This is a genomic window from Roseicyclus sp., from assembly GCF_018402035.1.
In the GTDB taxonomy this organism is placed as follows: Bacteria; Pseudomonadota; Alphaproteobacteria; order Rhodobacterales; family Rhodobacteraceae; genus Roseicyclus.
This window is the reverse complement of the sequence record NZ_JAGYJN010000004.1, coordinates 222314-319046: the sequence shown is the minus strand read 5'-3', so window position 1 is coordinate 319046 and position 96733 is coordinate 222314. Positions and strand designations below refer to the sequence as shown.

Here is a 96733-nt window from a genome sequence, read left to right as displayed (position 1 = left end):
TATCACCTTCCAGCTGGCCGAGGTGGCCGTTACCGGCCCGATGGTGCGCGCCATCCTTGCCGCAATCCGCCGTCTTCGGGCGCCACCGTCATGCGCATGACCGCCATCCAAGCCCAAACTGAACGAAAGCGGCAGGACAGGTCTGCCCGCCGCGCTGAAAAACACCACCGCCGAGCCAGAACACGGCGGTTTCGCGGTCTGATCCGCACAGTTTCCGCAGCCTGTGCGGCCATAGACGCCGCGCAGGGCGAAAAACGCTTGTCCGGCGGTCGGATTCAGGCGATCGTAATGACCGAAGGCAACCCACTTGGGGAATGTCGGCTTGGAGCGTTCCACCGCATCAGTTCACTAAATATTCACGTGGCTGGCGCTCTTACATCGGGTACCGTCATTTAGGTGAACAACGTTGGAGAATAGTCCATGATAATTTGGCGCGTAAGCACAGTTGGCTTCTTGGTCTTGATGGCGCTTTCTCATTCCGCTGCTTCGGACAGTCATTATGGGAACCCCATCACTGTCGATCAGGGTTGGAGCGATGCGGATCGCGCGTTTTTCTACTTTGCGCCGCAAGGATCCCCGATCTTGCCATTGGATTATTTCTTGGCTCTGGAACAGCCAGCATCAGAGGCGCTCTTCAGCGACAGGGCGTTTCTCAAAAGCCTTGGTATGATTTATTGGGATGACGCCGACGCCAATCCAGAGGGGCTTCCTGTGGGCCTGACGGTGGATCGCGGACGTCTCGGTACCGAGCCGCAACTCGGCATGAATTGCTCTGCATGTCACGTGACAGAAATCAGGGTAGGAGACGCAATTGTCCTGGTTGATGGTGGCGTGTCCCATTTTGATTTCTGGAGCTTTATGACAGCTCTGGATACGGCTCTTGTTGTAACCGCACAAGATGATGAACGCCTGCGAAGGTTTGTGGATCGTTTGGCCGAGCGCGATCACCTTGTAACCGAGGCGGACCAGATCACGGCCCGCTTGCAGCAGATAATTTCAGACCGCGAAGATTGGCGACGCCGCAACGACACCGACATCATCCCCGGCCCGGGTCGCGTTGATGCGCTGAATGTCATTCTTAACCAAGTCACGGCCGGCATGCTCGAACGTCCGGAGAACGCGCGCGTACCAGACGCGCCTGTGAGCTATCCTGCCTTGTGGGATGCCCCTTATCTTGAGGTCGTCCAGTACAACGGGGTGGTGCCGAATGCCGGAGCGGGTGCAATCGGGCGCAATGTCGGACAAGTCTTGGGCGTGTTCGGTCAGGTTGATCTCGCAGAAGGCACACTGCCGCTCGGATATAATTCTTCTGTGAATGTGACCCATTTGATGGCCCTGGAAGAGCGACTTGAAACGCTGACGTCACCTTCCTGGTCCGACCTTGTCGAGGCTGGTGCATTGCCAGCGCTTGATCCGCGCTTGGTCGAAGCCGGCCAAGTGATCTACCAGCGGCAATGTGCCAGCTGCCACGCCGTCATCGACAGAACAGATCGCGGGGAACTGGCTTCGATCGAGATCCAGACCTTCGATCTCGGTACGATTGGTACCGATCCGGCGGCGGCCCTCGGGTTCGCAGCGCGTGAGGTTGTCACCGGCCCCATCGCGGGACGCCAAGTCGGCGTGGTGACCGGCCCGGAGTTTTGCGAGGTAACGCATGGGAATGCGGTTCTTGCGCATGTCGTGGCCGGTGTCATGCTAAACCATTTTGGCGATGATCGGCGCGCAATCATTCAAGCGGCGGAAAGCGTTGCGGTATCCGGTATCCATCAACGCCTAGTGGGCTTGGGCAGTTCCATCAGGTCTGCCTTGGGATTGGACGTCGATGACAAGCCTGTTTCTCCCGATTATGGCACTATGATTGATGCGATGGCCGCAGAGGGATTGCCGCAAGATGAAATCGCCGAACGCCTGGCGGCGATGAGTGGCGACTCTTCTGCACTATTCAATGAGCTGGTGCGGGACCATTTCAAATACCATGGGGAAGATCAAACCTGTATGGAAGTGCTTCAGACGGCGCAATATCGCTCTCGTCCGCTGAATGGCATTTGGGCGACTGGCCCGTACCTGCACAATGGGTCAGTGTCCACTTTGGCCGACTTGCTACTACCGGCATCGCAACGACCGACGCAGTTCGCTGTCGCTAATTCACGGTTTGACCCAGTGAATGTCGGGTTTGTTTCCGAAGTCAGCGACGGCGCATTTGTGTTGGATACGTCTATTCCGGGCAACGCGAATAGCGGCCATGAGTATGGTGTCACTCTGTCGGTACAAGATCGTCTTGCGCTTCTAGAGTATCTAAAGAGCCTCTGAGGGATGAGACCGGTCAAGGCTTTGCTAGGATTAGTGCTCGCTTGTGCCACATGCTTTTCAGCAAGCGGCGCAGGCGCAACTGACCATATTGATGGGAGCTCGACTGTTAATTCGCCAACAATTGATCTGACGGATCTTTATGTATTCACCGCGGGTCCGGGACAAGAAAGCCTCGTCGTGATCCTGAACATCATCACGGCTGCCCAACCATGGGAATACCCGAACCCATCTGCAATTTTCGAGATCGTGTTCAGCGCATTCAAGCCGATAGAGCGCGAGTCACGTTTTGAGTTACTTGACGCGCCGCGCTATCGGCTAAGCTGTCGATGGGTGACGGATGGAGCAATCTGCGATGCGCCTGACGGTACCCAAGTCAACGCGCGTCTTGATGATGTTCCTCCGCCGGCACCAATTCGCATATTTGCCGGATCTCGCTCTGACCCTTTTGTTCTCAACGGTCTATGGGCGAGCAAGCTCGCTATAAGTAATGCGGTTCCTCAACCTTTTAATTTAAATATAATCAATGGTTTAAATGTTTTCAGTATTGTGGCAGAGATTAACATTGCGCAGCTGATGCCAGATCTTGCAGGGCAAGCGATTGCCATCGGTGCAGATGTGCGCGATGTTGCTAGCGGACGAATTCTGGATCGGGTTGGGCGCCCGGAAATCGCCAATATTGCATTGCAATCGAACGAAGGTGATGACCTTCGCAATGCAATGAACGTGTTTCCCGCGCTCAGCTTTCCGGAGCAGTTTCGCGTCAAGATCTTGGCGCGCTTGCGTCAGAACCTTGATCGCTATGATGCGATGGATCCGGCCCCGTACGAAGTAAACAAGGATGCGTTGGCCGAGATACTTGCAAATGACTTCTTGACCATCGATCCGACATTGCCTTGCGAAGGCGCTAGGTATTTCGATCTTGAGGCGGCGGCCTTGGAACGTACAAGCGCGACCCGTTGTGGCGGCAGGCCGCTCGCACAGGACATCATCGATTCAGTCTACGGGCTACTGATAAGGGGGAATGCACGCGACGGTATCGCTGATGGCGTTTCTCAACCGACGCGCGCTGCGTTGGCAGACTTTCCCTACCTCGCCGAACCCAATAGTGGATTTCATGGAGTGGTCCTGGCTCTGATCGGCCGCGCCATAGCAGATATTTCAGTGCCGGGTCCCGGCCGGACGCATATGCTGCTTGTCTTCGGAGGTATCGTCATCGCGCTGCTAGCCCTAATGGTCCTGTTTGCGCGTTGGATTTGGCGTCGTGGCATTAAAAGAACAAAGATCGGATAGGCGAAGCTTGTGGAACACACGCGCGGCCGCTGAAATGAATGATGAAAGAGCATCGAACGGCCGCGCGCTAGATGACATTGGTAAAAAGAGAAAGGCGTATCGAGTTATTTGAAGACTTATCGAAACACCACGCCTGCCTGCTCTTGCCACCGCAAGCCCGCGCACTCTGACAGCTGCATCACGGTCCCGGCAGATACCTCCCGCCGAAGCATCAGTCGTTTCAAGACCTCCGGCGCCAGATAGGCCAATCGTAGCTGTCGGCTAACATGGCGCTCGGCCAGACCGACGGCCTCGGCCAGTTCCTGAATGGTGGCGAACTCACCGGCATCCATCCGCCGCCGCCAACCCTCAGCCGTTGGCCTGATCAAGTTCCAAGGACCAAGAACCGCGGACCACGGTCCGCGAACCTTGGCCCTGAAGCCGTCTGATCATGGAACGGGGATCTTGTGCCGCGGACCGCGGTTCTTGCAACTCGGCCCTCGATTGCTGCCTCAAATATTGTTATATTATAACAGTTATATTGGGGGCAATCATGCGGTTCAAAAAAGGCAACGAAATCGGCTCAGCGACGCGGTTCGGCCCGGAGTGGGCGGGCGAACGCTGTGGCGCAGGAACCAAGGCTGGGACGCCTTGCCAGCGTCCTGCGGTGAAGCGGACGGGACGCTGCACGCGTCACGGTGGCAAGTCGACCGGACCTCGGACCGCGGAGGGCAGGGCGAGGATCGCGGCGGCGCAGACCAAGCACGGGCGGTTGACGCGTGCGGCTAGGGAAGCTGCTAAACGCCATGCTCAGATTGGGCGTGCGATCAGGAAGGAGCTGCGGAGCATTGAGCAGGCTCTAATTGCTGAAGGGTTGTTGCCCAAAGCGTGGCGCGATCAGTTCGATTAGCGCGAGAGAAGTGATGAAAGTGACAAAAAAGTTAACAACTTGGAGGGGGGGAGACGATGACCCCCCCTCCAGTGTCAAACTTTAGCGGGAAAACTCGTCACTCCCGTCACCAGCGTCCGCGGGAATACCATTTCACCCTTGTTGCGGCGGAGAATGTCCCAAATATACATCCTCACTAGAGCCCGACCATCTTCTAATAAAAATAATAGAGCCAATGCTCCAAGTGCAATTATCAATCCCCCAAAACCAATGGTATCATAGCCAGATTCGAAGTAACCGCCGTCCAAATATCTGTTCATTCAACACTTCCAGACCCGTCTTCCCCCACCATCTTTAGACCAATCTCTGAGTCGGGTCCAACCAAGGCTTCTAAGCGCCACACCGACGCTGCCCGCGCAGGGGCGGGAATTGTAACGGCCATTCAGCCGCGCCACGAGTTCTTCCATGGTCCACGCGCGGTTGCGCTGTGCGGGCGGCAGGGAGCGCATGAGAGTTTCAATCTGGTCGGTCAGGCGGGTGTCGCACTGGATGCGACTGTCGGGCTTGTGACGTGGCTCAGAGGGGCGCTGTGCGCCCTCCCTGATGGCCTTGAGCTCTTTTTTGTATGCTGACAGCATTGACGCCTCCTCGAGCATGTTTGGCGCGCTCAGTAGCGCTGTGGGATCATGACCATACGGGCATCGTCGACCTCGCCCGCTGCGATCATCTCGGTCCTGCGCTTCGCCTCGCTCACGTCGTCGAAGAACTCATCCGCAGCGATCCGGCTGACGCCGAACCCGTTCACGATGATCCGCCAGCGACTTCCCGCGCGGAAGACGGTTGCGCGATGGGTGTTGCCCTCCATCATGATGTGGTTGCCCTTGGCGTTGCGACGCCAACGATACTCGGGTGTAAACTCGACAGGCATGACTGAACCTCCTTTTCCTCTGGTGGTGGTCGACCTGTCGCTGTCGTGTATTGTTTGGGCGGTCTCGACGTGTCGCCCACCAAAGGCGAAAACGTCGTAAGACGTGGTGTTGTTGCGGCGAGCATAACACTCTGATTTTCCTTGTTTTTCAGTTCGCCGCCGGGCTGCTCGCCAGGCGAGCAGCGTTTGGCGAACACAAGCCACTGATTTAACGTAGAAAAACGCCGATTTTTGTTCATATTTCCTGCTCGCGGCGAGCAGGGTTTGGCGGGCAGCACGGCGAGCAAGGCGTCACTCCTTCACGATGTAAACTTCACGGACTTGAGGCATCAACCCGTAACGCTTTCTGTATTCTTTGGTCACGTCGATCTCCTTCAAGACGCCCATATCCGTGAGTTCCTGAACCGCATCACGCACCTGCTTGCGGCTTGCTTTCAGCGATCCAGACGGGCCGGCCAGCTTGTCGAGTGAACTCGCGGTTGTATTTGGGTGACGGCGGACGTGTTCGACGATGGCCCTCTGAAGCCGTTCGTCTTTCGTAAGTGCGGCCCCTGCGTTCACTACTGGCGGATCGAACGGGACCACGGTCACGGTGTGGAAGGCGGGCACGTAGTGCTTAGCCAGATAGGCAACCTCGCCGCCGGGGCCGTAGGAGTTCTTGGGCATCTCGAGGCGAATGTAGTTGGTGCGTACGGCTTCCAGACCGAACGCCTTTGCGTCTTTCTGGGGCATCGGGATCAGACCGACTACCTGCCGGGCGGCGTTCTCCATGGCAAGGGACCCTGTCGAGAACCCGTGGTTCACCTCCTCCGCGTTGATATTGCCCTTGCTGGTGTGGGCCGCGACCACGACCGCTGCGCCTGTGACCGTTGCAATCCTGTTGCACTCATGCGCCACGGCAACCATCGTGTCACTGTTGTTCAGGTCGCCGCTGACCATTCCCTGAAGGTGGTCCAAGATGATGAACTCCGCCTCGTGCTCTGTGGCGATCTTGATGATGCTTTCAGCAAGCCCCGTGGGCTCGATATTGCGGTTGACGGCGCGTGTAAGACGGGGGTCGCGCTCAGACATCGAGTACATGAGCAGCCCGTCCTGAGCCCTGCGCACATCCCCCTTAGGCCAGTCCACCACGGTCGCGCTGAACTTCCGCCAGAGTTCCTGCTGGGTCTCCTCGACAGAAAAGACGATCCCACGCCGCTGCTGCAGTGACCCGCCGCCCCACGGCCTGCCAGCGCTGATGTGGCCCGCCATAGCGATCAAACTGGAGGTCTTGCCGACGCTGCCGAGGGCAACGAGTAGAGATATTGCCCGCGCAGGGAAGAGCTGCGCCTTGCCGACCATGGGACCGACAAATACATTGGGGTCCATGCCATTAGGGAAGAACCCGGGCAGACCTTCGAGGCGGTCGAAGGGGAGTATCTCGACCCGAGCACTAACCCTGTCCATAGGCGGCGGGGCGTATCCATACTGCTTCGCATCATAGAGGATACTGCGCGCCCTGCGGGCGGGCTTGCCTGAAGTGCTGGCCTTGTTTTTCAGCCCCCAGTCGAACTGCCGATCAACCTCGGCTGCATCGTATTCATGCGCCATCACGCCCTCCATTCCAGAGCTCGCCACGGCTCCAACGATGTGCGAGGTCGCGACCGTCTTCTCCGTAATCATGAGCAAGGGCCAGAATGTTTCGTACCCATCTACCGCGGCGCACAAAAGGGTTCAGATATGTCAGCGCCTTCTCGACTTCTGCAATTGGTGGCGCATCAGTTTTGCCAGTCCCATTCCATTCCGACGACTGATGATCTTCGGCAGGTGGCGTGAGCTGGAGGTCTAATCCCGTGACAACTTCGTCCAGTTTGTAACGTGGCAACCCCGAATTCAACGCAACTATGCTCGACAGAAACGGTTCGTTCTTGTTGTGATAAAATCCCGGCATCCGCATCACCCGCGATAGGTCGTTAACGCTTTCGTCCGTCCCGAATTGTGTCGCGATAGCCAACTGCACTGGTTTGAACTGAGCCAAAGGGAAGTCTGCAACAAACCAATAGACATGATAGTTCCCCGGTGAGCTTTCTACGACCATGTGAGGCTTCAGCGCGTCTATTATGGGTTCTACCGGTGCACCGTCGGTATCTGCGAACACCGCCCTCACCTGAGTTATTTCGCTCTTTTTCTGCCCGCCTTCATTGACCACGACAAAGGCACCGCCACCTGCGCGGTTTGCCCGCTGTAACTGCGGCAATATCAACCCAAATTTTCCATTGAAGTTTTTCTCCCAGACGGGGCTAGCCTCGTTGTCAGGCAGCACACGGAAGCAGAAGCTATTTGCTTCAGGGTCGATCATCTTGAGAAACTCCCGAGCTTGCGCTTCAGGTGGAACTGTCTGGCTCATGCCGCCCCCCCTTTCAGGTAGGCACGGACATCCTCAACCCGCCAACGGCGCGCCTGTGGTCCGATAGCAATGGGCTGGGGCAACCGGCCAGCCAGGACATCGCGCCATAGCGATGCGCGGCTTCGCCCTGAGAGGATCGACAGTTCTTTTGCAGAAACCAGTGCCTCGGCAGGCATGCTGGAAAGTGATTCAAGTCTTTGCGGTATGGCCATGGTGCCCTCCAGTTGCGTTTGGATGACACCACTTGTGCACAGCCTTAGGGCGGGCACCGTGTGGCCCTAGAAACTTACTTCAGCATTCGCAGCCGCTTCATGTGCGCATAGACTGTTGATAGGCCGATCCCTTCAGCGGCAGCTATCTGCTTGGCACCTCCACGGACGTGCCAGAGTGCAGAGTACTTGCGCCGCAGTTCCTCCGCCGTTAGCTGCGCTGCCTCCTGCCGCTCGACGTTTGCCCCCAGATCACTGGGCATGGCGTTTCGAAAGGGCTCGCCGGTTGCCTTATCAAACCTAACCCCATTCCAAGCATGGGCCGTGCCTGCGTCAGACAGCGCGTCCCGCAATTCCGACGGCGAGCCCATCATGCCCAGTACGTGCTCAGGCATCTCAACGCTGAATTGCCGGTTCCATGCCGCCCGCTCAGCTGCAAGTTCACGCTCTCTGGCCTTCCGTTCTGCTTTTGTTTTGTACATGCTCAAGCCCTCCCAACCAACGCCACCACATCCTCTCCAGCTGCCGCCCCCGTAACATGCGCTGCCCATACCTCCATGACGCTGCGCCGTTGTTCCAGCAGGTCCGTCCGGTGATACGCCGCCTCAACCGCGTTGCGGATCGTGTGCGCAAGCGCGCGCTCAGCGACATCGCGCGCCACACCCGTTTCACTCGCCCAATCTCTGAACGACGACCGAAACCCATGGGCTGTGGCAACCCGCCCCGGCACATCACTCACCGCCTTGTGGGTCCGCAGGAATTTCGTCAGCGCCATATCGGTCAACACAGCCCCTCTCGGAGAGGGGAAAACCAACTTAGGATGTTTCGCCAGCGTACGCCGCTTTTCCAAGAGCTCAACCGCTCGACTGGACAGTGGGACGCGGTGTACCGCCTTGGCCTTCATCCGGTGCGCAGGCACAATCCACGTGGCAGTCGAGAGATCGACCTCGTTCCACACCATACCACGCGCCTCACCCGAGCGGGCCGCCGTCAGGATTGTAAACTCCAATAGGTGTCGGGTGACATCGTCACCGGCGCGCACGATCTCTTGCATGAACTGTGGTAAAATTCGCCATGGCATCGCTGGATGATGTATTGAAACCCGCGCCGAAGCGCTTTGCTTGGGCAAGAGCATATCCACCATATCGACCGGGTTGCCCTGCACATATTCCTTGCCCCAACACCACTTCATTACTGCATGACAACGTTGCTTCACACGCCGAGCGGTCTCAGCCCTCGAAGACCAGATAGGCCTAATGACATTCGCGAAGTCTGCGGGCTTGAGGGTGTCGACATTGCGCTGACCAATCATGGGGAAGGCATAGGTCGTCAGTGTGTTTATCCACTGGTCAACATGCTTACCATTCGACCAACTTGCTTTATGTTCCTCGAAGACCGACTTGGCAGCCTCTTCGAAGGTCGGAATTCGCACTGCGCACGCAGCCTCGTCCTGCTGTCGCTCGGCCTCTTCGATCGGGTCGATACCCGCGGCAATCTGTTTCCGAGCCTCTGAAGCCCGCTCACGCGCGGATAAGATGGATACGTCCGGATACACGCCAAAGCCCATATCGCGCCGCGCACCAGTCTCAGGGGAAGTGAACCGTAGCTGCCATTTACCTCGCCCGTTCATAGTGCCCGGCAGCAATCGAAGGCCCACGACCGTGCCATCAGCCAATGGCTTGTCGCTGGTCTTGATTCTTTTCGCGCGCGTCTCTGTCAGCATGCGAAGCTCCACCAGGCCCACACCCGGACCCACATCAGATGTGACCTTGAATGATATCCGTTGATACCCGCTGAAGCAAATTTGGCGAGAAAATGACCATACTACAAACACATAGAAACGCGTTTCCAGATGAAGGATAATGATCTCATGTGCTTGAAGAAGGTTTAATGGCGGACAGTGAGGGATTCGAACCCTCGAGACGGTTCCCCGCCTACACACTTTCCAGGCGTGCGCCTTCGACCACTCGGCCAACTGTCCGTGCGGCGCGGGATAGCCCAAGGCCATGCGCAAGCGCAAGGTAAAAGCGTGATGCCCGCGCCTATGTTAAGTCGTTTCACTTTTTTCGTGCTGCGCTCTTGCATTTCGCCACAGCCTGCCCATTTTTGTGAATGTGATTAACATTAACATCTTGAGCGAAAGGACCACCCGATGACATCGACACTGACCGCGCCCCCTCCCCGATCCGAGGGTGGGAACTGGTTCTCGCGCAGCGAGGCATGGCTCGACGACAAGGGCAAGGGCGCATGGATCGCCGTCATGGTACTTGCCTTCATCTTGTTCTGGCCTGCGGGCCTCGCGCTTCTTGCCTATATGATCTGGAGTAAACGCATGTTCAGCACATCTTGCACCAAACGCCGTGACGCCCGGTTTGGCCAAACCGTCAACCGCAGCACAGGCAATGCCGCCTTCGATGCCTACAAGGCCGATACGCTGCGCCGCCTGCAAGAGGAGCAAGACGCATTTGAGGCCTTCTTGCACCGTCTACGCGAAGCCAAGGACAAGGCGGAATTCGATCAATTCCTGCAAGACCGCGCCGATGCGCGTAAGGCGGCAACAGCGCCCGACACTGTCGCCACCTAAATCAACCACCATCCCGCGCGACCAAAAGCGCGCGTGGGATGGTGGTTTTTGCTTTCAAAACCGATGGAATCTCGCCATGTCCGTGACCATGCCCAACGCCCTGCCCGATCCCGATCATGACCATCTGTTCTATGATGGTGTCCCGGCCAAGCGCCTGATTGCTTGGCTTGTTGATGTCATCATCGTGACGGCGATCACATTCACGCTGGGCCTTTTGACGCTCAGCTTGCTGTGGTGGGTCTGGCCCTTGGTCTATATCGCGGTCGATCTGATCTATCGCAGCGCGACGATTGCCACGGGCTCGGCGACCTATGGCATGCGTTTGATGGCAATCGAGCTGCGTGGCCCGACCGCTGCGCGGCTGTCACGTGGCGAGGCCGTTTTGCATACGCTTTTGTTCATGGTTGCGATGGGCTTTATGGTGTTGCAGGTGATCTCGATCTTGATGATGGCCATCGGTGCGCGCCACCAAGGCTTGCATGATCTGCTGCTTGGCACGGTCGCAATGAACCGTCCGCGCTGAGTATTCACTACTTCACCCAAAAAAACCTGTTGCGACTGCCGCGGCCGCTGGTGCAATTTCAAGATCAGAGGTTTGGACCGGCCCCGGCCGCTTTTCGTTGATGCGCCACACACTGCCCATTGCGACACAATTCTATGTCACGGCACCGCAAAAGTGCCCGTATCTCGATGGGCGTCGGGAACGCAAGCTGTTTACCGCATTGCAAGGTGAACAGGCGGAAAAGCTTAACAATGCCTTGTCCAAGCAGGGCTTCCGCAGGTCGCAAAACGTGCTCTACCGGCCATCTTGCGCGGATTGTGCGGCATGCCTGTCGGCACGCATTCGCGTGGCCGATTTCACGCCACTGCGCCCGCACCGCCGCATCTTGCGCCGCAATGCAGGGCTTTCGCGCATCTCACGCTCAGCTTGGGCGACCGAGGCGCAATATGAGTTGTTTCGCCGCTATCTTGATGCCCGCCACGCCGATGGTGGCATGGCCGATATGGATGTCTTCGAATTTGCCGCGATGATCGAAGAAACACCCGTGCGTTCGCGCGTGATCGAGTATCGCGACCCCGATGAGACGCTGGTCGCCGTATGCTTGACCGATATTCTCGATGACGGACTTAGCCTCGTCTATTCCTTCTTCGATCCTGACCGGGGTGCCGATAGCCTTGGCACCCATGTGATCCTCGACCATGTGACCCTCGCGCGCGAGGCGGGGCTGCCTTATGTCTATCTGGGCTATTGGGTGCCCGGCTCGACCAAGATGGGCTACAAGGCCCGCTTTCCCGCGATCGAGGTCTATGCGGATAGCCAGTGGAAGCCTTTGGGCGATCCAACCAGCTATTCCAACCATGTCCACCCCTTGTCAGTGGAACCCATCGCGCAGCAGGTGGCCCAGATCACCCTGCCCGACATGCGCGCGGATGACTAGAGCGTGTCGCGTTCTATCGCATTCACCGCAACAGGCGAACGCGTTATGCCTTGCAAACGCTGCCTCGCCTGTTGCGGTGAATATCGCGGACTGATCAAACGCAACACGCCCTAATCGCGACCCCTGCATCTTCTTCGTTTCATAAATATCCTCGGGGGGTGAATGGCCGCGTCCCGCGGCCAGAGGGGGGCAGACAGCCCCCCTGCCTTGTGATGAGAAACACGCATCATCACCATGCAGGGAAATGAAAACGGGGGGCCATGGCCCCCCGTCGTCATCACAATATGGCTTGCTCCCCTACCCCAGCAAACGCGGCAGGATCGTGACAATCCCCGGGAACATGTAAAGCAAGACCAAGCACAAGACTTGGATCCCCACGAAGGGGATGACCCCACGATAGATATGGCCTGTCGTCACGCTGCTTGGCGCCACGCCACGCAGGTAGAACAGGGCAAATCCAAAGGGCGGCGTCAGGAACGAGGTCTGCAAGTTGATCGCGATCATGATCGTCACCCATGCCGGGTCAAGCGTACCGCCATAGATCACCGGCCCCACGATGGGGATCACGATGTAGATGATCTCGAGGAAATCGAGCACGAACCCCAAGATAAACAAGATCGCCATCACCACAAAGAACACGACCAGCTCGTTGTCGAAGCTGCGCAGGTATTGCTGAATGTGATGCTCGCCCCCAAAGGAGATCAACACAAGGTTCAGCAATTGCGAGCCGATCAGGATGGTGAACACCATCGATGTCACCTTGGCCGTCTCGCGCACCACGGGGCTGAGAATATTGGTGCGGAACAGCACCCAAGCGCTGAACAGAAGGCCGAAGAAGGCAAAGTGATAGGCGATCTGGGCGATGAAAAAGGCGATCCAATCTTCCACCGGCACGACTGCGCGCGTGACGCGCAGATCGAAATTCACGCCGAACAAGATCATGATCACCAGCGCAAAGCTGGCCCAGATGATGATCTTGGATTTGCCATTCTCTTCTTTCAGCTTGCGATATGCCGCCAGCATGATCGCACCCGCCGCGCCGAGGGCGGCAGCAGGCGTCGGATTGGTGATCCCGCCCAAGATCGAGCCCAGCACTGCCACGATCAGCACGAGCGGTGGGAAGACCACGCGCAACAACTCGTTTTGCGACAGGCGCATCACCGCCACGCGTGCCCCGTAAAGCGCGATGAAGAACGGGATGGCCAAGATCAGGAAGGTTGCGCCGTTGCCGGTCAACGGACCGATGAACATGATGTCGCAAATCAGCGCCAGCACCACACCCACACCGCCCGCAATCAGCGGCGCAGGGTTGGACGAGGGTGAGACACCACGCGCGAGGATCAACAAAAGCGCCAACATGGTAAAGATCGTCGCCACGCCACTGCCGATCGGCGCGGCATTAGCCAACGCGTTATCAAGCGCGGCTGCGCGCTCTTCGTCGGTCAAAAGCACAACTTCACCGGTATCCCCGGCTGCGGCCATTGCCGCGCGCTGCGCGACAGAGGCATCCCACCGCTCTTGACCATGCAGATCGATCATCGAGGCTTGGCACTGCTCCGAGACAGCGGTGCGCAGCATCGCTTCATTCTCGCGTTCGGCATAGTCCGAGACCGAGATCGCTTGGCTACCGATCACACCGCCGCCCGCACCCAGCACAACGGCCAAGATCAAGGCCACAGGTGCCGCGAGGTACCATGTCAGCGCCTCGTTGCGCGTCACAGGCTCGCCAGAGCTACCGCTGACCGCAACAGGCGGCGCGCTTGCCGGTTTCCAAAGTGCAAAGCCAAAGGCGTAGATCCCGTAGAGAAGCGCAAGGAACAGACCAGGCAACAGAGCCGCTTGGAAGAGCGTGCCGACCGACAAAACCGCGGGCTTGGCCAGATAGGTCAGCGCGTCGGTACAGCCCGCAAGCTGGGCGCGCGTCTCTTGGCCGGTAGCGTAAAGATCGCCCACCAGCGTGCCGAGCAAAACGATCACGATGGACGGCGGGATAATCTGGCCCAGCGTCCCCGAGGCCGCGATGACGCCGGTTGCCAGTTCTGGCGAATAGTTGTTGCGCAGCATGGTGGGCAGCGCAAGCAAGCCCATCGTTACCACGGTCGCGCCCACGATCCCGGTCGAGGCCGCCAAAAAGGCACCCACGATCACGATCGACACGGCCAAGCCGCCGGGCAGCGGGCCAAACACCCGCGCCATGGTGGTCAAAAGATCTTCGGCGATTTTCGAGCGCTCCAGCACGATGCCCATCATCACGAACATCAACACGGCCAGAAGCGTCTCGATGGATTGACCAGCGATCACGCGCTCGTTCATGCGGTTAACCATGAAGGACAGATTGCGCTCCATCGCCTGTTCCCAACCACCCGGAAACAGCGCCACCTCGACCGTTGGCAAATCGGGGTAGCGGAAGACCGAGATCGACTCCCTGATTACCCCTTCGGCCACAAGCGCTGCGTATTCCGCCGAACCGCTGTCGATGGCTTCGTGGATCAGCAACCCCGCACTATCGAGTGCCGCGATGATGGCAAATGAGATCATCCCGGCACCGCCGATGGCAAAGGCCACCGGAAAACCGGTCATGATCCCAGCGAAGAGCGTGAGGAAGACGATCACCAGACCGATCTCGACCCCATCCAATCCGAAAAGCATGCTCTCTCGTCCCCTTGGCTAAGCGCGCGCGCTTACGTGTCTTTGTCCCGAATTACCGGAGCTTTGTTAGTGGGCGGCGTGTGGCAAAGCCTCGCCTTCATCATCCAACTTGTCCCGGTCGAGGTATTTGCCGGCACTGTCTTCGCCCTCGCGCCACTCCAGATAAGAGCGCCAGAAGAAGGCAATCGCCTGCAAAAAGACCAAAACGCAGAACAGCACGATCAAGACTTTGAACAAGAAATAAGCGTTAAAGCCATTTGGGCTAAACCCGATGGTCTCGACGTTCCATTTGAAGATGCGCGACTGCATCAGCATGCGATCAATATCGCTGGTCGAAGTGACCGTTGGCGTCATCAGGTGGCGCCACATGAAGAACCAAGAATAAAGATATGTGATCGTGACCATCGGCAGCATGAAGAACAAGCAACCGAACATGTCGATCATCTTCTTGGTGCGGAATTTTACCGCCGAATACACAAGGTCAACGCGCACATGGCCGCCCTGCACAAAAGTGTAGGAGACGCAGAGGCAGACGACCAAGGCATTGTGGAATTTCAGGCTTTCAGCCCACCAGCTCAGGTCTTGCACAAATGCGGTGCCAAATGGCCCGAGCTGGATCTGGGCAACCCGGAAAATCCGCTGCAAGAACACGATAATCACTTGGACGAACACCATCAAAAGGCCCGCCCAAGCGGCGGTGCGGCCGACCGTGTTGGCCACACTCTCAAGAATGCGCACACCCCACCACAAGATCTCGCGGTTCCAGGCCATGCCCAGCGCGGTGATCAAGATAAAGATGGTGATAGCGACAAAAAACAGTTCAACCGAGGCGCCGTAATAGATGAAGCGCATCACCGATTGGGGATCGGCCCAATTCAGCCAACTGCCCGGGTTGGTGATGGCAAGGAACAGATTGTAAGGCGCCATTGCGATGTTTTGCAGCGCCCACAAGATGAAATCGATCATGCGGTGGTCCCCCGGCACGCAAGCCCACTTTGGGGCGCGTCAAGTCTCGGATCGCGAAAAGGTGCATCCTGCCCAGCACAATCTGTGCTGGGCAGGACACTGTTGGTCTTGGCTAGATCAGCCCGCGTTCACACGGTTGCGCTGGCGCATGAATTCGCCATCTGCAATCTCGTACCAGCCCGAGGATTCCGTAATGGACGCAAAGACGCTGTTGGCGATCTCGGCATAGATCGGGTCGCCCATGTTCTCATTCCGGACTTCCAGCGACGCACGGCCGAAGGCATCCCAGACGTCAGCGGGGAACTGGCGAACCTGCACGCCGACAGACTGCAAGCGGGCAAGCGCTGCACCATTTTCAGCAAGCGACAGAGCAGTGTTCTGTGCGTGTGCAGCCTCGCAGGCGACCTTACAAATGGTCTGCTGCGTCGGCGTCAGTGATTCCCAGATCTGCTGGTTGAAGACCAAGGACAGGGTCGAGCCCGGCTCGTGGAAACCAGCGGCGTAGTAGGTCTTGGTCACTTCCTGGAAGCCCATCCGCTCGTCTGCGTAGGGACCAATCCACTCCGCACCGTCGATTTGGTTCGAGGCAAGTGCCTGATAGATTTCACCACCGGGAATGTTTTGTACCGAAGCACCCAGACGACCCAAAACCTGACCGCCCTGACCCGGCATACGGAACCGCAGCCCCTGCAAATCATCAACAGAGTTGATTTCTTTGTTGAACCAGCCGCCGGGCTGCATCGCCGTTTGTCCGCACATCAGCGGCTTGAGGCCGAACAAGGACGACAGATTGTCGTGCAGTTCCTGACCGCCCCGGCGATAATACCAGTTTGCCATCTCCTGCGCCGTCATGCCGAAGGGCACTGCGGTGAAGAATGCAAAAGCGGGATGCTGATTGAGGAAATAGTATTCTGCCGAGTGATAAACGTCGGCCTGTCCGGACGAAACGGCGTCGAACACTTCGAACGCGCCCACCAAGCTGCCGGCGGGCATCTTGTTGAAGCTCAACTGCCCATCGGTCATGGCAGTGATGTAGGTGATTGCGAGCTGTGCCGCGTCGTCAAACACCGCAAACCCATCAGGCACCGAGGTGACAAGTGTCAGCGTGCGATTGCCCTGTGCATAAGCCGGTGCGGCCAGCGTGGCGGCAGCGGCGGCGGTGCCGCCAAGTGCGGACGTTCTCAGAAAAGAACGACGATCCATTCGGTATCCTCCCCGTAGTATGGAGTTGGCCACGACCCCCCTCGGATCGCGGCGACAGTGGCAAAGACCACAAGTCTTGCCACCCTAGCGAAGCAAAACCCATCAGCAAACAAGTTTTCGCACTCAACTTCCGATTTTTGTAAAAATCTCTTACCAAAATCGTCCCTAACGGGGAAAAACGCTTAACTGTTAAGCATCGCACGCAGAAAAGTTCGACTTGCGTCGCCTGCTACTGACCTCGTTCCCCTGACGCTGGGGGCCCATTTCATCCCATGGTTGCAAACCCTGTGGCCGAATGCCCGCGCAGTGATATTATTTCATTTCGTCAACAAGTTTCGATTCGTTGCGCAGCCGCGCGTTCTGGCGACATTTTCGTAATTTGGCTGTTGACGCCGCAACGCGGCGTTCCTAGTGTCATGCAACAATTTCACCGCGGGGGGCATGTCATGGACTGCTTCGTAGATATCGTAGGGCAAATGCGCATGGGTCGGTGACGACAACCTTATAGGTAGACCATGCGCCCTCGGAGAACCCGCCGGGGGCTTTTTTTTGCCAGTACTTTCACCACCGCGGCATGAACAAGAAACAACGCGTAAAACAGAAGGACGACGTCGATGACACGGCAGATGACCGGAGCGAAAATGGTGGTCGAGGCGCTGAAGGATCAGGGCGTTGATGTCGTATTCGGCTATCCCGGCGGCGCTGTCCTGCCGATTTATGACGAGATTTTCCAGCAAAACGGCATCCAGCACATCCTCGTGCGCCATGAACAAGGTGCCGTCCACGCCGCCGAAGGCTATGCACGTTCGACCGGCAAGCCCGGCGTTGTGCTTGTCACCTCTGGCCCCGGTGCGACCAATGCGGTCACGGGTCTGGTCGATGCCTTGATGGATTCGATCCCTTTGGTGGTGCTGACGGGTCAGGTGCCGACCTTCATGATCGGCTCGGACGCCTTTCAAGAGGCCGATACCGTCGGCATCACGCGGCCCTGCACCAAGATGAACTGGCTGGTCAAAGAGACCGACAAGCTGGCCGATACGATCCATCAGGCCTTTCACATCGCCACCCATGGCCGCCCCGGCCCCGTGCTGGTCGACATTCCCAAGGATGTGCAATTCGCAACCGGCACCTATGTCGAAAAACCGCAAGCGCGCACTGCGCATTACCAGCCACGCCTGATCGGCGATCCGGTAATGATCGAGGCTTTGGTCGAAGCGATGGAGAATGCCGAACGTCCGGTTTTCTACACTGGCGGCGGCGTGATCAATTCCGGCCCCCGCGCCAGCGAAATTCTGCGCGAATTGGTGGCGGCGACCGATTTCCCCATCACCTCCACCTTGATGGGCTTGGGCTGCTACCCGGCCTCGGGCAAGAACTGGCTGGGCATGCTGGGCATGCACGGGCTTTACGAGGCCAATCTTGCGATGCATGGCTGCGATCTGATGATCAACATCGGGGCGCGTTTCGATGACCGGATCACCGGGCGCATTGCCGATTTCAGCCCGGGCAGCCTTAAGGCGCATGTCGATATCGACCCTTCGTCGATTAACAAGGTGATCCACGCCGATTTCCCGATCATCGGCGATGTGACCCATGTTCTGGAGGAGGTGCTGCGCGTCTGGAAGGCACGCGGGGCCAAGACCAAGGCGGTCGCGGTCAAGAAATGGTGGGACCAGATCGAGGAATGGCGCGCGGTCAAATGCCTGCGCTACACCAATTCGACCACCACCATCAAACCGCAATACGCGCTTGAACGCCTCGAGGCGCTGACCCTTGGGCGCGACCGCTACATCTGCACTGAAGTGGGCCAACACCAGATGTGGGCTGCCCAATTCCTTGGGTTCGAAGACCCCAACCGCTGGATGACCTCAGGCGGGCTTGGCACGATGGGTTACGGCACCCCTGCCTCCATCGGGGTGCAGGTGGCCCATCCCGACGCGCTGGTGATCAATGTCGCGGGCGAGGCATCTTGGCTGATGAACATGCAAGAAATGGGCACAGCCATTCAATATCGCCTGCCCGTCAAGCAATTCATCCTCAACAATGAACGTCTAGGGATGGTGCGCCAGTGGCAAGAATTGCTGCATGGTGAGCGCTACAGCCATAGCTGGTCCGAGGCGCTGCCCGATTTCGTCAAGCTGGCCGAGGCCTTTGGTGCCAAGGGTATCTTGTGCAAAGATCCCAAGGATCTCGACGATGCGATCATGGAAATGCTCGACTATGACGGGCCGGTTATTTTCGATTGCTTGGTCGAAAAGCACGAGAACTGCTTTCCCATGATCCCATCGGGCAAGGCGCATAACGAAATGCTCTTGGGCGAGGCCGATACCAAGGGTGTGATCGACGCCAAGGGATCGGTTTTGGTGTAATTTTGGTGTGCGGGGCGCGCGGTCTGCGCCCCGCCGCTTTCCCGGGCGCTTGCGCCTTTCGCAATCATTCAGGATGTCTGTCTCATGTCCCCGCTCAATATCGAAAAAGGCTCCTCCAGCCATTCGGCCTATGACCTGCGCAGCCATATGTCGGACGTGATCGAAACCCATACACTTGCCGTTCTGGTCGAGAACGAACCGGGCGTTTTGGCGCGCGTGATCGGTCTTTTCGCGGGACGGGGCTATAATATCGAAAGCCTGACCGTGGCCGAGGTGGACCATAGCGGTCACCGCTCGCGTATCACCATCGTGACCTCGGGCACGCCGCAGGTGATCAACCAGATCAAGATGCAGCTTGAGCGCATGGTACCCGTCCATGAAGTACAGGATTTGACGGTCGAAGGCCCCTTTGTCAGCCGCGAGTTGGCGTTGATCAAGGTGATCGCCAAGGGCGAATCCCGGGTCGAGGCGCTGCGCATTGCCGAGATTTTCCGCGCCAATGTGGTCGATTCGACCCTGCAAAGCTTTGTCTTCGAGATCACCGGCACCCCGGAAAAGGTCGATGCATTTTGCGAATTGATGCGCCCCTTGGGCGAGGTGCGGCTGGCTCGCACGGGTGTGGCGGCCATCGCGCGCGGGGTCTGAGCGAAAATTCGTACGAATTTTCGCATGATGCGATCCTTCATACGAAGGATCGTGGCGCCACCCCCTAGCTATTCCCGAGAATGATCCGCAAGTAATCGCGCGTCTCGGCAAAGGGCGGGATGCCGCCATGTGTGCGCACCGCCTCTGGCCCGGCATTATAAGCCGCCAAGGCAAGATCCCAGCGGCGGAAATCGCGAAACTGCATCGCCAAATAGCGCGCGCCACCCTCGAGATTGGCGACGGGATCGCGCGGATCGACGCCAAGCAATTGCGCGGTCCCCGGCATGAGTTGCGCAAGCCCGATCGCGCCCTTGTGACTGACAGCCTCAGGGTTCCAGCCGGATTCTTGCTGCACCAGCCGCAAGAACAAATCCTCAGGGATACCATGACGTCGGGCGGCGGCGCGCGCCAGCTCGAGCCAAGGTCCAGAATAGCTCCCCGCGAATCGCGGGATGGCATCACCGCTTGCATCGAAATCCGGGCGCAGCCGGGCCGATCCGGCGTATTGGGTGGCAGCGCGCGCATCGATCACGCCCAGCGCGCGTCCGAAACGCGCCATTGCTTCGGCGCTGAGGGGGGCGGGTGCGGCCATCACACAAAAGACCACAAGGACCACAAGGGATAACAAGACAGGACGCATCGGTTCCACATCAATGGTGCTCATGTCTGGCCATAGGCCAAACGGTGAGAAATTTCCAGCCATGCGCGACCCGCGCAGTTGTCATGGCCGCGCAATTAATCTTTCCTTGACCAAGTTCGGGTGATCTAAGCGAGCGGGCGCGCGACCGGGATGACTCGGATACAGCAGGGCGCGCCGGGCGAGATCGTGAAACGAACTGGGGGAGAATGACATGGCTGGATCTGTCAACAAGGTCATCTTGATCGGTAATCTGGGCCGCGACCCCGAGGTGCGCAGCTTTCCGTCGGGTGGCAAGGTCTGCAATCTGAACATCGCGACAAGCGAAACATGGAAAGACCGCAACACGGGCGAGCGCAAGGAGCGCACGGAATGGCATCGCGTGGCGATCTATTCCGAGCCGCTGGTCCGCGTGGCCGAGCAATATCTCAAGAAAGGCTCGAAAATCTATCTTGAGGGCCAGCTTGAAACCCGCAAATGGCAAGACCAATCCGGCCAAGAGCGCTACACGACCGAGATCGCGCTGCGCCCCTATCGCAGCGAATTGACCATGCTTGATGGGCGTGGCGAAGGCGGCGGCGGCGGTGCGGGCGGTGGCTATGTCGGCGGTCAGGGCGGCGGCTACGGCGATGATCGCGGTGGCGGCTATCCTGATGACCGCGGCGGGCCATCGGGCCCGGGCTTTGGCGGCGGCGCCGATGTGGATGACGAAATTCCCTTTTGATCAAGGCGTATCGCGGGCATAGCGCGTCATAGCGCGGCCCGTGCCTCTGGCCGCTGGCGGTGGCCTCCGGCGGGGATATTTCAGAAACGAAGAAGCAGGGGACGCCGCGCATCAGGCGGCGCTGGGGCAGGCATGGAACCGATCAATCCGACCTATGTGAAAACCTTCGCCCCCCCGGTGATGGAGGCGCGGCGCTGGATCGCGGGGCAGCAATTCTCGGCTGCGCGCCCGCTGATCAACCTGAGCCAAGCCGCCCCAGTCGATCCCCCGCCCGAAGGTCTGGTGCGCGCCATGGCCGAGGCGATGATCAATGATCCCACAAGCCATCTTTACGGCCCGGTTCTGGGCATGGACGCATTGCGCGCCGAATTGGCCCAGCAATGGTCGGCTTGCTATGGTGGTGCGATAAGCCGCGACCAAGTGGCGATCACGGCGGGATGCAACCAAGCCTTTACGGCGGCGATGTCGACGCTGGCGGGTGCGGGTGATGAGGTGATCTTGCCCCTGCCCTTTTATTTCAACCACAAGATGTGGCTTGATATGGAGGGGGTGCGCGCCGTCTATTTGCCCACGGGCGATGATCTTTTGCCCGATCCAGAGCGCGCAGCAACCCTCATCACGCCGCGCACACGCGCCATCGTGCTGATCAGCCCCAATAACCCCGCAGGCGTCGAATACCCCGCGCCCCTTTTGCGCGCCTTTTTCGATCTGGCGCAGCGCCACAAGATCGCGCTGATCGTGGATGAGACTTACCGCGATTTTCATTCCGGCGCGGGCGCGCCGCATGATCTTTTTGCCGATCCCGATTGGGACCAGACGCTTATTCATCTTTATTCCTTTTCCAAGGCTTACCGGCTGACCGGCCACAGGGTGGGCGCGATCATGGCCGCCCCCGCGCGCTTGGCGGAGGTGGAGAAATTCCTCGATACCGTCGCGATTTGCCCGCCACAGATCGGCCAGATCGGCGCGCTTTGGGGGATGCGCAACCTTGGGCAATGGCTGGCCGGTGAACGGGCCGAAATCTTGGCGCGCCGCGATACGGTCACGCGCGAATTCGCGCGGCTGCCCGATTGGCGGCTTTTGGGCTGTGGGGCCTATTTCGCCTATGTGCAGCACCCATTTGCATTAGCCTCGGACGTACTGGCCCAACGCATTGTCGCGGATGCAGCTTTGCTGGTTTTGCCGGGCACTATGTTTGGGCCAAGCCGCGCGGCAGGGGGCACGGGACAGGCCGAGGCGACGCTGCGCATCGCCTTTGCCAATGCCGATCAAGCGGGGCTGGTGCAGGTGGTCGACCGTTTGGCAGGTCTCGATCCCTAAAGGCCGCCCCGCAGCCCTTGCCGCGCCGCGCCCAAGCGCGTAATCAACCCTGCGACCCGATGCGCCCGGACAAGGCGCAACCAGCCAGCGGAAGGACCAGTGCAACATGGCAAAAACGGCTATGAAGAAGGCCTCGAACCTTTTTGTCTGGATTATTCTGGGCTTGCTGTTCATCGCCTTGGCGGGGTTTGGCATCGGCTCTTTCTCGGGCGGGGCAAGCCGCGTTGGCGCGGTGGGCGATGTCGAGATCTCGGCCGAGGATTACGCACGCGCGCTCGATCAAGAAATCCGCGCCCGGATCGCGCAGACCGGCCAGCCCGTGACCTTGGCCACCTTGCGCGCCCAAGGCGTGGATCAGGCCGTGTTGCAATCGCTGGTGGCGCGCGCGGCACTGGTCAACGAGGCAGAGATGATGGGCCTGTCGGTTGGCGACACGGAGGTCGCGCGCCAGATCACACAGATTGCCGCTTTCCAAGGGCTTGATGGGGCGTTTGACCGCGAAAGCTATGAATTCACCTTGCGCCAAAACGGCCTTTCGCCTGCTGAGTTTGAGCAAGAGGTGCGCGAGGATACGGCGCGCGCGCTGTTACAGGCAGCAGTTATCGGCGGCATCGCGCCCGACCAGACCATTACCGAGGCGCTGGTCGCCTATCAGGCCGAAACCCGCGATGCGCGCTTGTTGATCGTGACCGAAGCCGATCTGCCCGAGGGTGTGCCGCTGCCCAATACTGCTGATCTGGAAGATCATTACGCCGCGAACCCTGCGCGTTTCACCCGGCCCGAGGCGCGCGCCATCACCTATGCTTGGGTCACGCCCGCGATGCTGATGGATACGGTCCCGGTCGATGAGGCGTCCTTGCGCGCGCTTTACGACGACCGCGCAGCACTTTACCGCCAGCCCGAGCGGCGCTTGTTGGAACAGCTGGTCTTTGCCGATACCGCGCAGGCGCAGCTAGCCCTTGACGCGATCATGGCCGGTGAGACGGGTTTTGATGCGATCTTGGAAGAGCGGGGCCTGAGTTTCGAGGATGTCGATCTGGGCGAGGTCACGCGCGACGACCTGCTGCCCGAGGCGGCGGCACTGATTTTCGCCGATCAAGACCGCGAGATTATCGGCCCGGCACCCACGCCACTTGGGCCAGCGCTGTTTCGGGTGAACGCGGTGCTCGACGCCTCGGAAATCACCTTTGAAGAGGCCGAGGAAGAACTGCGTGCAGAATTGGCCGCCGAGGCCGCGCGGCGCGCCATCGATGATCTGCGCGACCCGGTCGACGACCTCCTGGCCGAAGGGCTGACGCTTGAAGAACTGGCCGAGGCGACCGAGCTGGTTTTGGGCCGCATCGATTATTCCCCCACCTCTGAGGATGGGATCGCGGCCTATGATGCCTTCCGCGAAGCAGCCATGGCGGTGGATGAGAGCGATTTTCCTGAATTGCTCACGCTGTCGGATGGGGGGCTTTTCGCGATCAGGCTTGATGCGATTGTGCCGCCCACCCTGCCGCCGCTGGCAGAAGTGCGCGCGGATGTGCGCGCCGATTGGCGGGCGGACGCGATCCGCGCCGCCATCAACGCGCGCGCCGAAGCGCTGATGAGTCTGCTTGCCCAAGGCGCGACACTGGAAGAATTGGGCCAAGTCGCGATCGAGCGCGACATTCGCAGGCAGGGCTTTATCCCCGATGCGCCGCCCACGCTGGTGGCGCAGCTGTTTCAACTTGGCGCGCTGGGCGATGTCGTCTTGGTGCCGGGTGCTGATCGCGCGCTGGTCGCACAGCTTGACGCGATCAACCCCGCCGCGCGCGACGATCCCAACACGCAGATCTTGGTGCAAGTGCTTGGCCAAGCGATAGCCCAGACCCAAGCCCAAGATGTGTTCGAGGCCTATGGTCAAGCGCTTCAGGCCGAGGCGGGTATCCGCCTTGATCAAGCGGTGATCAACGCCGTGCATGCGCAGTTTCCCTGATGGCCCAGATTTCCGATTTCGCAGCCTTTGAGGCGGGTTGGGCCAAGGGCCAAAACCAGCTTGTGCATGCGCGGCTGACAGCCGATCTGGACACCCCCGTCTCGGTGATGATGAAACTCACCGATGCGGGGCGCGACAGCTTTATCCTTGAATCCGTGACCGGCGGCGAGGTGCGCGGGCGCTATTCAATCATCGGCTGCAAGCCCGATCTGATCTGGGAATGCCACGGCCAAACCAGCCGGTTGAACCGCACCGCGCGCTATGACCGCGAGGCGTTCTTGCCATGCGCGGACGCACCCTTGACGGCGCTGCGCGCGCTCTTGGCGGAATCGGCCATCGACATGCCCGATGATCTGCCTGCGGCGGCGGCGGGGCTGTTTGGCTATCTGGGCTATGACATGATCCGGCTGGTCGAGCATCTGCCCAATGTGAACCCCGATCCGCTGGACCTGCCGGATGCGGTGTTGATGCGCCCCTCGATCATCGCGGTGCTCGATGGGGTCAAGGGCGAGGTGACGGTGGTCTCGCCTGCATGGGTGTCCTCGGGGCTATCGGCGCGCGCGGCCTATGCGCAGGCGGCCGAGCGTGTGTCAGACGCGCTGCGCGATCTGGAACGCGCGCCTGCCAGCGCCGCCCGCGAAATGGGCGAGATGCGCCCCCTGCCCGAGCCTGTGTCGAATTTCGCCCATGCCGATTATCTGGCGGCTGTCGAACGCGCCAAGGATTACATCCGCGCGGGCGATATCTTTCAGGTCGTCCCCTCGCAGCGCTGGACGCAAGATTTCCCCGAACCGCCCTTTGCGCTTTATCGCGCGCTCAGGCGCACCAACCCCTCGCCCTTTATGTTCTTTTTCAATTTCGGCCCCTTCCAAGTGGTCGGTGCCTCGCCCGAGATCTTGGTGCGGGTCTTTGGCGGCGAGGTCACGATCCGCCCCATCGCAGGCACAAGGCCGCGTGGCGCCACCCCGGAAGAGGATCGCGCGCTTGAGGCCGATCTGTTGTCAGATCAAAAAGAACTGGCCGAGCATCTGATGCTTTTGGATTTGGGGCGCAACGATGTGGGGCGCGTCGCCAAGATCGGCACCGTGCGCCCGACCGAGGAATTCATCGTCGAGCGTTACTCTCATGTGATGCATATCGTCTCGAACGTGGTGGGCGAATTGCGCGAGGGCGAAGACGCGCTTTCGGCCCTTTTGGCGGGTCTGCCCGCTGGTACCGTTTCAGGCGCGCCCAAGGTCCGCGCGATGGAGATCATCGACGAGTTGGAGCCCGAAAAACGCGGCGTTTATGGCGGCGGCGTGGGCTATTTCAGCGCAGGCGGCGACATGGATATGTGTATCGCGCTGCGCACCGCCGTGCTGAAGGATGGCAAGCTTTACATCCAAGCCGGTGGCGGCGTGGTCTATGACAGCGACCCCGAGGCCGAGTTCCAAGAAACCGTCAATAAATCCCGCGCGATCCGCCGCGCGGCGGCAGATGCGGGGCTGTTTTCGGGGCGCACGAACCGTTAGGGCGGCGAAAAACTGCAGTTTTCTTACGCCTGCGCGTCAGCGCGACGCGCGCCTTAAGACCGCCGAGACAGGGGCAAGCATCACCCCTTCGGCCCGTCCGCCTAGCGCCCATGAAAACACAGCCGTGACGGTGTCAGGGCGGCTTTGCCCCACCACGATCACCGCGCCCTCTTGGCCAGCGGCAAAGGACGCGCGGTCAAGATAGCGTGTGATCACCGGGGCGCTTTGATCGGCATCATCGAGCAGCCGAAAGGCGGTGGCCGCTGGCACGCCGTCACGCCGCGCGCTTTGTTCAGCCGCATTAAGGTTGCGGGGGAATGCCACAAACCCATGGCCGCTATCGACCAAGCCCGCGATCACGGCCTCAAGCACCGGGCGGTCGGCCTGTATCCGGCTGTCTGGGCTGTCGATCATGGCGACGGCTTGCGGCATGACCTGCTGGGCTGCGGCCAGCGAGACGGCGACATCGCTGGGGCGCGCGCCCTCAGGGATCGCGGCGGCGGCCAGAATCAGCACCTCGAAACCAGCCTCGCGCAGTTGGTTTGCGCGCAGCTCTGCATCGGGTCGTTGCGGATCGATGGCAAAACTCATCGGAAAGGTGATTTGGGCCAGAACCTCTGCACTCAGGGGGCCATTAGGATCGTCGATCAAGATGATCGACATCAGCGGGCGGGCGGGATCGGCCTCAAAGGCCACAGCATTGCGATCCAAGGCACCTTTGACTGCGGTGTCTGATGCGGGCGGCGCAAGGTCTGTGCTGGGTGCGGGGGGCGGCAATTCGGGCGCTGCGGGCGGTGCCATGGGATCAGGCGTTGCCGCCATGGGCGGTGCGACTTGCGGCAAAACGCGCAGCGGCGCGGGATTGGGCAAGCCCCTTGGTGCTGCTTGCGCAATAGGCGCAGGTAGGGGTGCTAACTCGGGGACAGGGGCGATAGGCAGCGCATGATCGATGGCGGCGGGGCTGGCATCTTGGGTCTGCGTCATCAGCGCCTCTGGCACAGGGACCAAAAGGGCTTGTTCGCCCTGCATATCACGACTGGGCATGCTGGGCGCTTGCGCCGAAAGCTGCGGTTCGAGCGGCACGAGGAGGGCTGCGACCGTATCGGCAGGCGGGGTTGCCGAGAGCTGCGCTGGTTCAGGCACAACCTCGGGCATGATGGCAGGCGCAGGTGGTTCCGGCGTGATGTTCACAGGTGCGGCGGTGGCCTCGTCGGCCTTTGGCGGCGCGATCTGGGGCGCTTGAATTGCATCTGTGCTGCTTGCTTGCGGCGCGGGCGCATCGCTTGGGACGGGGGCAAGCTGCGGTTCTGGAACAGGATCACTGGCAGCGGTGGGTGCCGGTTGGCCGGTTTCTGCACGCTCGGGCAAGGGCAAGCTGAGCGAGACCGCCGCCAATATCACGCCCGATACGATCATGCCCCAGATCAAACCACCTACAATACCGCGACCCATATCACCCTCTTTCGCCCCGCGGGGCGCGTCGATTGCCCCTGATGCCCGTTTTGCCAACGATTGTCTTGCGCTTGACCGCCCCCGCTGGCTTTGAAACATGTATAGCCCGGAGGCGCGCCGCCTTCACCCCCTTTTCGCCCGCTTGCGAGGCTTAGCCATGCTGCTGCTCATCGACAACTACGACAGCTTCACCTGGAATCTCGTCCATTACCTGGGCGAGCTTGGGGCCGCGGCGCATGTCGTGCGCAACGACCAGATCACGGTGCAAGAAGCCATGGCGCTCAAGCCTTCGGCCATCGTGCTCTCGCCCGGACCTTGCGATCCGGCGCAGGCGGGGATTTGCCTTCCCCTGACACGCGCCGCCGCCGGTGCTGGCGTGCCGCTCTTGGGCGTGTGCCTTGGGCATCAAACGATTGGCGAGGCTTTCGGCGGACGCGTGCAGCGGCACACGGAAATTGTGCATGGCAAGATGGGCGAGATCCTCCATCAAGGCAAAGGCATGTTCAAAGGCCTGCCCTCGCCGCTTTTGGCTACGCGCTATCATTCGCTGGTTGTTGATCGCCCCAGCCTTCCGGCAGAGTTAGAGGTGACGGCGGAACTGGCCGATGGCACGATCATGGGGCTGCGCCATCGCAGCCTGCCCATCGAAGGGGTACAGTTTCACCCCGAAAGCATCCGCTCGCAGCACGGGCATGCGATGCTGAAGAATTTCCTCGATATGGCAAAAGGATTGGTCCCCGCATGAGCGACGCGATGAAGCCACTGATCTATGCCGCCGCCGAAGGGCCGTTGTCGCGCGCACAGGCCGAGGCGGCGTTTGAGGAATTATTCGCAGGCACCGCCACCCCAGCCCAGATCGGCGGGCTGTTGATGGCGATGCGCGCGCGCGGCGAATCTGTGGCCGAATATGCCGCCGCTGCCCAAGTGATGCGCGATAATTGCATCCCCGTGACCGCGCCCCCAGGGGCGATGGATATCGTGGGCACGGGTGGCGACGGGATGGGCACGCTCAATATCTCGACGGCCACGGCCTTTGTCGTGGCGGGTGCGGGCGTGCCGGTGGCCAAACATGGCAACCGCAATCTCAGCTCGAAATCCGGGGCGGCGGACGCGCTGGGAGAGTTGGGCATCAATGTGATGGTCACCCCCGCCGTGGTTGAGCGCGCCATTGCCGAGGCGGGGATCGGTTTCATGATGGCACCGATGCATCACCCGGCGATGAAACATGTCATGCCCGTGCGCCAAGAGCTTGGATCAAAGACGATCTTCAACATCTTGGGGCCGCTGACCAATCCCGCAGGCGTCAAACGGCAGTTGACCGGCGCTTTCGCCATCGACCTGATCTTTCCGATGGCCGAAACCCTGCAAGCGCTGGGGTCTGAGGCTGCGTGGCTTGTGCATGGGTCGGACGGAACGGATGAGATCTCGATCTCCGGCACCACATCGGTGGCGGTGCTGAAAGACGGCAAGATCAAACCGCGCGAGGTCCATCCAGAGGAGGCGGGCCTGCCCGTCCATCCGTTCCGCGATATTCTGGGCGGCACACCGGCTGAGAATGCGCAAGCCTTGCGCGCGCTTCTCGATGGCGCGCCGGGGGCTTACCGTGACGCGGTGCTGCTCAATGCGGCCGCCGCCTTGGTCGTGGCCGAGCGCGCGGATGATCTGAAAGCGGGCGTCGAGATTGCGCGCCAAAGCCTCGACAGCGGGGCCGCCAAACGCGCGGTCGAAAAGCTTGCCGCCATTACACAAGGGGCCTGAGGATCATGGCGACCATTCTGGACAAGATCAAAGCCTATAAGCTTGACGAGATCGCCGCCGCCAAAGCGGCCCGCCCATTGTCGCAGGTCGAAGAGGCCGCCCATGCCGCCCCCCGCGTCCGCCCCTTTGGTGGCGCGCTTCGTCAAGCAGAGCAAAGCGGATACGGGCTGATTGCCGAGATCAAGAAGGCCAGCCCCTCCAAGGGGCTGATCCGCGCCGATTTCGACCCGCCCGTGCTGGCCAAAGCCTATGAGGCGGGTGGCGCGACTTGCCTGTCGGTCTTGACCGACACGCCGAGCTTTCAGGGAAAGCCCGAATACCTCAGCCGGGCGCGTGCGGCCTCGGGCTTGCCCTGCCTGCGCAAGGATTTTCTTTATGACACCTATCAAGTGGCCGAGGCGCGCGCTTGGGGGGCCGATTGCATCTTGATCATCATGGCCTCGGTCAGCGATGGGCAGGCCGCCGAGCTAGAGGATGCCGCCGCCCATTGGGGGATGGACGCGCTGATCGAGGTGCATGACGACGCCGAGCTTGACCGCGCGCTTGCCCTCAAAAGTTCGCTGATCGGGATCAACAACCGCGATCTCAACACCTTTGTCACCGATCTTGCCACGACCGAGCGGCTGGCCCAACGGGTGCCACGCGACCGCATGGTGATCTCGGAATCGGGGTTGTTCACCCCCGCCGATCTGGCGCGGATGGCGCGCACAGGCGCGCGCTCGTTCTTGATCGGGGAAAGCTTAATGCGACAGGCCGATGTGACGGCCGCCACGGCCGCGATCTTGGCCGATCCTTTGGGGGTGTAAGCGATGGCCGAGTTGACCCATTTCGACGCCGCAGGCCAAGCCCATATGGTCGATGTCTCGGACAAACCCGTCACCGACCGCGTGGCTGTGGCCGAGGGTTGGGTGCGCATGCGCCCAGAGACCTTGGCGCTGGTCACGGCGGGTACGGCGAAAAAGGGCGATGTCTTGGGCATCGCGCGGCTGGCGGGCATCATGGGGGCCAAGAAAACCGCTGAACTGATCCCGCTTTGCCATCCGCTGGCGATCACCAAGGTCACACTTGATCTGGTGCCTGACGCCGATTTGCCGGGCGTTCGCATCACCGCGACCGTCAAGACGACCGGCCAGACAGGTGTCGAGATGGAGGCGCTGACGGCCGTGTCGGTTGCAGCGTTGACGGTGCATGACATGCTCAAAGCCGCCGAGAAAACCATCGAGATCGGCGGCATCCGCGTGGTGTTGAAAGATGGCGGCAAATCCGGTCGCTTCGAGGCCGCGCAATGATGGCTGCGATTATTCGTACGAATAATCGCATGGCACCTCGCGGTGCACGCATGCGGGCGTGGCGCGAGCGGGCGGCGTATTTGCGGAAAGGTGACGCGAAAAAAGGGTGTGCCGCATGATCTCGGTCGCGGCGGCACGTGCGGCCTGTTTGGCCTTGGTCCAGCCCTTGGCCCATGAGCAGGTCGCGCTTGAGATGGCCGGGGGCCGCGTCTTGGCCCGCGATGTGATTGCGCTGCGCGATCAGCCACCTTTCGCCGCCTCGGCGATGGATGGCTATGCGATGCGGATGGATGACCGCCTGCCCGGCGCCCAGCTGCGCGTGGTGGGCAGCGCCCCCGCAGGCCGGGCTTGGCAAGGCCGGGTCGCACCGGGTCAGGCTGTGCGCATCTTCACCGGCGCGCCCCTGCCCGATGGGGCCGATTGTATTGTGATCCAAGAAGATGTCACCGCCACGGGCGAGATGATCGTTTTGGGCAACACCCTCGAACCCGGCGACAATATCCGCCCCGCAGGTGGCGATTTTCGCATCGGCGACAGGCTGCTCGCCCCGCGCCGATTATCGCCCGGCGATATCGCGCTTTGCGCCGCGATGAATGCGCCGCGGCTAAGCGTCTTTCGCAAACCCGAGGTGGCGCTGATTGCAACAGGGGATGAATTGGTCAGCCCCGGCCAAGCGCCGGGTGCCGATCAGATCATCACCTCCAACAGCTATGGGCTGAAAGCGATGATCGAAGCCGAAGGTGGGCGCGCGCGGATCTTGCCCATCGCGCGTGATAATCGCGACAGCCTAAAGCAGGTTTTCGGATTGGCGGCCGGTGCCGATCTGATCGTGACCATCGGCGGCGCCTCGGTCGGCGATCACGACCTTGTGGCCGGGGTCGCCGCCGAACTGGGGATGGAACAGGCCTTCTACAAGGTCGCGATGCGGCCGGGCAAACCGCTGATGGCGGGGCGATTGGGTGATACGCCCATGCTGGGTCTGCCGGGAAATCCCGTTTCAGCCATGGTTTGCGGGATGATTTTCATGCTCCCCATGCTGCGCGCGATGCAGGGCTTGCCCCCGCGCGCCGATACCTATCCGCTGGCGCGACTGGGCTGCGATATGCCCGCCAATGGACCGCGCGCCCATTACATGCGCGCCCAGATCGTGGATGGTGCAGATTATCCGCGCATCACCCCCTTTGATAGTCAGGATTCCGCGCGGCTATCGCTCTTGTCGGGGGCCACGGCCTTGCTCGTGCGCCCGGCCAATGACGGGCCGCGCGCGGCTGGCGATTTGGTCGAACATATCCCGCTTGGCACATCCTATCCGTGATTCGTTGACACGGAGCGGGAACAGGGGTAGAACATAAACCGAACATGGTCGCGGCACGCGCCGCATCACCCAAGCGAGGAGTATGAGCCGATGCTGACCCGCAAGCAGCGTGATCTTTTGGAATTCATCCATGCGCGCGTGCAGCGCGACGGTGTCCCCCCTTCTTTCGACGAGATGAAAGATGCGCTGGATCTGCGCTCGAAATCGGGCATTCACCGGCTGATCACCGCTTTGGAGGAGCGCGGCTTTATCCGGCGCTTGGCCCATCGCGCGCGCGCGGTCGAAATCCTCAAAATGCCCGAGGCGATGGAAAAATCGGGCTTTGCGCCCCGCGTGATCAAGGGTGACCGGGTCGATCCGCCCCGTGGCGCCATGCCGGTCACAGCCGCCGCTATGGAATTGCCGGTCATGGGCCGCATTGCCGCAGGCACTCCCATCGAGGCGATCTCGGAGGTGGCAAGCCATGTCGCGGTCCCCCAGCAAATGCTACGCACGGGGCGCAACCATTACGCGCTCGAGGTCAAGGGCGACTCGATGATCGAGGCGGGGATCAATGATGGTGATATCGTCGTGATCGAGGATGGTGCGGTGGCGCAGAATGGCGATATCGTCGTGGCCCTTGTCGAAGGTCACGAGGCGACGCTGAAGCGGCTCCGCCGCAAGGCAGGCATGATCGCGCTAGAGGCGGCAAATCCCGCCTATGAAACCCGCGTTTTCCGCGAGGATCAGGTCAGCGTGCAGGGCAAGCTTGTCGGTCTGATCCGCAGCTATTGAGCGCGCGCGCCCTGCCGTGTGGGCGGTGACCAAGGTCGCGCACCTTGGCCCATGGCTGCGCTGGTGACGATCACCGCCCCCTCGGCCGGCGTGAGCGCCAGCGCGCCCGACAAGGCAAGGCTTGGCCCATCGAAAAGCAGGCAATGCGCATCCGACAGCGGCAACAGGGCTTGGCCCGCGTGATACGGCGGTGCCAGTTCCACCCGCGCGTGGGTCAGTGCTGCAGGGGCGGGTTGGCCAAGGATGACAATATCGTAGTTGGCGCAGGCGCTTTGCGCTTGGGCAAGCGCGCGCTGGCCCGAACCATGCCATAGGCGCAGCCCGTCGATCTGGGCCGCCATCCCCTCGCCCTCTGCCTGCCAGAGCGGGCGGGCGGCAGCGGCGGCTTGGTCTGCGCGGTCACCATCATTCTCAAGCCAGACACCGGCCACGAAGCCATCGCCGCGCGCCCGGCTGAGCGCACGCGCGCCGTCGGCCATGACGCCGACCAGACCGCCCGTATCCGCGATCAAGATGGCAGGCCGCGCCGCGCTGTTCCACAGGCCAAGCGCCATGGCCAATGGCAAAACGCCCAGCCAACGCAATGGCCCCTGCCACAACAAGACCCATATCGCGGCCAGCGTGACCGCCCCCAACATCCAAACCGGCGGCGTCTGCACCGGGCGCACCGCACCGGGCCATGCGGCGATCACCTCGGCCACGGCCAAGATCCAGATCAACCCCCACTCCAACACTGCCCAAACCGGGGCCGCCAGACCAATGGGCGTCAGCAAGGCCGCGATCACCGCGCCGGGCATGATGATGCTGCCCATCACCGGCACGCTCAGCAGATTTGCGATCAGCCCATAGGCGGCAATCTGGTTGAAATGCGCCGCCGCAAAAGGGGCCGTTGCCGCCCCCGCCACGACGGAGGATACGACCACCGCAAAAGCCCCCTTTGCCCAGCTCGGCACAGCCATGCCTGTGGGCCAGCCACGCAACGCTGCAAAAGCACCGACAAGGGCCGCTGTTGCAGCAAATGACATCTGAAACCCCGGTGACAACAGCGTTTCGGGCCGGTTGAGCAGCACCACGATTGCGGCCATCGCGACCGACCGCATGGTGATCGCGCGCCTGTCCAGCATCACGGCCGCAAACATCACCGCCACTTGGATAAAGGCGCGTTCCGTCGCGACATTCCCCCCCGAAAGCGCAAGATAGAACGCGCCCACACATAGCGCGCCCAAGGCCGCCCATTTGCGGATCGGATAACGCAGCGCCAGAACCGGGATCAACGCCAAGAGAAAACGCAATGCGGCGTACACAAAACCCGTCAATAGCCCCATATGCAGCCCGGAAATGGCCAAGAGATGGGCGATATTGGCGTCCCGCATCGCCTGTGTCGGCCCCGCCTCCAGCCCCGAGCGATCCCCGGTCAGCACAGCGGCGGCAAAAGCCCCCGGTTGACCCGCGATCCGCATCTGGATTTCGGCCGAGATCCGCATGCGCAAGGCAAAAAGCCGCCCCTCGGTCGGATCAGGCCGCGCCAAAAGCACCACCGGGCTGCGGGTATAGCCAACACCACCCAGCGACAGGAAATACGCATAATGCTGAAAATCAAAGCCGCCCGGTTCGGCCGCACCGGCGGGGGCCGAGAGATGGCCGGTCAGCATGATGACCGCACCGGGCGGCGGGGCCTTTGCACCGGCATCACCATGGAGCGAGACGCGTACGCGATGGGGCGTGCGCGCAGGCGGCAGATCATCAAGCCTGACCTGATCGAGCGTCAGCCGCACGGCGTCCGTGCTAGAGCGGTCGATGCCGACCACCCGCCCCTCGATCGGGCCATAGTAGCGAAAGGTGAGCACCGGCTGGGCCAAGCTATGGCTGCGATAACCCGCCGCCAGCACACCCAAGGCCATCATCGCCACGCCGACAAAAAGCGGCCCGATCCCTGCCCGCCAGCGGATCGCGCTTGCCACCGCCAAGATCATGACAAGGGCCGTGGCGGCAAAACCTGCGCGGCTTGGCTCCCACGGCAGGGCAAAGTAGAGGGCGACGCCAAGCCCCAGCATGACCGCCGACCACGGCATCAAGGCCCCGCGCTGCCCGGCCCAGCCCACCGATAGCCCGCCCAAGGCGCGCGCAACGGCCCATGGCCCCCACCGCTGCGGGGGCGCGATATCGCCCAGATCGGTCACCGCCTTGTCAGCGCCCCTTGTGATGCGTAAACCCGTGCCCGAGCCTAGCCCCGACATGGTTTCCAACTGGTTAACGCCATGCGCGGCCCTGCAAGCCCGCGTCAGGCGCGAAAAGGAACAAGATGGCCCAGCCGCAACAGATCGTGACCCGCATCGCCCCCTCGCCCACGGGCATCATGCATATCGGCACCGCGCGCACCGCGCTGTTCAACTGGCTTTATGCCCGCGCGCGCGGTGGCCGATTCCTGCTCCGGATCGAAGATACCGACCGCGCCCGCTCGACCCCTGAGGCGACCGAGGCCATTCTCGACGGCATGCGCTGGCTTGGGCTTGATTGGGATGGTGAGGCCGTCAGCCAATTCGCCCGCGTCCCCCGCCATGCCGAGGTCGCCCATGAGATGCTGGCCCGCGGCCATGCCTATAAATGCTTCGCCCCCCAAGACGAGATCGAAGCCTTTCGTGAGGCAGCCCGCGCCGCGGGGCGCTCGACCCTTTATCATAGCCCATGGCGCGACGCCGCTGACGCCACGCACCCCGATGCGCCTTTTGCAATCCGCCTCAAGGCGCCGCGCGACGGTGAGACGGTGATCAACGATGCGGTGCAGGGTACGGTCACCTTCCGCAACGACCAGCTCGACGATATGGTCATGCTGCGCTCGGATGGCACGCCCACCTATATGCTGGCCGTGGTGGTCGATGATGTCGACATGGGTGTCACCCATGTGATCCGGGGCGATGACCATCTCAACAATGCCGCGCGCCAAGCGCAGATTTACCGCGCCATGGGCTGGGCCGAGCCGGTTTGGGCGCATATCCCGCTCATCCACGGCCCCGATGGCAAGAAACTGTCCAAGCGCCACGGCGCGACCGGGGTGATGGAATATGCCGAAATGGGCGTGCCCGCAGCGGCGATGCGCAACTACCTGACAAGGCTGGGTTGGAGCCATGGCGACGACGAGCTGTTCACCGACGCCCAAGCGCTGGCATGGTTCGATCTGGGCGGGATCGGGCGCGCGCCTGCCCGTCTTGACCTGAAGAAACTCGAAAGCGTCGCGGGCTGGCATATCGCCCAGATGGATGACAGCGCGCTGATGGATGAGATCACGGGCTATCTTGCCCTCACCGGCCAGCCCGCCCTTTCGCAAGCGCAGCATGATCTGCTCGCCCATGCGATGTATTGCCTCAAGGATCGGGCGAAATCCTTGCCCGAGATTTTGGAAAAAGGCCAATTTGCATTGGCTGCGCGCCCCATTATCCCCGATGCGGCGGCGGCGGCCCATCTCGACCCGGTATCCCGTGGTATACTGCTTGAATTGACGTCGCAGTTGCAGAATGCTAGCTGGGAACGTGACACGCTAGAGACGACGCTCGCCCAAGGTGCCGAGGCGCATGGGCTCAAATTCGGCAAGCTCGCAGGCCCGCTCAGGGCCGCCCTTGCCGGGCGCAGCGTAACGCCCAGCGTCTTCGACATGATGCTCGTCATCGGCCGCGAGGAAACCCTTGCACGGCTGACCGAGGCAGCCACCCGCGACGGCTAAATCGGCGGGCGGCACAAGACCAAAGGGGACCGTTCGCAAGATCGGCATCCGATTTCTCCGTGTGCGGCCCGTTGGTCTGCGCCCGGCCACGATGAAAAGGGGACGACCATGGCACATCCGACACGCACCGCCAGCCTGACGATCGATGGCAAGACCTATGAATTGCCGATCCACTCGCCGACCGCTGGGCCCGATGTCATCGACATCACCAAGCTCTATGCGCAAGCGGGCGTGTTCACCCATGATCCGGGCTTCACCTCGACCTCTGCCTGCGACAGCGCCATCACTTTCATCGATGGTGACAAGGGCGAGTTGATGCACCGCGGCTATCCCATCGACCAGCTGGCCGAGAAATCCCATTACCTCGAGGTTTGCTACCTGCTGCTTTACGGCGAACTGCCCTCGGCAGCCGAGCTGGAAAAGTTCGAAACCACGATCACGCGTCACACGATGATCCACGAACAGATGCACAATTTCTTCCGTGGCTTCCGCCGCGATGCGCATCCGATGGCCACCATGGTCGGCGTCGTGGGCGCCATGTCGGCCTTCTATCACGACAGCACCGACATCAACGACGCCCACCAGCGCGAGATCGCATCCCACCGCCTGATCGCCAAGATGCCGACTATCGCGGCCATGGCCTATAAATATTCGATCGGTCAGCCCTTCGTTTATCCGCGCAACGATCTGGATTACGCCTCGAATTTCCTGCGCATGTGCTTTGCGGTGCCTGCCGAGGATTACGTCGTCGACCCGGTTCTGGCCCGCGCGATGGACCGCATCTTCACGCTGCATGCTGACCATGAGCAAAACGCCTCCACCTCGACGGTGCGTCTGGCCTCTTCCTCAGGTGCCAATCCCTTCGCCTGTATCGCCGCTGGCATCGCCTGCCTTTGGGGTCCGGCCCATGGCGGTGCCAACCAAGCCTGCCTCGAGATGCTCAAGGAAATCGGCCATCCCGCGCGCATCCCCGAATTCATCGCGCGCGCCAAGGACAAGAACGACCCCTTCCGCCTGATGGGCTTTGGTCACCGCGTCTATAAAAACTTCGACCCCCGCGCGACGGTGATGAAGAAATCCGCCGATGAGGTGCTCGATCTCTTGGGCGTGGAAAACAACCCGCTCCTCCAGATCGCCAAGGAGTTGGAGCGTATCGCGGTGCAAGACGAGTATTTCATCGAAAAAAAGCTCTTCCCAAATGTCGATTTCTATTCCGGCATCATCCTCGAGGCGATGGGTTTCCCCACCGCGATGTTCACGCCGATCTTCGCCGTCTCGCGCACGGTCGGCTGGATTTCGCAGTGGAAAGAACAGCTTGCCGATCCCGCGATGAAGATCGGCCGCCCGCGTCAGCTTTATATGGGCGAGACGCTGCGCGACTATGTCGAGATCGAGAACCGCTGAACCCGGCGCAAAAACCAACCAAAGGCCGCCCCACCGGGCGGCCTTTGTGCTTCTAAGCCCTTCTTCGTTTCATAAATATCCCCGCCGGAGGCATTGAAGTTTCTGCCCCTTCGGTGAAACCTGCCGCAACCTGCGGAGCAAGGCAAAATGACAGCCAAGATCATCATCGACACGGACCCCGGCCAAGACGACGCCGTGGCGATCCTTTTGGCCTTGGCCAGCCCAGATGAAATCGCGGTGCTGGGCATCACCACGGTCGCGGGCAATGTGCCGCTTGCGCTGACGGAGAAGAATGCGCGCATCATCTGCGAATTGGCGGGGCGGCCCGATATCGCGGTCTTTGCAGGCTGTGACAGGCCGTTGGTGCAGCCGCTTGTCACCGCCGAGCATGTGCATGGCAAGACCGGGCTTGATGGCATCGCGCTGCCCGATCCCACCATGCCGCTGCAAGACAGGCACGCGGTCGATTTCATCATCGACACGCTGCGCGCGGAAGCACCGGGCAGTGTTACGCTCTGCCCACTCGGCCCGCTGACCAATATCGCCACAGCCTTCACCCACGCCCCCGACATCATGGCCCGCGTGAACAAGATCGTCTTGATGGGCGGCGCCTATTTCGAAGTGGGCAACATCACGCCTGCTGCCGAATTCAACATCTATGTCGACCCGGAAGCTGCTGAAATCGTGTTTCAATCCGGCGTGCCGCTCGTGGTTATGCCACTTGATGTCACCCATAAGGTGCTGACTACCCGGCCAAGGATCGACGCGATCCGCGCCATAGGCAGCCCCGTGGCCCATGCCGTGGCCTCATGGACCGATTTCTTCGAGCGCTTCGACATGGCGAAATATGGGGCCGAGGGCGCGCCGCTGCATGACCCCTGCGTCATCGCCTATCTCTTGGCGCCTGCGCTTTTCACCGGCCGACATATCAATGTCGAGATCGAGACCACCTCAGCGCTCACGCGCGGCATGACGGTCGCCGATTGGTGGGGTGTGACCAAGCGGCCCAAGAATGCGATCTTCATGGGTGATGTCGATGCGGCGGGTTTTTATGCGCTGCTCACCCAACGCCTCGCGCGGCTCTGACCCTTTCCCTCAAGGCTGATCGCGCCTATCGTGCTTGGCCAAAGGATAGCCCATGACCGCACAATTCCCCTTCGACTGCAGCTACGCACGCCTGCCCGAGCGTTTCTTCACGCGGCAAGCCCCTGCCACGGTTGCAGCCCCGCGGCTGATTGCGGTCAATCATGCGCTTGCGGCCCGTTTGGGCATCACCCTGCCCGATGATGCAGCCGAGATCGCCCAGATTTTTTCGGGCAACGCCCTGCCCCACGGGGCCGATCCCTTGGCCCAAGTCTATGCCGGCCACCAGTTCGGCGGCTGGTCGCCGCAACTGGGCGATGGGCGTGCCATCCTTTTGGGCGAGGTTCTGGCCCCCGATGGTGCGCGCTTTGATATTCAGCTCAAAGGATCGGGGCGCACGCCTTATAGCCGCATGGGCGATGGGCGCGCAGCATTGGGGCCGGTCTTGCGCGAGTATATCATCTCCGAGGCGATGGCGGCTTTGGGCGTGCCCACGACCCGCGCGCTGGCCGCCGTCACGACGGGCGAGATCGTGCTGCGCGAGCGCGCCTTGCCCGGCGCGGTTTTCACCCGCGTGGCCGCCTCCCACATCCGGATCGGCACCTTCCAGTATTTCGCCGCCCGCCGCGATACCGAGGCGCTCGCGGCGCTCTGCGATTACACCATCGCGCGCCACTATCCCGCCGCCGACGGCCCCCTTGGCCTGCTCGATGCCGTCATCGCCGCGCAGGCGCGGCTGATCGCGCAATGGATGGGCTTGGGCTTTATCCATGGCGTGATGAACACCGACAATATGACGTTGTCGGGCGAGACGATCGATTACGGCCCCTGCGCCTTCATGGATGAATACCACCCCGACACGGTGTTTTCCTCGATCGACCAGTTCGGCCGCTACGCCTATGCCAACCAACCCCAGATCGCAGTCTGGAACCTTGCGCAGTTGGCCACGGCACTTTTGCCGCTGATCCCCGACCGCGAGGCGGGGATCGACAGCTTCACCGCTGCGATCAACGGCTTTTCGGACCGCTTCGATGCAGCATGGGACGGCGTGTTGCGCGCAAAGCTCGGCCTTGCCACACAGGCCGAGGGGGATGGCGTGCTCGCGCGCGATCTTTTGGCGATCATGGCCGCGAATAGTGCCGATTTCACCAATACGTTTCGCGCGCTCTCTGGCCCCGATCCGCGCAGCGCGCGCGATCAGCTCATCGACCCTACAGCCCTTGATCCGTGGCTTGCGCGCTGGCACGAACGGCTTGCCACAGAGCCGCGGGCCGCGGTTGACCGGATCGCGGCGATGCAGGGCGCCAACCCCGCGCGCATCCCGCGCAATCACCGCGTCGAAGAAGCGATTGCAGCCGCGATTTCGGATGATTTTGCAGCTTTTGAACGGCTCATGGCGGCATTGGCGATGCCCTACGACGAAGATCCAGCCTTGGCCGCATATGCACAGCCGCCCAGCGAAGGCGAACGCGTCACGGCCACCTTCTGTGGCACCTGAGCCCTCATCGTTCGAAAAAGGCGCAAATCGGGCCTGCGTGCGCGATTATTCGTACGAATAATCGCACCCCGCCCCATCAGCCGCGCGCGGGTCGGTTGATCATGATCAGCCCCGCCACCACCAGCGCCAAGGCCAACAAGATCCCGCCCCCGACGCTTTCGCCCAGCAATAACCAGCCCAAGCCCACGCCGAAGACAGGCGACAAAAAGCTGAACGCCGCAACGGACGCCGAGGGGTAGATCGACAAAAGCCACAGCCAAGCCAAGAACCCCGCCGAGACGATCACCACGATCTGAAACCCTAACCCCGCCCAATGGATCCAACTTGGGTCGCGCAAAAACGGCCCAAAAGCGAAAGCCGCCACCGCCAAGAGCGGCACCGAGACCGCCAATTGCCAAACCAGCTGCATCTCGGGGCGCACATCGCGCAGGCGCGAGGCCTTGGCCAATACCGCGATCCCCGCCCATGCGATGGCCGCCACAAGCGCGCAAAGATCGCCAATAAGCGATCCCGCCCCCTCTGACCCGCCGCGCAGCACCAGCGCCAAGACAACGCCCGCGAAAGCCAGCAGCAATCCTGCCCCTTTTTGCCCGGTGATCCGCTCGCCCGGGATCACGACATGGCCGATCAGCGCCAGCCAAAGTGGCATGGAATAAAAGATGATGGCCGAGCGTGTGACCGTGGTCAGATCGAGCGCGACGAAAAGACAGATGAACTCGACCGCGAAACAGGCCCCCATGGCCAGCCCCGGCAAAACCGTGCCTTGCGGCAGGCTGAGCGGGATGGCGCGGACCCGCATCCATGCCAAGAGGCAAATCAGCCCACCCGCCGAGCGCAAGGCCGCGAAAAACACCGGCTGAAGCCCCTCATTGACCACCGCGATCACGACTTGGTTGAACGCCAGCAATGCCGCGAACCCCGTCAGCGCCACGGCCCCAAAGGCATCGATCCTGTCCTTGGCCGGCATGGCGTGTCCCCTTGCGCGCGCCGCCATGGCGGTCGCGTCTTTTCTCGCGCGTACAAATCCCGTAAACCATCCACCGAGATCCGCAATCCCCGAGGGCTGTGCATGAACGACACGATCGAGGCGCGCTGTGAGGCCAAGGGCCTGCGCATGACCGAACAGCGCCGCGTGATCGCACAGGTGTTGGAGGCCGCCACCGACCACCCCGATGTGGAAGAGCTCTATATTCGCGCCAGCGCCCGCGATCCGCGCATCTCGATTGCCACGGTCTATCGCACTGTCAAACTATTCGAGGAATCGGGTATTCTGGAGCGGTTAGAGTTTGGCGATGGCCGCGCGCGCTACGAGGATGCCGAGCGCGATCACCACGACCATCTGATCGATATGCATTCCGGTGAAGTGATCGAATTCGTCGACCCCGAGATCGAGGCGCTGCAAGAAAAGATCGCCGCCAAGCTGGGCTATCGGCTCAAGGGCCATAAGCTCGAGCTTTACGGCGTGCCGATCCGCAAGGGCTAAGACGGCTGCGCGTGGCTGACACCGCGCCTGCGTATTCGGGGAAAGGTGAAGCTGCCATCTTGGTGCTTTCATCGCCCCGGCCCGCAGGCTAAGCCATAGGCGAGGGTCGAAAAAGGCAGCGATGATGGATAATCTCAAAGGCATGGCGTGGATGACGCTGGCCATGCTCGCCTTTGCACTGACCGATATGTTCATGGTCTTTGCCGCGCGTGAAATGCCCGTTTGGCAAATCTTGTTTTTGTTTGGCACGGGTGGTGCGGTCTTGTTCGGGCTTTGGGCGCGGATGCAGGGGCATCAATGGCTCAGCCCCGTCTTGCTCATGCGCCCCGTCATGCTGCGCAATCTGGCCGAGGTTTTTGCGACCGTCTGTTTCGTCATCGCGCTTTCGCGTATTCCGTTGTCCACACTTTCGGCGGTGATCCAAGCCAATCCGCTGTTGGTGACGCTGGGCGCAGCGATTTTCTTGGGCGAAAAGGTCGGCTGGCGGCGCTGGCTGGCCATTGCCATCGGCTTGGCGGGGGTGCTTTTGATTTTGCGCCCCGGTGCCGAAAGCTTTGATCCCGATATTCTTTACGCGGTGGCCGCCGCCATCGGCCTGTCGTTGCGCGATCTGGCGACGCGGCCTGTGCCCAAATCCGTGCCGACCCCGCTTTTGGCCAGCTACAGCTTTGCCGCACTCGCGATTGCAGGTGGCGCCGTCTTGATCGTCTCGGGCGGTTGGGTCTGGCCCAGCGTGATGATCGGGCTCTCCATCCCGGCGTCCATCCTTTTGGGCATGGTCGCCTATTTCGCGATCACCGCCGCCATGCGCGTGGGTGAGATCGCGGCGGTCACGCCGTTTCGCTACACGCGGCTGGTCTTTGCCTTTTTCATCGCCGTGGTCGTCTTTGACGAAAGCATCGACACCCTCACGCTGTTTGGTGTGGCCATCGTCATCGCCACGGGGCTTTACAGCCTATGGCGCGAGCGGCAGGCGCGGCTAACCGCTTGAACCATTGGCCGCAGCGCGGGCTGGTGCAATCCCCTTCGCATGTGCGGCAAGGCTTGCTATAGAGCGGCCAAATCCGACCCAAGGGGACATGCCATGAGCTTTATCACCGATATTCACGCCCGCGAAATCCTAGACAGCCGCGGCAATCCCACCGTCGAGGTCGATGTGACGCTGGAAGATGGCTCCATGGGCCGCGCGGCTGTCCCCTCGGGGGCTTCCACGGGCCTGCATGAGGCGGTGGAAAAGCGCGACGGTGACAAGACCCGCTATATGGGCAAGGGCGTGCTAGAGGCCGTAGCCGCCGTCAATGGCGAGATTGCCGATGCGCTGGTCGGCTTCGAGGCCACCGAGCAAGAGGCGATCGATGCCGCGCTTTGCGAGCTTGACGGCACCGACAACAAGGGCCGCTTGGGCGCCAATGCGATCTTGGGCGTCAGCCTTGCCGTGGCCAAGGCCGCCGCTGAATACTCCGCCCAACCACTTTACCGCTATGTCGGCGGCACATCCGCGCGGCTGATGCCCGTGCCGATGATGAATATCATCAATGGCGGCGAACATGCCGACAACCCGATCGATATTCAGGAATTCATGATCATGCCAGTTTCCGCGACCTCGATCGCGGATGCGGTGCGCATGGGCGCGGAGGTGTTCCACACCTTGAAGAAAGAGCTTTCAGCCGCGGGCCTGTCCACCGGGATCGGCGATGAGGGCGGCTTTGCCCCCAACCTAAGCTCTACCCGCGATGCGCTTGATTTCGTTTTGAAATCTATCGAAAAGGCAGGCTATACCCCCGGCGATGATATCATGCTGGCGCTGGATTGCGCGGCTACAGAATACTTCAAAGATGGCCGTTATGTCTTTGCAGGTGAAGGGAAAACCCTGACCTCCGATGAGAATGTCGCCTATCTTGAGGCGCTGGTGAATGATTACCCGATCTTGTCTATCGAAGACGGCTGTGCCGAGGATGATTGGGACGGCTGGCGCGCCCTGACCGAAGCCTTGGGCAACCGCGTGCAACTGGTGGGTGATGATCTGTTCGTCACCAACCCCGCCCGTCTGGCCGAAGGCATCGAAAAGGGCTGTGCCAATGCGCTGTTGGTCAAGGTCAATCAGATCGGCACGCTGTCGGAAACCTTGGCCGCCGTGAACATGGCCCATCGCAACCGCATGACCTGCGTGATGTCGCATCGCTCGGGCGAGACCGAGGATGCCACCATCGCCGATCTCGCCGTGGCCACCAATTGCGGGCAGATCAAGACCGGCTCGCTTGCCCGCTCCGACCGGCTGGCGAAATACAACCAGCTGATCCGGATCGAGGAAGCCTTGGGCGAAACCGCCATCTACGCCGGGCGGTCGATCCTGCGGGGATGAGGGTTCGCGCCCTCATCTTCGACGTTTTCGGCACCTGCGTCGATTGGCGGACCTCCGTCGCGCGGGAGGTGGCGGCGGTGTTGCCCGGCGTGGATGCCGACGCCTTCGCCACCGCGTGGCGGGCCGAGTACGACCCCGCCATGGCGCGCATCCGCGAAGGTGGGCGCGGCTATGTCGCCCTCGACGATCTGCACCGCGAGAATTTGCACAAGGTCGCAGGCGATCTGGGCGTAAGCGCCCCTGATACCCTCTCCCATGCCTGGGAAAGGCTTGATCCATGGCCCGATGTCGTGGCGGGGCTGACGGCACTGAAGGCGACCCATATCATCGCGCCCTGCTCCAACGGCTCCATCGCGCTGATGACGCGGCTAGCGAAATTCGGCGACCTGCCGTGGGATTGCATCTTGGGCGCCGAGATCGCGCAGGATTACAAGCCAAAGCCGCGCGTCTATCTGGCCGCCTGCGCCGCGCTGCGCCTGCCCCCCGATCAGGTGATGATGGTGGCCGCCCATAATGACGATCTGCACGCCGCCCGTGCCGCCGGTCTGATGACAGCCTTCGTGCCGCGCCCGACAGAACACGGGCCGGGCCAGACCACCGATCTGATACCCGAAGCCGATTGGGATATCATCGCCCATGATTTTCAAGATCTTGCAAGGCAGCTGACCCCATGACCGCTGACGATATCATCGCCCATCTGAACCTCGCCCCCCATCCCGAGGGCGGCTTTTACCGCCAGACATGGGTGGCCGAGAACCAAGGCCGCCCTGTGGGCACCTGCATCTATTTTCTGCTCAAAGCAGGGCAGGCCAGCCATTGGCACAAGGTCGACGCGACCGAGATCTGGCTCTACCACGCGGGCGCGCCGCTGATCCTGTCGCTCTCGGCTACGGATCACGGTCCGGCCACCGATCATTTACTGACCCCCGATCTGGGCGCGGGCGCACCACAGATCATCGTGCCCGAGAACCATTGGCAGGCCGCGCGCACGACGGGCGATTACACGCTCGTCTCTTGCACCGTCTCGCCGGGGTTCGATTTCGCGGGCTTCACGCTTGCGCCACCAGGCTTTGACATCGCGCGCGGATAGGCGTGCAGATCGCCCTCGCCGCCGCCCGCGCGATGGGCTAGGTCACGGGTATGACCGCACAAGCTCCCCAGACCGGCGACACAGGCGCAGGCTTTGCCTACGCGGTCTCGGCCTATCTGATGTGGGGGTTTTTACCGCTTTATATGAAGGCGATCACCCATATCCCCCCGGTCGAGATTATCGCCCACCGCATCTTGTGGTCGGTGCCCATTGCTGGGCTGATCTTGATCGCGCTGGGGCGCACGGGCGATGTGATGCGCGCACTCAAGACCCCGCGCATGGTAGGCATGGCGGCGGTGACCGCTGCGCTCATCTCGGTCAATTGGGGTGTTTATGTCTGGGCCATCGCCAATGACCGCGCGCTTGATGCAGCCTTGGGCTATTACATCAACCCGCTGTTCTCCGTGGCTTTGGGCGCGATCTTGCTGCGCGAGAAGCTGGCCCGGGCGCAATGGGTGGCCGTGGGGCTGGCCGGTCTTGCCGTGGCGATCTTGACGATCTCGGCGAGCGTTCTGCCTTGGGTGGCGCTGGTCTTGATGACGACCTTCGGCATCTATGGCTTTTTGCGCAAAACGCTTCCCATCGGCCCCAATCAGGGTTTCTTACTCGAGGTTTTGCTGCTTTGCCCGCTGGCGCTGGCCTATCTCGCTTGGCTTGGCCCAAGCGGCCAATTCTTCGCAGGGAGTTGGCAAGATACGGCGCTGTTGATTGGCACGGGGGCGGTCACGGCGGTTCCGCTGATGCTTTACGCCAATGGCGCCAAGGGCTTACGGCTTTCGACCATCGGCCTGTTGCAATATATCGCGCCGACGATGATCTTTCTGATCGCGGTTTTTATCTTTAACGAACCCTTCGGCCCCGCCCGCGCCGTGGCCTTTCCGCTGATATGGGCTGCACTCATCCTTTACACGGTCACGCTGATCCGCAATGCGCGGACAGGCCGCGCCTAATCCCTGTCCATCTTTGCTTCAAAAATACTCCGGGGGTTTGGGGGCAGAGCCCCCATGCTTGCTCTCACACCCGGCTCACCCGCCCACCGCCAACGGGGGCGGCCACCCCGGTGGTTCCCGGCGCCGAGGTCGGCAGACCGAGAAGCACACGCGCCGCCAGATAAGCGAAAGCCTGCGCCTCGAGCATATCGCCATCAAGCCCCACCGCCTCGACCGGCGATACGGGGCGGTCGAGTGCCGCTGCAAGCATCTCCATCAACCCCGGATTATGCCGCCCGCCGCCAGTGACATAAACCTGCGCGGGGGCCTTGGGCAGATGCATCATCGCCTGCGACACCGCGCCCGCCGCACAGGCGGCCAAGGTCGCGACCGCATCGGCATCATCCATTCCCGCCACCCAAGCGCCCAGATCGGGAAAGGCATCACGATCAAGCGATTTGGGCGGCATCCGGCGGAAATAGGCATCATCGAGAAACACGGCCACCGTTTCGGCATCGACCCGGCCCTGCAGGGTCAAAACCCCGTCTTGGTCAAATCGCTGGCCGCGCCGGGCAAAGATCAGATCATCGATGGGCGCATTGGCAGGGCCCGTGTCAAAGGCCAAGCATGCACCGGGCAGCTCCGGCGCATCCATCTGTGGATCGACCCAAGTGATATTGCCCACACCGCCCAGATTGAGAAAGGCCACAGGCCCTATCGCCCCGATAAAGCGGGCCAAGGCCCAGTGATAGAACGGGGCCAAGGGCGCGCCCTGCCCGCCCAATTGCATATCGTTGGACCGAAAATCCCACACTGTCGTCACCCCGATCACCGCCGCGATCCGCGCGCCATCGCCCGCTTGATGGGTGCGCCCGCCCGCTGGGTCATGGGCCAATGTCTGGCCGTGAAAGCCAAAGGCCGCGATATCGCCCAAGCCCGCCAGCACCTCCAGATGGGCGTCTTCGACCACGCGCGCGGCATCAGCCACCCCCGCTTCGCCGGGCCAGCGGCCAAGGCTTGCGCGGATCGTGGCGCGTTCCTCGGGGTGATAGGGGCGGTAGCGGCTTTCGCCAAACCCCATGACCGCCACACCGTCGGTATCGATCACGGCCAGATCCACACCATCCATCGAGGTGCCCGACATTGCACCCGCCACGCGCATCACATGGCTCTGGTCACTCTTTCCCTTCACCGTCACGCCCGCTATAGCCTCGCCCCACATAGAACATAAGCATGGACCGGAGCCCGATGACCTACCAGCCCAAATCGGATTTCCTGCGCGAGATCATCGCGCGTGGCTTTTTGGCCGATTGTACCGATCTGCAAAGCCTTGATGACGCGCTGATCAAAGGGCCTGTCACCTGCTATATCGGATATGACGCGACCGCCAAATCGCTGCATGTGGGCCATCTGCTCAACATCATGCTTTTGCGCTGGTGGCAAAAAACCGGCAACCGCCCGATCACATTGATGGGTGGCGGCACGACCAAGGTGGGCGATCCCAGCTTTCGCGCCGATGAGCGCCCGCTTTTGACGCCTGACCAGATCGACGCCAATATCGCAGGCATGCAGCGCGTGTTTGGCCGCTATCTCGGCTATGGCGGGGGTAAGACCGACGCCACTATGCTGAACAATGCCGAATGGCTTGATGGGCTGAACTATCTTGAGTTCCTGCGCGATATCGGGCGGCATTTCTCGGTCAACCGGATGCTGTCGTTTGAAAGCGTGAAATCGCGGCTGGACCGCGAGCAAAGCCTCAGCTTTCTCGAATTCAATTACATGATCTTGCAGGCTTACGATTTCCTTGAGCTTTACCGCCGCGAGGGCTGCGTGCTTCAAATGGGCGGCTCGGATCAATGGGGCAATATCGTCAACGGGATCGACCTGACCCGCCGGGTGGTGGATGCACAAATTTTCGGGCTGACCACACCGCTTTTGACCACCTCGGATGGGCGCAAGATGGGCAAATCCCAAGGCGGGGCCATCTGGCTCGATGGTGACATGCTATCGCCCTATGAGTTCTGGCAGTTCTGGCGCAACACCACCGATGCCGATGTGGGGCGTTTCTTGAAGCTCTATACCGAATTGCCGGTGGCCGAATGCGACCGCCTTGGCGCGCTTGCAGGGTCCGAGATCAACGCGGCCAAGATCATCCTTGCCAATGAGGTAACAACGCTGCTGCACGGGGCCGAGGCGGCCGCCACAGCCGAGGCGACGGCGCGCGAAGTGTTTGAGCGCGGCGGTGCAGGTGATGATTTGCCGACGCTCACCCTCAGCGCCGCAGAGGTCGCCGATGGCATCTCGGTCGCACAGTTGATCACGCGGGCGGGGCTTGCCGCCTCGGGCAAAGAGGCCAAGCGCCTGATCGCCGAGGGTGGCGCGCGGATGAATGACGAAGGTCTGACCGATGCGGGCCAGATGATCACTGCGGCCGATCTGGCCCAACCGATCAAGCTATCGGCGGGCAAAAAGCGCCATGCGCTGGTGGTGCTGGCGGGCTGAAGCCAGCCCGACCCCGCCCTACCCCGCCACCGCGCGCAAGAGCCGCGCGCGGCCCGGCGGCACGGCACGGATCTCAAGCCCCGTGAAGACATGGAGTGTATCAAGATCGCGGTCGATGACCGCGTGATCGCTGACCCAGCCCCCCATCATCAAATAGGTGCGCAGCAAGGGTGGCATCTTGGCCTGCGCGCGCTTGAGGTCGGGCTTGCGCCGCAGGCGCGCAGCGTATCGGAAAACGGCCGGTGCCTTGACGCGCGGCAACCAACGCTTGGGCGCGATATGGCGGTCGCGCAACAGCGCGAAAGCGTCCGAATAATCGCGCGCCTCGGTGCCGTGAAAGGATGAGCAGCCAAACAGCATCTCGACCCCGTCGCGATCAACCAGCGCTGTCATCGCGCCCCATGCCAGCCGCAGAATATCGGGATCATGCCAATCGGGATGGATGCAAAAGCGCCCCATCTCGACCATCGGCCCGTCGAAGGCGGCGAGCGCCGATAATTCATAGAATTGTGCCGAATAGCTGCGCCCGATCTCGGCACCCGAACCCAGCCGCAACAGGCGGAAACAGCACACCAGCGCGCCTGAACCGATATCCTCGATCAAAACATGGGTGCAGGTCTCATCGAAATCATCGCGGTCCAGACGCTCGGCATCGGGGCCGCGAAAGGCCAAGGTGCGCAAGCGCTGGGCCGCTTCAAGATCATCGCCACTCACCGCGATCCGCGCGCGGTAGCGCCCTTTTGCCAGATCCAACATCACGACACGCTCCTGCCCCGTCGATCGCAGTCTATCCCGGCCGATCATACCGGGATATGCGCCGCATGCTATGATGCGTGCATGACCATCTCACGACAAGAAGCAGCTTTAGTTGTCCAGCGCCTCACCGATGTTGATCCGGCCGAAATTGCCAAGCAATTGACCAAAGAAGGTTACTTCGCGCACCGAGCTTGTCGTCACGCGGCGCGACAATTGCACGACACGCCCATCTTCCAGCCCAAATTCTTCGACATTGCTGACCCGACCGTTGGCGTCGAAAGAGATCGCAAGCAACTGCCGCTCCATGATTTGCGGCGCACGAACACCCAGCGAGCGAATCCGGTAGGCTGTATATAGCCACGCTTCGTCGCGCATCACGCCTGCGGCACCCGGCGTGCCGATGGCCGCGATCACCGCATCACGGCTCGCGCCGATCTGCACCTGTTCCAGCGCTTCGGCGGGCGGCACATAGCCATGATTGTCGAATGTCGCGTCGCATGCGGCCAATGACAGCGCAAGCGCCAGACCGATCAGACCTTTGCGTATTGCGCGCGCGTGCTCTCGCATGACCACCCTCTTGCCTGTGCGCCGTGATCGCGCCACCCTTGCGCCGCGACCGAAAGCTTTCTATCGGCTTAACCGACCCATGCCCATAGGGCAAGAAGACGACTGCGCCACGAGGAGGGCGCGCCATGGCCGACACCTCAGAAAAAATCGTCCTCGCCCGCCTGCCCCGCTCTGCGGCGTTTAGCTTTGATCTTGCCCCCGATGCACCGGCGCGCGCAGCACTTGCCGCTGAATTCGGATTGCTCGCGCTGCGCAAGCTGCGATTTGCTGGCAGTTTGGTGGCCGAGGGCAAGCGCGACTGGGCGCTGCAGGCGACATTGGGCGCGACCGTGGTCCAGCCTTGTGTCGTGACAGCCGAGCCCGTGACAACGCGCATCGACGACCCGGTCACGCGCCGCTTTTTGGCGAATATGCCCCAGCCCGAGGGCGATGAGGCCGAGATCCCCGACGATGATACGCTCGAGCCGCTGCCCGAGATCTTGGATTTGGCCACGCTCATGGCCGAGGCCTTGGCGCTTGCCTTGCCGTTATATCCCCGTGCGCCCGGCGCCGCGCTTGCACAGGCGCGTTTCGCGCCGCCGGGTGTCGCGCCCCTTGATGATGAGGCAGCCAAGCCCTTGGCCGGTTTAGCCGCGCTGCGCGACAAGCTGGCCGGCCAAGATGACCCTGAAAAAGACCGCTAATGGCGCATCGGCGAAAAGGTCTTGCGCCGCCCCGGAATCCGGGTATGTTCCCGGCCTCATTCGACCCCGGCTGCGGGCGCGCGCGATCTGCCGCGTTCGACCCTTCCGGCGCGAGGCCAAAAGCCGCGCGGTGGGATGCCGATAGGCGGTCGAGCAATTGAGATTTGATAGGACCGGGCGGGCCGCCAAGCGATCGCCCCCAAGACATTGAGGTTGTGACATGGCTGTCCCCCAGAACCGAGTGACGCGCTCCCGCCGCGGCATGCGCCGCGCCCATGATGCGTTGGTCGCCGCCAACCCCAACGAGTGCCCCTCTTGCGGTGAGCTCAAGCGCCCGCATCACGTGTGCCCCTCCTGCGGCACCTATAACGACCGTCAGGTCGTCGCGCAGGCAAGCGAAGTCGATCTCGACGAAGACGCGGCCTGAGCCTGCGGCAACCCCGAGGCGACAAGGCGATCGGGCGTATGGGCGATGGTAATGCATTGACGGTAAAGGCGAACGCCGGACCCGTCCTTTCCATCGATGCGATGGGTAGCGATCTCGGCCCTGCGGTCGTGATCGCAGGCATGGCGAAATTCGCAGCCAAAAACCCGGCCATTCGTTTCATCGTGCATGGCAATCGCCCCGAGCTTGAACGCTTGGTCGAGCGCCGTCGCGCGCTTTCCGACCGCTGTGAAATCCGCCATACCGATGGCGTTGTGACCATGGATGCCAAGCCATCGCATGTCGTGCGGCATGGCAAAGACACCTCCATGTGGTCCTGCGTCGAGGCCGTCCGCTCGGGCGAGGCCGGTGCCGCCGTCAGCTGTGGCAATACCGGCGCGCTCATGGCGCTGTCGATGCTGCGGCTGCGCAAGATCGAGGGGGTGAACCGCCCCGCCATCGCCTGTCTTTGGCCCTCACGCAACCCCAAGGGGTTTAACGTGATGCTGGATGTCGGCGCCGATATCCGCGCCGATGCGGGCGATTTGCTGCAATATGCGCTGATGGGCGCAAGCTATGCGCGCAACGGCCTTGACCTTGCCCGCCCGCGTGTCGGCCTGCTCAATGTCGGGACCGAGGAACACAAGGGCCGGGCCGAGTTGAAATTCGCCGCCGAATTGATTGAACGCGTCAGCCATGCCGCCGATTTCGAATTCGTGGGCTTTGTCGAGGGCAGCGACCTTCCATCGGCCAAGGTGGATGTGATCGTGACCGATGGGTTTACCGGCAATGTCGCGCTGAAAACCGGCGAAGGCACCGCGCGGCTGATCAGCGAACGCATGCGCGAGGCGTTTTCCTATTCAATCCTTAGCCGCATGGCCGCCGTTTTGGCCTATCCCTCGCTCAAGCGGCTCTCCAAACGGATCGACCCGCGCCGGGTGAATGGCGGGGTATTTCTGGGCCTGAACGGTACGGTGGTCAAATCGCATGGCTCAGCCGATGCGACAGGGGTGGCCGCGGCCATCAAACTGGCCGAGCGGCTTGCTGCTGCGGGCTTTCACGAACGACTTGCCGCGCGCATCGCCGCGGCCGAACAGGCCGCCGCCGCGGCCATGCAGGCAGAGGCAGGACAATCATGATCCGCGCAGTTCCCATCGGCATCGGTCACTACCTGCCCACTCGCGTCGTTGCGAACGCCGAGTTTGAAAAGACACTCGACACCACCGATGAATGGATTCGCGACCGCTCGGGCATCGAACGGCGTCATTTCGCCGCCGATGGCGAGACGACCAGCCAAATGGCCATCGCGGCAGCGCGCGCAGCCCTCGATATGGCGGGGCTGACGGCCAATGATATCGACGCGATCATCGTCGCGACCTCGACGCCGGATCTGACCTTTCCCTCCTGCGCCACGATGGTGCAGGCGGGCTTGGGGATGGAGCGGGGATTCGCCTTTGATGTGCAGGCGGTCTGCGCGGGATTCGTTTTTGCGCTGGCCAATGCCAATGCGCTGATCATCGCGGGCCAAGCGCGCCGGGTGATGGTGATCGGGGCCGAGACATTCAGCCGGATCATGGATTGGACCGACCGTGGCACCTGCGTGCTTTTCGGCGATGGTGCGGGCGCGCTTTTGCTCGAGGCGCAAGATGGCACGGGCCAATCCGATGATCGCGGCATCTTGTCGACCGATCTCAATTCCGACGGGCGCTACCGTGATCTGCTTTATGTCGATGGTGGCGTCTCATCCTCGCAGACCACCGGCGTGCTGCGCATGGAGGGCCGCGAGGTTTTCCGCCATGCTGTTGAAAAGCTTGCCGAAACCGCCCATCGCGCCTTGGACCGGGCCGGTGTTGGTGCCGATGCTGTCGATTGGATCGTGCCCCATCAGGCCAATCTGCGCATCATCACCCGCACGGCGCAAAAGATGGGCGTGGGCATGGACCGGGTCGTGGTGACGGTGCAAGATCACGGCAATACCTCGGCCGCCTCCATCCCGCTGGCCCTGTCGGTCGGCGTGGGTCGCGGCCAGATCAAGCGCGGCGATCTGTTGGTTTGCGAGGCGATCGGCGGTGGCCTTGCATGGGGTGCCGTGGTCATCCGCTGGTAGCCAAAAGCGGCAGATAAACGCCTTGTTTCAAGCCTCTCGATTGACTCGCGCATTGCCTTGATCCATCCTCGGGCAACTTTGGGGAGACGCAAGGCATGAGTGATAACACACTGACACGCATGGACCTATCTGAGGCGGTGTTCCGCGCGGTGGGCCTGTCGCGAAACGAAAGCGCGCAATTGGTCGAACGGGTGTTGGAATTGATGTCCGATGCGCTGGCCGAGGGTGAGCAGGTCAAGATCTCGTCCTTTGGCACGTTTTCGGTGCGCGCCAAGACCGCCCGCGTCGGCCGCAACCCCAAGACCGGCGAAGAGGTACCGATTAGCCCGCGCCGCGTGCTGACCTTCCGCCCCTCGCATCTGATGAAGGACAGGGTCGCAGCGGGCAACCGCGGCTAACCCCCTGCGCGCGCCCATGCGGCGTGCAACTTGATCGCAGCTAAGCCAAGAAGGCAGGCCAAATCCGCCATGACGAAATCGTCGCAAGCCTTTCGAACGATCCGCGAAGTGGCGGAATGGTTGGGCGTGGCAGCGCATGTCCTACGATTTTGGGAATCGAAGTTTCCACAGATCAAGCCGGTCAAGCGCGCGGGCGGGCGGCGCTATTACCGCCCATCCGATATGGAATTGGTAGGCGGTATCAAGGTCTTGCTACATGATCGCGGCCTGACGATCCGAGGCGTGCAGCGCATGATCCGCGAAAGCGGGATTGGCGCTGTCGCCGCGCTGTCGCCGCCGCTTGACCTGTCGGCCAGTATCGACGGGGATGATCCCACGGCAGATTGGATCGTGGATAGCCAGCAAGAAGGCGCGGCGCTGCACATCGAAGCCGCGCAAACCGATACCGCACCCGCCACGGTACCCGCGCCACGCGATATTGCGACCATACAAGACAGCCTAGCCCGCTTGGCGGCCATCGCCGCCGATCCTGCGGCGCTGTCACCCACGACACGGACCCGCCTTGTTTCGGCACTGGTCGTGCTGCGTGCGAAGATGCGCGAACAAGCGCCTGCCTGACCCCTTGCGCCCCCCGGGGAAATCGCTAGAAGGACTGCACGGCGGGCTATAGCGCAGCCTGGTAGCGCGTCCGTCTGGGGGACGGAAGGTCGCAGGTTCAAGTCCTGCTAGCCCGACCATCACCTCCCCGCTTTGGGGGGTGCCCGTGAAAACCGCCCTTGCGCCGACGGCGCGGGCGGTTTTTTCTTGGGCAAAACAGGGATTGGCCAGATGACAGATAAACGCCAAGGGGTTTTGCCCGATACCGCGATTGAGGCGATGATCGCAGGCGGGGCCATCCGTTGCGACATCCCCGATGCGGGACAGGTGCAACCGGCCAGCCTTGATCTACGCTTGGGGACCATCGCCTACCGCGTGCGCGCCTCGTTCCTTGCGGGGGCTGGACGGTCTGTGGCCGACCGCATCGCGGAATTCGAGATGCACCGGATGGACCTGACCCAAGGGGCCGTGCTGGAAAAGGGCTGTGTCTATGTCGTGCCCTTGATGGAGGGGCTGGCGCTCCCCGATGATGTGACGGCGGTGTGCAATGCCAAAAGCTCCACGGGTCGCGTCGATTGCCTGACGCGGGTGATCGCGGATGGCGGCACGGAGTTTGACCGCATCCCCGCAGGCTACACAGGCCCGCTTTATGCCGAGATTTGCCCGCGCTCCTTCTCGGTCAAGGTGGCGCCGGGGCTGCGGCTAAACCAAATCCGCTTTCGGCGCGGCCAAGCGGTCTTGTCAGACGCCGAACTCGCCGCGCGCCACGCTGAGACACCGCTGGTCGATGGTGTGGCCGTCATCGACGAGGGTTTGGGCTTTTCCGTCGATCTGACACCCACGGCCAAGGGCATCGTGGGCTACCGCGCCAAGCCGCATACAGGCGTCATCGACCTGACCCAGATCGGCGCGCATGAGATCGCGGATTTCTGGGAAGAGGTGCGCGGCGAAGATGGGCGCATCATCCTTGACCCGGGTGCCTTTTATATTCTCGTCAGCCGCGAGGCGGTGACGATCCCGCCCGACTGCGCCGCCGAAATGTCACCCTATCTGGCCATGGTGGGTGAGTTTCGCGTGCATTACGCGGGGTTTTTCGACCCCGGCTTTGGCCATGGCGTGCCTGCACGCGGCGTGCTTGAGGTGCGCTGTCACGAAGCGCCCTTTGTCTTGGAACATGGGCAGGTGGTGGGACGGCTGGTCTATGAACGCATGGCCGATGCGCCGCGCACGCTTTACGGCACCACCATCGCCTCGAACTATCAAGGCCAAGGGCTAAAGCTCTCCAAGCATTTCCGGGGATAGGCGGTCAAAGCACGCTGTGGATTTGGGCCAGCCCAGCGCGCGCTTGCGCGGGCAGTGCGGTGAGCGGCACAAGATAAGTGTGGATCGAAAACACCACCGCGTCGGTGTTCTCCAGCCGCACAAAGCATTGTTTTTCCGACCGCAAATAGCGGCCCGTGCCGGGAGCATCGCGGCGCGGAGTGGCCTCGCGCCTTGGTTGGTGCAGCGCGGGGTCGGCATAGATCAGCGCGTTTTGCCGCCATAAGGGGCGCTCGGGGCGTATCGCATCGAAAAGCCGCTGCACCCGCGCGGCCATCTGTGCGTCATAGGCCGCCACCGGGGCATGGATCGCGCTGAGCGGACGGCCGATTTTCTCGTCCAAACGCCAGCTTGCGGGAAAGCACAACACCGCAGCCGTCAGCACATGCTCACCATTTGGGCCGGGCTGATGGATGCACAGATCCTCTTGCACCAGTCGCGCGGCGGTGATCAGGGGCGGCGCCCCATCAAGGGCCACCGCCACACCATCGGGGCGGATCACCTGATCGCCCTGCCGCTGATATCCCGGCCCTAGATGGTCAAGGATCAGGGCCAAAAGTTCCTCCGCCGCTGCGTCGGCCCCCGGTGTCATCGCATAGACCGCATCCGGGCGTTCCGCCAAAAGCTGATCGCGCAGCGCCATTTGACCGTCAAAGGCTTCATCGACCACCAGCCAATCCGCCATGCTCAGCGGCAAGACCCCCGGCAGCCGCGCAAGGGCGGGCACCAACCATGGGATGGTTGGCAAATGCTGTTGCAAGATCGCGCTCATCCGCACCCCGCCCCTTGGGCCAATGCCTTGGTCATAGCGGCAAAAGCGGGCTGGCCTTGATCTCTTCCATCGAGAGCAGCGCGGTCACGTTATAAATCCGCACCTCCGAGATCAGGGCTTGGTAAAAGACGTCATAGGCGCGCGCATTGGCCACGCGGACCTTGAGGATATAATCAATCTCACCTGCCAAGCGATGCGCCTCCATCACCTCGGGGCGGGCTTTGAGCGCGGCGAGGAAACGGTGCTGCCAATCGGCCTCGTGTTCGGAGGTGCGGATCAGCACGAAAAAACACGCCTCGAACCCCAGCTTTTCGGCATCGAGCAAGACCGTGTGCTGGCCAATCACGCCCGCCTCTTTCAGCTTGCGAATCCGGTTCCAGACCGGCGTCTTGGACGAGCCCACGATGCGCGCGATATCATCGAGTGAGCGCGAAGCATCCGCTTGCAGGGCTGCGAGAATTTTCCGGTCAAGCGCGTCGATCTGGACAGTCATCTTTGGTGGCCCTTTGCGGCGGAACGGTATCTGATCTGCGCGGCACTGGTAAAAACATATGTCCCTTTCAGCAAGGTGTATCTGCCAAATACTGGGAAATTTTTCTAAATATAGCGAAACCAATCTTGGTCGGAGCGCGCGATGGACCACTTCCCGATCTTTCTGGCCCTGCAAGGCCGCCGTGTCGTCATCGCAGGCGGTGGCGAGACGGCCTTGGCCAAATTGCGCATCTTGCGCAAGACCACGGCGCGCCTGAGCGTGATCACCGAGGCACCCGACCCCGCGCTGCAGGCTTTGGCCGCTGATGGGAAAATCATGCTGATCAGCCGGGCCTTTGGCCCCGGTGACGCGCTTTGCGCGGCGCTGGTCTATGCCGCCAGTGACGACCCGGTCGAGGATCGCCGCGTGGCCAAACTTGCGCGCGCCGACGGCGCCTTGGTCAATCTGGTCGATAATCTGGAAGACAGCCAATTCATCACGCCTGCCATCGTCGATCGCGACCCGGTGACTATCGCCATCGGCACCGAGGGCGCGGCCCCAGTGCTAGCGCGCGCGATCAAGGCCGATCTGGAGGCGCGGCTGCCCCCCTCCTTGGGCGTGGCCGCTCGCGTCGGCAAGGGGTTTCGCAAACTGGCCGAGGCTTTGCCGATGGGGCGCAAGCGGCGCGATTTCTGGGCAGATTTCTATTTCGACACCGCGCCGCAGGTCATTGAAAAAGAAGGGGAAAGCGGCCTTGAACCCGCGCTTTCAGCGCTTTTGTCACGCCATCTTGCGGCAGCCCCCGCACCCGGACGGGTCGATCTGGTGGGCGCTGGCCCCGGCGATCCGGAGCTGTTGACGCTGAAAGCGCGTCGCCTGCTCGACCGGGCCGATGTGGTGATCCATGACCGGCTGGTGCCGCAAGCGATCCTTGAGCTTGCCCGGCGCGAGGCGCTGATCATCGATGCAGGCAAAGAGGGCTTTGGCCCCTCCATGTCACAGGGCGATATCTGCGCGCTGATGGTGGAGCATGCGGCCCATGGCGCGCATGTGGTGCGGCTGAAAGGTGGCGATCCAGCGGTGTTCGGACGGCTCGACGAAGAGATCGCGGCATTGGTGCAAGCGGGCATCGATTGGTCGGTCGTGCCGGGCATCACGGCGGCGAGTGCGGCGGCGGCAAGCATCGGCCAAAGCCTGACCAAGCGCGACCGCAATAGCGCGCTGCGGTTGATCACCGGGCATGACATGCAAGGTTTCGCCGAGCAAGATTGGCGCGGGCTTGCCCGCCCCGGCGCGGTGGCCGCGATCTACATGGGCAAACGCGGCGCGCGGTTCATCCAAGGCCGCCTGATGATGCACGGGGCCGATCCGCAAACCCCGGTGACGGCTGTCGAAAACGCATCCCGCCCAGATGCGCGCATCATCGCCACGACCCTTGCCCGCCTGCCCAATGCACTGGCCGAGGCGGGCTGCAACGGCCCTGTGATCTTGCTTTACGGGCTTGCGCCCCGCGCAGCCGAGGCCGCCCTGCCCCAATTGTCCGAGGAGTTCGCCTAATGTCCGCAACCGTTACGCCGAAAGTCCTGACCGCCAATGCGCTGTTAGAGGGCGATGTTGTCTATCTTGCCCCCGATGGCGGATGGACGCGGCAGCATGACCGCGCGCTCTTGATCACCGATGCGGCGACAGCCGAGCTGCATCTGCTGGATGCGGCCGCGCGCGGCCACGAGGTGGTGGGCGCCTATCTGGCCGATGCCAAGGCTGGCCCCAAAGGCCCCGAGCCGATCCATTTCCGCGAGGTGTTTCGCACCCGCGGCCCCTCCAACTACGCCCATGGCAAGCAGGAGCGCGCCTGATGTATCGCTATTCCGAATTCGACGCGGATTTCCTGCGCAACCGTGTCGCGCAGTTTCGTACCCAAGTCGCGCGCCGCATCGACGGATCACTGACCGAGGAGGAATTCAAACCGCTGCGGCTGATGAACGGGCTCTATTTGCAACTGCATGCCTATATGCTGCGGGTGGCGATCCCTTACGGCACGCTCAATGGCGCGCAAATGCGGCAGCTTGCGATGATCGCGGACCGCTGGGACCGGGGCTATGGCCATTTCACCACGCGCCAGAATATCCAGTTCAACTGGCCCGCATTGCGCGATGTGCCCGATATGCTCGCGGCCTTGGCCGATGTCGGCATGCATGCGATCCAGACCAGCGGCAACTGCATCCGCAACGTGACCGCCGATCATTTCGCCGGTGCCGCCAAGGACGAGGTGGCCGATCCGCGCCCAGTGGCGGAATTGATCCGCCAATGGTCGACCGACCACCCCGAGTTCCAGTTCCTTCCACGCAAGTTCAAGGTCGCGGTCACGGGCCATGCCGATGACCGCGCGGTGACGGCGGCCCATGATATCGGCCTGCGCCTTGTGCGGCGGGATGGCGCATTGGGCGCGGCTGTGCTGGTCGGGGGCGGCTTGGGCCGCACGCCGATGATCGGCAAGATCTTGGCAGAATTCGTGCCGATGGCCGATCTCTTGCCCTATCTGGAGGCGGTCGTGGCGGTTTATAATCTGATCGGGCGGCGCGACAATAAATACAAGGCGCGCATCAAGATCACGGTCCATGAAACAGGTATCGACGCCATCCGCGCGCAGGTGAATGCCGAATTCGCCGCGCGCAAGCCCTTGTTTTCCGGCGTGGATCAGGCGCTTTTGGCCGAGATCACGGCGCATTTCGCGCCACCGGCGTTCAGCGATCAAGGCGTGGGAGGCTTTGCCGCCGATTACGCAGCCGATCCAGTCTTTCGCGCCTTTGTCGACACGAATACCGCGCCCCATCGCCACCCCGATTACACCATCGCGACCATCAGCCTTAAGGCGCATGGCGCAACACCGGGCGATTGCTCTTCGGCGCAGATGCGCCTTATCGCCGATTTGGCGGCGCATTATGCGCATGATGAAATCCGCATCAGCCATGAGCAAAACGTGGTCTTGCCGCATTTGCCCAAGCGCCACCTGAAGGCCGTGCATCAGGCGCTTTTGGGCGCGGGGCTGGCCACGGCCAATATCGGGCTGCTTTCCGATATCATCGCCTGCCCCGGTATGGATTACTGCGCGCTTGCGACCGCGCGCTCGATCCCCGTGGCGCAAGAGATTGCGACGCATTTCGACGCCTTGAAACTCGAACACGATATCGGGCCGCTCAAGATCAAGATTTCGGGCTGCATCAATGCCTGCGGGCATCATCATGTCGGCCATATCGGCATCTTGGGCCTCGACCGGGCGGGGGTGGAAAGCTACCAGATCACGCTGGGCGGCGATGGTGGCCCTGATGCGGTCATCGGTGAGCGTGCTGGCCCCGGTTTTGCCTATGACCAGATCGTGCCCGCGATAGAGCGGATTTTGCGCGCCTATCTGGGCTTACGCATGGGACGCGCGGAAAGCTTTCTTGCCGCCTATCGCCGGGTCGGCATGGAACCCTTCAAGGCCGCGCTCTATGGCGCTGGGGGGGCAGAGGCCGATGCCGCCTGAGATCAGCCATTTCGGCAGTGTGGCGACGCGTGTGGCGGCGCTCAACAGCCGCTACCGCCATCACTCGGCCATCGCCGTGTTGGAACATGCGCTGGCCGATACCGACACGGGATCGGTCGCGATGGTCTCAAGCTTTGGGGCAGAGTCGGTCGTCTTGTTGCATATGGTGGCCGTGATCGACCGCGACACACCGGTGCTGTTTTTGGACACCGAGATGCTGTTTGACGAAACGCTCAGCTATCAACGCGCGGTGGCGGCCCATCTGGGGCTTGGCGATGTGCGGGTCATCCGCGCCAGCCGCACCAAGCTTGCCGCCCATGACCCCGAGGGGGGGCTGCATCGTGAGAACCCCGACGCCTGCTGCAACTTGCGCAAGACCGAACCGCTGGCCCATGCGCTCGCCCCTTTCGATGCATGGATCACCGGGCGCAAACGCTTTCAATCAGGCAGCCGCGCGGCGCTGGCCTTCTTCGAGGCCGAGGGCGAGGCGCGCATCAAGATCAACCCGCTGGCCCATTGGGCGCGCGAGGATTTGGCCGAGTATATGACCAACAACCGCCTGCCCCGCCACCCGCTTGTGGCGCGCGGTTATGCCTCCATCGGCTGTGCGCCTTGCACCACGCCTGTGGCAGCGGGTGAAGACCCGCGTGCCGGGCGCTGGCGCGGTGCCGCCAAGGAGGAATGCGGTATCCATGTCGTCGACGGACGGATCGTGCGCGCGCCGATCAGGCAGGCCTCGTGACTAGGCAACAAAGACTGCGTTTGCGTATTTTCGGCAAAGTTGAAGGGCGCGCGCGTTAACCTTGATGGAGTGTGAATAGATGCAGACCACAGCCGCCGCGATCATCATGCGCGATACGGGCTTTTCGACCGATGATTGGGACAGGGCGATCTTGCCACCCGATGCGGATTTGCACGGGGATCATCTGGCCCTCGATCTTGGGCCACAGGCCGATCTCGACGCCTTGGTCGTGCATCTGGACCGGATCACGCTGATCCGCATCCGTTTTGGCAGCTTTGCCGATGGGCGCGGCTTTACCATCGCCCGGCGGCTGCGCGCGATGGGCTATCGCGGGCGCCTGCGCGCGGCGGGCCATGTGCTGGCCGATCAATATGCCATGGCGCGGCGCGCGGGCTTTGACGAGGTGGAAATCACCCCCGCGATGGCCGCGCGCCAACCCGAAGATCAGTGGTTGGCACGCGCCGATTGGCGCGCAGGCGACTATCAGGCGCGGCTGAAAGGCTGACAAAAGCTTTCCCTGATCCAGATCAAGGCTTATGGAGGGGGTAGCGGCCAGACCGCGCCCTTGAGATGACATGACCGAGCACACTCCCGTGAAAGATACCGAGAACACCGCAGCGCGCGCCACACCCACCCTGCCCGACACGCAGATCGTGACCGAGGTGGAGCATTACACCGACCGGCTGTTCCGGTTCCGCTGCACGCGGCCGGCAAGCCTGAGGTTTCGGTCGGGCGAGTTCGTGATGATCGGCTTGATGGGCGATCCGGACCCTGAGACGGGCAAGCAAAAGCCGCTGATGCGGGCGTATTCCATCGCCTCGCCCGCTTGGGATGACGCGCTGGAGTTCTATTCGATCAAGGTGCCAAATGGGCCGTTGACCTCGAAACTCCAGCATATCCGCCCCGGTGATGCGATCATTTTGCGCCCCAAGCCTGTTGGCACATTGGTGCATGACGCGCTCTTGCCGGGTAAGCGGCTTTGGCTTTTTGCCACCGGCACGGGCATTGCGCCTTTTGCAAGCCTTCTGCGCGAGCCGCAGACTTATGAAGATTACGACGAGGTGATCCTGACCCATACCTGCCGCGAGCTGGGCGAGTTGACCTATGGCGCGCGGCTGATCGAGGCGATCCGGGCCGACGAGATGTTGGCCGAATTGATCGGCGAGGGGTTTGCCGACAAGCTGCGCTATTACCCCACCACCACGCGGGAAGAGAGCGCCAAGATGGGGCGGATCACCGATCTGATGCGCTCGGGCGAGGTTTTTGCCGATCTTGGTGTGGGCCCGCTTGCCCCGGACACCGACCGCGCGATGGTGTGCGGTAATCTGGCCTTCAACCTTGAGATCAAGGCGATGCTCGAGGGCTATGGCCTGCGCGAAGGGGCCAATTCCAACCCGGCCGAATATGTGGTCGAGAAGGCCTTTCTCGACTAGAGCGTGTCGCGTTTGATCAGTCCGCTTTATTCAGCGCAACAGGCGAGGCAGCGTTTGCAAGGGCGACAAGACATCGCAAAATTAAGCCCCCCTTTGGCCAAGCCAAGGGGGGCTTTTATCTCGGTGCCGGGATTTACTGGCCGAGGCCCAGCAGGTTGCGCGCCTGCTCAAGGGCAGTTGGCAACAACGCGGGGTTGTCGCGCGCCGCGCCAAGTGCCGTTGTCACGGCAGTGCGCGCCAAGGCCGGGATATCGGCTGCGGCCAATGCGGCGATTGCGGCATCGAAATCGAAGCCGTCGACAGTGAACAAGGCCGCGAGCGCATCTTGGGCCTGCACAGCTTGATCCGCCAAGCCCGCAGCAGCGTCTTGGGCGGCATTGGTTACCGCGGCAGCAGCTTCGGCAGCAGCGGCCTCGGCAGCAGCAGCAGCTTTGGCAGCCTCGGCGGCAGCCTGTTCGGCGGCAGCGGCAGCAGCGGCCTCAGCAGCAGCGGCCTCAGCAGCAGCCTGTTCGGCGGCGGCACGTTCGACATTGGCATTTTGCGTCTGCACAACAAAGTAACCGCCGATGCCCAGCGACGCGAGGACAACGATAATGATAATGACGCGTTTCATGGTCTCTTCCATTTTGGATGATTAAACGTGCTGTCACCTATGCATGGCCGTGACGTTCTGGCAATGCCGCAATGCAGCAGCCATGGCTTTCCGGCATATAAGCGCCAATTCGCCTTGAAAGAAACCGGCAGCACAGTTAGGTTGTCAGCCTAAATCTCGGTAGCTTCAGGAGGCCCCCATAGCCCGCAGACCCCATAACGCGCCGCCATCCCGTGAATCCGGCCCGCGCGTGAATGAACGTATCCGTTGCCCTGAGATCCGCCTGATCGGCGCAGAGGGGGAAAATCTCGGTGTTCTGTCGCCGATCCGGGCTCTTGAGCTTGCCGAACAGGCCGGTCTGGATCTGGTCGAAATTTCGCCCACGGCAGAGCCGCCCGTGTGCAAGATCATGGATTTCGGTAAGTATAAATACGAGACCCAGAAACGCGAGGCCGAGGCACGCAAGAAGCAAAAAGTCATCGAGATCAAGGAGGTCAAGTTCCGTCCGAACACCGACACCCATGATTACGAGGTCAAGATGCGCAGCGTGACCAAGTTTCTTGAAAACGGCGACAAGGTAAAAGTCACCTTACGTTTTCGTGGTCGCGAAATGGCGCACCAAAACCTTGGGCGTGAATTGCTCGAGCGCGTGGCCGCCGATGTCGAAGGGCTGGGCAAGGTCGAAAGCATACCGCGTCTGGAAGGACGCCAGATGGTGATGATGATCGGCTCGGCCAAATAGCGCCACGCCTTGATCCAGCAGCCATGATCGGCGCGCCCCACCGGCGCGCCTTTTGCTTTTTTGCGCCTGCCCTCACTCGCTGTTGCAGCAAGGACGCGCATGGCCGAGATTGCGCTTCACTTGGCTTGAACCGCCACGAATGCTGCGTCATCCTCCGGCCATGGTACATGTGAGTTTTGTTCTTTTCCCCGGTTTCCCAATGTTGGCCTATGCGCTTGGCTGCGCCGTGCTCGACACCGCCAATAGGCTCAGCCCAGAGCCGCTTTTCACCTATGATATGCGTATTCCCGGCCATCAGCCGGTACGCGCTTGCAATTCCGCACTGGTAGAGCCGGGCTGCCCCAATTGGGATGCAGCAGAGACGGTCGATCTAGTGCTGGTGTTGTGCGGCGATACGGTACCTGCGCGCATCCCCAACGGATTTCAGGCCTTTCTTTCACGGATCGAGGCGGCAGGCGGGCGTTTGGGCGGCGTTGCAACCGGCACGCTGATCTTGGCGCAGATCGGTTGGCTGAACGGGCGTCAAGCCGTGCTCAGCCGCAGCCCAGATGCAGCCGATGACCGCCAATTCCCCGCGATTGAGGTGCTTGACCGGCCCTATGCGCTTGATGATCGTCGCCTTACCGTGGCAGGCGGGACCGCAATCGGCGAGGCGCTCTGCGCTTGGGTCGCAAAAGCCGCATCGCCCGCCTTGGCACAAGAGGTCGCGCGTAGGCTGGCCAGCGGCAAGCTTGCAACGCCGCAAAGCCCAACGTGCCGCGCCCGACGACACCCCCGAGGCCGCGGCCCCCGTCGATCCGATCATCGCCGAGATGGAGGCGCGCATGCGCGCCCATCTCGAAACGCCACTTGCGCTGACCGACTTGGCCGAAAGCCTTGGCATGAGCCGCAAGGCGCTGCGCGGGCGCTGTGAACGGGCTTTGGGGGTCAGACCTTCGGATCATTACCTGACCTTGCGCCTACGCCATGGGGCGGATTTGCTGCGCCATACCGCGATGCCTGTCTCGGATATCGCACGCGCCAGCGGGTTCGAAACATTGGCGGGCTTTTCGCGCGCCATCAGCAACAAGCTGGGCGTTTCGCCCTCGGCTGTGCGCAAAATGGCGCGTGCCGCGCGGATGGTGACCGCTTACGCCTGAAGGTTTGGCCCATGCAAAAAGGCGCCGGATCGCCCCGGCGCCTTTTGGTTTTCTCGCGGACCGGCGCTCTATTCAGGCGGCGGCCGCCACAGCGCGCTTGGTCATCACCTTGACCAAATGCGCGCGGTAATCGGCCGAGCCGTGTAGATCGGCGATCATGTCATTGCCGGGCACGGCCAAGGCATCAAGCGCCGTGGCCGCGAAATCGGCTGAAAGCGCTGCCTCCGCCTCGGCCCAGCGGAACACCCCATCCGAGGCCGCGCCGGTGACCGCGACGCGCACGCCACCCGCATATTTCGCCACATAGACCCCCACCAAGGCAAAGCGCGAGGCGGGCTGGACGAATTTCTGGTAATTGGCCTTTTGCGGCACGGGAAAGCGCACCTCGGTGATGATCTCGCCCTCGTCCAGCGCGGTGGTGAACATGCCAAGGAAATAATCATCCGCCGCGATGTCGCGGGCATTGGTCTTGATCACCGCCCCCGAGCCCAAGGCCGCCGCCGGGTAACAGGCGGACGGGTCGTTATTGGCCAAGGAGCCACCGATTGTGCCGCGATTGCGCACAGCCGGATCGCCGATATGGCTCGCAAGTGCGGCCAAGGCAGGGTAATGCGCCGCCGCTTCACGCGCGACTGTGGCATGGGTGGTCGCCCCCCCGATGCAGACCTCGCCCGCGTCGTTGACGCAGACCCCGATCATCTCGGGGATGGCGTTGAGGCTGACCAGCGTGGTCGGTGCCGCAAGGCGCTGCTTCATCGTCGGCAACAGCGTCTGCCCGCCGCCCAGCGCTTGGGCGTCCCCTGACGACAATGCCTTGACGGCATCGGCAATCGTCTTGGCCTTGGCGAATTCGAAATTATACATCCATTCCTCCCGAAGGGTCTTTCCCTTCTTCGTTTCATAAATATCCCGGGGGGTGCGGGGGGCTGGCCCCCCGCCCCTGTCCGATCACGCTTGCATGGCGGCCCAGACGCGCGCGGGCGTCAGCGGCATATCGATATGATCCACATGGTCCATGCCCGCACGGTGCAGCGCATCGATGACCGCATTGACCACCGCCGGTGGCGAGCCGATGGCCCCCGCCTCGCCGCAGCCCTTCACTCCAAGCGGGTTATGGCTGCAGGGTGTGACGCAGGAATGATCGACCTGATAGAACGGCAGATCATCGGCCCGTGGCATGGCGTAATCCATGTAAGACGCGGTCAAAAGCTGACCATTCTCATCATAGGCCGTATGTTCGACCAAGGCTTGACCGATTCCTTGGGCAACACCGCCATGCACCTGCCCCTCGACGACCATCGGGTTCATCACATTGCCGAAATCATCGGCGCAGGTGAAGGAACAGATGGTGACTTTGCCGGTGTCGGGGTCGATCTCGACCTCGCAGAGATAGGCGCCGGCGGGATAGGTGAAGTTGTTGGGATCGTAAAACGCCGTCTCCTCCAGCCCCGGCTCGAGGGTCTCGAGCGGGTAGTTATGCGGCACGTAAGCCGAGAAAGCGATCTCGCCAAAGGATTTCGCCTTGTCGGTGCCTGTCACCGAGAAGCTGCCGTTTTCAAAGGTGATGTCACCCTCGGCCGCTTCCAGCATATGGGCCGCGATCTTCTTGCCCTTGGCAATGATCTTGTCCAGCGCGCGGTCCATCGCCGAGCCACAGACCGCCAGCGAACGCGACCCGTAAGAGCCCATCCCGAAGGGGATCTTGGAGGTATCGCCATGCACGATCTCGACCGCCGCTTCGGCGATGCCCAGCTTGTCGGCCACGACTTGGGCAAAGACCGTCTCATGGCCCTGACCATGGCTATGGGCGCCGGTCATCACCTGGATCGTGCCGGTCGCACTGACGCGCACTGTGGCGGCGTCATATAGACCCACGCGGCTGCCCAGCTGTCCCACCAGATGCGAGGGCGCGATGCCGCAGGCCTCGATCCAAGTGGACAGACCCACACCGCGCAGCTTGCCTTCCTGCCCGGCTTTTGGCCGCGCGCGCCTCGAACCCCGCCAGATCGGCCATATCCAAAGCCTTGTCGAGCGTGGCTTGGTAATTGCCGACATCATAGACCAGCCCAACGGGGGTGGTGTAGGGGAACTGGTCCGGCGTCAAAAGGTTCTTTCGCCGCACAGCGACCGGATCAAGCTTCAGCTCGCGTGCCATCTTGTCGATGGCCCGCTCAAGGCTATAGGTCGCCTCGGGCCGGCCTGCCCCGCGATAGGCATCGACAGGTGCGGTATTAGTAAAGACCGCCTTCAGGTTCACATAGACATGCGGCACCTTGTAGGGCCCGGCCATCAGCGTGCCATGCAGGAATGTGGGCGTCGCGGTCGAGAAATTCGACAGATACGCCCCGACATTGGCCAGCGTATTGGTGCGGATCGCAAGGATCTCACCATCCAGCGTCGCGCCCACCTCGATCGTGGTGACATGGTCGCGCCCATGGGCATCGGTGAGAAAGCTTTCCGACCGCTCCGCCGTCCAGCGCACTGGGCGGCCAAGCTTCTTGGCGGCGGCCAAAACCAGCGCCTCTTCGCCGTAGTGATAGATCTTCGAGCCGAAACCACCGCCCACGTCGGGGGCGACGACCGTCAGCTTGTGCTCGGGGATACCAAGCACAAAGGCACATACCAACAGCTTGGTCAGATGCGGGTTCTGGCTGGTGGTGGTCAGCTTATAGTCGCCCGTCCCGGGGTTGAATTCCCCGATGGAGGCGCGCGGCTCCATCGCATTGGGGACCAGACGGTTGTTGACCAACTCCAGCGTGGTGACATGGGGGCCGCCTTCATCGCGGCATCGACCGCGTCGCGGTTATCCTCGATCCAGCCCCAGTCAAAGCACAGATTGTCGGGGATCTCGTCATGCACGCGGTTGCTGGCATTGGCGACAGCCGCCGCCATATCGACGATGGCGGGCAATTCTTCGATCTCGGTGCCGGCGGCCACCGCTTCGGCGGCATCGCGCGCCTGCTCATAGGTTTCGGCCACGACAGCGGCATAAGCATCGCCCACATGGCGCACCTTGCCATGGGCCAGCACGGGGCGCTTGGGTTCGCGCATGGGCGAGCCGTCGCGCGAATGGATCAGCCAGCCTGCCGGGTTGCCACCCACATCGGCGAAATCCTCGCCGGTAAAAATCGCCAACACACCGGGCATGGCCTGCGCGGCGGATGTGTCAATCGACACGATGCGCCCATGGGCCACATTCGCGCGCACCATCACCGCGTGAAGCTGACCCTGCATGGCCAGATCGTCGGTATAGGCCCCGCGCCCTGTCAAAAAGCGTATATCCTCGCGCCGCTTCGATCTTGCGCCGATACCAGTATCTTTGGGCATTGTCGTCCTCCCTTGGATATGTCGCCCCGGCCCATCACCCGATGGTCATGCGGGGTCGGGGCCGCATCGGCCCCATCAAGCTTGTGAAAGCTCGGATCGCGCGGCCCGCCTCCCCGCGGGCAGCGCAGCAATCATTCCGCCGCGATGGCCGAGACATCCTGACCGCTGGCGGCCATGATCGCTTTCACGATGTTATGATATCCCGTGCAGCGGCAGATATTGCCTTCCAGATAGGCGCGGATCTCGGCCTCGGAGGGCTTGGGGTTTTCCTTCAACAGCGCAGCGGCGGTCATCACCATGCCCGGCGTGCAAAAGCCGCACTGCAGCCCGTGATGGTCTTGAAACGCCTGCTGGATCACCGAAAGCGAGCCATCGGCATTGGCCATGCCCTCGATCGTGCGCACTTCGGCCCCGTCAAGATCGGCGGCAAGTGCTGTGCAGCTTTTGATCGCGTTGCCATTCACATGCACAATGCACGCCCCGCATTGGCTGGTGTCGCAACCGATATGCGTGCCGGTCAGCCGAAGATCTTCGCGCAAAAACTCAGCAAGCAAGGTACGGCCTTCAACTTGGCCGGAAACGGACTTGCCGTTCACCGTCATCGTCACCTGGGTCATCAGTTCCTCCCTTGGTTATGGCGCCATCCAAGCACGGAACCGCGCATAAGCAAACGGGAAATTTGCGGCCCATTTCGCGCCACCCTTTGGGCTGCGATGATTGCCGGCGCAACGCCTGACCGATATCACTGCCGCGGCACGACGATACATGAGGGACGCATGACCGCCAATCATCCAGACCTGCATATCTTGGAGGGTTTCGCCAATCAGCAGGCGCGCATCATCGCCCTTTTTGGCGATGTTTTCACCGCCGCCGAAGGCCCGGAGGAGGGTCAAGCCATCGCAGCCCTTGTCGCCGCCATGACCGCCCTTGGCCCTGATGCTGGGCTGCGCCCCTTCACCGCGTGGCAAGGCGACAGACCCGTGGGTGCGGTCATCTTCTCACCCCTGCGCGATGCGCGAGCGGCCTATCGGATCATGCTGCTCTCACCGATGGCCGTTGCGACCGACCAGCAAGGCTTAGGGAATCGGCCAGGCGCTGATCCGTCATGCGCTTGACCGATTGGCCAAAGATGGTGCCCAGATCGCCGTGACCTATGGTGATCCGGCCTTTTATAGGCGCACGGGCTTTGCCCCTGTCACGACCGACACGCTCCCCGCCCCGCATCCGCTTTCCCAACCCATGGGCTGGATCGCCCAAAGCTTGACGGGTGCGAACATGCCGCCGATCCAAGGCCCGTTGTCTTGCGTGGCCCCGCTGGATAATCCCGCCTTTTGGTGATTGGCCTAGCCCTCTGGACGGCGCGCGCGCGGTTGTGGCCGGGTCGGGATTTCCTTGAGGAGCCCCCCCACCCCCATCGCGGCAATATCATCCCCCGTTAACGCAACACCGCAGGCCAGCCGCTCCAACACCCAATCAGCGCCGTTCAGCGCCGGGCTGCGCGCACATCCCGGAAGACCAATGACCGGGCGCGCGCCCAAGCGGCCCAGCACCAAAAGATTGCCCGGATCGACCGGCATGCCAAAGCGGATCACCTCGCCGCCTGCCGCCACCAACCCCATCGGCATCACATCGGCGATGTCCGAGGTGGCCGAGCCCGTCAGCACCAAGATCATCCCTGCATCGCTGGCCGCGATAGCTTGCGCGATGGCGGTGGCCGCATGGGGCACAACGCGTGTCTGCCCCTCGTCCCAGCCCCAACCGCGCGACCCGCGCCCAGACCGCGCGCACCCCTTTGTCATCATCGCGCACCCGCCGCGGCCCTGATCTGCGTGACGATCAGATCGACGCGGCCCACCTGCGGCGGCAAGCGCCGCAACGCCCCCGCCCCGGCCGCGCAAGCCTGCGCCAGCGCATCGCCCGGCACGGCATAGGCGATGATCTTCACCGTTCCCACCATCATGCCCGCCGCGACCCGCTGATAGGGGGCAAGCGTGGCCAAGGTGATCATCGGATCGATGGCATTGAGCCGCCCGATGGCCGCGTGATCCAGCGCCAAGATCCCCGGCCCCGTGGCGCGGATATTCACCCGCCCGGTAAAGGCTTGCTCGTAAAGCAAACCCTGCCCATCGGGATCAGGCACCAAGCGCCGCAGCCAAGCGGCGCGCCGCCGCATCCTCCAGCACATCGCCGGGCCCCGGCCGCGCCACGATCACCTCGGCCAGACCTGCCTGCGCCAGCTGCGCCAGATCATCGGCGTCCAAGACCCGCCCCTTGCTCAGCTTGCCACCGGGCAAGGCAATCGCATGGGCCAAGATCGCCCCCTGCGCTTGCGCCAAAGTGACACGGCCGAACTTCATCCCCGCCGCAGCCTTTGGGTGATCTGGGCCAGCACCGACACGGCGATCTCGCCCGGACCGCGCGCCCCGATATCCAGACCAACAGGGGCATGGATGCGCCCGATCTCAGCCTGCGAAAACCCCGCCTCCGTCAGCCGGGCCACCCGCTTGGCATGGGTCCGCGTCGACCCCAGACAGCCAAGGTAGTACACATCGCTGTTCAGCGCCGCCATGATCGCGGGATCGTCGAGCTTTGGATCATGGGTCAGCGTCACCACCGCAGAGCGCGCGTCCAGCCCAAGGGCAGCCAAGGCCTCGTCGGGCCAATCATCGACCAGCGCCACATCGCCAAAACGCGCCGCCGAGCCAAAGGCCGGGCGCGGATCGATCACCGTCACATCATGGCCCGCGATCCGCGCCATCGGCACCAAGGCCTGCGCGATATGCACCGCACCCACCACGAAAAGCCGCAATGGCGGGTTGTGAATATGGATAAAGCTACGCCCATCCTCACTCACCCCCGAGCGATCCATCACGAAGCGCTCAGGATAGGCTGCGGCATCGACAAGCCTATGCGCCGCCTCTGCCAGATCAATGACCAAGGCCACCGGCCTGCGCGCGGCCCGCGCGGCCACGAGCTCCGCCAAAAGATCCACGGGCATCGCGCCCCCCACCGGCGCGACCAAGACGCGGATCCGCCCACCACAGGCCAGGCCCACGGCAAAAGCCTCGTCATCGCTGACCCCGAATTCCAACAGCCGCGCCTGCCCTGTCTCCAGCGCCTCCATCGCTGCCAAGACGACCGCCCCCTCGACGCAGCCCCCCGAGACAGACCCCGCCATCTCGCCTGTGCCAGACACGACCATCTGCGCGCCCACCTGCCGCGGTGCCGACCCCCAAGTCTCGATCACTGTCGCGATCACCGCCCCTTGGCCCGCCTGCACGAAAGCCAGCGCGCGCTCGGGCATATTTTCAAGATCCATCATCCGCCGTATCCCCTTTCCGCCAGCCTACAACGCCAAGACGCGATCACAATCACCTTCTTCGTTTCAAAAATATCCCGGGGGAATCGCCAAAGGCGATGGGGGCAGCGCCCCCCGAACCAAAAGCCGCGCGCGGCACGCGCACCGTTGGATCACGCTAAGAGCATCCGCATCAGCCGTGCCTTCTCACCGGTATCGTCGGGCCGCGACAGGGCCTCGGCCAGCCCCGAAAGGGCCGCAATATTATGGCCTGCGCGAAAGCTGTCGACATGGGGCAGCATGGCGCGAATACCCGCGGCCTTCGGCGCGAAACCATCCCAACGCAACAAGGGATTGACCCAAATCACCCTTCGCGCCGACAGATGCAGACGCGCCATCGCCGCCGAAAGCGCCTCGGGCGCGTCGCGGTCCAGCCCGTCAGTGATGATCAACACCACCGCCCCTTGCCCCATCACGCGCCGCGACCAGTCACGATTAAAGACCTCAAGACAAGCCCCGATCCGCGTGCCGCCGTCCCAATCCTGCGCCTCCGCCCCAGCCGCCGCAAGCGCTGCATCCACATCGCGCGCGGCCAGATGACGGCTGATATTGGTCAGCCGCGTACCAAAGGTGAAACCATGCACTTTTGCCCAGCCCACGCCGTGCTGGTTGGCGGCTGCATGTAGAAAATGCAGTACCGCACGCGAATAAGACGACATCGAGCCCGAGATATCGCATAGCGCCACCAGCGCGGGCCAGCGGATGCGCTTGGATTTGCGCGCAAGCCGCGTGACCTCGCCCCCTTGGCCTGCGGCCAAGCGCATGGTTTTGCGCCAATCCACCGCGCGCCCAAGGGGGGCGGCTTGGGTCCGTCGGCTGATCAAGGGCGGCACACTGAACTGCATCCGCGCCAAGATGCGCTTGGCCTCGGCCATCTCGGCCACCGACATCTGTTCGAAATCCAGCGTCTTCAGCCGCTCCTCGGCACTCATCGTCAGCGATGCGTCAATCTCGATCTCGCTGCCCTCGGCCTCGGGCATTTGCGGCAAATCACGCGCCACCCCATGCAACAGCGCCTCGGCCGCGCGCTTTTCGCCCGCGCGCGCCACGCGCTCTTCGGCCACACCGCGTAGCTGCGGTGTCAAAAGCGACATCATATGTTCCAAGAAACGCGGGTCGCGCCAGTAAAGCCGAAAGACTTGATCAAACACCGCCCGATGCTCGGGGCGCGAGACGAAACACGCCCGCAGCGTGAAATAGAAATCCGCGCGCCGGTCAAAGCCTGTCGCGGCCACGGCGCGGATCGCATCAGCCACACGCCCCGGCCCCAAGGGCAAGCCCGCCACCCGCAAGGCACGGGCGAAATGGGTGATATTGGTGACAAGCTGTGGCCTGTCGGGCAGGGAAAGATCGGCGTGCTCCATCCGCGATCAGCCGACCGGCAATGGCGCATCGGCCGCGATCTTGTCGAGAATGCGCTTGGTCTCCGAGCCTTCCAAACGCTGGATATCATCTTGATATTTCAAGATTGCCCCCAGCGTATCGGCAATCACCTCGGGGCTCAGTGCGATCACATCCAAGGCCAAAAGGCATTTGGCCCAATCAATCGTCTCGGCCACGCCGGGGCGTTTGAACAGATCCGTGCCGCGCAATTCTTGCACAAAGGCCACGATCGCTTGGCTCAGTTGCACCGAGGCCCCCGGCACACGGGCGCGCAAAATGTCCAATTCGCGCGCCACATCGGGATAATCCACCCAATGGTACAAGCAGCGCCGCTTGAGCGCGTCATGCACCTCGCGCGTCCGGTTCGAGGTCAAGATCACGATCGGCGGCGTCGGTGCTTTTATCGTGCCAAGCTCGGGGATGGTGACTTGGAAATCGCTCAAGGCCTCGAGCAAAAATGCCTCAAACGGCTCATCCGTGCGGTCGATCTCATCAATCAGCAAGACCGGCGCCCCGGCGGGATCGGGCCGCATCGCGCGCAAAAGTGGCCGCTCGATCAGGTATTCGGGCGAGAATAATTCAGCCTTCAGCGCGGCGCGCTCCGCCCCGCCTTGCGCCTCGGCGGTCCGGATCGCGATCATTTGGGCGGCGAAATTCCACTCATAGACCGCACTGGCCGCATCTAACCCCTCATAGCATTGCAGCCGGATCAGGGGCCGCCCCAAGCTTGCGGCAATCGCCTTGGCGATCTCGGTCTTGCCGGTGCCCGCCTCGCCTTCCAGAAACAGCGGACGGCCAAGCTTGAGCGAGAGGAACACAACCGTGGCAAGCCCGCGCCCACAGATATAATCCTCGGCCGATAACGCCTCTTGCACGGCGTCGATGCTCGCAAAACCCATGATGCGCCCCCCTTGCACCCCGGTGAATGCACCCATCAACCCCGGCATCGCCCCAAGGGTCAAGGCCATAGACCCGCCATGGCCCGCGACCGAAGTGAAGATAAAGCTGCAAATCCCATTGAAATGCCCCATCCTCATCGCAGCTTTGCCATAGTCGACGCGCATTCTGACCGACAGACCAAGACAGTATTTCGCCATGTGCCAACAGTAAAACCATGATTGAACACGACCAAACCAACCCAGAATCTTTGACGCACCATCAAGCCGCCTGGCATCATCGTTTGGCAAATATCGGCCGCGATCACGGCTTTTTCACGCGGATCGGTGAAGATCACCTGACCCTCTTCGTGCAGGAAGGTGACACGCTCTTGGTCAGCTTTGACCGTGCCGCCCGGGTCTGTCATGATGAACCCGATGGCCTGCCGCTTGGGTTCGAGGCGGTGCAACGGCGCGAGTGGTCTTTTCTGTCGATCATGTCGCTGGACGATCACTGGTACCGCTCAGCCGATTTGATCGCCTTTTTCGATGGTCTGCAAAGCAAGGGCTTTTTCGACAGCTTCGCGCAAGTCATCTTTTTGGGTTTTGGTCCCGCCGCGGGCCATGCCGCTTGCGCTTACAGTGCCGCCGCACCGGGTGCGCTGGTCTTGGCCAGCACCCCCGCCGCGACACTCAGCCCCGAGCGCGCGGGCTTTGATCGGCGCTTCTTGGCCGCGCGCAAACGCGACTTCTCGCGCTATGGCGACGCACCGCAGATGATCGCAACGGCAAGCCGCGTGGTGATTGCCTATGACCCGACCGATGCCGTCTCGACAGCCCATGTCGCGCAATTTCGTGGCCCACAGGTCACGCTGGCCCCGCTGCGCTTTACCGGCGCCGCGCCGGATCGGTTGATCCGCCAAGCTGGGCTTTTGGTGCCGCTCCTGCGCGCGCTTGGCCATCATCGCTTGACCAGCGCAAAAGTCGCGTCGCTGATCCGTCCGGTCCGCCGGTCCGATCCAAGCTATCTTTGGGATCTGCTCCAGCGTGCCTTGCGCCAAGGTCAATTCAACCGCGCCCGTCGCATCGCTGATTATGCCGCCGATATCACCGGCGAGACGCGCTTTGCCAAACAGGCCGCAAGCCTTGCGCCGGACGGTGGCTCATAACCCACCTGCCTCCTTCAAAAAAGCCACGACCGCATCGACACCGCGATCATGGCGCAAGGCGGCCATGACAAAGGGGCGCGCACCGCGCGCGGCACGCACATCGGCCTCAAGCTGCTGCGCATCGACACCCACATGCGGGGCCAGATCGATCTTGTTGACGATCAATAGATCCGAGCGCGTCACGCCGGGGCCTTTCTTGCGCGGGATATCCTGACCTGCCGCCGTATCAATGACATAGAGCGTCAGATCGGCCAATTCGGGCGAGAATGTCGCCGCCAGATTGTCACCGCCCGATTCGATGAAGATCACATCGAGATCGGGAATGCGCGCGCGAAAATCCGCCACCGCCGCAAGGTTGATCGAAGCATCCTCGCGGATCGCCGTATGTGGGCAGCCGCCCGTCTCCACCCCCATGATCCGCGTCGCAGGCAAGACCTGTGCGCGCAAAAGGTAATCGGCATCCTCGGAAGTGTAGATATCATTGGTAATCACCGCGACCGAATAGTCCTGCGCCATTGCCCGACACAGCTTTTCGGTCAGCGTCGTCTTGCCCGCGCCCACCGGGCCGCCGATCCCCACCCGCAAGGGCCCATGTACACTCGCCATCGCTCGACCTCCTTCATGTTTCATTAAGGTTAACGCGCGCGCCCATCTTTGCTTCACAAATACTCCGGGGGAGTCGCGGCACGCGACGGGGGCAGAGCCCCCTAAACAAAGTGCGCCGCCTTTGGCAGCGGTGGCAGAGCCCGCTCAGGTCCGAAATATCCGCACCTCCAGCGTCTCATGGGTCATCGCCGCCAGATCCGCACCAAAAACCGCCGTGCCGATCCCGTCCAGCCCTGCGGCACAGGCATCACTGGCCACATCGGCAATCGTGCCATGCAACTGAGCCAGTACACGCTGCCCCTGCGCTTGGCCCAGGGGCACAAAGCGCACCGCCGCCGAGACAAGGCTTGCCGCGAAAGATTGCAGAAAAAGCGCGCAAACCGTCGCATCATCAAGTGCCAAACCACGCGCGGCATTTCCCAAGACGACCGGATAGGGCCGCGCCACGCCGTCACCGATGCCCAGCGCAGCCAGTGTCTCGGCCAGTGCGCGGCCTTGCGCGGTGGTCTCGGTGACCCGTTCGCGCGACCCGGCCAAGGCCAGCGCCAGATCGCTCAGCACCGCAAGATCCGCCGCACTTTGGCGCGCGGCCAGCATCAAGATCGCATCATTGCGTCCCGCCCCCGCGGCCAGCACAGCGCCGACCCATTGCGCCAGCCCTGCGGCGTCGCGCACCCGACCCTCGGCGATCTCGGCCTCCAACCCATGCGAATAAGCATAGGATGAGACCGGGAAAGCCGGCGAGAGCCATTGGCTCAGCTGCAACAGATCAGCGGTGCCCATGATTACCCATGCGCGTGATCATGGGCATGGCCGTGATGATCCCCATCATCATGCCCATGGTCGTGCCCATGGCTTGGCCCGTGGTCATGCCCCAGCGTGCGCCCATGGCCATAGGCCCCACCCTCGGGCGTGAATGCGCCGCGCAGGGGCGCGACCGCGGCCCCCAATTGGCGCAGCATCGCGGCCAGCACATGATCGTCGCGGATCAACAAGTGATCATCGGCGATCTGGCACGGCGTGTGGCGATTGCCGATATGCCAAGCCAGACGCACCAGATCGCCCGTCACCCGCAACAGCGGCTCATCAGCGGCGACGATCTCGATCAGCGTGCCTTGCGTCGTTTCAAGCGCATCACCTGCACCCAGCGATGTCGTCTCGGGCAAATCGACCAAGACCGCCGCGCCCGAGGCCATGACCAAGCGCTTGCGGCGCAAGAATCGCCCCTCGTAATCCAGCACGAGCCTGTCGGCCGCCTGCCCCGTCCACTGCCCTGCCGCATGGCGGCGCTCGGCGATCATTGTCTCTTGCATCGATATCTTCCCTTGGTGCCGCACTGCCGAGGCCTAGCGGATCAATACATGAAATAGCGCTGCGCCATCGGCAGTTCGGTGGCAGGTGCGCAGGTCAGCAATTCGCCATCGGCGCGCACCTCGTAGGTTTCGGGATGCACCTCGACATGCGGGGTGGCGTTGTTGTGGATCATGTCGCGCTTGCGCACGCTGCGGATGCCCTCGACGGCCAGCGTCTCTTTGGCCAGCCCCAGCCGATTCTTGATGCCAGAAGCTTGCGCCGCCCCGCTGACAAAGGTGACCGATCCATGTTCGACCGACCGCCCGAATGCCCCCCACATAGGCCGCGAATAGACTGGCTGTGGCGTGGGGATCGAGGCGTTGGGGTCACCCATCTGCGCCACGGCGATGGTGCCGCCGATCAAGACCATCTCGGGCTTCACCCCGAAAAAGGCGCGGTTCCACAGCACCAGATCGGCGCGCTTGCCCAGCGCGATTGACCCGATATGGCGCGAAATTCCATGCACGATGGCCGGGTTGATCGTGTATTTCGCGATGTAGCGCTTGACGCGGATATTGTCGTTATCGCCCGTCTCCTCGGCCAGCCGCCCGCGCTGTTGCTTCATCTTGTGGGCGGTCTGCCATGTGCGGATTATTACCTCGCCCACACGGCCCATGGCTTGGCTGTCGGAGGCCATGACCGAAAACGCCCCCATATCGTGCAAGATATCTTCGGCGGCGATGGTCTCCTTGCGGATGCGGGACTCAGCAAAGGCCACATCCTCGGGGATCGAGCGATCAAGGTGGTGGCAGACCATCAGCATGTCGAGATGCTCTTCCAGCGTGTTGACCGTGTAGGGCATCGTCGGGTTGGTCGATGAGGGCAGGATGTTCTGAAATCCCACCACCTTCATGATGTCGGGCGCATGCCCGCCACCTGCGCCTTCGGTGTGGAAGGCATGGATGCAGCGATCACCAATGGCTGCCAGCGTATTCTCGACAAAACCGCTCTCGTTCAGCGTGTCGGTGTGGATCATCACTTGGATGTCCATATCTTCGGCGACCGACAGGCAGCAATCGATGGCGGCGGGGGTGGTCCCCCAATCCTCGTGCAGCTTGAGCGCACAGGCCCCCGCCTCGATCTGTTCGATCAGTGCCGCAGGGCGGGACGCATTGCCTTTGCCCGCAAAGGCGAGATTCATCGGGAAAGCATCGGCCGCCTGCATCATCCGGCCCAGATGCCACGGCCCCGGCGTGCAGGTGGTGGCAAGCGTGCCATGCGCGGGGCCGGTGCCGCCGCCCAGCATCGTGGTCAGCCCGGAATGCAGCGCATCCTCGATCTGTTGGGGGCAGATGAAATGGATATGGCTGTCAAAGCCACCGGCGGTCAGGATGCGCCCCTCGCCCGCGATCACCTCGGTCCCCGGTCCGATGATGATATCGACGCCTGCTTGCGTGTCGGGGTTGCCCGCCTTGCCGATGCCCGCGATCCGCCCGTCTTTCAGGCCCACATCGGCCTTGTAGATGCCCGCGTGGTCGATGATCAGCGCATTGGTGATGACGGTATCCACCGCCCCCTCGGCCCGCGTGTGCTGGCTTTGGCCCATGCCGTCGCGGATCACCTTGCCGCCGCCGAATTTCACCTCTTCGCCGTAAATGGCGGCGTTTGGCCCGCTGCCGCCGCTCATCGCCTGACCGACATTCAGGGCGGTCAGATCGCGCTCGACCTCGACGATCAGATCGGTATCGGCAAGCCGCACCCGGTCGCCCGTGGTGGGGCCATACATATCGGCATAGGTCGTGCGGGGGATACGGCTGGGCATGGGATCACTCCTTCGCCTTGAAAAATTGAACCATCAGACCTTCCCCATCACGGCCTTGTTGAACCCCCAGACGGCGCGGTCGCCGCCATAGGGGACAAGCGTCACCGCGCGCGTCTGGCCCGGCTCGAAGCGCACGGCGGTGCCCGCCGCGATATCAAGGCGGTGCCCGCGTGCTGCCGCCCTGTCGAAATCAAGCGCGGCATTGGTTTCGGCGAAATGGTAATGGCTGCCCACCTGCACGGGCCTGTCGCCGGTATTGGCCACCATCAGCGTGATGGCGGTGCGCCCTGCGTTCAACTCGATCTCGCCTGCGGCGGTGATGATTTCACCAGGTATCATGTCAGCCCCCTGTCAACGGATCGGATGATGGACGGTCACAAGCTTTGTACCATCCGGAAAGGTCGCCTCGACCTGCACATCGTGGATCATCTCGGGGATGCCTTCCATGCATTGCGCGGCGGTGATGACATGCGCGCCCGCCTCCATCAGATCGGCGACCGCGCGGCCATCGCGCGCGCCCTCCATCACGAAATCGGTGATCAGCGCGATGGCCTCAGGATGGTTGAGCTTGACGCCGCGCGCCAGCCGCCCGCGCGCGACCATCGCCGCAAGGCTGATCATCAGCTTGTCCTTTTCCCTCGGGCTCAGGTTCATCGCGTCCTCACTTGCCTAGATTTGCCAAACACGGGGCAGCGCGCCCCCCGTCACCGTTGCCACCGCGCGCGCCACCGCTTGGCGCAGCGGCCATGCCGCAGGCGCCATGAAGCGCGCCACCACCCGCCCATCCCAAGCCGAGGCCGCCGCGCGCACCACGCCATCGCTGGGCAACACCGCGCGCAACGCGGCCAAGCGATCTTCGGCATCGGGGGCAAACAGCGCCAATGTCGCCACCGCCACCGCATCGCCCAACCCCGCCACGCCGGGGCGGATCAGATCGGCATCATCCAGCGCGATGGCCTCAAGCATCACCTGCCGCCCACCACGGATCACCTTGCGCCGGTCGCGCAGATGGATGCGGGCCAGCCGCTCACCCATCGCGGCGCGGCCCAAGACCAAGGTCTCCAACACCGCCAACTCCGCATCATCGGCCATCTCGACCCGCAGATTGCGCGCAATCGCGGCGCCATCGAACACAATCATCTCTTGCGGCAACCAATGCAGCTTTGCCCCCGCTTCCAAGGTCAGGGTGACATCGACCTGTGCCATGCCATCGCGGGCAAGATAGGCGCGCTCGGCCGTTTGGGTCGTGCCCACCGCAACAGCCCCCGCCGCCAGATCAATGCTGTAGTCCAGCTGATCACCACCGGTCAGCCCGCCAGCGGTGTTCAGAAACACCACCTCGGCCGCGCGCCCATGCATGCGCGGCAAGATCGCCTTGGCCGAGCCGCTTTGCCATAGTCGTGCAAGCCGCCCCTCGGGGCCGATTACGGCGCCGGCGCGGCCCTTGACGCGTTGCATCGGGGTGGCGGTGTTGCTCTCATCCAACATGATGCCAAAGGCTAGGCAGCGCCCCGCGCCACTGGCAATCCACGCCCCGCCACAGGGCCAGCGTGCAGCACTTGATGCACAAAATTAAGGCAGCTTGCACAACATCCCATCACTGGGCAAAACGCCGTGCGAAATCCCCGGCATGATTTGCCTTTGCAGCCCGCAACCGAACCTTGTACCCAAGGGGCCATGATGACACGCCTGACCCTCCGCCGCCCCGATGACTGGCATGTGCACCTGCGCGATGGCGCGATGCTGGCCGGTGTTCTGCCCGAAACCGCCCGCCATTTTGGCCGCGCGATTATCATGCCCAACCTCGTGCCGCCCGTCGTCACAGGTGCCGATGCCCGCGCCTATCGCGACCGGATCATGGCGGCCCTGCCCAAAGGCATGGATTTCACGCCGCTGATGACGCTTTATCTGACCGAGGCGACCGATCCCGCCGATCTGGCGCGCGCCGCTGCCGAAGGGCTGATCACGGCGGTGAAGCTCTACCCCGCCGGTGCCACCACCAATTCGCAATCAGGCGTGCGCAATTTCGACAATGTCATGCCCGTGCTGGAGAAAATGGCCGAGATCGGCCTGCCCTTGTGCATCCATGGCGAGGTGACGGCGGCGCATGTCGATATTTTCGACCGCGAACAGGTGTTTTTGGAAACGGTCCTTGATCCGCTGCGCGCGCGCATCCCCGCGCTGAAGGTGACGCTGGAGCATATCACCACCAGCCAAGGCATCGACTACGTGGCAAACGCCTCGGGCGATATCGCGGGCACGATCACCACCCATCACCTGATGATCAACCGCAACCACATGCTGGTGGGCGGCATCCGGCCTCATTACTACTGCCTGCCCGTGGCCAAGCGGGCCAGCCACCAGCAAGCGCTGCGCAAAGCTGCCATTTCGGGCAATTCGCGCTTTTTCCTTGGCACCGATAGCGCGCCCCATACCGATGAGACCAAAGAGTCTGCCTGTGGCTGCGCGGGTGTTTTCTCGGCCACCAACACGCTGTCCTGCCTTGCCCATGTGTTCGAGGAGGAAGGCGCGCTTGACCGGCTTGAGGGCTTCACCTCACTTTTCGGCCCGGCCCGCTACGGCCTGCCGGTGGCCAGCCAAACCATCACGCTCGAAAAGCGCGACACGGCTGTCCCCTACCCCGCCAAGATCGACACAGGCGCGGGGCCAGTGACGCTGTTTGATCCAGGCCATCCGCTTTATTGGCATGTGCTCGACGCCTGATCGCCTGATCCTTCACCTTTCCCGAAATACGCATATCCGGACCTCTGCCATGATCCCCAGCGCCTATCCTGACCACGCCACCATGGCCCGCCTGTCCGCGCGCATGCTGCTTGATATCGGGGCGGTGCATTTCAACACCGACCAACTCTACACGCACGCCAGCGGCAAACAGGCCCCCACCTATATCGATTGCCGCAAGATCATCTCCTACCCGCGCGTGCGCGCCACGATGATGGATTTCCTGTGCTGCAAGGTGATGGAGGCCGCAGGGCTGGAAGCCTTCGACAATATCGCGGGCGGTGAGACGGCGGGCATTCCCTTTGCGGCCTTTGTCGCCGAGCGGATGGCGCTCCCCATGTCCTATGTGCGCAAACAACCCAAAGGCTATGGCCGCACCGCCCAGATCGAGGGCGAGATGCGCGAAGGTGACCGTGTCCTTTTGGTCGAGGATTTGACCACCGATGGCGGCTCCAAGCTGAAATTCGTCGATGCGATCCGCGCGGCAGGGGCGCAATGCGCCCATACGGCGGTGGTGTTTTTCTACGGTGTGATGGCCGGTACCGAGGACCGCTTGGCCGCACATGGGCTGAGGCTCCATTACCTGACAACATGGGCCGATGTGATCGCCGAGGCCCGCCGCGGCGGTGATTTCGATGCCGCAACCCTGACCGAGGTAGAGCGATTCCTTGCCGACCCCGAGGGCTGGCGCGCCGCACGCGGATTGGCCTGATCGCAACCGGGCTGCATCGTATCCGGGCCGTGGCGAATTCGTCACAGCCATTTCCTCCACACCCAAGATGCAGGCGGCAAATGCGCGCTGTCTGCTATATTTTGTGGCTCAATCCGCTCACAACTTATGCACAGATTTCCGCGATTGACGCCCGCCCCCGCTCGGGCGCTATACCCGGCGACACACCTGGGTGACGCGGCACAGGGGGATGAAAAAGGGGAAAGCGATGAATGAGCAGCTGCCCGTGGCCGCGAGTGCGATTGCGACGACCAACGACATTCAAAGCCTGCCCCATAATGTCGAAGCCGAACAACAGCTTCTGGGCGCGATCTTATCGGCCAATGATGTGCTCGACCGTGTCGATGATTTGATCAAGCCCGACCATTTTCACGATCCCGTCCACCGCGCGATCTTTTCCATGGCGCAGGCCCGCATCGCCAAGGGTCTGGCCACCGATGCCACCACGCTAAAGAATTTCGTGGCCGATATTCCGGGGCTGAAAGATCTGGGCGGCGGCGAATATCTCTTGCGCCTGCAGCTTTCGGCCATCGCCACCTCGGCTGCGCGCGATTACGCGCAGCTCATCCATGATCTGGCGGTCAGGCGCGAATTGATCGCGCTTGGCCAGCGCGTATCGGACCGCGCGCGCAGCATGCGCGACGACATCGCCCCCGATGAACAAATCGTCGAGGCCGAGACCGAGCTTTTCAACCTCGTCTCCTCGGGCACGACCAATCGCGGCTTTCAATCCTTTCTCTCGGCGCTTTACGACGCGGTCAACAATGCCAATGCCGCCTATAATCGCGGCGGCAAGCTTGCGGGTGTATCCACCGGGCTGACCGATATGGACCGGATGCTTGGGGGCTTGCATAAATCCGACCTGCTGATCCTCGCCGGTCGCCCCTCCATGGGTAAAACCTCGCTTGCGACCAATATCGCCTTCAACGTGGCCAAGGCATGGAAGCGCGGCCGCCGCGATGACGGCTCCGAAGGGACAGTCGATGGCGGTGTTGTGGGCTTTTTCAGCCTCGAGATGTCGGCCGCCCAGCTTGCCCAGCGCGTCTTGTCCGAGGCGGCGGAGATCCCGTCCGAGTTGATCCGCAAGGGCGATCTGACCGAGGCCGAGTTCGAGCGCTACCTGCATGCCGCGCGTGATCTGGAACGCTGCCCGCTTTATATCGACGACACACCCGCCCTGCCCATCGGTCAGGTCGCGGCCCGTGCGCGCCGGCTCAAACGCTCGCCCGGTGGGCTCGACCTGCTTATCGTCGATTATCTTCAGCTTTTGCGCGGCTCGGGCCGGTCGGAAAACCGCGTCAACGAGATCTCGGAAATCACCCAAGGCCTCAAGGCCATCGCCAAGGAACTCGACATTCCCGTGATTGCACTCTCGCAGCTCTCGCGTCAGGTCGAGAGCCGCGAAGATAAGCGCCCACAACTCTCCGATCTGCGCGAATCCGGCTCGATCGAACAAGACGCCGATGTGGTCATGTTCGTCTATCGCGGCGAATACTACAAAGAGCGCGAAAAACCCGGCGAGGATAATCTCGAGGCCATGGCGAAATGGCAGCAAGATATGGATGCGCTCCACGGCAAGGCCGAGGTCATCATCGGCAAGCAGCGCCACGGGCCTGTCGGCACGATTGAATTGAGCTTTGAGGGGCGCTTTACCCGCTTTGGCAATCTGGTCAAACCTTGGCAGCAAGACGCCGATCCGGGCTATTGAACTCGCTTCACGGATTATTAAGGTTAACGCGCGCCGCTTCTTCGTTTCACAAATATCCCGGGGGAGTCGCGCAAAGCGCGACGGGGGCAGAGCCCCCTTACTTAAACCGCGTCGCTTCCAGCGACGGGGCAGCGCCCCCCTTGACCCCGCCGCAGCAAGGCCCGACACAGGGGCCATGGGTACAGGCATTCTCACCATTGATCTTGACGCCATCGCGGCCAATTGGCGCGCGCTGGCCGCGCTATCGCGCGCGCAGACCGGTGCCGTGGTCAAGGCCGATGGCTATGGCTGTGGCGCATCCCTTGTCGCGCAGCGCTTGGCGCGCGAAGGGGCGCGGCGGTTTTTCGTCGCCACCGCCGAAGAGGGGGCGCAGCTGCGCATTGCCCTTGGTGACGGGCCTGAGATCAACATTTTTTCCGGCCATATGGCAGGCGATACCGCGCTGATCCGCGACCATGCGCTGACCCCGATGCTCAACAGCCCCGAACAGGCCGCCCGCCACAGCGCCGCCCTGCCCGGCCATGCTTACGGCGTGCAGCTCGACACCGGCATGAACCGGCTGGGGATGGAGGCCCCCGAATGGGCGGCCACCCGCACCGATCTGGAGGCCGGACCGCTGACGCTGGTCATGTCGCATCTGGCTTGCGCGGACGTGCCGGATCACCCGCTCAACGCCGCCCAACTTGCCGCTTTCACCGCGATGACCGCAGGCGTCAGCGCCCCGCGTAGCTTCTCGGCCACAGGCGGGATCTTGCTTGGCCCCGACTATCATTTCGACCTGACACGGCCCGGTGTCGGGCTTTACGGCGGCGCGCCCTTTGATGCAGCGCGCGCGGTCGTCACCTTGTCGCTGCCGATTGTCCAAATCCGCGATGTGGCACCGGGTGAAACGGTGGGTTACGCCGCCAGCTTCACCGCGAAAAGACCCACAAAAATTGCTACGCTATCAGCGGGTTACGCCGATGGTCTCATCCGATACATGAGCGGCAAGGCGAGGCTTTTTTCAGGCGATAATGCCTGCCCCTTAGCGGGCCGTGTTTCGATGGATCTTTTGACCGTCGATGTCACCGATCTGGCCGAGATCCCCGATCATCTCGATATTCTTTGCGCCCAGCAAGGTGTCGATGCGCTGGCCGATGTGGCGGGCACCATCGGCTATGAAATTCTTACCTCACTGGGCGGGCGCTACCAGCGCGCCTATATCGGCGCATGAACCCGCTTTTGATCCCTTTCGCGACCATCGGGCGCTCGACGCTCGGCATGCTGCGCGTGATCGGCCAAGTCACGATCTACGCCGGTCAGGCGATCAGCCATATCCTGCGCCCGCCTTTCTACCCGCGCGAACTGCTGTGGCAGCTGTTGCAGATCGGCTGGCTCTCCTTGCCGGTTGTAGGTCTGACCGCACTTTTCACCGGCGGCGCGCTGGCTTTGCAGATTTTTGCCGGTGGCGCGCGCTTCAACGCCGAGGCGGTGGTACCGCAGATCGTGGCCATCGGCATCGTGCGTGAACTTGGCCCGGTCTTGGGCGGCTTGATGGTCGCGGGCCGCGTGGCAGCCGCCATCGCGGCCGAGCTTGGCACGATGAAAGTCACCGAACAGATCGACGCGCTGGTCACGCTGTCTACCAACCCGCTGAAATACCTCACCGTGCCGCGCATTCTGGCGGCGACCATCAGCCTGCCCATCTTGGTGGCGGTGGGTGACGCCATCGGGATTTTCGGCGGCTATCTGGTGTCCACCACGCGTCTTGGCTTTAACGAAGCCGCTTATCTGCGCAACACGGTCGATTTCCTTGAGCTGTGGGATATCACCTCGGGCCTGATCAAGGGCGCGGTCTTTGGGTTCATCGTGGCCTTGATGGGCTGCTATCACGGGATGAATTCGGGGCGCGGCGCGCAAGGCGTGGGGCGGGCCACGACCAATGCCGTTGTCTCGGCCTCGATCATGATCTTGGCGGCCAACTACCTTTTGACGGAGCTGTTTTTCAACGCATGATCCGGCTTGATAATGTCCATAAGGCCTTTGGGTCGAAGCGGGTCTTGCAGGGCCTCACGCTTGATGTGGCGCGTGGCGAAAGCTGTGTGATCATCGGCGGGTCTGGCACCGGCAAATCGGTCTGCCTGAAATGCGTGCTGGGGCTGGTGACGCCGGATAGCGGTTCGATCACGGTCGATGGGCAGGATGTGCAATCGGGTGATCGCGATGCCTTTCTCGCGCGGTTCGGGATGCTGTTTCAGGGCGGTGCCTTGTTCGATTCGCTGCCGGTCTGGCAGAATGTGGCCTTTCGGCTGCAACGCGGGCCGCAAAAGCGGCCCAAGGCGCAAGCCCGCGAGATTGCCATCGAAAAGCTGCGCCGCGTGGGCCTTAAGCCCGATGTGGCCGATCTTTTCCCCTCGGAACTCTCGGGTGGCATGCAAAAGCGCGTGGGCCTGGCGCGCGCCATTGCCGCCGAGCCCGAGATCATCTTTTTCGACGAACCCACCACCGGGCTCGACCCGATCATGTCGGGCGTCATCAACGATTTGATCCGCGAGATCGTGACCGAGATGGGGGCGACCGCGCTGACCATCACCCATGACATGCGTTCGGTGCGCGCCATCGCCGACAAGGTCGCAATGCTGCACGAAGGGGTGATCCGCTGGCATGGCCCGGTGGCCCAGATCGACACCGCCGATGACCCCTATCTCCGGCAATTCGTGAACGGTGATGCCGAAGGCCCCATCGCGGCGGTGCGCTGATGCGTGTCGCACTGGCGCAGCGCGTGGCGCTGAGCTAAGCCCATCGCATGGCAAAACCCATCACCCAATTCATCTGCTCGGCCTGCGGCGCGACCCATAAGAAATGGTCGGGGCGCTGCGAGGCTTGCGGCGAATGGAACTGCATCGCGGAGGAGGCACCGCTTTCGGCCGGTCCGGGCAAGGCGGCGCTGGGGGCGGCAAAGGGGCGGCGCATCGGGCTGAGCGATCTGCGCACCCAAGAAACCCCGCCACCGCGCCGCACCTCGGGCATGGCAGAGTTCGACCGCGTTTTGGGCGGGGGCTTGGTGCCTGCCTCGGCCACGCTGGTGGGTGGCGATCCGGGCATCGGGAAATCCACGCTTTTGCTGCAGGCCGCGGCCAGTTTCGCGCGCGCAGGTGCCAAGGTCATCTATGTCTCGGGCGAGGAGGCCACGGCGCAGGTCCGCATGCGCGCCCAGCGCCTTGGGCTGGCCGATAGCGCGGTGATGTTGGCGGCTGAGACCAATCTGCGCGACATTCTCACCACGCTTGAGGCCGAAGCGCCCGATCTTGCGATCATTGATTCGATCCAGACCATGTGGCTCGATACCGTCGAGGCGGCACCGGGCTCGGTCAGCCAAGTCCGCGCGAGCGCGCATGAATTGACCACCTTCGCCAAGCGGCGCGGCGTCTCGGTCATGTTGGTGGGTCATGTCACCAAAGAGGGTCAGATCGCGGGCCCTCGCGTGGTCGAGCATATGGTCGATACGGTCCTGTATTTCGAAGGCGAGCGCGGGCATCAGTTCCGCATCCTGCGCAGCGTGAAAAACCGCTTCGGCCCCGCCGATGAGATCGGCGTCTTCGAGATGACAGGCGCGGGGCTGGCCGAGGTCGCCAACCCCTCGGCGCTGTTTCTGTCCGACCGCGACGCGCCTGCACCCGGTGCCGTGGTCTTTGCGGGGATGGAAGGGACACGGCCCGTTTTGGTGGAGATTCAGGCCTTGGTCGCCCCCTCTACCCTTAGCCAGCCGCGGCGCGCGGTGGTGGGCTGGGATGGCGGGCGGCTGTCGATGATCTTGGCCGTGCTCGAGGCGCGGGCGGGCATTTCCTTTGCCGGGCTCGATGTCTATCTCAACATCGCGGGTGGCCTGCGGATATCGGAGCCTGCCGCCGATCTGGCGGTGGCAGCGGCCCTGTTATCGGCGCGCGAGGATACCGCACTCCCCCGTGATGGGGTGGTTTTCGGGGAATTATCGCTATCGGGGGCGCTGCGCCCCGTGTCGCAGGCGGAAAACAGGTTGAAAGAGGCCGCGAAACTTGGTTTTTCCACAGCCATCGCACCTGCGGGATGCAAATTCGGTGCGGCAAGCGGCGTAACGGTACAAGAAATGGCGGATCTGCCCAAATTCGTGGGCGAGGTCTTTGGCGCGGGATAGGAATTGCGCGTGTAAACGGGTAAGGGCAGCGTATGGAAGGTTTCACTCTCGTTGATGGCATTGTGGCCGGCGTCATCGTCGTTTCGGCCATCTTGGCCTATGCGCGCGGCTTTGTGCGCGAGGCACTGTCAATCGGCGGCTGGATCACGGCTGCGATCATTGCCTTCATCTTTGCCCCCAATGCCCTGCCGCTGATCCGTGAAGTGCCGTATTTGGGCGATTTCATCGGCGAAAGCTGCGAATTGGGTATCTTGGCCAGTTTCGCGGGTGTCTTTGCGATTGCCTTGGTGGTCGTGTCACTTTTCACGCCGATGTTTGCCACCGCTGTGCAACGTTCGGCCATTGGCGGGGTGGATGCGGGCTTGGGCTTTCTCTTCGGGGTGGCGCGCGGCGTGCTCTTGGTCGTCGTGGCCTTCATCGCCTATGAGCGGATCGTGGGGAATGAACCGGTTGCTATGGTGACAGACAGCCGCTCGGCGCAGGTCTTTGCGCAGGTGCAGGACCAGGTTGAGGCGCAGATCCCCGATGATACGCCGGGCTGGATCTTGGCGCGCTACGAGCAATTGACCGGGGTTTGCACCGCGCAATAACCCCCTATCGGCGCGCCAAAACCTGCCAGAGACCAGCCATCAACAAGACCACAGCACCGAGCCCATAGGCCCAAAAGCCGATCCGCAGAAAATCTTCCAACAAAGACCAGCTTGCGCGCAAATCGCCCAGATCGACCGCAAAGGGCAATCCAAGATCGCGGCGCAAACTCTCGGCACGGATCAGCGCATCGCCCAACACGATGAGCGGCGAAAGCCCCGCCAAAAGCGCCAAAAGCCCCGCACCGCGCCCGCGCAGCGCGATCAGCGCAGCCAAGGCTGCCGCGGCAAAACCACCCAGAAAAACCCAAGCTTGCCATGGGCTATCCGGGCCAAGCATGATGCGGCCATCGCTGACCATTGCCATCGGGGAAAGGGCCGCTCCTGCAAAGGGTGGGTCGATCCAGGTCAAACCCCAGCTAAGCACCATGCTCAACCCTGCTAAAAAGATGATCAAGCGCATCGCATCCCTTACATTTTCATACAGGCCGCATGGGGTGGTCAGACCGCGTCGGCATTACCGGCACCCAAAAGGGCGAATGATGTGATCGTTTCGTGACAGTGACGCGCTGCTGCCCTATGTCAACCTTAACGACGCAGCCCGGAGATTCGGCCACGATGCAAGCCCTCCCCCGTCACCCGTTCGATTGCCCCGATGATGACAAGCTACGCGAAGAGTGCGGCGTCTTTGGCGTGATCGGCGTGTCCGATGCCGCCAACTTTATCGCGCTCGGCCTGCATGCGCTTCAGCATCGCGGGCAAGAGGCCGGTGGCATTGTCACCCATCACCCCGAACATGGCTTTTCCTCGGCGCGCCGCTTTGGCCTTGTGCGGGATAACTTCACCTCGGCCAGCGTGATGGAGACCCTGCCCGGCGAGATTGGGATTGGCCATGTGCGCTATTCCACCGCCGGATCGAAAGGTGCCACGCAGATCCGCGATGTGCAGCCCTTCTTTGGCGAATTTGCCATGGGCGGTGCGGCGATTGCGCATAACGGCAATATCGTCAATGCCGATGAGCTGCGCCGCGAGTTGATCGAGCGCGGCTCGATCTTTCAATCCTCCTCTGACAGCGAATGCATCATTCATTTGATGGCGCGCTCGTTGCAAAAGACCATCCCCGAGCGGATGAAAGACGCGCTGCGCCGGGTCGAGGGGGCGTTTTCGGTGGTCGCCATGACGCGCACCAAGCTGATCGGCGTGCGCGATCCCTTGGGCGTGCGGCCCTTGGTCTTGGGCCGCGTGGGCGATGGCTATGCGCTGTCGTCCGAGACTTGCGCGCTCGACATCATCGGGGCCGACTTCCTGCGCGAGGTGGAGCCGGGCGAGATGGTGGTGATCTCGGGCAGCCAGATCGAAAGCTTCAAACCCTTCGAGCCCAAGCGCCCGCGGTTCTGCATCTTCGAGCATGTCTATTTCTCGCGTCCCGACAGCATCATCGGCGGCCGCTCGGTCTATGAAACCCGCGAGGCGATTGGGCGCGAATTGGCCAAGGAAGCACCTGTTGATGCCGATCTGGTCTGTCCCGTGCCCGATAGCGGCACGCCAGCGGCCATCGGCTATAGCCTGCAGTCGGGTATCCCCTATGCCATGGGGATCATCCGCAACCAATATATGGGCCGCACCTTTATTGAGCCGACCGAGCAGATCCGCAATATGGGTGTGCGCCTCAAGCTCAACGTCAACCGCGCGCTTATTCGCGGCAAGCGGGTGATCTTGGTCGATGACAGCGTGGTGCGCGGCACCACCAGCCGCAAGATCAAGGAGATGATCCTTGATGCCGGCGCGGCCGAGGTGCATTTCCGCATCGCCTCGCCGCCGACCGCTTGGCCCTGCTTTTACGGTGTCGATACGCCCGAGCGTGAAAAGCTACTTGCCGCCACCATGTCCGAGGACGAGATGCGCCACCATCTGGGCGTGGCCTCGCTCAGGTTTATCACGCTTGATGGGCTTTACCGCGCCGTGGGCGTAGCGGCGGGGCGCGATCCCAAGCAGCCCGCCTATTGCGATGCCTGTTTCTCGGGTGATTACCCGGTCAAGCCCACTGATCAAATGGCGCGTGGGTTCAAGCTGGGCGAGCCAGCCTTGTAGTCCAGCGACAAGCGCAACAAAAAAGGCCGCCCCCGAGGGCGGCCTTTTGTATTGTGATGGTGCCGCCTCAGGCTTTGCGCGACAAAGCTGACCACGCTCCGGTGACAATTACTGCGGCCAAAACCGCCTTGATCGCATCACCGATCAAGAAGGGTGCGACGAAATGGGTCCAGTAGAAGCCCAAGCCTTGACCAGCCCAACCCGCATCGACACCGGCAAGTGCAGCCAGGCTCATCGGCCAGAGCACACCGGGCAGATACAGCGCAGCACTGGCCACCAGCGCCACCAACGCCGTGCCGATCACGCCACGCGCCAATTTGCGCTCAGCTGCAAAGCCCGCGATCCAAGCCAGCGCCACGAAACCGATCAGGAAGCCACCCGTCGGCCCGATCAACGCAGCCAGCCCCGGCATCGTGGTGGGCGTAAAGACCGGCAGACCCATCAGGCCCTGGGCCAGATAGACGATGACGGTCGCCGCACCCAAGCGGCTGCCATAGGCGAAACCAACCAGCAAGATTGCCAAGCTTTGCAAGGTCACGGGAACCGGCCACATCGGCACGCTGATCTGAGCGGCAAGCGCGATGAAAAGCGCGCCCGCCAACACCAAGAGGGTTTTGCGCAAAACGCCCTGATCACCGAATGTTGCAGTCAATAATGTCTCGCGGCCCATGGTCGCCTCCTTGATACAGCGGAACGTGTCCCTTTGCTTCCGTATCCCCGCGCAAAGCGGCCAAGTCAAGCGCGCCGCGCAGCCGCAGCCTCTTGCCTTTGCTGCGTGAAAGAGGCAGTTGGCAGCCCATGGAAAAGCCTTTTGACGGACAAATCGCGCTGGTCACCGGCGCATCGCGTGGGATCGGTGCGGCGAGTGCCGAATGGCTAGCTGCGCGCGGTGCACATGTCGTGGCCGTTGCCCGCAATGTGGGCGCGCTCGAGGAGCTCGACGACCGGATCAAAACGGCGGGCGGACAAGCGACGCTTGCGCCGATGGATGTCACCGACGAGGGCGCGATGGCGCATCTGTGCCGTTCCATCCATGAGCGTTGGGGGCGCGCCGATATCTGGGTGCATGCCGCGATCCATGTGACCGCGCTGACGCCCGCGCCGCATTTGGCGGCCAAAGACCTTGATAAGCTGATCGCGACCAATATTCGCGCCTTCGCCCGGTTGATGGCCTTTGTCGATCCGTTGATTGCACCCGCGCCAAAGCCGCAGGCGCTGTTTTTCGACGATCAATGGGACGCGAAATTCGCAGGCCCCTATGGCATGTGCAAAGCCGCGCAGCGCGCGATGATCCAGTCATGGCAGGCCGAGACAGTGAAATTCCCGCTCAAGGTGCATCTGGTGCAACCGCGCCCCATGCCAACGGCGGTGCGCGCGCGGTTCTACCCCGGCGAAGATCGCAGCCCGCTTGCCCATCCCCATGCTGAGGCTGCACGGCTTTTGCCGGTTTTGCTGGGCTAGGATTGCGACCACACCCGCTTAGGCGCGGCGCGCGTCCAACTCATCTGCGATGGCCTCGGCGCGCGCGGCAAGCTCGGCCAAGCCATCGGTGAAGCGGTCGGGCAGTTCGGTGCGCGGGGCGGCATCTTGCAAGGCGGCGATGCGGCGCGCGCGGTCGGCCAAACGCTCTTCCGAGGCGGCAAGCGTCTTTTCCTGCGCGGCGAGCTTGTCTTGCAACCCCTTCACCTCATCCTCAAGCGCTGCGGTCTTGTCGGCCAGCATCAACCCCGCCATCAACAGCATCCGGTCAACCGGCATCCGCCCGATCTGGCCCAAGATCACGGTCGCCTCGGTATCGAGCATGCGCGCTGCAGCCTGCAGATAGGGTTCTTCACCGGGCTGACAGGCAACGGTGAAATCGCGCCCGCCGATCTGGATATTGATCTCAGGCATGCGCGCCCTCCCCCGGTTCGGTTCCCATGGCCGCCGGATCAAGATCGGCCAAAATTCGCTCTAGCTCTGCCGCCTCGGAGGCGCGCTGTGCGCGCAGCGCGTCAAGCTCGACCACCAAGGTTTTGTTCAACACCGCAGGATCAGTGGCGTTCTCACCCCGCAAGCGGTTGATATTCTTGATCAAGCGATCATTGATCACCTGCAATTCCTTGATCTCGGCGCGCAGCGCCATGGCGCGTTCATCGGGGTGGTGCCCGGCGGCGGCTTGCAATTCCTCGGCAATATCGCGCGCTTCTTCTTGTGCGGCGATGGCGGCGTCACGCTCGCCCTTGAACCGGGCCACGCGCGCCTCAAGATCGGCGATCTTGGCAGTTTTGGCGGCCAATTCCTCGGCCATGCCTTGCGCCGGCGCGGGGGCTTGCGCAACCAAGCTGGCTTGAAGCTTTGCAATCTCGCCCTCGCGCGCGGCGATGGTTTCAGCGGCCGCATCTGCGGCGGCTTGCGCCTGCGCGGGGTCAATCAACCCGGCCATCTCAGCTTCGAGTTCGGCAATCCGCGCCTCGGCCCTTTCGGCGCGAATGACCGCATCCTCAAAAGCTGCCGAGCTGAGGCTGGGATCTTCCAGCGGCGGCTTTCCCATCGCATCACCCAGACCCGTCGCGATCCGGTCGAGCGCTGCGGCCAAGCGCGCCTCCAACGTATTGAGTTTCTCGAATTCGGCGGTCTCGCCCATCGCTTTCGATGCCCCGTTTTTCCGCGTCCCGACCCATGCCGGAAATGGCTGCTGTTCTTGCGCCATAGCGAAATGCAATTTCCCCGGATTTGCAAGGATTTCCGCGCCAACTTGAATGTAATGCGCGGGAAATGGACAATTTGCCCCTGCTTACTGGTTGCGCCAACATGCGCCTCTGGTAGAACCGGGCACATCTGCCTGTGTGTGGTGGCGGCGGGCGCATCAGCCCGAAGCCGCCCCGCATGGGTTACGCCCAAGCTGCCATTCGAAGGACACCACAATGGACCTCACCGCACGCGCCGCCAGCCATCCCGATCATTGGCGGCGGGCCACTTGTATTCGCACGCTGGCGCTTGACGCCGTGGCGGCGGCCAATTCGGGTCATTCCGGCATGCCGATGGGCATGGCCGATGTGGCGACCGTGCTGTTCGACAAGCATCTGCGTTTCGATGCCTCCGCGCCCGATTGGGCTAACCGCGACCGCTTTATCCTGTCGGCGGGTCATGGCTCGATGTTGCTATATGCGCTGCTCTACCTGACCGGCTCGCCCGATATGACGCTGGAGCAGATGAAGAATTTCCGCCAGCTGGGCGCGATCACGGCGGGCCATCCCGAATATGGTCATGCAATGGGGATCGAGACGACGACCGGCCCCTTGGGCCAAGGGATCGCCAATGCCGTGGGCTTTGCCATGGCCGAGGAGTTCCTGCGCGCCAAATGGGGCAAGAAGATCATCGACCATTACACCTATTGCATCGCAGGCGATGGCTGTTTGATGGAGGGTGTCAGCCAAGAGGCCATCGCGCTTGCCGGGCGTCAGGAATTGTCGCGGTTGATCGTGTTGTGGGATGACAATGGCATCACCATTGATGGCAAGGTCTCGATCGCGGATCGCACCGATCAGCTGGCGCGTTTTGCGGCAAGTGGTTGGGATGTGTTCTCTTGCGATGGGCACGACCCAGACGCGATCAATGCGGCGATCACGGCCGCCAAGGCAAGCCCCCGCCCCGCGATGATCGCGTGCAAAACCCATATCGCGATTGGCCATGCCGCCCAAGATACCGCCAAAGGCCATGGCGCGCTAACCGATGCAGCCCAGCTCAAGGCCGCGAAAGATGCCTATGGCTGGTCGCATGGCCCCTTTGAGATCCCCGCCGATCTGAAAAGCTGGTGGGAAGGCGTGGGCGCCAAGGGCAAAGCCGCGCGGCAGGCGTGGGAAGGTGACTTCGCCGCGCTCTCCGATGGGAAAAAGGCCGAGTTCACCCGCGCCTTTGGCCGCGAGATGCCCAAGAAACTCAGCGCCGCGATCCGCGCCCTGAAAAAGAGCCATTCCGAGAAAGCCCCCAAGATCGCCACCCGCACCGCCAGCCAATTGGCACTCGAGGTGATCAACCCGCTCTTGGGCGAGCATCTGGGCGGTTCGGCCGATCTGACCGGATCGAACAATACCAATACCAAGGATATCGGCACCTTCGGCCCCGAAGATCGCCGCGGCCGCCATATCCACTACGGTATCCGCGAACATGGGATGGCGGCGGCGATGAACGGCATGGCGCTGCATGGCGGTGTGCGCCCCTATGGCGGCACCTTCATGGTGTTTACCGATTATGCCCGCCCCGCGATGCGGCTCTCGGCGCTGATGGGGCTGCCCGTCACCTATGTGATGACCCATGACAGCATCGGTCTGGGCGAGGATGGGCCGACCCACCAGCCGGTCGAGCATCTGGCGACGCTGCGCGCCACGCCCAATACGCTGGTCATCCGCCCCGCCGACGCGGTCGAGACCGCCGAAGCTTGGGAAGTGGCACTGTCGCAAAAGACGACGCCAAGCGTACTGGCGCTGAGCCGCCAAAACCTGCCCACGCTGCGCAAGACCCACACGGCCAAGAACATGGTGGCCCAAGGCGGCTATGTGCTGGCCGATGCGGTCGCTGGCAAGCGGCAGGCGATCTTGATGGCGACCGGATCGGAAGTCGCCATCGCCATGGCAGCGCGCGACCTGCTTGAGGCGCAAGGGATCGGCACGCGCGTCGTCTCCATGCCCTGCTGGGAGATTTTCGAAGAGACGGACGAGGCTTATCGCAAGCGCGTTCTCCCCGCAGGGCCCGTGCGCGTCGCGGTCGAGGCAGGCATCCGTTTCGGCTGGGATCGCTGGCTCTTTGGCGAGCGTGGCCGGCGTGAAAAATCCGGTTTTGTCGGCATGCATGGTTTCGGTGCCTCGGCCCCGGCGGAGGAGCTTTACCGCCACTTCGGCATCACCGCCGAGGCTGTGGCCGATAAGGTCAAATCGCTCTTGTGATACGAGCTGCCGCACGCCCTTTGCAAAGGGCGTGCGTGCGGTTTGCGAACCGCATCGCGCGGGCTGCTTCGGCCCGCGCACGCCTTTTCGAAAAGGCGTTGCCCCCTCAGATATCGATGCGCGACCGATCCCCATCGGCAAAGCGGCGCAAAACCATCGGATAAAGCCGATGCTCTTGCATCAGCACCCGCGCGGACAGGCTGTCGGGCGTGTCGCCGGGCAAGACCGGCACCCGCGCTTGGCCCAAGATCGGCCCGCCATCAAGCTCGGCTGTCACCTCATGCACGCTGCACCCGGCCTCGGCATCGCCCGCCCCAAGCGCGCGGGCATGGGTGTGCAGCCCGGGGTATTTCGGCAAAAGCGAAGGGTGGATATTCAGCATCCGCCCCTGCCAGCGCGTCACAAAATCGGGTGTCAGCACCCGCATGAACCCCGCCAGACAAATGATATCAGGGGCATGAGCGGCCAAAACGCGGCTTAATTCACCCTCGAAACCCGCGCGGTCACGGCCAAAGGGGCGGTGATCGACCACCGCGGTCGGCACGCCCAGCGCTGCGGCCTTGTCCAGCCCGCCCGCGCCCGGATCATTGGCCAGCACCAGACAGGGGCGCGCGGGATGATCGCCCACCATGCTTTGCACAAGCGTGACCATGTTGGAGCCGCCGCCGGAGATCAGAATGGCGGTGCGTTTGCTCACGCAAGCACGCCCGTGTAGCTGACCCCCGCACCTGGCGCGACATGGCCCAAGTGATGCACGCTTTCACCCGCCGCCACTAACTCGGCGGCAATCGCATCGGCGCGGTCTTGCGCCACCACCAGCACCATGCCGATCCCTGCGTTGAAGGTCTTGAGCATCTCGGCCTGTGCCAAGCCACCTTCGGCGGCCAGCCATTTGAACACAGGCGGCAAGGTCCACGCGCCCAGATCGATCTGTGCGCCCAACCCCGCGGGCAGGACACGCGGCAGGTTCTCGGTCAAACCGCCGCCGGTGATATGGGCGAGAGCATGCACGCCGCCCGCCCGGATCGCGGCCAAGGCG

Annotated in this window: 98 protein-coding genes, 2 tRNA genes and 2 pseudogenes (1 of these 102 only partly in view); 61 read left to right on the top strand and 41 right to left on the bottom strand. The window is 62.4% G+C overall.

Going from position 1 to position 96733, the window contains the following annotated elements; translation table 11 throughout:
- Positions 1–90 precede the first annotated feature (90 nt).
- The 3 genes from KG698_RS09480 to KG698_RS09470 are packed head-to-tail and all read left to right on the top strand — an operon-like array spanning position 91 to position 3600.
- Positions 91–396, top strand: a complete 306-nt coding sequence (locus KG698_RS09480; RefSeq protein ID WP_213685311.1) for a hypothetical protein — start codon at positions 91–93, stop codon at positions 394–396.
- A 24-nt stretch (positions 397–420) separates the two neighbouring features.
- Complete coding sequence (locus tag KG698_RS09475; protein ID WP_213685310.1) at positions 421–2310, top strand: di-heme-cytochrome C peroxidase; 1890 nt, start codon at positions 421–423, stop codon at positions 2308–2310.
- Positions 2311–2313: 3 nt separating this feature from the next.
- Positions 2314–3600 carry a DUF4331 family protein gene (locus KG698_RS09470; RefSeq protein ID WP_213685309.1) on the top strand — a complete coding sequence of 429 codons (1287 nt, stop codon included), beginning with the start codon at positions 2314–2316 and terminating at the stop codon, positions 3598–3600.
- Between the two features lie 116 nt (positions 3601–3716).
- On the opposite strand, the gene KG698_RS09465 is transcribed toward KG698_RS09470, so the two are convergent.
- On the bottom strand, positions 3717–3968 hold the full coding sequence (locus KG698_RS09465; RefSeq protein ID WP_300983416.1) for a hypothetical protein: 252 nt from the start codon (positions 3966–3968) through the stop codon (positions 3717–3719).
- A gap of 62 nt (positions 3969–4030) precedes the next feature.
- Here KG698_RS09465 and KG698_RS15575 point away from each other — a divergent pair, with 62 nt between their 5' ends.
- A complete protein-coding gene (locus KG698_RS15575) occupies positions 4031–4489 on the top strand; it encodes an HGGxSTG domain-containing protein (RefSeq protein WP_367114065.1) in 459 nt (152 codons plus the stop codon).
- A gap of 74 nt (positions 4490–4563) precedes the next feature.
- On the opposite strand, the gene KG698_RS09460 is transcribed toward KG698_RS15575, so the two are convergent.
- From KG698_RS09460 to KG698_RS09430, 7 genes are all read right to left on the bottom strand, one after another.
- On the bottom strand, positions 4564–4788 hold the full coding sequence (locus KG698_RS09460; RefSeq protein ID WP_213685308.1) for a hypothetical protein: 225 nt from the start codon (positions 4786–4788) through the stop codon (positions 4564–4566).
- A gap of 347 nt (positions 4789–5135) precedes the next feature.
- Positions 5136–5396, bottom strand: a complete 261-nt coding sequence (locus KG698_RS09455) for a hypothetical protein (RefSeq protein WP_213685307.1) — start codon at positions 5394–5396, stop codon at positions 5136–5138.
- Positions 5397–5687: 291 nt separating this feature from the next.
- Positions 5688–6986 carry an AAA family ATPase gene (locus tag KG698_RS09450; RefSeq protein ID WP_213685306.1) on the bottom strand — a complete coding sequence of 433 codons (1299 nt, stop codon included), beginning with the start codon at positions 6984–6986 and terminating at the stop codon, positions 5688–5690.
- Complete coding sequence (locus tag KG698_RS09445; protein WP_213685305.1) at positions 6976–7782, bottom strand: DNA-primase RepB domain-containing protein; 807 nt, start codon at positions 7780–7782, stop codon at positions 6976–6978. Before KG698_RS09445 ends, KG698_RS09450 begins: the two co-directional genes overlap by 11 nt.
- Before the next feature lie 286 nt (positions 7783–8068).
- Entirely contained in the window at positions 8069–8473 is a 405-nt protein-coding gene (locus KG698_RS09440; protein WP_213685304.1) for a hypothetical protein, read from the bottom strand.
- A gap of 2 nt (positions 8474–8475) precedes the next feature.
- Complete coding sequence (locus KG698_RS09435) at positions 8476–9714, bottom strand: integrase arm-type DNA-binding domain-containing protein (RefSeq protein WP_213685303.1); 1239 nt, start codon at positions 9712–9714, stop codon at positions 8476–8478.
- 168 nt (positions 9715–9882) lie between these two features.
- Positions 9883–9972, bottom strand: a tRNA-Ser gene (locus tag KG698_RS09430).
- Positions 9973–10143: 171 nt separating this feature from the next.
- On the opposite strand from KG698_RS09430, the gene KG698_RS09425 reads away from it, so the two are divergent.
- The 3 genes from KG698_RS09425 (at position 10144) to KG698_RS09415 (ending at position 12014) form a co-directional block, all read left to right on the top strand.
- Positions 10144–10575: a DUF2852 domain-containing protein gene (locus KG698_RS09425; RefSeq protein ID WP_213685302.1), complete on the top strand. Its 432-nt coding sequence runs from the start codon at positions 10144–10146 to the stop codon at positions 10573–10575.
- 76 nt (positions 10576–10651) lie between these two features.
- Positions 10652–11098 carry an RDD family protein gene (locus KG698_RS09420; protein ID WP_300983409.1) on the top strand — a complete coding sequence of 149 codons (447 nt, stop codon included), beginning with the start codon at positions 10652–10654 and terminating at the stop codon, positions 11096–11098.
- Between the two features lie 100 nt (positions 11099–11198).
- Complete coding sequence (locus KG698_RS09415) at positions 11199–12014, top strand: arginyltransferase (RefSeq protein ID WP_213685301.1); 816 nt, start codon at positions 11199–11201, stop codon at positions 12012–12014.
- Positions 12015–12311: 297 nt separating this feature from the next.
- On the opposite strand, the gene KG698_RS09410 is transcribed toward KG698_RS09415, so the two are convergent.
- The 3 genes from KG698_RS09410 to KG698_RS09400 form a co-directional block, all read right to left on the bottom strand.
- Positions 12312–14663, bottom strand: coding sequence for a TRAP transporter large permease subunit (locus KG698_RS09410; protein WP_213685300.1), 2352 nt, complete (start codon positions 14661–14663; stop codon positions 12312–12314).
- A gap of 66 nt (positions 14664–14729) precedes the next feature.
- Positions 14730–15629 carry a TRAP transporter small permease subunit gene (locus tag KG698_RS09405; RefSeq protein ID WP_213685299.1) on the bottom strand — a complete coding sequence of 300 codons (900 nt, stop codon included), beginning with the start codon at positions 15627–15629 and terminating at the stop codon, positions 14730–14732.
- A 117-nt stretch (positions 15630–15746) separates the two neighbouring features.
- On the bottom strand, positions 15747–16832 hold the full coding sequence (locus KG698_RS09400; RefSeq protein ID WP_213685298.1) for a TRAP transporter substrate-binding protein: 1086 nt from the start codon (positions 16830–16832) through the stop codon (positions 15747–15749).
- 614 nt (positions 16833–17446) lie between these two features.
- On the opposite strand from KG698_RS09400, the gene KG698_RS09395 reads away from it, so the two are divergent.
- Both KG698_RS09395 and ilvN read left to right on the top strand, forming a co-directional pair.
- A complete protein-coding gene (locus KG698_RS09395; RefSeq protein ID WP_213685297.1) occupies positions 17447–19201 on the top strand; it encodes an acetolactate synthase 3 large subunit in 1755 nt (584 codons plus the stop codon).
- A gap of 84 nt (positions 19202–19285) precedes the next feature.
- Positions 19286–19846, top strand: coding sequence for an acetolactate synthase small subunit (gene ilvN, locus KG698_RS09390; protein WP_213685296.1), 561 nt, complete (start codon positions 19286–19288; stop codon positions 19844–19846).
- A 64-nt stretch (positions 19847–19910) separates the two neighbouring features.
- Here ilvN and KG698_RS09385 read toward each other — a convergent pair whose 3' ends face one another.
- Positions 19911–20438 carry a lytic transglycosylase domain-containing protein gene (locus KG698_RS09385; protein WP_300983450.1) on the bottom strand — a complete coding sequence of 176 codons (528 nt, stop codon included), beginning with the start codon at positions 20436–20438 and terminating at the stop codon, positions 19911–19913.
- Positions 20439–20697: 259 nt separating this feature from the next.
- Between KG698_RS09385 and ssb the strand changes: the two genes are divergently transcribed.
- The 4 genes from ssb to trpE all read left to right on the top strand — a co-directional run bounded on the left by ssb (position 20698) and on the right by trpE (position 25998).
- The gene (gene ssb / locus KG698_RS09380) at positions 20698–21207 is read left to right on the top strand and encodes a single-stranded DNA-binding protein (protein WP_213685295.1); all 510 of its coding nucleotides are present in this window, start codon (positions 20698–20700) and stop codon (positions 21205–21207) included.
- 132 nt (positions 21208–21339) lie between these two features.
- On the top strand, positions 21340–22527 hold the full coding sequence (locus tag KG698_RS09375) for an aminotransferase (RefSeq protein ID WP_213685294.1): 1188 nt from the start codon (positions 21340–21342) through the stop codon (positions 22525–22527).
- A 106-nt stretch (positions 22528–22633) separates the two neighbouring features.
- On the top strand, positions 22634–24487 hold the full coding sequence (locus tag KG698_RS09370) for a SurA N-terminal domain-containing protein (RefSeq protein ID WP_213685293.1): 1854 nt from the start codon (positions 22634–22636) through the stop codon (positions 24485–24487).
- The gene (gene trpE / locus KG698_RS09365) at positions 24487–25998 is read left to right on the top strand and encodes an anthranilate synthase component I (RefSeq protein ID WP_213685292.1); all 1512 of its coding nucleotides are present in this window, start codon (positions 24487–24489) and stop codon (positions 25996–25998) included. The genes KG698_RS09370 and trpE overlap by 1 nt, the downstream gene beginning before the upstream one ends.
- Before the next feature lie 36 nt (positions 25999–26034).
- Here the strand turns inward: trpE and KG698_RS09360 are convergent, their stop codons facing one another.
- Complete coding sequence (locus KG698_RS09360) at positions 26035–27450, bottom strand: polysaccharide deacteylase family 2 protein (RefSeq protein ID WP_213685291.1); 1416 nt, start codon at positions 27448–27450, stop codon at positions 26035–26037.
- A gap of 157 nt (positions 27451–27607) precedes the next feature.
- Here KG698_RS09360 and KG698_RS09355 point away from each other — a divergent pair, with 157 nt between their 5' ends.
- The 6 genes from KG698_RS09355 to lexA all read left to right on the top strand — a co-directional run bounded on the left by KG698_RS09355 (position 27608) and on the right by lexA (position 32586).
- Positions 27608–28195, top strand: coding sequence for an aminodeoxychorismate/anthranilate synthase component II (locus tag KG698_RS09355; protein WP_213685290.1), 588 nt, complete (start codon positions 27608–27610; stop codon positions 28193–28195).
- A complete protein-coding gene (trpD, locus tag KG698_RS09350) occupies positions 28192–29208 on the top strand; it encodes an anthranilate phosphoribosyltransferase (protein ID WP_213685289.1) in 1017 nt (338 codons plus the stop codon). Before KG698_RS09355 ends, trpD begins: the two co-directional genes overlap by 4 nt.
- A gap of 5 nt (positions 29209–29213) precedes the next feature.
- Positions 29214–30014, top strand: coding sequence for an indole-3-glycerol phosphate synthase TrpC (trpC, locus tag KG698_RS09345; protein ID WP_213685288.1), 801 nt, complete (start codon positions 29214–29216; stop codon positions 30012–30014).
- Between the two features lie 3 nt (positions 30015–30017).
- On the top strand, positions 30018–30497 hold the full coding sequence (moaC, locus tag KG698_RS09340; RefSeq protein ID WP_213685287.1) for a cyclic pyranopterin monophosphate synthase MoaC: 480 nt from the start codon (positions 30018–30020) through the stop codon (positions 30495–30497).
- A gap of 115 nt (positions 30498–30612) precedes the next feature.
- Positions 30613–31812 (top strand): gephyrin-like molybdotransferase Glp, encoded by a 1200-nt coding sequence (gene glp / locus KG698_RS09335; RefSeq protein WP_213685286.1) that lies wholly within the window; start codon positions 30613–30615, stop codon positions 31810–31812.
- A 90-nt stretch (positions 31813–31902) separates the two neighbouring features.
- A complete protein-coding gene (gene lexA, locus KG698_RS09330; RefSeq protein ID WP_213685285.1) occupies positions 31903–32586 on the top strand; it encodes a transcriptional repressor LexA in 684 nt (227 codons plus the stop codon).
- Here the strand turns inward: lexA and KG698_RS09325 are convergent.
- Complete coding sequence (locus tag KG698_RS09325) at positions 32580–34823, bottom strand: ComEC/Rec2 family competence protein (protein WP_300983448.1); 2244 nt, start codon at positions 34821–34823, stop codon at positions 32580–32582. The two genes, lexA and KG698_RS09325, sit on opposite strands and share 7 nt — an antisense overlap.
- Before the next feature lie 65 nt (positions 34824–34888).
- Between KG698_RS09325 and gltX the strand changes: the two genes are divergently transcribed.
- From gltX to KG698_RS09305, 4 genes are all read left to right on the top strand, one after another.
- On the top strand, positions 34889–36304 hold the full coding sequence (gene gltX, locus KG698_RS09320) for a glutamate--tRNA ligase (protein WP_213685284.1): 1416 nt from the start codon (positions 34889–34891) through the stop codon (positions 36302–36304).
- Between the two features lie 108 nt (positions 36305–36412).
- A complete protein-coding gene (gene gltA / locus KG698_RS09315) occupies positions 36413–37708 on the top strand; it encodes a citrate synthase (protein WP_213685283.1) in 1296 nt (431 codons plus the stop codon).
- 147 nt (positions 37709–37855) lie between these two features.
- Positions 37856–38794, top strand: coding sequence for a nucleoside hydrolase (locus KG698_RS09310; protein WP_213685282.1), 939 nt, complete (start codon positions 37856–37858; stop codon positions 38792–38794).
- A gap of 52 nt (positions 38795–38846) precedes the next feature.
- The gene (locus KG698_RS09305; RefSeq protein ID WP_213685281.1) at positions 38847–40289 is read left to right on the top strand and encodes a YdiU family protein; all 1443 of its coding nucleotides are present in this window, start codon (positions 38847–38849) and stop codon (positions 40287–40289) included.
- A gap of 76 nt (positions 40290–40365) precedes the next feature.
- Here KG698_RS09305 and KG698_RS09300 read toward each other — a convergent pair whose 3' ends face one another.
- A complete protein-coding gene (locus KG698_RS09300) occupies positions 40366–41256 on the bottom strand; it encodes a DMT family transporter (RefSeq protein WP_213685280.1) in 891 nt (296 codons plus the stop codon).
- Between the two features lie 102 nt (positions 41257–41358).
- Here KG698_RS09300 and KG698_RS09295 point away from each other — a divergent pair, with 102 nt between their 5' ends.
- From KG698_RS09295 to rarD, 6 genes are all read left to right on the top strand, one after another.
- A complete protein-coding gene (locus tag KG698_RS09295; protein ID WP_213685279.1) occupies positions 41359–41772 on the top strand; it encodes a Fur family transcriptional regulator in 414 nt (137 codons plus the stop codon).
- A 124-nt stretch (positions 41773–41896) separates the two neighbouring features.
- Positions 41897–42763 carry a DMT family transporter gene (locus tag KG698_RS09290; protein ID WP_213685278.1) on the top strand — a complete coding sequence of 289 codons (867 nt, stop codon included), beginning with the start codon at positions 41897–41899 and terminating at the stop codon, positions 42761–42763.
- Positions 42764–42856: 93 nt separating this feature from the next.
- Entirely contained in the window at positions 42857–44134 is a 1278-nt protein-coding gene (gene eno / locus KG698_RS09285) for a phosphopyruvate hydratase (protein ID WP_213685277.1), read from the top strand.
- Positions 44131–44808 carry a haloacid dehalogenase type II gene (locus KG698_RS09280; protein ID WP_213685276.1) on the top strand — a complete coding sequence of 226 codons (678 nt, stop codon included), beginning with the start codon at positions 44131–44133 and terminating at the stop codon, positions 44806–44808. The genes eno and KG698_RS09280 overlap by 4 nt, the downstream gene beginning before the upstream one ends.
- Positions 44805–45224 carry a cupin domain-containing protein gene (locus KG698_RS09275; RefSeq protein ID WP_213685275.1) on the top strand — a complete coding sequence of 140 codons (420 nt, stop codon included), beginning with the start codon at positions 44805–44807 and terminating at the stop codon, positions 45222–45224. The genes KG698_RS09280 and KG698_RS09275 overlap by 4 nt, the downstream gene beginning before the upstream one ends.
- A gap of 50 nt (positions 45225–45274) precedes the next feature.
- Positions 45275–46174, top strand: coding sequence for an EamA family transporter RarD (gene rarD, locus KG698_RS09270; RefSeq protein ID WP_213685274.1), 900 nt, complete (start codon positions 45275–45277; stop codon positions 46172–46174).
- 64 nt (positions 46175–46238) lie between these two features.
- On the opposite strand, the gene KG698_RS09265 is transcribed toward rarD, so the two are convergent.
- On the bottom strand, positions 46239–47315 hold the full coding sequence (locus KG698_RS09265; RefSeq protein ID WP_213685337.1) for an anhydro-N-acetylmuramic acid kinase: 1077 nt from the start codon (positions 47313–47315) through the stop codon (positions 46239–46241).
- A gap of 86 nt (positions 47316–47401) precedes the next feature.
- Here KG698_RS09265 and tyrS point away from each other — a divergent pair, with 86 nt between their 5' ends.
- Positions 47402–48655, top strand: a complete 1254-nt coding sequence (tyrS, locus tag KG698_RS09260) for a tyrosine--tRNA ligase (RefSeq protein WP_213685273.1) — start codon at positions 47402–47404, stop codon at positions 48653–48655.
- A gap of 18 nt (positions 48656–48673) precedes the next feature.
- On the opposite strand, the gene KG698_RS09255 is transcribed toward tyrS, so the two are convergent.
- Both KG698_RS09255 and KG698_RS09250 read right to left on the bottom strand, forming a co-directional pair.
- Positions 48674–49411, bottom strand: a complete 738-nt coding sequence (locus KG698_RS09255) for a GNAT family N-acyltransferase (RefSeq protein WP_213685272.1) — start codon at positions 49409–49411, stop codon at positions 48674–48676.
- Between the two features lie 108 nt (positions 49412–49519).
- Complete coding sequence (locus tag KG698_RS09250; protein WP_213685271.1) at positions 49520–49978, bottom strand: outer membrane protein assembly factor BamE; 459 nt, start codon at positions 49976–49978, stop codon at positions 49520–49522.
- Between the two features lie 125 nt (positions 49979–50103).
- On the opposite strand from KG698_RS09250, the gene KG698_RS09245 reads away from it, so the two are divergent.
- The 8 genes from KG698_RS09245 (at position 50104) to KG698_RS09210 (ending at position 55489) form a co-directional block, all read left to right on the top strand.
- Entirely contained in the window at positions 50104–50661 is a 558-nt protein-coding gene (locus KG698_RS09245; protein WP_213685270.1) for a YceD family protein, read from the top strand.
- Positions 50662–50881: 220 nt separating this feature from the next.
- On the top strand, positions 50882–51088 hold the full coding sequence (gene rpmF, locus KG698_RS09240) for a 50S ribosomal protein L32 (RefSeq protein ID WP_213685269.1): 207 nt from the start codon (positions 50882–50884) through the stop codon (positions 51086–51088).
- A gap of 38 nt (positions 51089–51126) precedes the next feature.
- Entirely contained in the window at positions 51127–52224 is a 1098-nt protein-coding gene (gene plsX, locus KG698_RS09235) for a phosphate acyltransferase PlsX (RefSeq protein ID WP_213685268.1), read from the top strand.
- Positions 52218–53192 (top strand): beta-ketoacyl-ACP synthase 3, encoded by a 975-nt coding sequence (locus tag KG698_RS09230; RefSeq protein ID WP_213685336.1) that lies wholly within the window; start codon positions 52218–52220, stop codon positions 53190–53192. Before plsX ends, KG698_RS09230 begins: the two co-directional genes overlap by 7 nt.
- A 95-nt stretch (positions 53193–53287) precedes the next feature.
- Positions 53288–53590 (top strand): integration host factor subunit alpha, encoded by a 303-nt coding sequence (ihfA, locus tag KG698_RS09225; RefSeq protein ID WP_213685267.1) that lies wholly within the window; start codon positions 53288–53290, stop codon positions 53588–53590.
- A gap of 69 nt (positions 53591–53659) precedes the next feature.
- Positions 53660–54208 carry a MerR family transcriptional regulator gene (locus KG698_RS09220; RefSeq protein ID WP_213685266.1) on the top strand — a complete coding sequence of 183 codons (549 nt, stop codon included), beginning with the start codon at positions 53660–53662 and terminating at the stop codon, positions 54206–54208.
- A 42-nt stretch (positions 54209–54250) separates the two neighbouring features.
- A tRNA-Pro gene (locus KG698_RS09215) sits at positions 54251–54327 on the top strand.
- A 91-nt stretch (positions 54328–54418) separates the two neighbouring features.
- Positions 54419–55489: a 2'-deoxycytidine 5'-triphosphate deaminase gene (locus tag KG698_RS09210; protein WP_213685265.1), complete on the top strand. Its 1071-nt coding sequence runs from the start codon at positions 54419–54421 to the stop codon at positions 55487–55489.
- 4 nt (positions 55490–55493) lie between these two features.
- Here KG698_RS09210 and KG698_RS09205 read toward each other — a convergent pair whose 3' ends face one another.
- Both KG698_RS09205 and KG698_RS09200 read right to left on the bottom strand, forming a co-directional pair.
- Positions 55494–56279 (bottom strand): DUF3445 domain-containing protein, encoded by a 786-nt coding sequence (locus KG698_RS09205; protein ID WP_213685264.1) that lies wholly within the window; start codon positions 56277–56279, stop codon positions 55494–55496.
- 31 nt (positions 56280–56310) lie between these two features.
- Positions 56311–56772: an Lrp/AsnC family transcriptional regulator gene (locus tag KG698_RS09200; protein ID WP_213685263.1), complete on the bottom strand. Its 462-nt coding sequence runs from the start codon at positions 56770–56772 to the stop codon at positions 56311–56313.
- A 141-nt stretch (positions 56773–56913) separates the two neighbouring features.
- Here KG698_RS09200 and cysG point away from each other — a divergent pair, with 141 nt between their 5' ends.
- The 6 genes from cysG to KG698_RS09170 all read left to right on the top strand — a co-directional run bounded on the left by cysG (position 56914) and on the right by KG698_RS09170 (position 62452).
- Entirely contained in the window at positions 56914–58308 is a 1395-nt protein-coding gene (gene cysG, locus KG698_RS09195; protein WP_213685262.1) for a siroheme synthase CysG, read from the top strand.
- A complete protein-coding gene (locus tag KG698_RS09190) occupies positions 58308–58607 on the top strand; it encodes a DUF2849 domain-containing protein (RefSeq protein ID WP_213685261.1) in 300 nt (99 codons plus the stop codon). Before cysG ends, KG698_RS09190 begins: the two co-directional genes overlap by 1 nt.
- A complete protein-coding gene (locus tag KG698_RS09185; RefSeq protein ID WP_213685260.1) occupies positions 58607–60277 on the top strand; it encodes a nitrite/sulfite reductase in 1671 nt (556 codons plus the stop codon). Before KG698_RS09190 ends, KG698_RS09185 begins: the two co-directional genes overlap by 1 nt.
- Positions 60267–61019, top strand: a complete 753-nt coding sequence (locus KG698_RS09180) for a phosphoadenylyl-sulfate reductase (RefSeq protein WP_213685259.1) — start codon at positions 60267–60269, stop codon at positions 61017–61019. The genes KG698_RS09185 and KG698_RS09180 overlap by 11 nt, the downstream gene beginning before the upstream one ends.
- A 79-nt stretch (positions 61020–61098) precedes the next feature.
- Positions 61099–61524: a DUF934 domain-containing protein gene (locus tag KG698_RS09175; RefSeq protein WP_213685258.1), complete on the top strand. Its 426-nt coding sequence runs from the start codon at positions 61099–61101 to the stop codon at positions 61522–61524.
- A gap of 70 nt (positions 61525–61594) precedes the next feature.
- A complete protein-coding gene (locus KG698_RS09170; RefSeq protein ID WP_213685257.1) occupies positions 61595–62452 on the top strand; it encodes a ferredoxin--NADP reductase in 858 nt (285 codons plus the stop codon).
- Between the two features lie 133 nt (positions 62453–62585).
- Here KG698_RS09170 and KG698_RS09165 read toward each other — a convergent pair whose 3' ends face one another.
- Complete coding sequence (locus KG698_RS09165; RefSeq protein ID WP_213685256.1) at positions 62586–63065, bottom strand: hypothetical protein; 480 nt, start codon at positions 63063–63065, stop codon at positions 62586–62588.
- A 178-nt stretch (positions 63066–63243) separates the two neighbouring features.
- Here KG698_RS09165 and infC point away from each other — a divergent pair, with 178 nt between their 5' ends.
- From infC to KG698_RS09150, 3 genes are all read left to right on the top strand, one after another.
- Positions 63244–63786, top strand: coding sequence for a translation initiation factor IF-3 (gene infC / locus KG698_RS09160; RefSeq protein ID WP_213685335.1), 543 nt, complete (start codon positions 63244–63246; stop codon positions 63784–63786).
- Positions 63787–63946: 160 nt separating this feature from the next.
- Entirely contained in the window at positions 63947–64699 is a 753-nt protein-coding gene (locus KG698_RS09155; protein WP_213685255.1) for a hypothetical protein, read from the top strand.
- On the top strand, positions 64668–64925 hold the full coding sequence (locus KG698_RS09150) for a helix-turn-helix transcriptional regulator (protein ID WP_213685254.1): 258 nt from the start codon (positions 64668–64670) through the stop codon (positions 64923–64925). Before KG698_RS09155 ends, KG698_RS09150 begins: the two co-directional genes overlap by 32 nt.
- Before the next feature lie 72 nt (positions 64926–64997).
- Here the strand turns inward: KG698_RS09150 and KG698_RS09145 are convergent, their stop codons facing one another.
- The 3 genes and pseudogenes from KG698_RS09145 to KG698_RS09135 form a co-directional block, all read right to left on the bottom strand.
- The gene (locus KG698_RS09145; protein ID WP_213685253.1) at positions 64998–65789 is read right to left on the bottom strand and encodes a xanthine dehydrogenase family protein subunit M; all 792 of its coding nucleotides are present in this window, start codon (positions 65787–65789) and stop codon (positions 64998–65000) included.
- A gap of 84 nt (positions 65790–65873) precedes the next feature.
- Positions 65874–68252 (bottom strand): annotated as a pseudogene (locus tag KG698_RS09140) (xanthine dehydrogenase family protein molybdopterin-binding subunit).
- A gap of 131 nt (positions 68253–68383) precedes the next feature.
- Entirely contained in the window at positions 68384–68869 is a 486-nt protein-coding gene (locus KG698_RS09135) for a (2Fe-2S)-binding protein (RefSeq protein ID WP_213685252.1), read from the bottom strand.
- A gap of 159 nt (positions 68870–69028) precedes the next feature.
- Here KG698_RS09135 and KG698_RS09130 point away from each other — a divergent pair, with 159 nt between their 5' ends.
- Together KG698_RS09130 and KG698_RS09125 are read left to right on the top strand one after the other, a co-directional pair.
- Complete coding sequence (locus KG698_RS09130; protein WP_213685251.1) at positions 69029–69367, top strand: hypothetical protein; 339 nt, start codon at positions 69029–69031, stop codon at positions 69365–69367.
- A gap of 4 nt (positions 69368–69371) precedes the next feature.
- On the top strand, positions 69372–69590 hold the full coding sequence (locus tag KG698_RS09125; RefSeq protein ID WP_213685250.1) for a hypothetical protein: 219 nt from the start codon (positions 69372–69374) through the stop codon (positions 69588–69590).
- 5 nt (positions 69591–69595) lie between these two features.
- Here KG698_RS09125 and KG698_RS09120 read toward each other — a convergent pair.
- The 4 genes and pseudogenes from KG698_RS09120 to KG698_RS09105 all read right to left on the bottom strand — a co-directional run bounded on the left by KG698_RS09120 (position 69596) and on the right by KG698_RS09105 (position 73892).
- A pseudogene (locus KG698_RS09120) lies at positions 69596–70609 on the bottom strand (molybdopterin-binding protein).
- Entirely contained in the window at positions 70606–71574 is a 969-nt protein-coding gene (locus KG698_RS09115) for an XdhC family protein (protein WP_213685249.1), read from the bottom strand. Before KG698_RS09115 ends, KG698_RS09120 begins: the two are co-directional and overlap by 4 nt.
- Before the next feature lie 149 nt (positions 71575–71723).
- Entirely contained in the window at positions 71724–72974 is a 1251-nt protein-coding gene (locus KG698_RS09110; protein ID WP_213685248.1) for a VWA domain-containing protein, read from the bottom strand.
- A 6-nt stretch (positions 72975–72980) separates the two neighbouring features.
- Positions 72981–73892: a MoxR family ATPase gene (locus KG698_RS09105; protein WP_213685334.1), complete on the bottom strand. Its 912-nt coding sequence runs from the start codon at positions 73890–73892 to the stop codon at positions 72981–72983.
- Between the two features lie 281 nt (positions 73893–74173).
- Between KG698_RS09105 and KG698_RS09100 the strand changes: the two genes are divergently transcribed.
- Positions 74174–75037, top strand: a complete 864-nt coding sequence (locus tag KG698_RS09100; RefSeq protein ID WP_213685247.1) for a phosphoadenosine phosphosulfate reductase — start codon at positions 74174–74176, stop codon at positions 75035–75037.
- Here the strand turns inward: KG698_RS09100 and ureG are convergent.
- The 7 genes from ureG to KG698_RS09065 form a co-directional block, all read right to left on the bottom strand.
- The gene (gene ureG / locus KG698_RS09095; protein ID WP_213685246.1) at positions 75032–75643 is read right to left on the bottom strand and encodes an urease accessory protein UreG; all 612 of its coding nucleotides are present in this window, start codon (positions 75641–75643) and stop codon (positions 75032–75034) included. The genes KG698_RS09100 and ureG overlap by 6 nt on opposite strands.
- Positions 75644–75787: 144 nt before the next feature.
- Positions 75788–76426, bottom strand: coding sequence for an urease accessory protein UreF (locus KG698_RS09090; RefSeq protein WP_213685245.1), 639 nt, complete (start codon positions 76424–76426; stop codon positions 75788–75790).
- A gap of 2 nt (positions 76427–76428) precedes the next feature.
- Positions 76429–76956, bottom strand: coding sequence for an urease accessory protein UreE (gene ureE / locus KG698_RS09085; RefSeq protein WP_213685244.1), 528 nt, complete (start codon positions 76954–76956; stop codon positions 76429–76431).
- 41 nt (positions 76957–76997) lie between these two features.
- Entirely contained in the window at positions 76998–78758 is a 1761-nt protein-coding gene (gene ureC / locus KG698_RS09080) for an urease subunit alpha (protein ID WP_213685243.1), read from the bottom strand.
- A 33-nt stretch (positions 78759–78791) separates the two neighbouring features.
- On the bottom strand, positions 78792–79097 hold the full coding sequence (locus KG698_RS09075) for an urease subunit beta (protein ID WP_213685242.1): 306 nt from the start codon (positions 79095–79097) through the stop codon (positions 78792–78794).
- A gap of 12 nt (positions 79098–79109) precedes the next feature.
- Positions 79110–79412 (bottom strand): urease subunit gamma, encoded by a 303-nt coding sequence (locus KG698_RS09070; RefSeq protein ID WP_213685241.1) that lies wholly within the window; start codon positions 79410–79412, stop codon positions 79110–79112.
- 15 nt (positions 79413–79427) lie between these two features.
- A complete protein-coding gene (locus KG698_RS09065) occupies positions 79428–80246 on the bottom strand; it encodes an urease accessory protein UreD (protein WP_213685240.1) in 819 nt (272 codons plus the stop codon).
- 189 nt (positions 80247–80435) lie between these two features.
- On the opposite strand from KG698_RS09065, the gene pyrC reads away from it, so the two are divergent.
- From pyrC to KG698_RS09025, 8 genes are all read left to right on the top strand, one after another.
- On the top strand, positions 80436–81482 hold the full coding sequence (gene pyrC / locus KG698_RS09060; RefSeq protein WP_213685239.1) for a dihydroorotase: 1047 nt from the start codon (positions 80436–80438) through the stop codon (positions 81480–81482).
- Between the two features lie 49 nt (positions 81483–81531).
- A complete protein-coding gene (locus KG698_RS09055; protein WP_213685238.1) occupies positions 81532–82212 on the top strand; it encodes an orotate phosphoribosyltransferase in 681 nt (226 codons plus the stop codon).
- A gap of 226 nt (positions 82213–82438) precedes the next feature.
- Positions 82439–83938, top strand: coding sequence for a replicative DNA helicase (locus tag KG698_RS09050; protein WP_213685237.1), 1500 nt, complete (start codon positions 82439–82441; stop codon positions 83936–83938).
- A gap of 175 nt (positions 83939–84113) precedes the next feature.
- Positions 84114–85151: an alanine racemase gene (gene alr, locus KG698_RS09045; RefSeq protein ID WP_213685236.1), complete on the top strand. Its 1038-nt coding sequence runs from the start codon at positions 84114–84116 to the stop codon at positions 85149–85151.
- Positions 85148–85933 (top strand): ABC transporter permease, encoded by a 786-nt coding sequence (locus KG698_RS09040; RefSeq protein ID WP_213685235.1) that lies wholly within the window; start codon positions 85148–85150, stop codon positions 85931–85933. The genes alr and KG698_RS09040 overlap by 4 nt, the downstream gene beginning before the upstream one ends.
- A complete protein-coding gene (locus KG698_RS09035; RefSeq protein ID WP_213685234.1) occupies positions 85930–86676 on the top strand; it encodes an ABC transporter ATP-binding protein in 747 nt (248 codons plus the stop codon). The genes KG698_RS09040 and KG698_RS09035 overlap by 4 nt, the downstream gene beginning before the upstream one ends.
- Positions 86677–86723: 47 nt before the next feature.
- Positions 86724–88091 (top strand): DNA repair protein RadA, encoded by a 1368-nt coding sequence (radA, locus tag KG698_RS09030; RefSeq protein ID WP_213685233.1) that lies wholly within the window; start codon positions 86724–86726, stop codon positions 88089–88091.
- Positions 88092–88123: 32 nt separating this feature from the next.
- Positions 88124–88681: a CvpA family protein gene (locus tag KG698_RS09025; RefSeq protein ID WP_213685232.1), complete on the top strand. Its 558-nt coding sequence runs from the start codon at positions 88124–88126 to the stop codon at positions 88679–88681.
- A gap of 4 nt (positions 88682–88685) precedes the next feature.
- Here the strand turns inward: KG698_RS09025 and KG698_RS09020 are convergent, their stop codons facing one another.
- Entirely contained in the window at positions 88686–89141 is a 456-nt protein-coding gene (locus tag KG698_RS09020) for a hypothetical protein (protein ID WP_213685231.1), read from the bottom strand.
- A 155-nt stretch (positions 89142–89296) separates the two neighbouring features.
- Between KG698_RS09020 and purF the strand changes: the two genes are divergently transcribed.
- Positions 89297–90769: an amidophosphoribosyltransferase gene (purF, locus tag KG698_RS09015; RefSeq protein WP_213685230.1), complete on the top strand. Its 1473-nt coding sequence runs from the start codon at positions 89297–89299 to the stop codon at positions 90767–90769.
- A 67-nt stretch (positions 90770–90836) separates the two neighbouring features.
- Here the strand turns inward: purF and KG698_RS09010 are convergent, their stop codons facing one another.
- Positions 90837–91439, bottom strand: coding sequence for a biotin transporter BioY (locus KG698_RS09010; RefSeq protein WP_213685229.1), 603 nt, complete (start codon positions 91437–91439; stop codon positions 90837–90839).
- A 128-nt stretch (positions 91440–91567) separates the two neighbouring features.
- On the opposite strand from KG698_RS09010, the gene KG698_RS09005 reads away from it, so the two are divergent.
- Positions 91568–92230, top strand: coding sequence for an SDR family oxidoreductase (locus KG698_RS09005; RefSeq protein WP_213685228.1), 663 nt, complete (start codon positions 91568–91570; stop codon positions 92228–92230).
- An 18-nt stretch (positions 92231–92248) separates the two neighbouring features.
- Here KG698_RS09005 and KG698_RS09000 read toward each other — a convergent pair whose 3' ends face one another.
- Both KG698_RS09000 and KG698_RS08995 read right to left on the bottom strand, forming a co-directional pair.
- Positions 92249–92662, bottom strand: coding sequence for a cell division protein ZapA (locus tag KG698_RS09000; RefSeq protein WP_213685227.1), 414 nt, complete (start codon positions 92660–92662; stop codon positions 92249–92251).
- Positions 92655–93461, bottom strand: a complete 807-nt coding sequence (locus KG698_RS08995) for a hypothetical protein (RefSeq protein WP_213685226.1) — start codon at positions 93459–93461, stop codon at positions 92655–92657. Before KG698_RS08995 ends, KG698_RS09000 begins: the two co-directional genes overlap by 8 nt.
- A 214-nt stretch (positions 93462–93675) precedes the next feature.
- Here KG698_RS08995 and tkt point away from each other — a divergent pair, with 214 nt between their 5' ends.
- Positions 93676–95694, top strand: coding sequence for a transketolase (gene tkt / locus KG698_RS08990; RefSeq protein WP_213685225.1), 2019 nt, complete (start codon positions 93676–93678; stop codon positions 95692–95694).
- 106 nt (positions 95695–95800) lie between these two features.
- Here tkt and purN read toward each other — a convergent pair whose 3' ends face one another.
- Together purN and purM are read right to left on the bottom strand one after the other, a co-directional pair.
- A complete protein-coding gene (purN, locus tag KG698_RS08985) occupies positions 95801–96391 on the bottom strand; it encodes a phosphoribosylglycinamide formyltransferase (RefSeq protein WP_213685224.1) in 591 nt (196 codons plus the stop codon).
- On the bottom strand, positions 96388–96733 hold the 3' portion of the coding sequence (gene purM, locus KG698_RS08980; protein WP_213685223.1) for a phosphoribosylformylglycinamidine cyclo-ligase. It continues 701 nt past the right edge of the window; only the last 346 of its 1047 coding nucleotides appear in the window; its start codon lies beyond the right edge, outside the window; it ends in the stop codon at positions 96388–96390. Before purM ends, purN begins: the two co-directional genes overlap by 4 nt.

What these genes read in the sequence shown, in the direction of transcription:
- KG698_RS09400 (WP_213685298.1), bottom strand. Translation starts at nt 16,832, where the DNA reads ATGGATCGTCGTTCTTTTCTGAGAACGTCCGCACTTGGCGGCACCGCC.
- ilvN (WP_213685296.1), top strand. Translation starts at nt 19,286, where the DNA reads ATGTCCCCGCTCAATATCGAAAAAGGCTCCTCCAGCCATTCGGCCTAT.
- KG698_RS09130 (WP_213685251.1), top strand. Translation starts at nt 69,029, where the DNA reads ATGACCGCCAATCATCCAGACCTGCATATCTTGGAGGGTTTCGCCAAT.
- lexA (WP_213685285.1), top strand. Translation starts at nt 31,903, where the DNA reads ATGCTGACCCGCAAGCAGCGTGATCTTTTGGAATTCATCCATGCGCGC.
- trpC (WP_213685288.1), top strand. Translation starts at nt 29,214, where the DNA reads ATGGCGACCATTCTGGACAAGATCAAAGCCTATAAGCTTGACGAGATC.
- KG698_RS09185 (WP_213685260.1), top strand. Translation starts at nt 58,607, where the DNA reads ATGTATCGCTATTCCGAATTCGACGCGGATTTCCTGCGCAACCGTGTC.
- pyrC (WP_213685239.1), top strand. Translation starts at nt 80,436, where the DNA reads ATGATGACACGCCTGACCCTCCGCCGCCCCGATGACTGGCATGTGCAC.
- KG698_RS09210 (WP_213685265.1), top strand. Translation starts at nt 54,419, where the DNA reads ATGACAGATAAACGCCAAGGGGTTTTGCCCGATACCGCGATTGAGGCG.
- KG698_RS09110 (WP_213685248.1), bottom strand. Translation starts at nt 72,974, where the DNA reads ATGGAGCACGCCGATCTTTCCCTGCCCGACAGGCCACAGCTTGTCACC.
- KG698_RS09455 (WP_213685307.1), bottom strand. Translation starts at nt 5,396, where the DNA reads ATGCCTGTCGAGTTTACACCCGAGTATCGTTGGCGTCGCAACGCCAAG.
- KG698_RS09395 (WP_213685297.1), top strand. Translation starts at nt 17,447, where the DNA reads ATGACACGGCAGATGACCGGAGCGAAAATGGTGGTCGAGGCGCTGAAG.
- KG698_RS09010 (WP_213685229.1), bottom strand. Translation starts at nt 91,439, where the DNA reads ATGGGCCGCGAGACATTATTGACTGCAACATTCGGTGATCAGGGCGTT.
- KG698_RS09355 (WP_213685290.1), top strand. Translation starts at nt 27,608, where the DNA reads ATGCTGCTGCTCATCGACAACTACGACAGCTTCACCTGGAATCTCGTC.
- KG698_RS09205 (WP_213685264.1), bottom strand. Translation starts at nt 56,279, where the DNA reads ATGAGCGCGATCTTGCAACAGCATTTGCCAACCATCCCATGGTTGGTG.
- KG698_RS09250 (WP_213685271.1), bottom strand. Translation starts at nt 49,978, where the DNA reads ATGCGAGAGCACGCGCGCGCAATACGCAAAGGTCTGATCGGTCTGGCG.
- KG698_RS09385 (WP_300983450.1), bottom strand. Translation starts at nt 20,438, where the DNA reads ATGGCCGCACCCGCCCCCCTCAGCGCCGAAGCAATGGCGCGTTTCGGA.
- KG698_RS09265 (WP_213685337.1), bottom strand. Translation starts at nt 47,315, where the DNA reads ATGCGCGTGGCGGGTGCAATGTCGGGCACCTCGATGGATGGTGTGGAT.
- gltX (WP_213685284.1), top strand. Translation starts at nt 34,889, where the DNA reads ATGGCCCAGCCGCAACAGATCGTGACCCGCATCGCCCCCTCGCCCACG.
- KG698_RS09000 (WP_213685227.1), bottom strand. Translation starts at nt 92,662, where the DNA reads ATGCCTGAGATCAATATCCAGATCGGCGGGCGCGATTTCACCGTTGCC.
- plsX (WP_213685268.1), top strand. Translation starts at nt 51,127, where the DNA reads ATGGGCGATGGTAATGCATTGACGGTAAAGGCGAACGCCGGACCCGTC.
- KG698_RS09135 (WP_213685252.1), bottom strand. Translation starts at nt 68,869, where the DNA reads ATGACCCAGGTGACGATGACGGTGAACGGCAAGTCCGTTTCCGGCCAA.
- KG698_RS09305 (WP_213685281.1), top strand. Translation starts at nt 38,847, where the DNA reads ATGACCGCACAATTCCCCTTCGACTGCAGCTACGCACGCCTGCCCGAG.
- KG698_RS09090 (WP_213685245.1), bottom strand. Translation starts at nt 76,426, where the DNA reads ATGGGCACCGCTGATCTGTTGCAGCTGAGCCAATGGCTCTCGCCGGCT.
- glp (WP_213685286.1), top strand. Translation starts at nt 30,613, where the DNA reads ATGATCTCGGTCGCGGCGGCACGTGCGGCCTGTTTGGCCTTGGTCCAG.
- KG698_RS09470 (WP_213685309.1), top strand. Translation starts at nt 2,314, where the DNA reads ATGAGACCGGTCAAGGCTTTGCTAGGATTAGTGCTCGCTTGTGCCACA.
- KG698_RS08995 (WP_213685226.1), bottom strand. Translation starts at nt 93,461, where the DNA reads ATGGCGCAAGAACAGCAGCCATTTCCGGCATGGGTCGGGACGCGGAAA.
- ssb (WP_213685295.1), top strand. Translation starts at nt 20,698, where the DNA reads ATGGCTGGATCTGTCAACAAGGTCATCTTGATCGGTAATCTGGGCCGC.
- KG698_RS09200 (WP_213685263.1), bottom strand. Translation starts at nt 56,772, where the DNA reads ATGACTGTCCAGATCGACGCGCTTGACCGGAAAATTCTCGCAGCCCTG.
- radA (WP_213685233.1), top strand. Translation starts at nt 86,724, where the DNA reads ATGGCAAAACCCATCACCCAATTCATCTGCTCGGCCTGCGGCGCGACC.
- cysG (WP_213685262.1), top strand. Translation starts at nt 56,914, where the DNA reads ATGGACCACTTCCCGATCTTTCTGGCCCTGCAAGGCCGCCGTGTCGTC.
- KG698_RS09420 (WP_300983409.1), top strand. Translation starts at nt 10,652, where the DNA reads ATGTCCGTGACCATGCCCAACGCCCTGCCCGATCCCGATCATGACCAT.
- KG698_RS09180 (WP_213685259.1), top strand. Translation starts at nt 60,267, where the DNA reads ATGCCGCCTGAGATCAGCCATTTCGGCAGTGTGGCGACGCGTGTGGCG.
- ureC (WP_213685243.1), bottom strand. Translation starts at nt 78,758, where the DNA reads ATGCCCAGCCGTATCCCCCGCACGACCTATGCCGATATGTATGGCCCC.
- KG698_RS09280 (WP_213685276.1), top strand. Translation starts at nt 44,131, where the DNA reads ATGAGGGTTCGCGCCCTCATCTTCGACGTTTTCGGCACCTGCGTCGAT.
- KG698_RS09145 (WP_213685253.1), bottom strand. Translation starts at nt 65,789, where the DNA reads ATGTATAATTTCGAATTCGCCAAGGCCAAGACGATTGCCGATGCCGTC.
- KG698_RS09005 (WP_213685228.1), top strand. Translation starts at nt 91,568, where the DNA reads ATGGAAAAGCCTTTTGACGGACAAATCGCGCTGGTCACCGGCGCATCG.
- KG698_RS09025 (WP_213685232.1), top strand. Translation starts at nt 88,124, where the DNA reads ATGGAAGGTTTCACTCTCGTTGATGGCATTGTGGCCGGCGTCATCGTC.
- ureE (WP_213685244.1), bottom strand. Translation starts at nt 76,956, where the DNA reads ATGCAAGAGACAATGATCGCCGAGCGCCGCCATGCGGCAGGGCAGTGG.
- KG698_RS09050 (WP_213685237.1), top strand. Translation starts at nt 82,439, where the DNA reads ATGAATGAGCAGCTGCCCGTGGCCGCGAGTGCGATTGCGACGACCAAC.
- KG698_RS09175 (WP_213685258.1), top strand. Translation starts at nt 61,099, where the DNA reads ATGCAGACCACAGCCGCCGCGATCATCATGCGCGATACGGGCTTTTCG.
- KG698_RS09415 (WP_213685301.1), top strand. Translation starts at nt 11,199, where the DNA reads ATGCGCCACACACTGCCCATTGCGACACAATTCTATGTCACGGCACCG.
- KG698_RS09360 (WP_213685291.1), bottom strand. Translation starts at nt 27,450, where the DNA reads ATGGGTCGCGGTATTGTAGGTGGTTTGATCTGGGGCATGATCGTATCG.
- KG698_RS09435 (WP_213685303.1), bottom strand. Translation starts at nt 9,714, where the DNA reads ATGCTGACAGAGACGCGCGCGAAAAGAATCAAGACCAGCGACAAGCCA.
- KG698_RS09245 (WP_213685270.1), top strand. Translation starts at nt 50,104, where the DNA reads ATGGCCGACACCTCAGAAAAAATCGTCCTCGCCCGCCTGCCCCGCTCT.
- KG698_RS09040 (WP_213685235.1), top strand. Translation starts at nt 85,148, where the DNA reads ATGAACCCGCTTTTGATCCCTTTCGCGACCATCGGGCGCTCGACGCTC.
- KG698_RS09190 (WP_213685261.1), top strand. Translation starts at nt 58,308, where the DNA reads ATGTCCGCAACCGTTACGCCGAAAGTCCTGACCGCCAATGCGCTGTTA.
- KG698_RS09290 (WP_213685278.1), top strand. Translation starts at nt 41,897, where the DNA reads ATGGATAATCTCAAAGGCATGGCGTGGATGACGCTGGCCATGCTCGCC.
- alr (WP_213685236.1), top strand. Translation starts at nt 84,114, where the DNA reads ATGGGTACAGGCATTCTCACCATTGATCTTGACGCCATCGCGGCCAAT.
- KG698_RS09255 (WP_213685272.1), bottom strand. Translation starts at nt 49,411, where the DNA reads ATGTTGGATCTGGCAAAAGGGCGCTACCGCGCGCGGATCGCGGTGAGT.
- KG698_RS09170 (WP_213685257.1), top strand. Translation starts at nt 61,595, where the DNA reads ATGACCGAGCACACTCCCGTGAAAGATACCGAGAACACCGCAGCGCGC.
- tyrS (WP_213685273.1), top strand. Translation starts at nt 47,402, where the DNA reads ATGACCTACCAGCCCAAATCGGATTTCCTGCGCGAGATCATCGCGCGT.
- KG698_RS09275 (WP_213685275.1), top strand. Translation starts at nt 44,805, where the DNA reads ATGACCGCTGACGATATCATCGCCCATCTGAACCTCGCCCCCCATCCC.
- trpE (WP_213685292.1), top strand. Translation starts at nt 24,487, where the DNA reads ATGGCCCAGATTTCCGATTTCGCAGCCTTTGAGGCGGGTTGGGCCAAG.
- KG698_RS09425 (WP_213685302.1), top strand. Translation starts at nt 10,144, where the DNA reads ATGACATCGACACTGACCGCGCCCCCTCCCCGATCCGAGGGTGGGAAC.
- ihfA (WP_213685267.1), top strand. Translation starts at nt 53,288, where the DNA reads ATGAGTGATAACACACTGACACGCATGGACCTATCTGAGGCGGTGTTC.
- KG698_RS09460 (WP_213685308.1), bottom strand. Translation starts at nt 4,788, where the DNA reads ATGAACAGATATTTGGACGGCGGTTACTTCGAATCTGGCTATGATACC.
- moaC (WP_213685287.1), top strand. Translation starts at nt 30,018, where the DNA reads ATGGCCGAGTTGACCCATTTCGACGCCGCAGGCCAAGCCCATATGGTC.
- KG698_RS09410 (WP_213685300.1), bottom strand. Translation starts at nt 14,663, where the DNA reads ATGCTTTTCGGATTGGATGGGGTCGAGATCGGTCTGGTGATCGTCTTC.
- KG698_RS09020 (WP_213685231.1), bottom strand. Translation starts at nt 89,141, where the DNA reads ATGCGCTTGATCATCTTTTTAGCAGGGTTGAGCATGGTGCTTAGCTGG.
- KG698_RS09405 (WP_213685299.1), bottom strand. Translation starts at nt 15,629, where the DNA reads ATGATCGATTTCATCTTGTGGGCGCTGCAAAACATCGCAATGGCGCCT.
- KG698_RS09220 (WP_213685266.1), top strand. Translation starts at nt 53,660, where the DNA reads ATGACGAAATCGTCGCAAGCCTTTCGAACGATCCGCGAAGTGGCGGAA.
- KG698_RS09055 (WP_213685238.1), top strand. Translation starts at nt 81,532, where the DNA reads ATGATCCCCAGCGCCTATCCTGACCACGCCACCATGGCCCGCCTGTCC.
- KG698_RS09295 (WP_213685279.1), top strand. Translation starts at nt 41,359, where the DNA reads ATGAACGACACGATCGAGGCGCGCTGTGAGGCCAAGGGCCTGCGCATG.
- KG698_RS09475 (WP_213685310.1), top strand. Translation starts at nt 421, where the DNA reads ATGATAATTTGGCGCGTAAGCACAGTTGGCTTCTTGGTCTTGATGGCG.
- rarD (WP_213685274.1), top strand. Translation starts at nt 45,275, where the DNA reads ATGACCGCACAAGCTCCCCAGACCGGCGACACAGGCGCAGGCTTTGCC.
- KG698_RS09035 (WP_213685234.1), top strand. Translation starts at nt 85,930, where the DNA reads ATGATCCGGCTTGATAATGTCCATAAGGCCTTTGGGTCGAAGCGGGTC.
- tkt (WP_213685225.1), top strand. Translation starts at nt 93,676, where the DNA reads ATGGACCTCACCGCACGCGCCGCCAGCCATCCCGATCATTGGCGGCGG.
- KG698_RS09150 (WP_213685254.1), top strand. Translation starts at nt 64,668, where the DNA reads ATGAGCCGCAAGGCGCTGCGCGGGCGCTGTGAACGGGCTTTGGGGGTC.
- rpmF (WP_213685269.1), top strand. Translation starts at nt 50,882, where the DNA reads ATGGCTGTCCCCCAGAACCGAGTGACGCGCTCCCGCCGCGGCATGCGC.
- KG698_RS09445 (WP_213685305.1), bottom strand. Translation starts at nt 7,782, where the DNA reads ATGAGCCAGACAGTTCCACCTGAAGCGCAAGCTCGGGAGTTTCTCAAG.
- KG698_RS09070 (WP_213685241.1), bottom strand. Translation starts at nt 79,412, where the DNA reads ATGAACCTGAGCCCGAGGGAAAAGGACAAGCTGATGATCAGCCTTGCG.
- KG698_RS09065 (WP_213685240.1), bottom strand. Translation starts at nt 80,246, where the DNA reads ATGTTGGATGAGAGCAACACCGCCACCCCGATGCAACGCGTCAAGGGC.
- KG698_RS09105 (WP_213685334.1), bottom strand. Translation starts at nt 73,892, where the DNA reads ATGGGTTTTGCGAGCATCGACGCCGTGCAAGAGGCGTTATCGGCCGAG.
- KG698_RS09115 (WP_213685249.1), bottom strand. Translation starts at nt 71,574, where the DNA reads ATGATGGATCTTGAAAATATGCCCGAGCGCGCGCTGGCTTTCGTGCAG.
- KG698_RS09075 (WP_213685242.1), bottom strand. Translation starts at nt 79,097, where the DNA reads ATGATACCTGGTGAAATCATCACCGCCGCAGGCGAGATCGAGTTGAAC.
- KG698_RS09375 (WP_213685294.1), top strand. Translation starts at nt 21,340, where the DNA reads ATGGAACCGATCAATCCGACCTATGTGAAAACCTTCGCCCCCCCGGTG.
- KG698_RS09440 (WP_213685304.1), bottom strand. Translation starts at nt 8,473, where the DNA reads ATGTACAAAACAAAAGCAGAACGGAAGGCCAGAGAGCGTGAACTTGCA.
- KG698_RS09165 (WP_213685256.1), bottom strand. Translation starts at nt 63,065, where the DNA reads ATGAAACGCGTCATTATCATTATCGTTGTCCTCGCGTCGCTGGGCATC.
- KG698_RS09325 (WP_300983448.1), bottom strand. Translation starts at nt 34,823, where the DNA reads ATGTCGGGGCTAGGCTCGGGCACGGGTTTACGCATCACAAGGGGCGCT.
- KG698_RS09310 (WP_213685282.1), top strand. Translation starts at nt 37,856, where the DNA reads ATGACAGCCAAGATCATCATCGACACGGACCCCGGCCAAGACGACGCC.
- ureG (WP_213685246.1), bottom strand. Translation starts at nt 75,643, where the DNA reads ATGGCGAGTGTACATGGGCCCTTGCGGGTGGGGATCGGCGGCCCGGTG.
- gltA (WP_213685283.1), top strand. Translation starts at nt 36,413, where the DNA reads ATGGCACATCCGACACGCACCGCCAGCCTGACGATCGATGGCAAGACC.
- KG698_RS15575 (WP_367114065.1), top strand. Translation starts at nt 4,031, where the DNA reads ATGGAACGGGGATCTTGTGCCGCGGACCGCGGTTCTTGCAACTCGGCC.
- KG698_RS09480 (WP_213685311.1), top strand. Translation starts at nt 91, where the DNA reads ATGCGCATGACCGCCATCCAAGCCCAAACTGAACGAAAGCGGCAGGAC.
- KG698_RS09300 (WP_213685280.1), bottom strand. Translation starts at nt 41,256, where the DNA reads ATGCCGGCCAAGGACAGGATCGATGCCTTTGGGGCCGTGGCGCTGACG.
- KG698_RS09155 (WP_213685255.1), top strand. Translation starts at nt 63,947, where the DNA reads ATGGTACATGTGAGTTTTGTTCTTTTCCCCGGTTTCCCAATGTTGGCC.
- purF (WP_213685230.1), top strand. Translation starts at nt 89,297, where the DNA reads ATGCAAGCCCTCCCCCGTCACCCGTTCGATTGCCCCGATGATGACAAG.
- eno (WP_213685277.1), top strand. Translation starts at nt 42,857, where the DNA reads ATGAGCTTTATCACCGATATTCACGCCCGCGAAATCCTAGACAGCCGC.
- KG698_RS09450 (WP_213685306.1), bottom strand. Translation starts at nt 6,986, where the DNA reads ATGGCGCATGAATACGATGCAGCCGAGGTTGATCGGCAGTTCGACTGG.
- trpD (WP_213685289.1), top strand. Translation starts at nt 28,192, where the DNA reads ATGAGCGACGCGATGAAGCCACTGATCTATGCCGCCGCCGAAGGGCCG.
- KG698_RS09370 (WP_213685293.1), top strand. Translation starts at nt 22,634, where the DNA reads ATGGCAAAAACGGCTATGAAGAAGGCCTCGAACCTTTTTGTCTGGATT.